General features: G+C 70.4%; 97 protein-coding genes, 1 tRNA gene and 2 pseudogenes (1 of these 100 cut by a window edge). 48 read left to right on the top strand and 52 right to left on the bottom strand.

Annotated elements, in window-relative coordinates:
- Positions 1-354, bottom strand: partial view of a dynamin family protein gene (locus FNV62_RS20135; protein ID WP_097284788.1) — the start only. Its footprint begins 1254 nt before the window's first position; the window shows 354 of its 1608 coding nt (coding positions 1-354); its start codon is at positions 352-354; the stop codon falls past the left edge of the window.
- Positions 355-664: 310 nt separating this feature from the next.
- Between FNV62_RS20135 and FNV62_RS20130 the strand changes: the two genes are divergently transcribed.
- The 3 genes from FNV62_RS20130 to FNV62_RS20120 all read left to right on the top strand — a co-directional run bounded on the left by FNV62_RS20130 (position 665) and on the right by FNV62_RS20120 (position 2845).
- Positions 665-740 (top strand) — tRNA-Arg (locus FNV62_RS20130).
- Between the two features lie 1090 nt (positions 741-1830).
- A complete protein-coding gene (locus FNV62_RS57570; RefSeq protein ID WP_248283045.1) occupies positions 1831-2064 on the top strand; it encodes a hypothetical protein in 234 nt (77 codons plus the stop codon).
- A 301-nt stretch (positions 2065-2365) separates the two neighbouring features.
- Positions 2366-2845, top strand: coding sequence for a hypothetical protein (locus FNV62_RS20120; protein WP_164404778.1), 480 nt, complete (start codon positions 2366-2368; stop codon positions 2843-2845).
- 220 nt (positions 2846-3065) lie between these two features.
- On the opposite strand, the gene FNV62_RS20115 is transcribed toward FNV62_RS20120, so the two are convergent.
- The 3 genes from FNV62_RS20115 to FNV62_RS55715 form a co-directional block, all read right to left on the bottom strand.
- Positions 3066-3878, bottom strand: coding sequence for a class I SAM-dependent methyltransferase (locus FNV62_RS20115; RefSeq protein WP_143601680.1), 813 nt, complete (start codon positions 3876-3878; stop codon positions 3066-3068).
- Positions 3879-4122: 244 nt separating this feature from the next.
- Complete coding sequence (locus FNV62_RS20110) at positions 4123-4929, bottom strand: WecB/TagA/CpsF family glycosyltransferase (protein WP_205522256.1); 807 nt, start codon at positions 4927-4929, stop codon at positions 4123-4125.
- 38 nt (positions 4930-4967) lie between these two features.
- A complete protein-coding gene (locus tag FNV62_RS55715) occupies positions 4968-5972 on the bottom strand; it encodes a glycosyltransferase family 4 protein (protein ID WP_225900311.1) in 1005 nt (334 codons plus the stop codon).
- A gap of 655 nt (positions 5973-6627) precedes the next feature.
- Between FNV62_RS55715 and gmd the strand changes: the two genes are divergently transcribed.
- From gmd to FNV62_RS20085, 4 genes are all read left to right on the top strand, one after another.
- Positions 6628-7668, top strand: coding sequence for a GDP-mannose 4,6-dehydratase (gmd, locus tag FNV62_RS20100; protein WP_095854590.1), 1041 nt, complete (start codon positions 6628-6630; stop codon positions 7666-7668).
- A gap of 49 nt (positions 7669-7717) precedes the next feature.
- The gene (locus tag FNV62_RS20095) at positions 7718-8881 is read left to right on the top strand and encodes a DegT/DnrJ/EryC1/StrS family aminotransferase (protein ID WP_143601678.1); all 1164 of its coding nucleotides are present in this window, start codon (positions 7718-7720) and stop codon (positions 8879-8881) included.
- Positions 8882-8924: 43 nt separating this feature from the next.
- Positions 8925-9899, top strand: a complete 975-nt coding sequence (locus FNV62_RS20090) for a GDP-L-fucose synthase family protein (RefSeq protein ID WP_143652065.1) — start codon at positions 8925-8927, stop codon at positions 9897-9899.
- 475 nt (positions 9900-10374) lie between these two features.
- Positions 10375-11136: a glycosyltransferase family 4 protein gene (locus FNV62_RS20085; RefSeq protein WP_164331715.1), complete on the top strand. Its 762-nt coding sequence runs from the start codon at positions 10375-10377 to the stop codon at positions 11134-11136.
- Here FNV62_RS20085 and FNV62_RS20080 read toward each other — a convergent pair.
- The gene (locus tag FNV62_RS20080; protein ID WP_097284782.1) at positions 11120-12043 is read right to left on the bottom strand and encodes a glycosyltransferase; all 924 of its coding nucleotides are present in this window, start codon (positions 12041-12043) and stop codon (positions 11120-11122) included. The genes FNV62_RS20085 and FNV62_RS20080 overlap by 17 nt on opposite strands.
- An 88-nt stretch (positions 12044-12131) precedes the next feature.
- A complete protein-coding gene (locus FNV62_RS20075) occupies positions 12132-12878 on the bottom strand; it encodes a glycosyltransferase (protein ID WP_095854595.1) in 747 nt (248 codons plus the stop codon).
- A gap of 513 nt (positions 12879-13391) precedes the next feature.
- On the opposite strand from FNV62_RS20075, the gene FNV62_RS20070 reads away from it, so the two are divergent.
- The 4 genes and pseudogenes from FNV62_RS20070 to wecC all read left to right on the top strand — a co-directional run.
- A complete protein-coding gene (locus FNV62_RS20070; RefSeq protein WP_097284780.1) occupies positions 13392-14627 on the top strand; it encodes a lipopolysaccharide biosynthesis protein in 1236 nt (411 codons plus the stop codon).
- Positions 14620-15960: a hypothetical protein gene (locus FNV62_RS20065; RefSeq protein WP_164657636.1), complete on the top strand. Its 1341-nt coding sequence runs from the start codon at positions 14620-14622 to the stop codon at positions 15958-15960. The genes FNV62_RS20070 and FNV62_RS20065 overlap by 8 nt, the downstream gene beginning before the upstream one ends.
- A 25-nt stretch (positions 15961-15985) precedes the next feature.
- Positions 15986-16777: a glycosyltransferase gene (locus FNV62_RS20060; protein WP_164657635.1), complete on the top strand. Its 792-nt coding sequence runs from the start codon at positions 15986-15988 to the stop codon at positions 16775-16777.
- Positions 16778-16914: 137 nt separating this feature from the next.
- Positions 16915-18171, top strand: a pseudogene (gene wecC, locus FNV62_RS20055) (UDP-N-acetyl-D-mannosamine dehydrogenase); the annotation flags it as partial.
- Here the strand turns inward: wecC and wecB are convergent.
- Entirely contained in the window at positions 18073-19398 is a 1326-nt protein-coding gene (gene wecB, locus FNV62_RS20050; protein WP_318658466.1) for a non-hydrolyzing UDP-N-acetylglucosamine 2-epimerase, read from the bottom strand. The pseudogene wecC and the gene wecB sit on opposite strands and share 99 nt — an antisense overlap.
- 263 nt (positions 19399-19661) lie before the next feature.
- Between wecB and FNV62_RS20045 the strand changes: the two genes are divergently transcribed.
- Both FNV62_RS20045 and asnB read left to right on the top strand, forming a co-directional pair.
- A complete protein-coding gene (locus tag FNV62_RS20045) occupies positions 19662-21959 on the top strand; it encodes a bi-domain-containing oxidoreductase (RefSeq protein WP_143655036.1) in 2298 nt (765 codons plus the stop codon).
- The gene (gene asnB / locus FNV62_RS20040; RefSeq protein WP_143655035.1) at positions 21959-23866 is read left to right on the top strand and encodes an asparagine synthase (glutamine-hydrolyzing); all 1908 of its coding nucleotides are present in this window, start codon (positions 21959-21961) and stop codon (positions 23864-23866) included. Before FNV62_RS20045 ends, asnB begins: the two co-directional genes overlap by 1 nt.
- Here the strand turns inward: asnB and FNV62_RS20035 are convergent.
- From FNV62_RS20035 to FNV62_RS20015, 5 genes are all read right to left on the bottom strand, one after another.
- Positions 23842-25104: a hypothetical protein gene (locus tag FNV62_RS20035; RefSeq protein ID WP_143655034.1), complete on the bottom strand. Its 1263-nt coding sequence runs from the start codon at positions 25102-25104 to the stop codon at positions 23842-23844. The genes asnB and FNV62_RS20035 overlap by 25 nt on opposite strands.
- A gap of 95 nt (positions 25105-25199) precedes the next feature.
- Entirely contained in the window at positions 25200-26672 is a 1473-nt protein-coding gene (locus tag FNV62_RS20030) for a sugar transferase (RefSeq protein WP_143655033.1), read from the bottom strand.
- Between the two features lie 219 nt (positions 26673-26891).
- Positions 26892-27722 (bottom strand): glutaminyl-peptide cyclotransferase, encoded by an 831-nt coding sequence (locus tag FNV62_RS20025; RefSeq protein ID WP_225900310.1) that lies wholly within the window; start codon positions 27720-27722, stop codon positions 26892-26894.
- Positions 27715-29535, bottom strand: coding sequence for a DUF4012 domain-containing protein (locus FNV62_RS20020; RefSeq protein ID WP_144315476.1), 1821 nt, complete (start codon positions 29533-29535; stop codon positions 27715-27717). Before FNV62_RS20020 ends, FNV62_RS20025 begins: the two co-directional genes overlap by 8 nt.
- A 62-nt stretch (positions 29536-29597) precedes the next feature.
- The gene (locus FNV62_RS20015; protein ID WP_144315475.1) at positions 29598-30092 is read right to left on the bottom strand and encodes a hypothetical protein; all 495 of its coding nucleotides are present in this window, start codon (positions 30090-30092) and stop codon (positions 29598-29600) included.
- Positions 30093-30237: 145 nt separating this feature from the next.
- Here FNV62_RS20015 and FNV62_RS20010 point away from each other — a divergent pair, with 145 nt between their 5' ends.
- Both FNV62_RS20010 and FNV62_RS20005 read left to right on the top strand, forming a co-directional pair.
- Positions 30238-31899, top strand: coding sequence for a polysaccharide biosynthesis tyrosine autokinase (locus FNV62_RS20010; protein WP_097284773.1), 1662 nt, complete (start codon positions 30238-30240; stop codon positions 31897-31899).
- A complete protein-coding gene (locus tag FNV62_RS20005; protein ID WP_144315474.1) occupies positions 31896-32510 on the top strand; it encodes a hypothetical protein in 615 nt (204 codons plus the stop codon). The genes FNV62_RS20010 and FNV62_RS20005 overlap by 4 nt, the downstream gene beginning before the upstream one ends.
- A 186-nt stretch (positions 32511-32696) precedes the next feature.
- On the opposite strand, the gene FNV62_RS20000 is transcribed toward FNV62_RS20005, so the two are convergent.
- The 4 genes from FNV62_RS20000 to FNV62_RS19985 all read right to left on the bottom strand — a co-directional run bounded on the left by FNV62_RS20000 (position 32697) and on the right by FNV62_RS19985 (position 35909).
- Positions 32697-33647 carry a nucleoside hydrolase gene (locus FNV62_RS20000; RefSeq protein WP_054231797.1) on the bottom strand — a complete coding sequence of 317 codons (951 nt, stop codon included), beginning with the start codon at positions 33645-33647 and terminating at the stop codon, positions 32697-32699.
- Between the two features lie 152 nt (positions 33648-33799).
- The gene (locus tag FNV62_RS19995) at positions 33800-34108 is read right to left on the bottom strand and encodes a DUF1876 domain-containing protein (protein ID WP_225900309.1); all 309 of its coding nucleotides are present in this window, start codon (positions 34106-34108) and stop codon (positions 33800-33802) included.
- Positions 34109-34305: 197 nt separating this feature from the next.
- A complete protein-coding gene (locus FNV62_RS19990; protein ID WP_143601666.1) occupies positions 34306-35289 on the bottom strand; it encodes a peptidase in 984 nt (327 codons plus the stop codon).
- Between the two features lie 92 nt (positions 35290-35381).
- Entirely contained in the window at positions 35382-35909 is a 528-nt protein-coding gene (locus tag FNV62_RS19985; RefSeq protein ID WP_143601665.1) for a hypothetical protein, read from the bottom strand.
- 535 nt (positions 35910-36444) lie between these two features.
- Between FNV62_RS19985 and ettA the strand changes: the two genes are divergently transcribed.
- From ettA to FNV62_RS19970, 3 genes are read left to right on the top strand one after another with little or no spacing between them, the layout of a single operon-like run.
- Complete coding sequence (gene ettA, locus FNV62_RS19980) at positions 36445-38109, top strand: energy-dependent translational throttle protein EttA (RefSeq protein ID WP_082417016.1); 1665 nt, start codon at positions 36445-36447, stop codon at positions 38107-38109.
- Positions 38110-38115: 6 nt separating this feature from the next.
- Complete coding sequence (locus FNV62_RS19975) at positions 38116-38529, top strand: acyl-CoA thioesterase (protein WP_097284770.1); 414 nt, start codon at positions 38116-38118, stop codon at positions 38527-38529.
- A 2-nt stretch (positions 38530-38531) separates the two neighbouring features.
- Complete coding sequence (locus FNV62_RS19970) at positions 38532-39221, top strand: hypothetical protein (protein WP_143605410.1); 690 nt, start codon at positions 38532-38534, stop codon at positions 39219-39221.
- A 114-nt stretch (positions 39222-39335) separates the two neighbouring features.
- On the opposite strand, the gene FNV62_RS19965 is transcribed toward FNV62_RS19970, so the two are convergent.
- Positions 39336-39740: a globin gene (locus tag FNV62_RS19965; RefSeq protein WP_054231791.1), complete on the bottom strand. Its 405-nt coding sequence runs from the start codon at positions 39738-39740 to the stop codon at positions 39336-39338.
- 122 nt (positions 39741-39862) lie between these two features.
- On the opposite strand from FNV62_RS19965, the gene FNV62_RS19960 reads away from it, so the two are divergent.
- Entirely contained in the window at positions 39863-40864 is a 1002-nt protein-coding gene (locus FNV62_RS19960) for a methyltransferase domain-containing protein (RefSeq protein ID WP_143601664.1), read from the top strand.
- Positions 40865-40933: 69 nt separating this feature from the next.
- Here the strand turns inward: FNV62_RS19960 and FNV62_RS19955 are convergent, their stop codons facing one another.
- The 14 genes from FNV62_RS19955 to FNV62_RS19890 all read right to left on the bottom strand — a co-directional run bounded on the left by FNV62_RS19955 (position 40934) and on the right by FNV62_RS19890 (position 59624).
- On the bottom strand, positions 40934-42352 hold the full coding sequence (locus FNV62_RS19955; RefSeq protein WP_144315473.1) for an FHA domain-containing protein: 1419 nt from the start codon (positions 42350-42352) through the stop codon (positions 40934-40936).
- Between the two features lie 73 nt (positions 42353-42425).
- Entirely contained in the window at positions 42426-43772 is a 1347-nt protein-coding gene (locus FNV62_RS19950; protein ID WP_097284767.1) for a vWA domain-containing protein, read from the bottom strand.
- A gap of 117 nt (positions 43773-43889) precedes the next feature.
- The gene (locus FNV62_RS19945) at positions 43890-45308 is read right to left on the bottom strand and encodes a PP2C family serine/threonine-protein phosphatase (RefSeq protein WP_144315472.1); all 1419 of its coding nucleotides are present in this window, start codon (positions 45306-45308) and stop codon (positions 43890-43892) included.
- Positions 45309-47867 (bottom strand): serine/threonine-protein kinase, encoded by a 2559-nt coding sequence (locus tag FNV62_RS19940; RefSeq protein ID WP_144315471.1) that lies wholly within the window; start codon positions 47865-47867, stop codon positions 45309-45311.
- Between the two features lie 19 nt (positions 47868-47886).
- A complete protein-coding gene (locus tag FNV62_RS19935; protein WP_054231786.1) occupies positions 47887-49212 on the bottom strand; it encodes a hypothetical protein in 1326 nt (441 codons plus the stop codon).
- Positions 49213-49294: 82 nt separating this feature from the next.
- Positions 49295-50314: a glutamate ABC transporter substrate-binding protein gene (locus FNV62_RS19930; RefSeq protein ID WP_097288968.1), complete on the bottom strand. Its 1020-nt coding sequence runs from the start codon at positions 50312-50314 to the stop codon at positions 49295-49297.
- 29 nt (positions 50315-50343) lie between these two features.
- Complete coding sequence (locus tag FNV62_RS19925; RefSeq protein ID WP_381993927.1) at positions 50344-51789, bottom strand: hypothetical protein; 1446 nt, start codon at positions 51787-51789, stop codon at positions 50344-50346.
- Positions 51790-52213: 424 nt separating this feature from the next.
- Positions 52214-53227 carry an N-acetylglucosamine kinase gene (locus tag FNV62_RS19920; protein ID WP_225900308.1) on the bottom strand — a complete coding sequence of 338 codons (1014 nt, stop codon included), beginning with the start codon at positions 53225-53227 and terminating at the stop codon, positions 52214-52216.
- Positions 53224-54489: a 6-phospho-beta-glucosidase gene (locus FNV62_RS19915; protein WP_144315470.1), complete on the bottom strand. Its 1266-nt coding sequence runs from the start codon at positions 54487-54489 to the stop codon at positions 53224-53226. The genes FNV62_RS19920 and FNV62_RS19915 overlap by 4 nt, the downstream gene beginning before the upstream one ends.
- A gap of 5 nt (positions 54490-54494) precedes the next feature.
- Positions 54495-55388, bottom strand: a complete 894-nt coding sequence (locus FNV62_RS19910; protein WP_054231783.1) for a carbohydrate ABC transporter permease — start codon at positions 55386-55388, stop codon at positions 54495-54497.
- Positions 55389-55393: 5 nt separating this feature from the next.
- A complete protein-coding gene (locus FNV62_RS19905) occupies positions 55394-56335 on the bottom strand; it encodes a carbohydrate ABC transporter permease (protein ID WP_097284762.1) in 942 nt (313 codons plus the stop codon).
- A gap of 15 nt (positions 56336-56350) precedes the next feature.
- Positions 56351-57688: an ABC transporter substrate-binding protein gene (locus FNV62_RS19900; protein WP_143613397.1), complete on the bottom strand. Its 1338-nt coding sequence runs from the start codon at positions 57686-57688 to the stop codon at positions 56351-56353.
- Positions 57689-57771: 83 nt separating this feature from the next.
- Positions 57772-58983 carry an ROK family transcriptional regulator gene (locus tag FNV62_RS19895; protein WP_054231780.1) on the bottom strand — a complete coding sequence of 404 codons (1212 nt, stop codon included), beginning with the start codon at positions 58981-58983 and terminating at the stop codon, positions 57772-57774.
- Positions 58984-59150: 167 nt separating this feature from the next.
- Positions 59151-59624 (bottom strand): LamG domain-containing protein, encoded by a 474-nt coding sequence (locus FNV62_RS19890; protein ID WP_164657634.1) that lies wholly within the window; start codon positions 59622-59624, stop codon positions 59151-59153.
- A gap of 42 nt (positions 59625-59666) precedes the next feature.
- On the opposite strand from FNV62_RS19890, the gene FNV62_RS19885 reads away from it, so the two are divergent.
- The 3 genes from FNV62_RS19885 to FNV62_RS19875 all read left to right on the top strand — a co-directional run bounded on the left by FNV62_RS19885 (position 59667) and on the right by FNV62_RS19875 (position 61385).
- The gene (locus FNV62_RS19885; protein ID WP_143601656.1) at positions 59667-59915 is read left to right on the top strand and encodes a hypothetical protein; all 249 of its coding nucleotides are present in this window, start codon (positions 59667-59669) and stop codon (positions 59913-59915) included.
- A gap of 593 nt (positions 59916-60508) precedes the next feature.
- Positions 60509-61084, top strand: a complete 576-nt coding sequence (locus FNV62_RS19880) for a hypothetical protein (protein ID WP_097284759.1) — start codon at positions 60509-60511, stop codon at positions 61082-61084.
- Positions 61077-61385: a hypothetical protein gene (locus FNV62_RS19875; protein WP_143608109.1), complete on the top strand. Its 309-nt coding sequence runs from the start codon at positions 61077-61079 to the stop codon at positions 61383-61385. Before FNV62_RS19880 ends, FNV62_RS19875 begins: the two co-directional genes overlap by 8 nt.
- A 149-nt stretch (positions 61386-61534) precedes the next feature.
- Here FNV62_RS19875 and FNV62_RS19870 read toward each other — a convergent pair whose 3' ends face one another.
- Complete coding sequence (locus tag FNV62_RS19870) at positions 61535-62659, bottom strand: mechanosensitive ion channel family protein (protein WP_179858535.1); 1125 nt, start codon at positions 62657-62659, stop codon at positions 61535-61537.
- A gap of 258 nt (positions 62660-62917) precedes the next feature.
- Between FNV62_RS19870 and FNV62_RS19865 the strand changes: the two genes are divergently transcribed.
- From FNV62_RS19865 to FNV62_RS19830, 8 genes are all read left to right on the top strand, one after another.
- Positions 62918-63454 carry an HNH endonuclease gene (locus FNV62_RS19865; protein ID WP_054231776.1) on the top strand — a complete coding sequence of 179 codons (537 nt, stop codon included), beginning with the start codon at positions 62918-62920 and terminating at the stop codon, positions 63452-63454.
- Positions 63455-64329: 875 nt separating this feature from the next.
- Positions 64330-64752, top strand: a complete 423-nt coding sequence (locus FNV62_RS19860; protein ID WP_143601655.1) for a hypothetical protein — start codon at positions 64330-64332, stop codon at positions 64750-64752.
- A 357-nt stretch (positions 64753-65109) separates the two neighbouring features.
- On the top strand, positions 65110-66102 hold the full coding sequence (locus tag FNV62_RS19855) for a hypothetical protein (protein WP_143655022.1): 993 nt from the start codon (positions 65110-65112) through the stop codon (positions 66100-66102).
- Positions 66099-66677 (top strand): hypothetical protein, encoded by a 579-nt coding sequence (locus FNV62_RS19850; protein WP_054231773.1) that lies wholly within the window; start codon positions 66099-66101, stop codon positions 66675-66677. Before FNV62_RS19855 ends, FNV62_RS19850 begins: the two co-directional genes overlap by 4 nt.
- The gene (locus FNV62_RS19845) at positions 66674-67417 is read left to right on the top strand and encodes an ATP-binding cassette domain-containing protein (RefSeq protein WP_054231772.1); all 744 of its coding nucleotides are present in this window, start codon (positions 66674-66676) and stop codon (positions 67415-67417) included. The genes FNV62_RS19850 and FNV62_RS19845 overlap by 4 nt, the downstream gene beginning before the upstream one ends.
- 242 nt (positions 67418-67659) lie before the next feature.
- Entirely contained in the window at positions 67660-67899 is a 240-nt protein-coding gene (locus FNV62_RS19840; RefSeq protein ID WP_054231771.1) for a hypothetical protein, read from the top strand.
- Entirely contained in the window at positions 67900-70113 is a 2214-nt protein-coding gene (gene malQ, locus FNV62_RS19835; RefSeq protein WP_144315468.1) for a 4-alpha-glucanotransferase, read from the top strand.
- Between the two features lie 91 nt (positions 70114-70204).
- The gene (locus FNV62_RS19830; protein ID WP_054231770.1) at positions 70205-70444 is read left to right on the top strand and encodes a hypothetical protein; all 240 of its coding nucleotides are present in this window, start codon (positions 70205-70207) and stop codon (positions 70442-70444) included.
- Between the two features lie 136 nt (positions 70445-70580).
- On the opposite strand, the gene FNV62_RS19825 is transcribed toward FNV62_RS19830, so the two are convergent.
- The gene (locus FNV62_RS19825) at positions 70581-71174 is read right to left on the bottom strand and encodes a TetR family transcriptional regulator (RefSeq protein ID WP_097284752.1); all 594 of its coding nucleotides are present in this window, start codon (positions 71172-71174) and stop codon (positions 70581-70583) included.
- 113 nt (positions 71175-71287) lie between these two features.
- Here FNV62_RS19825 and FNV62_RS19820 point away from each other — a divergent pair, with 113 nt between their 5' ends.
- Together FNV62_RS19820 and FNV62_RS55710 are read left to right on the top strand one after the other, a co-directional pair.
- A complete protein-coding gene (locus FNV62_RS19820) occupies positions 71288-72793 on the top strand; it encodes an FAD-dependent monooxygenase (RefSeq protein ID WP_225900307.1) in 1506 nt (501 codons plus the stop codon).
- 248 nt (positions 72794-73041) lie between these two features.
- On the top strand, positions 73042-73902 hold the full coding sequence (locus FNV62_RS55710) for a hypothetical protein (RefSeq protein ID WP_225900306.1): 861 nt from the start codon (positions 73042-73044) through the stop codon (positions 73900-73902).
- A 36-nt stretch (positions 73903-73938) separates the two neighbouring features.
- Here FNV62_RS55710 and FNV62_RS19810 read toward each other — a convergent pair whose 3' ends face one another.
- A complete protein-coding gene (locus FNV62_RS19810) occupies positions 73939-74436 on the bottom strand; it encodes a MarR family winged helix-turn-helix transcriptional regulator (protein WP_060900742.1) in 498 nt (165 codons plus the stop codon).
- Positions 74437-74562: 126 nt separating this feature from the next.
- On the opposite strand from FNV62_RS19810, the gene FNV62_RS19805 reads away from it, so the two are divergent.
- The 3 genes from FNV62_RS19805 (at position 74563) to FNV62_RS19795 (ending at position 77830) form a co-directional block, all read left to right on the top strand.
- Entirely contained in the window at positions 74563-75516 is a 954-nt protein-coding gene (locus FNV62_RS19805; RefSeq protein ID WP_225900305.1) for an EamA family transporter, read from the top strand.
- Positions 75517-75578: 62 nt separating this feature from the next.
- Positions 75579-76952 (top strand): sigma-70 family RNA polymerase sigma factor, encoded by a 1374-nt coding sequence (locus tag FNV62_RS19800; RefSeq protein WP_205522255.1) that lies wholly within the window; start codon positions 75579-75581, stop codon positions 76950-76952.
- Between the two features lie 101 nt (positions 76953-77053).
- Positions 77054-77830, top strand: a complete 777-nt coding sequence (locus FNV62_RS19795) for an SDR family NAD(P)-dependent oxidoreductase (protein WP_097284748.1) — start codon at positions 77054-77056, stop codon at positions 77828-77830.
- Positions 77831-77865: 35 nt separating this feature from the next.
- Here the strand turns inward: FNV62_RS19795 and FNV62_RS19790 are convergent, their stop codons facing one another.
- Together FNV62_RS19790 and FNV62_RS19785 are read right to left on the bottom strand one after the other, a co-directional pair.
- Positions 77866-79026: a hypothetical protein gene (locus FNV62_RS19790; protein ID WP_144315466.1), complete on the bottom strand. Its 1161-nt coding sequence runs from the start codon at positions 79024-79026 to the stop codon at positions 77866-77868.
- Entirely contained in the window at positions 79023-80294 is a 1272-nt protein-coding gene (locus FNV62_RS19785; RefSeq protein WP_144316497.1) for a HesA/MoeB/ThiF family protein, read from the bottom strand. The genes FNV62_RS19790 and FNV62_RS19785 overlap by 4 nt, the downstream gene beginning before the upstream one ends.
- Positions 80295-80676: 382 nt before the next feature.
- Here FNV62_RS19785 and FNV62_RS19780 point away from each other — a divergent pair, with 382 nt between their 5' ends.
- The gene (locus FNV62_RS19780) at positions 80677-81951 is read left to right on the top strand and encodes a M14 family zinc carboxypeptidase (protein WP_144315465.1); all 1275 of its coding nucleotides are present in this window, start codon (positions 80677-80679) and stop codon (positions 81949-81951) included.
- Between the two features lie 119 nt (positions 81952-82070).
- Here the strand turns inward: FNV62_RS19780 and pepN (FNV62_RS19775) are convergent, their stop codons facing one another.
- On the bottom strand, positions 82071-84650 hold the full coding sequence (gene pepN, locus FNV62_RS19775) for an aminopeptidase N (RefSeq protein ID WP_144315464.1): 2580 nt from the start codon (positions 84648-84650) through the stop codon (positions 82071-82073).
- Positions 84651-84761: 111 nt separating this feature from the next.
- Here pepN (FNV62_RS19775) and FNV62_RS19770 point away from each other — a divergent pair, with 111 nt between their 5' ends.
- On the top strand, positions 84762-85292 hold the full coding sequence (locus FNV62_RS19770; protein WP_225900303.1) for a DUF1203 domain-containing protein: 531 nt from the start codon (positions 84762-84764) through the stop codon (positions 85290-85292).
- 51 nt (positions 85293-85343) lie between these two features.
- Here the strand turns inward: FNV62_RS19770 and FNV62_RS19765 are convergent, their stop codons facing one another.
- Positions 85344-86360, bottom strand: a complete 1017-nt coding sequence (locus FNV62_RS19765) for an aspartate-semialdehyde dehydrogenase (protein ID WP_054231761.1) — start codon at positions 86358-86360, stop codon at positions 85344-85346.
- A gap of 294 nt (positions 86361-86654) precedes the next feature.
- Between FNV62_RS19765 and FNV62_RS19760 the strand changes: the two genes are divergently transcribed.
- Both FNV62_RS19760 and FNV62_RS19755 read left to right on the top strand, forming a co-directional pair.
- The gene (locus FNV62_RS19760) at positions 86655-87176 is read left to right on the top strand and encodes a sigma-70 family RNA polymerase sigma factor (protein WP_054231760.1); all 522 of its coding nucleotides are present in this window, start codon (positions 86655-86657) and stop codon (positions 87174-87176) included.
- Between the two features lies 1 nt (position 87177).
- Positions 87178-87915, top strand: coding sequence for a hypothetical protein (locus FNV62_RS19755; protein WP_144315463.1), 738 nt, complete (start codon positions 87178-87180; stop codon positions 87913-87915).
- A gap of 53 nt (positions 87916-87968) precedes the next feature.
- On the opposite strand, the gene FNV62_RS19750 is transcribed toward FNV62_RS19755, so the two are convergent.
- Positions 87969-91271, bottom strand: coding sequence for a S8 family serine peptidase (locus FNV62_RS19750; protein ID WP_225900302.1), 3303 nt, complete (start codon positions 91269-91271; stop codon positions 87969-87971).
- Positions 91272-91535: 264 nt separating this feature from the next.
- Positions 91536-92072: a CGNR zinc finger domain-containing protein gene (locus FNV62_RS19745; protein WP_060900749.1), complete on the bottom strand. Its 537-nt coding sequence runs from the start codon at positions 92070-92072 to the stop codon at positions 91536-91538.
- Positions 92073-92198: 126 nt separating this feature from the next.
- Here FNV62_RS19745 and FNV62_RS19740 point away from each other — a divergent pair, with 126 nt between their 5' ends.
- The 5 genes from FNV62_RS19740 (at position 92199) to FNV62_RS19720 (ending at position 97361) form a co-directional block, all read left to right on the top strand.
- Positions 92199-92651, top strand: coding sequence for a VOC family protein (locus FNV62_RS19740; RefSeq protein WP_097284741.1), 453 nt, complete (start codon positions 92199-92201; stop codon positions 92649-92651).
- Positions 92652-92675: 24 nt separating this feature from the next.
- Positions 92676-93557: a pyridoxamine 5'-phosphate oxidase family protein gene (locus FNV62_RS19735; RefSeq protein ID WP_181360890.1), complete on the top strand. Its 882-nt coding sequence runs from the start codon at positions 92676-92678 to the stop codon at positions 93555-93557.
- Positions 93558-93593: 36 nt separating this feature from the next.
- Complete coding sequence (locus FNV62_RS19730; RefSeq protein WP_097284739.1) at positions 93594-94058, top strand: NUDIX hydrolase; 465 nt, start codon at positions 93594-93596, stop codon at positions 94056-94058.
- 258 nt (positions 94059-94316) lie between these two features.
- Positions 94317-96107: a TIGR03767 family metallophosphoesterase gene (locus FNV62_RS19725; protein ID WP_143601646.1), complete on the top strand. Its 1791-nt coding sequence runs from the start codon at positions 94317-94319 to the stop codon at positions 96105-96107.
- Between the two features lie 114 nt (positions 96108-96221).
- Entirely contained in the window at positions 96222-97361 is a 1140-nt protein-coding gene (locus tag FNV62_RS19720; protein WP_181360889.1) for a serine hydrolase domain-containing protein, read from the top strand.
- Positions 97362-97485: 124 nt separating this feature from the next.
- Here the strand turns inward: FNV62_RS19720 and FNV62_RS19715 are convergent, their stop codons facing one another.
- Complete coding sequence (locus FNV62_RS19715) at positions 97486-98562, bottom strand: hypothetical protein (protein ID WP_143601645.1); 1077 nt, start codon at positions 98560-98562, stop codon at positions 97486-97488.
- 212 nt (positions 98563-98774) lie between these two features.
- Positions 98775-101354, bottom strand: a complete 2580-nt coding sequence (gene pepN / locus FNV62_RS19710; protein ID WP_143613382.1) for an aminopeptidase N — start codon at positions 101352-101354, stop codon at positions 98775-98777.
- A gap of 173 nt (positions 101355-101527) precedes the next feature.
- Between pepN (FNV62_RS19710) and FNV62_RS19705 the strand changes: the two genes are divergently transcribed.
- A complete protein-coding gene (locus FNV62_RS19705) occupies positions 101528-102184 on the top strand; it encodes a DsbA family protein (protein ID WP_097284735.1) in 657 nt (218 codons plus the stop codon).
- 13 nt (positions 102185-102197) lie between these two features.
- On the opposite strand, the gene FNV62_RS19700 is transcribed toward FNV62_RS19705, so the two are convergent.
- Positions 102198-102434, bottom strand: a complete 237-nt coding sequence (locus FNV62_RS19700; RefSeq protein ID WP_143601643.1) for a hypothetical protein — start codon at positions 102432-102434, stop codon at positions 102198-102200.
- A 157-nt stretch (positions 102435-102591) separates the two neighbouring features.
- Here FNV62_RS19700 and FNV62_RS19695 point away from each other — a divergent pair, with 157 nt between their 5' ends.
- Entirely contained in the window at positions 102592-103248 is a 657-nt protein-coding gene (locus FNV62_RS19695) for a histidine phosphatase family protein (protein WP_060895920.1), read from the top strand.
- Positions 103249-103366: 118 nt separating this feature from the next.
- Here the strand turns inward: FNV62_RS19695 and FNV62_RS19690 are convergent, their stop codons facing one another.
- From FNV62_RS19690 to FNV62_RS19655, 8 genes are all read right to left on the bottom strand, one after another.
- Positions 103367-104008, bottom strand: coding sequence for a superoxide dismutase (locus FNV62_RS19690; RefSeq protein ID WP_143613381.1), 642 nt, complete (start codon positions 104006-104008; stop codon positions 103367-103369).
- Between the two features lie 122 nt (positions 104009-104130).
- Positions 104131-105525 (bottom strand): amino acid permease, encoded by a 1395-nt coding sequence (locus tag FNV62_RS19685; RefSeq protein ID WP_054231746.1) that lies wholly within the window; start codon positions 105523-105525, stop codon positions 104131-104133.
- 178 nt (positions 105526-105703) lie between these two features.
- The gene (locus tag FNV62_RS19680; protein ID WP_054231745.1) at positions 105704-106594 is read right to left on the bottom strand and encodes a TauD/TfdA dioxygenase family protein; all 891 of its coding nucleotides are present in this window, start codon (positions 106592-106594) and stop codon (positions 105704-105706) included.
- Between the two features lie 14 nt (positions 106595-106608).
- Positions 106609-107949, bottom strand: a complete 1341-nt coding sequence (locus FNV62_RS19675) for an LLM class flavin-dependent oxidoreductase (protein ID WP_144315462.1) — start codon at positions 107947-107949, stop codon at positions 106609-106611.
- The gene (locus FNV62_RS19670; protein ID WP_060895916.1) at positions 107946-108683 is read right to left on the bottom strand and encodes an ABC transporter ATP-binding protein; all 738 of its coding nucleotides are present in this window, start codon (positions 108681-108683) and stop codon (positions 107946-107948) included. Before FNV62_RS19670 ends, FNV62_RS19675 begins: the two co-directional genes overlap by 4 nt.
- Entirely contained in the window at positions 108659-109510 is an 852-nt protein-coding gene (locus FNV62_RS19665) for an ABC transporter permease (protein WP_060895915.1), read from the bottom strand. Before FNV62_RS19665 ends, FNV62_RS19670 begins: the two co-directional genes overlap by 25 nt.
- A 5-nt stretch (positions 109511-109515) precedes the next feature.
- Positions 109516-110601 carry an ABC transporter substrate-binding protein gene (locus FNV62_RS19660; protein ID WP_060895914.1) on the bottom strand — a complete coding sequence of 362 codons (1086 nt, stop codon included), beginning with the start codon at positions 110599-110601 and terminating at the stop codon, positions 109516-109518.
- A gap of 360 nt (positions 110602-110961) precedes the next feature.
- The gene (locus tag FNV62_RS19655; protein ID WP_144315461.1) at positions 110962-112167 is read right to left on the bottom strand and encodes an ROK family transcriptional regulator; all 1206 of its coding nucleotides are present in this window, start codon (positions 112165-112167) and stop codon (positions 110962-110964) included.
- A 586-nt stretch (positions 112168-112753) separates the two neighbouring features.
- Between FNV62_RS19655 and FNV62_RS19650 the strand changes: the two genes are divergently transcribed.
- A complete protein-coding gene (locus tag FNV62_RS19650) occupies positions 112754-113344 on the top strand; it encodes a biotin transporter BioY (protein ID WP_144315460.1) in 591 nt (196 codons plus the stop codon).
- Between the two features lie 209 nt (positions 113345-113553).
- On the opposite strand, the gene FNV62_RS19645 is transcribed toward FNV62_RS19650, so the two are convergent.
- The gene (locus FNV62_RS19645) at positions 113554-114279 is read right to left on the bottom strand and encodes an LPXTG cell wall anchor domain-containing protein (protein WP_144315459.1); all 726 of its coding nucleotides are present in this window, start codon (positions 114277-114279) and stop codon (positions 113554-113556) included.
- Between the two features lie 232 nt (positions 114280-114511).
- Between FNV62_RS19645 and FNV62_RS19640 the strand changes: the two are divergent.
- Positions 114512-115180: pseudogene (locus FNV62_RS19640) on the top strand (serine/threonine-protein kinase); the annotation flags it as partial.
- Positions 115181-115343: the final 163 nt, after the last annotated feature.

The following is a 115343-nucleotide window of genomic DNA, read 5'->3' as shown; positions in this document are numbered from 1 at the left end:
GGGCAGCACCCGCATTCCACTGAACCAGTGATGGTCCTCCGGATGGCACACCAGTACCGGCGTCCGGGTCGTCGGCCGCAAGACGCCGGCCTCGCTGACCCGGCGTCCGACGAGGGAGTTGACGAGAGTGGACTTCCCCGCTCCCGTCGACCCGCCGATCACGGCGAGAAGTGGTGCTTCGGGTTCCCTCAACCGGGGCACCAAATAGTCGTCTAGTTGTGCGAGCAGTTCGTCGCGATTGGCACGCGCGCGTGGAGCCCCCGCCAGGGGCAGCGGGAAGCGTGCGGCGGCGACACGGTCGCGCAGGGCGGAGAGTGCGTCGAGCAGCTGAGGCCGTACGTCCAAGGTCACCACATGCGAAGAATGCCCAATTTTGGAGGCTTTCTGAAGCATATGGCTATGTCTGCGCGCCGACAGGACACACGGGGCGGAAGGGACGACTGGGGCGCAGGCATAACGAGTGCACAACACCCGATGCGCGAGACGCCAAAAGCGGTGCACGATTCGTACCTGCCTGCGATTATCAGGACCGCTTCACTGAACCTCCACATTGAGCCACGGAGGCGAAGCGCCAGGGACAAGGACCCGGGAGCCCTATCCTTGTCCCCGGCAAGGTCACGGATCGGCCCACACCCGGGCACCACGAAACCGGCCACCACACCTGGCCCCCGTAGCTCAGTGGATAGAGCAGGCGCCTTCTAAGCGCTTGGCCGCAGGTTCGAGTCCTGCCGGGGGCGCCACTGAGAGCCCTCCCATCGGGAGGGCTTTTTTGCTGGTCCGGGGCGGTTTATCGAGCCTGGCGGAGTGGTTGCGCGGGGGCAGCTGGACCCCCTGGCGGAGTCGGGGACAGTCCGGCTGGAGCCGCTTTTGTCCGGTCTCTGGCGGGTGACCTTCCCGAAAACCTTCCGAAATCCGGGAAGCGGTCCCTCGGGGCGCTGTCGCCGGCCCATTCGGGGGCCCGGGCGGGTGGGATGTCGTTGCTGAGCCCGGTGGTCAGGCAGGTGTGGCGCAGGTCGTAGACGCGCCGGCCGACAAGTGGCTCGTATGCGTGCTCAGGCAGGACCGCCTCGCGGGCCTTGTTCCGAGCGCGCCGGAAGACCGGCCCGGCCCGCAGGCCGCCCTTCTCGCCGGGAGACAGGAGGTCGCCGGGCTGAAGACCGTCCCGCTTGATCAGATCGCGGAGGACGGCGACGAGCGCGGTGACCGAGGCAGGGGCGATACCAAGTCGTCACGCACTGTGCGGCCATCGTTCCCCCCGTCGCACTCTGCGCCGGCAGCGTCCGCGTGAGCGTCGTGTCCATCAGCGTTGCAGCGACAGCGAGTTCGCCGATCTGAAGCGTGCCGTCGACGTCAGCCGGATGCCGATCGGTGGCTACGTCGCCGAGTCGTCCCCGGCCGTCGCCCGCGCCGACGGTCCCACATCGGCGGTCGCGGACTGCCGGGCCGTGGCCACAACCGGACCTCGTGCAGCGGCTGCTGGGGCGGTTCGCGGCATCGATCGCCGAAGTGGACGCCGCCGTCGCCCAAGCAACCGCGGGGCGGTGAGCCGGTGATACCGGAGATCATCCCTGGTCGAGGGCCTCGTGCCACGCGCCGCCTGACTGGCTGCCTCTACGGCAAGGGCACCGCCTCCGAACACATCGATCCGCAACCGATGGCGCCCTGGGACGACTTCACCTCCCGACCCCAGCCCCGGCCGCAGCCCGCACCGCGTCCGAAGGCCCGATCCTGACCGATATCCAGTGGGCCGACATCGGCCGCCGCGACCACGACATCCGAGCCGTCCAACGAGAAGCCCGCAAGATCGAAATCGACTACGGGCTCCGGTAATTGAAGCCGGGCGACGGCACGGCAGCCAAGCGTCCCACCGGCAAGGAGCACTTCAAAGACAAGCGCCTGGGCCAGGACTCCACGTCCCGCGAGATCCTGCACGGCCTGGTGAAAGGGCAGTTGGCCGCACCTGGCGTAGCACTCGGCCTGCTCCCGCTCACCGTCCCGGCCGCGGCGCGGGCCAACTCGACCGAGCCGCCGTCGTCTTCGAGCGCGCCACTCGCTCCCGCATAGCCGCCGCCCGAGCCCGCGCCGTCGCCGCGCGCCGCAGCGTCCAGGAGATCGGTCTGTTCGGCTGCTGCCTCCTGTCGCGGGTGCTGACGGGTGCGGTACCAGTCCATCGCGTACGCGACCGCGGTGAGCGCGGCGTCCGGCAGCATCGCCGGCCTGGCATCGTCCTCGTGTCGTACTGGGTCCTTCCATGCGCATCCTGGGCAGGCGATGGCACGGGAGCGAACGCCGTCCTCAAGAGCCGGATGCAGGAACTCGGGCTCACGCAGGACGAATTGGTTGGACGTACATATGGATATGTCCGATGTCCCGCGTCGCCACCGGGATGAACGCACCAGTCGAAACCGACGACCGTCAGGGCGGGCATGCGAAGTTGGAGAAGGCAGCCATCAAGGGACACGACAGCGTTTTGGAATTGCAGCAGCGCAACGTCGGCGAACGCCCCCGCCGGGCCCTGTACGCACTGGCCGCCGAGTACTCCACCAGCGCGGCCTGGTCCTGCATCGACGCCCGCAACCTCGACCAGACGCAGCGGCACCTGAACGAATCCGCCACGTACGTCGGCCTCTCCCAGGACGGCCCGACCGAAACGCGGGTACGGGTCAACCTCTCGGGTCAACCTCTCTCGACGCTCGCCCACCAGCGTCGGAACGGGCCGGAAGCGCTCGCGGCGGCGCAGGCCTCGCAAGCCTCCTGGGCCGCTCGTCGTGACCCTTTCTTCGACTCGCCGGGGCACGTCCGTGCCGCCCTCGCCGTCCCGGCTCTCGGTGCCTCTCGGGATTGACTTCCGGATCAGCGGCGACCGGCCACTGAAGCGCACCAGGTAGAGGCGGGTGATCTTCGCGATGCCGCTGCGAGCCAGGAGCTGGGCTGAGCGATCCACAGATGCGGGGGCACCGCGAACAGGTCACCCGCTGCGACCGATCAGCTCGGCCGGAGTACCTTCGGCTCAAGCTACGACCTCGGAGCCGTTCCGTGCGGGTCCGTCCTGGACGGGACGCTGATCAGCAGCGGTTCCGTGCGAAGAGCCCGAACGTGGTGGCAGGAGCGAATCGTTCCCCCAGCGCCTGCAGCACTCCTGACTGCGTCGACCAGTAACGCTGCAGCTCCACGTCGTGAAACACCGGTGCCAGGAGTCCCTGTAGGGCCACCTCGTCCACTCCCTGGCGGACGACGTGATACTCCGACATGTCAGCCTCGTTCGTCTCGTCGTAGCGGCCGCGCAGGCGGCGCACCCTGGTGGCCAGGCCGCGGCGCAGTTCGCCCTGACCGAGCCTCCAAAGAAGATAAGCGCCGTGATCCAAATTCATGGAAAGTCCCGACCGGCGCGGGTACCACAAGGGGTCCTGAATGCTGAAGAAAACACCGCCGGGCTTGATGCGCTGAATGAGATGTTCGACGGCGCCCAGGTAGTCAGGGATGTGGTGAAGTACAGAGATGCACACCACGGCGTCGAGCGGCTCCGGGCGGAAGATTTCCTTTCCTTCGGAGTCGTGAATGACGGTGACGTGCGGATTGTTCCGGAAACGGTGCCGGAGAACCGCCGCGCTGGGGGCGCTCATCTCCGTCACCTCGACCGTCGCCCCGGCCGCCACCAGATGATCGGTGAAGGTTCCATGTCCGGCGCCGACCTCGAGGACCCGGCACTCGCCATTTCGCTCGATGACCTTACCCACCAGGTCGTGCACGCCTGAGATCACTCGCTCGCGGATGCGGTGATGCCGGATATGCGGAGAACCTTTCACATAATCATGACCATCGCCGTGGGCGCGTTCTTGAAGATGCCCAATTGTGGGCCTGGTCAAGGTTTCCGTCATGCGAGGACACTATTCCGGAGGCTGTCTTCACGGCCGGATCCACGGAGGTCGGGAGGCGTGATTCACGCATCCGGCCGTAAGCATCCCGCACCAACCCTTCGAGAAATATTCCGCAGTCCTTCGGGGATCTTCACGTGCCGCAACAGGAAGACGCGCTCCGGACCCCACTGGCTTGCACGCCAGACCACGCCACGGCATGGCATGGCACGCCACGGACGACCGATGCCGGTGCGGGCCGTCGGCTCTACGCGTCGCCCCCACGGCTGGTCGACAGCCGCGCCCAGTACGTGGCGGTGAGGGCGACGAATCGGGTGTTGCCCACCGCGTAGCGCAGGAACATGCGGCGCGGCTCCTGGACCAGCCGGTGGAACCATTCAAGGCCGGCGCGCCGCATCCATCGTGGTGCCCTGCTGCGGAGTCCCGCCACCACGTCGAAGGATCCGCCGACACCGACCACCAGGGCACAGCCCAGGTCCTTCTGCCGGCGGGCGAGGAAGTACTCCTTGCGTGGACTCGGCACGGCGAGGAACAGGATGTCCGGGCGGGTCTCACGGACGGCCGCCACCACCCGCGCCTCCTCGCTCTCGGCCCAGTAGCCGTCCCGGTGTCCGACGACCTCGACGCCCTGCCCGGCGGCGATGCGCGCGGTCTCCTCGACCACCTTCGCCTCAGCACCCAGGAGGTACACGCGGTACGCGTTGCGCGCGGCGCTGCGCCACAGCGCCAGCATGAAGTCGATGCCCGCCACGCGCTCGGGCAGCGGGCTTCCGAGGAGGCGGCCTGCCCACACGACCGACTGCCCGTCCGGGTTGACGAGCGAGCACGAGCGGATGATGCGCGCCAGTTCCGGGTCGTCGTGCGCCTGGACGACCTTGGCGGCGTTCAGCACGACGTGCTGGTGGGGGCCGCCGTCCGAGATCAGCGCCTCGGCGGCCGCCACCGACTCCTCCAGGGTGAGCGGGTGGACGGGGAGTCCGCACACCGTGACTGGCCGGCCCGGGCGGATCCGCTTGGCCGGAGCCTCCTCATCGTCCCACCGCTGCATACGCATACAGCGCCTCCCCAACTCGTCGATCTGCTGGAAGCCGGTCAGAAACTGGTGTCGCGCCAGAAGCCGACGAACGACTCCTCGACCCGTTGCGGTGCGTAGATGGGGCGAAGCTCCTCCCAGGCCCGTTGCTGACGCCGCCGGATGCTCTGAAGGTCGGCCACGCAGTTCTCGAGGAACGCGGTGACGGAGTCCGTGGTGCTCTCGATCCGCTCCACGCAACCGCGGCCGAAGAGTTCGGCGCTTCCCGGCGACGGCGTGGCAGCCACGGCGCAGCCGGCCTGCAGCGCTTCGATGATCACGAAGGGAAGTCCTTCGGCCCAACGGGACGGAAGGACGAAGACATCGGTCCGGGACCAGAAGGACGAGGCCCTTCCGGGGGCGAGCACGCCGAGGTCCTCGTCCACGGATGACATGTGGGCATCGGGTACGTCCAGGCGCATTCCCGCCGCTGAGAACTGGACATCGACGCCACGGTCCTTGAGTCGGCCGACCGCACGGCAGAGGACGTCGAAACCCTTGGCCCGGCACCTCGTGCCGAGCCAGCCGATGCGCAGCGCACGGGGGCGTGCGGGCCCGCGCCCCAACGTGCCAGCGGCTGGCGCCGGGTTGCGGACCACGGTCACCGATCGTGCACGGCACCTGCTGGTGCGAAGTTCTGTCGCAACGGTGTCGCTCAGCACTATCCAGTGCGCTCCGGCCAGTGCGGTGCGCAGCACACCGCTTGCGGCCAGCCGGGCCGGCAACTGCGCGCCGTGCAGGTGAAGTACCGGTGTACACCCCGTGACTCTGGCAAGCGTGATCACCAAGACGTCCCGGGCGAGGGGCAGGCCCCATTGCGAGATCGGCAGGTAGATGGCGTCCGGTGACCGCACGCTGAGCAGAGACGCGCATCTCCCCAAGACCGCCGCCGTGGCGCGGACCTTGGCTGTCCACGAGGCCTCGAACCTGTCCGACCCGGCACGGTCCGCACTCAGGGTGACGACGGCCACTACACGGCACTGGCGCTCGAGGAGCGGCGTGAAGAAGTCGGCGGCTCTGCCCATTCCACCGAGCTCCGAAGCGTGTCGGAAGACCAGGACCCGAGGGCACGAGTTCGGCGTACGCCGACGAAGAAACCGCACCGTCCTTGGAATCCCTTCGGTGGAACGAACGAAACTGAATGGAATGCATGACACCATTCACAAGGCCGGGCGTCCAGGACAACACGTCGCAGGCTGCCCGAAATTCAATGGCGGCACGGGTAAATTCAGTGATCGATGACCATCCACTGAGCGGGGTCCGGGGGGATCTCTCCGATTCCCCGTTATTGAGAATATATTATTCTATTTGGGAGCTCCCGTTCATCTGGTAGCCCACACCCTGGAGCGGCTGTGCTCCGTGAGTCGGTGGGACTGGCGCATCCGGAGCGACTTCCGCATTCAGATTTCCAGCGCTCCGGGAAAATCTTCCTGCACGCCCCGCTGCTGCCTCTTCATGGACTGGGCATCGGTAAAGCCCTGGGCTGGAATTTGCGGGCGCGTTTGACACTGCATGCCCGTTGACTTGCGGATTACGGCCGTCCGGGGGATGCACGGCCGCGATCGTGGATGATTCCGGGGATTTTTCCTAGGGTGCTCGAGGGAAAGACGCGTGCCGTCCGCGCAAGATCAGATAGCAGGGCGCGTCGTCCATTTGCCAGCCTTACCGCAGGGAGTACGTGTGACAGCCAGAACGGCACTCATCACCGGAATCACGGGCCAGGACGGCTCCTACCTTGCCGAGTTGCTCCTGGGGAAGGGTTACACCGTCCACGGGATCATTCGGCGTGCTTCCACGTTCACCACCTGCCGCATCGACCATCTCTACCAGGATCCGCACGATCCGGAAGCCCGGCTGTTCCTGCACTACGGCGATCTCACGGACGGCACCAGGGTCGCCGGTCTCCTCGAACGCGTACAGCCCGACGAGGTGTACCACCTGGCCGCCCAGTCGCATGTCCGCGTCTCCTTCGACGAGCCTCTGTTCACCGGGGACACGACAGCGCTGGGAACCACGCGACTGCTGGAAGCCATTCGGACCACCGGCCTGCCCTGTCGCTTCTACCAGGCGTCCAGTTCCGAGATGTTCGGAGCGTCGCCCCCGCCGCAGCACGAGGGGACCTCGTTCCACCCGCGCTCCCCGTACGGAGCGGCAAAGGTCTACGCGTACTGGATGACCCGCAACTACCGTGAGGCATACGGGCTCTACGCGGTCAACGGCATCCTCTTCAACCACGAGTCGCCACGTCGGGGGCCCACGTTCGTCACCCGCAAGGTGGCCATGGCGGCGGCCCGGATCAAGGCCGGACTCCAGGACAGCCTGTACCTCGGCAACCTGGAGGCGCGCCGTGACTGGGGATACGCCGCGGAGTACGTCGAAGCCATGTGGCTGATGCTGCAGCAGGACGATCCGGACGACTACGTGATCGCCACCGGCCGCAGCTACAGCGTGCGGGACTTCGTCGAGCACTGCTTCAGCCATGTGGGCCTTGACTGGCGTGATCACGTGCGCTTCGACGAGAGGTACCTGCGCCCCACCGAGGTCGACGACCTGGTGGGCGACGCGTCAAAGGCCGCACGGGTCCTCGGCTGGCAGGCGAGGGTGCACGCACCCGAATTGGCCGGCCTGATGATCGACGCGGAACTCCAGACACTCCTGGAGAAGGGCGGCGTCACGGTGCCCGTGGTCCCCCCTCCCGCTCCCTCGCTCGCTCGGCGCTGACCTGCTCGGATGGCTGGAGAGGCCATCCCCTTCCGCAAAGGTGGTCAACATGATCAAACTGATCAAGTCCAGCTTCTACCGCGAAGCCGAGACCAAGCGAGCCCTGGCGGACTTCGTCCTGAACCAGGACGTGTTCAGCATGAGCGAGCAGTGCCGCACGTTCGAGAAGGCATTCGCCGAGAAGCAGGAGCGGGCGTATGCGGTCTTCGTCACGAACGGAAGCGTGGCCAACCTGCTGCTGATCCAGGCCCTGTTGAACCAGGGGGGGATCCGGCGGGGGGCACGCGTCGGTTTCTCCGCCCTCACCTGGCCGACCAACGTCATGCCGCTGATGCAACTCGGGCTCGAACCGGTCGCGATCGACTGCGAGTTGGACACCCTGAACGTCTCCCCCAGGACCTTCGAGGCGCACATCTCCCGATGCGAGGCGCTCTTCCTGACGAACGTCGTGGGCTTCTGCGACGACCTTCCGGAACTGAAGCGCATGTGCGAGGAGCGCGGTGTCCTCCTGATCGAGGACAACTGTGAGGCGCTCGGCTCGAGGGTGAACCGCACCCTGCTGGGCAATTTCGGCGTCGCCTCCACGTTCTCCTTCTTCGTGGGTCACCATCTGTCGACCATCGAGGGCGGGATGGTGTGCACCGATGACAAGGAGTTGTACGAGCACCTGGTCATCTCCCGCGCACACGGCTGGGACCGCAACCTGCCGACGGCAGCGCAGAGGAGGCTGCGGACCGAGGCCGAAGTGGACGACTTCTATGCCAGGTACACCTTCCACGATCTCGCCTTCAACTTCCGGCCCACCGAGATCAACGCATTCATCGGCAATCAGCAGATCCGCCACTGGGACGAGATCGTGGACAGGCGCGCGGCCAACTTCAACCGCTTCTGTGCGGCCATGACCGGCAACGAAGACTTTCACCAGTACGACCTGGCCCATATGGACTCCGTGTCCAACTTCGCCATGCCGGTGGTGTGCCGCACACCCGAGCTGGCCGAGAAGTACCGCGCCGAGTTCGAGGCGGCCGACGTGGAAATCCGCCCTGTCATCGCCGGGGACGTACCGCAGCAGCCGTTCTATCGGAAGTACATCCAGGACACGACCGAGCGGCCGAACGCGCGACGCGTCCATGCCAACGGTTTCTACTTCGGAAACAACCCCGACATGACCGAGGAAGAACTGGCCACTCTGTGTGACCTGCTCGGCGGCTGATCAGCAAGGCAGGAGGACCGGATCGAGGAGAAGGGCGGTCGGGATGGACCGGCGGGCAAAGATCTATGTTGCCGGGCACACCGGGATGGTGGGCTCGGCGATCGTGCGCCGACTGCGCGCCGACGGGCACGAGAACCTGCTCCTGGCCACGCGGGCCGAGTTGGACCTCACCGACCAGCGTGCCGTGCGGGAGTTCGTCAGCGCAGAACGGCCCCGGTACGTCGTCGACAGTGCGGCGCGGGTCGGCGGCATCCAGGCGAACATGGGTCATCCGGCGGAGTTCCTCTACGAGAACCTCCAGATCCAGAACAATCTGATCTGGTCGGCCAAGGACGCCGGTGTGGAGACGTTTCTTTTCCTCGGCAGCTCCTGTATCTACCCCCGGGCGTGTCCGCAGCCCATGAGGGAGGAGTACCTCATGGAGGGTAAGCCGGAACCCACCAACGAGGCCTACGCCTACGCAAAGATCGCCGGAATGAAACTGTGCGAGTACATCCACGCCGAGTTCGGGATGAACTTCATCTCCTGTATGCCATCGAACATCTACGGCGAGAACGACAACTTCGACCCCGAAACCTCTCATGTGATCCCGTCTCTTCTCCGCAGGATCCACCAGGCAAAGGCCGCAGGCCATTCCGAGGTCGTGATCTGGGGTACGGGATCGAGCCGACGCGAGTTCCTGTACGTGGACGACCTCGCCGATGCGGTCGTCTGGCTGCTCGACACCTACACGCACCAGCAGTTCTTGAACATCGGCACAGGAGAGGACATCGGGATCCGGGAGTTGGCTGAGCGTATGTGCGAAGTAGTCGGCTATGAGGGGAATTTGCGGTTCGACTCCACGAAGCCGGAGGGCATGCCGCGAAAGCTGCTGGATGTCACCAGACTGCACGAAACCGGCTGGCGCCACCGCATCGGGCTTGGAGAAGGACTCAGGCGCACATACGACTGGTATCTGGACCAGTACGCCGGATCGACAGCAGATCCTGAACCCTTCGTTGCGGTGGCCGCCCGTTGACGACCGACAGGTCTTCGCGACCTGAACAGCCCAGCGACAGGAGAAGAGAGACACTGTGCACCGGCGAAGAATCACGATCGTGCAGCCGTACATTCCACCCTACCGGGTACCGTTCTTCCGCAGACTGGCGGCCGATCTCCACGGCCAACTGGGAGCGGAACTGACCGTCGCACACGGCTCGCCGCCTCCGGCCACGGGCTGCGACCGCGATGATGGCACCCTCGCACTGGAAGGCGCCGTGGTCCTCTCCGAGCGCTCCTGGCAGATCGGTGGGCTCCCCGTTCGGGTGAGGCGGCTCGGGGATCTCCCCCACCGGTCGGACGTTCTCATCGTGGGACAGGCTCTCCAGAACCTGGAGACCTACCCCCTGCTCGCCAGAGGATTGTCGCGGCGGGCGCGGGCCGGATGTGGGCCTGCCCTGGCCATGTGGGGCCATGGTCGGACTTACCACAAGGAGGGCGGCCCTCTGCTCCGGGTGGCCAAGCGGGTTCTCACCCGGCAGGCGTCATGGTTTTTCGCCTACACAGCGGGGGGCGCGGACCACGTGGCTGCGGGAGGGTTTCCGCGCGATCGCATCACCGTGGTGCGCAACTCCACTGACACCACGGCCCTGGTGGCAGCCCGGAACGCCGTCACCGACGCGCAGGTTGCGGAGTTCGCCTCCCAGCACGGGTTGGTACCCGACCGCACCGGCCTCTACCTGGGCGGCTTTCATGCGTCCAAGCGCATTCCGTTTCTGCTGGAAGCGGTGGCACACATTGTGAAGCGCATGCCCGATTTCAGACTTCTGGTCGCGGGTGACGGCGCGTGCCGGTCCTCGGTCGAGTCGTCTGCCGCACGCGGAGACGGCGTGGTGTACGTGGGCCCTGTTCACGACGACCGCCGTGCCTTGCTGGGGGCTGCGTCACGGCTCATGCTCATGCCCGGGCTGGTGGGACTGTGCGCTGTCGATTCCTTTGCACTCCGCACCCCGCTGGTGACGACCGACTGGCCCGGCCACAGTCCGGAATTCGAGTACCTGGAGCACGGCCGGAACGCGATGGTGGCCTCCGGTGGGCCGGAGCAGTATGCGGAAGCCGTGGTGAGGACTCTGTCCAGCCCCGAGCTCATGGCCCGGCTCCAGCGAGGTTGCGTCTCGAACTCGGGAAACTACACGGTGGAGGAAATGAGCGCACGCTTCGCGGCAGGTGTGGCCGAGTTGCTGGAGAGGCGTCCCGTCGTTACTTCCCGCGGCTGACCGCGACAGGCACCCCGGCAAGGAGAGCCATTCCCCAGCCGCATACAAAGGCGACGTCCTGCACACCTCGCACACAGTCGGCGGGACGGCCGCACACCGTGCCCGAAAGGATCCGGCAGAGCGCTCGCGCCAGCTTTCCCGTCCTCCGGATCAGACGACGTGGCATCGGAAGGTCCTTGAGCTCGGCCTCGACGGCTGCTGCGGTACGTCCCCCGCGGAAGGCCCTGCGCACCACGCCCGACAGAGTCAGCCTGTCCCGGTCGGGTGTCTCGAAGACAAGTGCGGCGCGGGTGAAGAAGATACGTGCTCCGCGCTGGGCCATCTCATGGAAGAACACGGTGTCCTCGCCACCGGTCCTGTCGAAGGCAGAGCGGAAGCGCAGACCCGTGCGACGGACCGTGGACATGCAGACCAGCGTATTTCCGGATTGCGCGAACCCTTCCAGCGGCCCGTCCCCCTGCGTCCGCACCTGGCGGATCAGTCGACCTCCGCCCAGCCACCGAGGTGCATGCGGAGGCAGACGGACCGCGACAGGCCCCACGACGACATCGGCGTCGTTCGCCTCAGCACTGGTGATCAGTGCACGGAGCCACCCGGGAACCGGCCGCTCGTCGTCGTCGATGAACACCAGGGCGTCGTGCTGCTGTGCCGCGTCCATTGCCGCGTTGCGGACTTGGGAGAAACCCGGCTGTTCCACTCGCCGGTACTCCACCCTGCAAGCGGCCGCGGCGACTCGGGCCGTCTGCGAGTCGGCCGGCGAGTTGTCCAGCAGCATGACCGAGACCGTACGCGCACTGCTGTTCTCGACGCCGTGAGCTTGCTGAGCGAGGTCGTCGAGCAGGGGACGCAAGGGCCGGGCACCCGTCGTCGGCACCGTGATGAGGATGGTCTTCAGCATCTTGGGCATGGGGGACGTCTTCCAGTCGCTGATGGTGAACTGTTCCGTCGTGAAGGCAGGGTCGCCGAATCTCCGGATAGCGACCGCGGGCTCCGTGTCACAGAAGACCGATCGTCCGGATCGTCTCCAGCGCGGTGCGAACTCGTACGCTCCAGTCGCCCACGTCCTGCATTCGGTTCAGTGCTCGGTTCACAACCGGCTGCCATCTGCTCGGTGAGGCCAGGATGTCCAGCACCTGCTGGGCCGGGTCGTGCCAGTCGACCTCTACAACTGGATTGAATCCCATGAGGTCCACCAACTCCGAGGGGGCATGTCCAAGGACGAGACACCCTGACGCCATGCTTTCCAGGTAGCGCTGAGTCATCGTTTCGACGCTGCCGGAGCGCTGCGGATGGGTAAGCGAGGACGGGAAGCAGACAGAGATCACCGTCTGCGACAGACCCTGCCGCAGGGCGCGCTCATCGGGGTACACGAGTCGGCCTGGTTCGGCCTCGTACTGGTGGGAAAGGGGCGAACGCAGCCGTACGGCCTCGGTGACCGCCTCGTGCCAGGCCGGGTACCGACGCCCGAGCTCCAGGACACCGACGTTCCTGTCGGCCAGGCATGTGCCGCAGTCGTGCCGATCCAGCCGGGTTGCCTCGGGAAGATGGACCACCTCGGACCGAGGCAGGGCCCGGGCCAGAAAGCGTGCCGACTCCAGAGCCGTGACGAAGACGACCGGGGGCCGCAGGGGCCGCAGTCTCCGCGCCCACAACTCCCAGTCCGGCTCCCAGACGTCCCAGCAGTAGGGCACGACGTCTCCCATGAGGCCGGCCGCATAGAGCTGACCGAACCGGGCTCCCATCAGAGGAACGATGACCGGCCCCCGGCGGCGACGCCCGCCATGAGGGAGCGCGAGGTGAGATTTGGCGAGAACCCGACCGATCCACGGCGGGGTGGTGACCGGCTCGTCGACTGCTCCTTGCCTGACGCATTCTGCGATGAGATCCCTCACCGCGTAGTGCGCGGGGTGATCCCCCGAAAGGGGGAGAGCCACACGCAGTATTTCAGTCGTGGAACGGTTGCGAGAGTCGACAGCAGTGGTTGCCACTCTGCACACTCCTCAGAACGGTCAGGCGTCCGAATTCGTTTATTGGCTGCCCGGGAGCGAATATACATCGATTTCCGGTGACGCCGACGTAGCATGCTGACGAAGTTTCACCACGAAGGGACCTCCACGCATGGTTCTCCACGCCCACAATTCAGTATGGTTGGCCGCGTCGTGTCAGTTCATGGACTGACCGGGTCCCGACGCACGTCCCGCGCAACCCTCACTCCCCATCTGCGGGCCGCAGGACGCTCACTCGGGGTCAAAGCCGTGAGCCTTCCCATCACCGCCGTCTCCGCGCTCTTGGGGACACGGATCGTGGTGGATAATCTCGGCCCGTCCGGCTTCGCATTTTTTGCACTTGTCACGACACTGCCGACTCTTTTACCCCTCAACGATCTAGGCACCGGGGCCGCCATTGTCGGTGCGGCATCACAGGAGAGTGACGTCGGGAACCAAGATCTGCGTCGCACGATCACCGCCAGCGCGCGCGTGCTGACCTGCATGGGATGCGTGGGTGTCCTGGTGGGAATCGTTCCCGCGCTCATGGGCGTCTGGGGCACCCTTCTCAATTCCGAGACACAGCGTTCCGTTGAGATTTCGGTCGCCGTCGCTTTCGTGCTCTTCGGGTGCAGCCTGCCATTGAACCTGGGAAATTCGGTGCTGATCGCACTGAATCGAAATCATATTTCCCTACTCGTCCAGACGGTGGGCAGTCTGCTCACGTTGGGGTTCATCTTCCTTTCGGGAGCCGTTAACGCGCCGTCGATGGTATTCATCGCATCGGGATTCGTTTCGCAGTGCCTGGCCGGGGCGGCGTGCCTGCTGTGGGCCGGACGAATTCTTGGCCTGCCGCTTATCGGCCTGGTTCTGGGCTGCCTCGGGCCAAGACGTGCCGTCACGCGCATCTGGCATCTCGCCGGACCCATGGCGGCCATCAACGCCGCCTTGGCCGTGGCCTTCTCCACCGACCGACTGGTGCTCATTCACGTCGCCGATCCTGCGGCCATGGCCGCCTACTCGGCTGGTTCACGTCTGTTCACTCCCGCTCTCGCCCTGGCAAGCGCCACCGGTCTGCCCCTGTGGACCGTGTTCGCCCGGCAACGTGACACCTCAGGCGGGCCGCACGCACGAGATGTCGCCCGCCTGACGGTGTACTTCGCGATCGGAGGGGCGGTCATCGGCGGGGGGCTGATCCTCTTCGGCCCCGCTGTCGCCTCGTGGATGTTGCACGGGCAAGTCGCTGTCGGCACCGGCCTCATGGCTGCCTTCGCGGCCCTGCTGCTGGTCCAGTCCGCCGCCTATCCGATCAGCATGCTGTTGACCGACGCCGCCGGGTTGAAGTTCCAAGCCAAGAGAGCCTGCGTGATGGCGGTGCTGAATCTCGTGCTTTCCATCGTGCTGGCACGGCATCTCGGTCCGAGCGGACCTGTCATCGGGTCGGTCATCGCGGTCACGACCTGCCTTTTTCTCCCCAACGTCCGGAGGGTCATGTCTCATGCATGATGTGGTGCATGTGAAGCCGGTATGCCCGAGTCCCGGCAGAACGACTGTCAGGGCAGTTCGCCGCGGGATGCCCTCGTTCGGCAAGGGGCCCGTACCGGTGCCGCCGCAATCGGGCGTCGCCCCCTCGCTCGTGGCGGCGGCGATGGGGCTGTGCAACGCCTGGGGACCCTATGAGCAGACCGGTGTGACGGTCGGACACGTCATCGTCCTGGCGATCGCACCCGTTTGCCTCACAGTGGCGTGGCGCTGGAGAATGGCGCGCTGGAACGTGATTCTCGTGTGTTTCTGGCTGCTCGCCTCTGCTTTCACCGAAATCATGGCGGATGACTCTGTCCATGATGCGATCCTCGCCCTGTCCAGACCATTCTCCGTTCTTGTGAGCTTCTGCGGAGCGATGTGGGCTCTTCAACGCACGCGCTCCGTCGTCCGTGTGTATGGGGTGACCTTCGTCGCCGGACTCATTTTGAATGTCTACATCTTCCTGAGAAGTAACCCGAGTGTGGATTCCTGGAAATACGGATACGGTCCGGTGGTCAGTCTGGCCGTCGTTCTTCTTGCCTTCGTCCTGCTGGGGCGGCAGAAGCGCTCCGCCGCCGTTCTCCTGGTGATCTCGATGGCGCTTGTCAACCTTTTTCAGGGGTTTCGCTCGGAATTCCTGATCGTCTGCGTGGCGGGTGCGGTGACGCTCCTCGCGGGGCGTCGCGGACCACGGTCCGACTGGAAGAGGGTCGTGCCAGTGGTAGTCGGTCTGATCTCACTCGCCGTGGTAGTGCCGAATGCCTACGGATATCTCGCGTCCAGCGGAAGGCTGGGGATTGAGCAGCAGTACCGATGGGAGCGGCAGAGCCGGGTGGATGGCGGCGTACTGGTGGGCGCCCGTCCAGAAATCGCAGCGTCGTATGTGATCGTCAAAGAGTCTCCGATCGTCGGCCGGGGGTTTACGCCCGAGGTGAGCTACCGGACCCGCAGCGAGTTTCTGGGGAAACTGCAGGCCGGGGACGTAGATTTCAACGAGCGCCGAGAAAACTACTACTTCGGCAGGGGGCTCTACCTGCACTCGGTTCTGTTTCAGCTCTGGACAGAGACCGGCATGGCGGTAATTCCCGGAATTCTCCTGCCCGTTCTGTTCGTGCTGCTGGCTCTGGTTGCGGCGGTCAGAGAGGGATCCAGGCCGTATGCACTGCTCTTCGCGTTCTTGTGCTCGCAACTCGCCTGGGACCTCTTGTTCTCTCCCTGGCCAAGACTGGAAGGTCTTTATCTCGGCACCGCTGCCGCGGCGGCAGTGCTGTATCTGGGGTCCTGGTCGCGGTCCGGCCCCGCTTCTGCGGCCTGATCCGCCGTACAGGCCCCAGGACTCGATGAATCACAAGGAGTCATTCATGCAGGTTGGTATGGTCGTGCCCACGCTCGGAGATCGGCCCGAGATGCTGAAGGAATGTCTGTCGTCATTGAGGGAACAGAGGTGTGCCGGACTCCGCCTTGTCGTTGTGTCCACTCCCGGTGCGGTGGAGGAGGTCCGGAGAACCACGTCTCCCGAACTGACCGTGCTACCGCAGAACGGAGCCGGAATCGTCGACGCCGTCGTGACCGGCTGGAAGTATTTGGGCGACGGAGTGGACTTTCTGAGCTGGCTGGGTGACGACGACCGCCTGCCGCCCGGTTCCGTTGCCGCAGCGCTACGAGCCCTCGAGCGTCGTCCCGACGCCGCCATGGCATACGGCCAGGTGCGCTACATCGACGCCGGGGGTAGAGCCTTCAAAGCTGTTCGTCCGGGGCGGGTGGGCTCCTGGTTGTTGCACTTGGGGCACAACATGGTTCTCCAGCCCGGCTGTCTTTACCGGCGTTCCGCCGTGGAGGCCGTCGGTGGGCTGGACAACAGCTTTCGTCTTGCCTTCGATGTCGATCTGCATCGAAGACTCGCCGACCATGGGCGGCTGCAGTACGTCGCCTCGGTCCTCGGTGAGGCCCGCTGTCATCCCGGCTCGCTGACGGTCCGTAGACGGTCGGAGTCCCGGCGTGAGGCCGAACTCGCGCTCAGCCGTCGGATGCCTGACTGGCTGCGCAGGACAAGGCCACTCTGGCGGCCGGCGAGCGACGTCGTCGTCTTGGCGGCGTCGAAGGTCGCCAGCCGTACGCTGACCACGGCATGAGGCATTTCCGAGCCGCTCTGCGGGTGCCATGGAACGCCGTCCACACGACCCTTTGCCGGGCCGCCGGTAGCGGCGGGCGGTGTTGTCGCCCTCCCCGTCGACGGACAGGGCCATCCGGGCCATGAGGCCGCTCCACAATGCGAGGCGCCTTCCGCGTTCATGACCAGCCATCATCCGCCGGTTCGCACACGGCACATCGAGGAAGGAACTCTCTGGTGTTCTCCACTGTCTGCGTCGTCGGCCTCGGCTACATCGGCCTCCCCACCGCTGCCGCTCTCGCCACCCACGGCATCGATGTCGTCGGTGTCGACGTCAACCCCGCCACCGTCGAACTCATCAACGCCGGCCGTGCCCCTTTCGTCGAACCGGATCTGGCGGTGGCCGTCAGCGGGGCTGTGGCCATGGGCCGACTGCGGGCGACCGGCGTGCCCGAGCCGGCCGACGCCTTCATCATCGCCGTCCCCACGCCGCTCCAGGAGGACCGTACGGCGGACCTGTCGTACGTGCGCGACGCGGTGGCGTCGGTGGCGACGGTGCTCAAGGCGGGTGACCTCGTCATCCTCGAGTCGACCTCGCCGCCCGGCACCACCGTGGAGCTGTCCCGGTGGCTGGGCAAGCACCGCCCCGACCTGACCTTCCCCCACGAAGCGGGCGACGCGCCCGACGTACGGGTCGCCCACTGCCCGGAACGTGTTCTGCCGGGCCGGACGATGATCGAGATCGTGACCAACGACCGGGTCGTCGGAGGCGTGGGCGAGGGCTGCGCCGAGCACGCGCGCACGCTCTACGAGGTGTTCGCCAAGGGGGAGTGCCTGCTCACCGACGCCACGACGGCGGAGATGGCCAAGCTCAGCGAGAACGCCTTCCGGGACGTCAACATCGCTTTCGCCAATGAACTGTCCATGGTCTGCGACCACGTCGGCATCGACGCGGGCGACGTCATCGCCCTGGCCAACCGCCACCCGCGGGTCGACATCCTGCGCCCGGGGCCGGGTGTCGGCGGGCACTGCATCGCCATTGATCCCTGGTTCATCGTCGGCACCGCGCCCCGGCAGTCGCGTCTCATCCGGCTCGCCCGCGAGGTCAACGACGAGCGGCCCGACTATGTGCTCGGCGAGGTCGTCCGTACGGCCGGCCGTTTCAAGGACCCGGTGATCGCCTGCCTCGGTCTGGCCTTCAAGGCGAACATCGACGACCTCCGGGAGAGCCCCGCCCTGCACATCGTCACCCAACTGGCCGAGCGTCAACTCGGCCGGCTGCTGGTCGCGGAACCGCACATCAGGGAACTGCCGGACTCACTGGCGCAGACGGGCGTGGCCGAACTCGTCGACGTCACCACCGCGGTGCGGGACGCCGATGTCGTCGTACTGCTCGTGGACCACGACGCCTTCCGCGGCGTCAAACGGACCGCGCTGCGCGGCAAGGCCGTCTTCGACACCCGCGGCATCTGGAGCTGACGCCAGGTCGCCCGCGGAGTCCGGCGCGCCGAACTCCGCGGGGCGCCCGCACAGGCCCATCCAGTGCCCGATCGCCCGTACGGTACGGTCCGCGGCGCGTCCGTCGCCGTACGGGTTCACCGCCTTCGCCATGGCCGCGTACGCCCCGCGGTCGTGCAGCAGCAGGCGTACCTGCTTCACGATGTGCTCGCGGTCGGTTCCCACCAGGCGGCTCGTCCCGGCCCGGAGGGCCTCCGGGCGCTCCGTGGTGTCCCGTATGACCAGCACGGGCTTGCCGAGGCCCGGCCCCTCCTCCTGGATGCCTCCGCTGTCGGTCAGGATGATGTGCGCACGGTTCATCAGCCGGGCGAACGCCCCGTAGGCCAGCGGTTCCGTCAGGCGGACGCTGCCGATGTGGGCGACCTGGGGCAGGATCGCCGCCCGTACGACCGGATTGGGGTGCAGCGGGAGCACGATGAGGAGGTCGGGCTCGGCGCGCGCCAGATCGGCGAGGGCACCGCCGATGGACTCCATTGCGCCTCCCCACGACTCCCGGCGGTGGGCCGTCACCAGCAGGACCCGGCGGGCGGTGTCGTCGAGGTCGGCCAGGGCCGGGTCCCCGTAGTGGCTCTGGCGCCCGACCGCCCAGAGCAGGGCGTCGATGACCGTGTTCCCGGTGACCACGACGGACGACGGGGGGACGCCGTCCCGCAGCAGGTTGTCCCGCGCGTGCGGGGTGGGCGCCAGATGCAGGGATGCCAGCTGGGTCGCGAGCCGGCGGTTGATCTCCTCGGGGAAGGGCGAGTACCGGTCGCCGGTACGCAGTCCCGCCTCCAGGTGGACCACGGGGACCTGGCTGTAGAAGGCGGCGAGGGCCCCGGCGAACGCGGTCGTGGTGTCGCCCTGGACCAGTACCGCCTCCGGGCGCTCGTGCCGCAGCAGCGGACACAGCCCGTCGAGGACACGCACGGTGATGTCGGCGAGGGACTGGCGCTCGCTGAGGATGTCCAGATCGTGGTCGGCGTGGATGCCGAACAACGAGTGGACCTGGTCGAGCAGTCCGCGGTGCTGGGCGGTCACCGTCACCGTCGGCCGGAATATCGGGGACCGGTCGAGTGCCTCGATGACGGGGGCCATTTTGATGGCCTCCGGTCTCGTTCCGTAGACGACCATCAGTCGCTTCACCCGAATTCTCCTTCCGGGCGGGCACCGGACCGCTGCCCGGGTGGCACCCACCGGTGGCCGTGGTTCCCCGGAGCGAAAGAAGCGCTCGCCCGGGGACCAGGGAATCGGCATTCCGCGACAACGCCCATCATGCCGGTGGCATTTTCACCCAGCCGTATGGAGATGTTCGTCCGTCTGGTCCGTTCCGGGGGAGAAGCGCATGTGCCGGTGATTTGCCCTCCCTACAGTGCGCTGGGCCGCGATCCCTCCCGTAAAGGCAGGAAATGAAAACAGTCCTCCTGTCCCCGCGCACCGGCGCCATCACGGTGGGAGAAATTCCCGCCCCCGAAGCAGCCGCCGGTTTGGTGGTGATCCGCAACGACTGGTCGCTCATCAGCGCGGGTACGGAACGGGCCACCGTCTCGACCGGCGCGCAGAGCCTGCTCGGCAAGGCGCGGCACCGGCCCGACCAGGTGGCGCAGGTGCTCGAGAGCGTGAGGCGAACGGGCCTCGTGGAGACCTACCGGACGGTCCAGGACCGCCTGGACCGTCCGGTGCAGCTCGGGTACTCCTGTGCGGGCACGGTCCTGCGGACGGGCGAGGGGGTCGACGACATCCGCCCCGGGATGCGGGTGGCCGCCGCCGGAGCCCGCTACGCGTCGCACGCGGAGATCGTCGCCGTGCCCCGCAACCTCGTCGTCCCCGTGCCGGACGGCGTGGACACCCAATGGGCCGCCTTCGCCACGGTCGGCGCGATCGCGCTTCAGGGCATCCACCAGGCCGAGGTGGTGCCGGGCTCACGGATCGCCGTCATCGGCCTCGGCCTGGTCGGCCAGATCACGCTCCAACTGCTGCGTGCCTACGGATACGACGGGGTGGGCATCGATCCCGACTCCGCCATGGTCGCGCTCGCCGAGTCGGCGGGTCTTGTGGCCTTCCCACGGGGGGCGGACGGCCTGCCCGGCGCCGTCTCCCGGCAGTGGGCAGGCGCCGACGCGGACGCGGTGCTCATCACCGCCGCCACGTCCAGCTCCGACCCCGTCGAGTTCGCCGGCCTCCTCGCCCGTGACCGCGCCACCGTGGTGGTCGTCGGTGACGTCGACGTCGCTCCGCCGCGGTCGTCCTACTACCACAAGGAATTGACGATCCGTTATGCGCGGTCCTACGGCCCCGGCCGGTACGACGCCCGCTTCGAAGAGGACGGCCATCCGTATCCGGAGGGCTATGTCCCCTGGACGGAACGGCGCAACCTCGCCGAGGTGCTGCGGCTCCTGGCGACGGGCGCGGTGGACTTCGCCCGGCTCAAGCCGCGGGTCTTCGCCGTCGAGGACGCGGCCGGCGCGTACGAGGCGCTGAAACCGTCGACCGCCGGACGCAGCGTCGCCCTGCTGCTGCGCTACTCCGCAACCGCGCAGCTCCCGTCCCGGCCGGCTCCGGAGGCGGGCTCCCGCACCTGGACCGCCCCCCGCGGCACCTTGCGGCTCGCGGCGATCGGCGCAGGCAACTTCGCCACGCGGACGCTCTTCCCCGAGCTGGAACGGGAACCCGGCGTCGCGTTCTCGTGGGTCGCCGGCGGACGGGGGCTGTCCGCCGCGCACCAGGGCCGACGGTGGGGATTTCGTACCGTGGCCGAGAGCGTCGACACCGGCCTCGCCTCGGGCGACGCGGACTGCGTGATGGTGCTCAGCCGTCATGACAGCCACGGCCGGTATGCGGCGCGGGTGCTGCGCGGGGGTGCCGCCCTGTACTGCGAGAAGCCGCTGGGCCTGACGGAGACGGAGTTGGAGGACATCGCGGACGCCTGGCTGATCTCCGGCGCCCCGGCGATGGCGGGGTTCAACCGGCGGTTCGCCCCCTCGGTGCGGGACCTTCGCGCCGTGCTGCCCGCGGGCGCGCCCCTCCAGGTCGTCCACCGGGTGTTCGCGGGCCGGCTCCCGGCCGACCACTGGTACTTCGACCCCGGGCAGGGTGGCCGGCTGCTCGGCGAGGTGTGCCACTTCATCGACACCGCGGGCTTCCTGGTCCCCGGCAGGCCGGTCGGTGTGCGGGCGGTCGGCGTGGATGCGCGGGACCCCGCCGCCGCGCAGAGCCTCACCCTGCAGATCACCTACGACGACGGGTCGGCCGCCTCCATCGTGTACGGGGGGCTGACGCCGCCCGGCGCGCCCAAGGAACTCCTGGAAGTGGCCACCGACCGGGTGGCGGCCAGAATCGACGACTTCCGCTCGCTCACCGTGTGGAAGGGGGGCAGGGAGGTCACGACGAAGTACCGGGGCGGCCCGAAGGGGCACGCGGCCGAGATGCACTCCCTCGTCCGCCTCGTCCGGGGCGAGCCCCTCGGCGAGGAGACCGCTGCCGCCGCCGACTTCGCCTCGGCGCTGTGGAGTTCCCTCGTCGCCTGCCGTGCGGCCCGCTCGCTCACGGAGGACGGCGTCGTGGGGACCGCCCCCCGCACACCGGCTCTGGCCAGGGCCCTGGGGTGTGCGGCCCCCGGTCCCGGCGCCGCGGGCGCCGTGCCGAAACCGGGTGGGCAGGCCGCGTACCCGGCCGGTGGTTCTTCCTCGACCACGGTGGCGCGCTGATGTGCGGTTTCGTCGTCCTGCTGAACCACACCGCGCGCCGTCCGCCGCCCTCGCACGGGGACCCGTGCGCGGCGCTCGCGCACCGCGGCCCCGACGCGAGCGGACACCTGGACCTCGGCGGTGGCAATTGGCATGCGGCGCTGCACTTCCGCCGCCTCGCCGTCGTGGACCTCGATCCGAGGAGCGACCAGCCCTTCGGCTCCCCGCAGCGGGGCGTGATGGTCTACAACGGCGAGATCTACAACGCTTCGTACCTGCGCGAGGTGCTGCGGAAGCGGCAGGTGACGTTCACGACCGAGGGCGACACCGAGGTTCTCTACGAACTGCTGCTGCAGCCGGACGCCCCGCGGCTGCTCGACCAGGTGGACGGCATGTTCGCCTTCGCCCTCCTGCTGCCCGACGGCGAGCTTCGCTACGGGCGTGACCGACTGGGCGTGAAACCGCTGTACGCGGCGGTGGACGCGGCGGGCCGCACGGTCGCGCTCGCCAGTGAGATCGAACCGCTGCGGGCAGCCGGGCTGACCGGCGACGTCGACCCCGTCGCGGTGGCGCAGGGCGCCATGTTCCTGTGGACGCCGCCGCCGCGGACCGGCTGGCAGCGCGTTCGTGCCGTACCGGCCGGGACGGTGCTGTCCCGGCGCGCACCCGGCTATGACGCGGCGTCACCCTGGTGGCGGGCCGGTGCCGCGACGCCCGCCGAGGACATCGGTGCCGCGGTCCGCGCGTCGGTCGCCCGGCAGGTGCGCGCGGACGTGACGGTGGGGCTGTTGCTGAGCGGAGGGCTCGACAGCACCTGGCTGGGCGTGGAGATGAGCAGGGAGGGCTTCGCCGGACCCGCCTTCGCCGCCAGAGCGCGCACCACGGCGCCCACCGCGGAGCCGTTCGAGGACGACGCCCCCTACGCCGCCCGGGTCGCCCGACGGCTGGGCCTGCCGCTGACGTGGGTCGACCTGGACGTCGACGTACTGCGCCGGATCCCGGAGCTGGTCACCGCCATGGAGCTCCCTTTCGGGGACCCGGCCGCCGTCACCCTCATGCAGCTCTCCCGCGCCGCCTGCGGTGAGGCGACCGTGCTGCTGTCGGGGCTCGGCGTCGAGGAACTCTTCCTCGGCTACGAGCGCTACCAGGCCGTGCTGCTGCTGCAACGGCTTCCCGCGTGGGCACGCCCCGCCCTCGGCGCCACCACCGTGGTTCCCGGACCCCGGCGCTACCGGGGCCGTGCCGACAAGTTCGGGCGGCTGCTCCAGCTCGGCCCCCGCGACTGGTCGTGGGCGACTCAGGCGTACTACTCGGGGCGGGAGTGGGCGGCGCTGTCGCCGTACGTCGGGCTGGAGGCGGTCACCGAGCGGCATCGCGAGGTGGCGGGCGGCGTGTTGGACGCGGGCGGGACGCCCCTCTCGGCGCTGGCGGAGTGCGACCGGCGACTCTTCCTGCCGGGGCTGAACCTGCTGTACGGCGACCGCGCGTCGATGCGGGCGAGCGTGGAGCTGCGGGTGCCGTTCCTGGGGGAGCCGGTGGTGGCCACCGCCCTCGGCGCCGTCACGGAGGAGCAACTGCGGCTCGGCGAGGGCAAGGCGCGCTTCCGCGCGGCGGCGGTGGCGTCCGGTGTGCCGGAGTTCGTCGCCAGGCGCCCCAAGACGGGGTTCGGGGCGCCGGTGCGGTCGCTGCTGCGCGAGCACGGTGACCGTCTGTGGGCCGAGGTACGGCGCTCCCCGCTGTTCGACGACGTCTTCGACCGGCGGACCGCCGACCGCCTCGTCGCCGAACACGTCCGGGGCCGGCGCGACCGGGGGCTCGCCGTGTTCGGGCTGTTCTGCGCGGCCGTGTGGTGGGAGTTGAACGCGGTGGGAGGCGCGGGCCGGACCGCGGACGTCCTGTCGGGCTACGAGGCGGCCGTCGTCGGCTGAGCGGCCGGGGTGGCGGGGTGCCGGCCGCCCGGCAGGACGGCGTGGAGGGCGGTCAGGGCGTCCAGTAGGGGAGCGGCGCTCCACCGGGGCGACTCCCACAGGGACCTGTTCCGCGGGTCGCCGGCGGCTCGTGTGTCCGCGCCGAGACCGGGGTAGCGGTCCACGACAGCGGCCAGCACGGCCCGGGGGAAGTCGGTCCGGACAAAACCGTGATGGGCCGCCCACGCCGCCGTCCGTACCGCTGTCGCGTCGTTGTTCGGGTCCCGTCTGCTCCGGCCGTCCGCGAAGTAGCGGGGCAGGGGGCCGTCGAACAGGTGCCGCAGGTAGTGGTCCACTCCCCGTTCGAGAGGGCGCCGGACGTCGACGTCGAGCAGCGTGCCCGCCTGTTCGAGGCGCAGCAGCACGTACCCCGTGTGGAAGCCGTCCACCCAGCCCAGCCCCGGGCCCCTCCCATAGGGCCACGAGCCGTCGGGGCGCTGACCGTTCAGGCTCACCTCGACGGCACCGCGGGCGGCATCGACCAGGCGGTCCGCCAGTTCGCCGGGCAGCGTCCCGATGCGTGCCAGGCGGCCGGCGAGCGCGGCACCCATGAGGTTGGCGTTGTGGACGAGGACGTCACTGGCGGGTGTGTAGGTGAAGAACTCGCCGTTGTGGAGGTGTTCCAGGAGCCCGTGAGCGAGGGTCCGTACCGACTCGTCGCCGAGCGTCCCGGTGTCCAGACAGCCGTCCGCGCAGAAGGTGGTGGCCACGAGGTTCGGGAGGGAGGCGGGGTAGTACGCCCAGCGGGTCTGCACGTCGAACTCGTAGCGCCACAGCCCGGCGTAGCGCCCGGACAGCTGCTCGGCGGCCGCCGACCGGCCCAGTCGGCGGGCGCGCTCGCGCCACGCGGGGGAGGCCGAGAGCCTGGCGCAGGCGCCGGCCGCGGTTCCGGCGGCGGTCGCGGTGCGCAGCGGGTGAATGCCCAGGACCGGACGCAGGTCGATCCGGCTGCGTTTGACGGTCTGCAGGAGCACCTGCCGAAGCACACGGTGCACGGCCAGCCGTCCCAGCGGGCCGGTCAGTCCGTCGTACGGGTCCGGGCCCGTCCAGTCGCGGGCGTCGGCCCACCGGAAGAGCCGGTCCGCCAGGGCGAGCACGTCCGCGGCCTCCAGCGGCGAGCCGAGGCGGTCCCCCGGGGCGTGGTGGCCGGGTCCGAAGCGGGCCCGGGGCGAGCGGTCGGTGGGGGTTCCGGGCGGCATGAGCCCTCCAGGGGGATCGCCGGTGCTGGTGGATGCGCGGGACATCAGTGGATGTCGTCGGAGCTGTCGGGCGTGGTGGCGGGTCGGGCGGTTGCTCAGTAGGCGCCCCTGCCCGCCACGACAGCGCCCACGGTCCGGCACAGCACCTCGAGGTCCCCCGACGGGGACCAGTTGTCCACGTACCTGAGGTCCAGGGCGACCGTCTCGTCCCAGGAGAGGTCCGAACGGCCGCTGACCTGCCACAGGCCGGTGAGTCCCGGCTTGACGGCCAGTCGGCGCCGCTCCACCTCGTCGTAACCGGCGGCCTCGTCGGGCAGCGGCGGTCGTGGACCGACCAGGGACATGTGTCCCCGCACCACGTTGAACAGCTGGGGCAGTTCGTCCAGGGAGGAGCGGCGCAGCACCCGGCCGACGCGGGTGATCCGCGGATCACGGCGGATCTTGAACATGCGGCCGTCCTGCTCGTTGGTCCCGGTCAGCTGATGCCTCAGCCGCTCCGCGTCGACGACCATGGTGCGGAACTTGGCCATGGTGAACGGTTTTCCGTCGCGTCCGATGCGCGTCTGCCGGTGGACGGCGGGGCCCGGGGAGTCCATCCGTACGGCGAGGGCCACCGCCACGAACACCGGGGCGAGCAGCACGATCAGCAGCGCCGCGCCCAGCCGGTCCGTCACCGACTTGAGCAGCGTCGCGACCCCCCGCCTCAGGGGCGGGGCCACGGCCAGCATGGTGAGCCCGGCCACGGAGAGGACGCCCACCCGGCGCCCGGCGACCTCGGTCAGACCCGGTACGACCACGAGCGGGCACTCCTCGCCGTGCAGGGCCCACGACAGCCTCCGCAGGCGCGTTCCGCTCAGGTACGGTCCCGGCACGACCAGGACCACGTCCGCGTAGAGCCGCCGGGCCGCATCCAGTACCGGGGCGGAGTCGGCCGACGGGTGCGGCGGTGTCTGCCGGCCGATACGGGTGGCGACCGGGGCCAGGGTGTGCGGGTCCTCGTCGCCGATCGGGCACACCCCGACGACCACGAACTCGTGGTCGGTCCGCTTCGCGAGGTGGCTCACCAGACCGTCGACAGCGTTGGCCTCCCCGATCACCAGGGCCCTGCGGACGGCCCGGCCGTCGCGGCGTCGGGCGACCAGGTGACGGTGGATCAGATTCTGTACGGCGGCGCTCGTCGGGGCGCAGGGCACCAGGGCGGCCAGCGCAAGGAGGAACGGCGACTCCTCGCCTGTCACGGCCCGTACCACCGCGAGCAGTCCGATCAGCACCAGCCAGTCCTGCACCGCGGGGCCGATGTTGTCGCGCTCACCGAGACGGCGCTCGCCGTAGCGGTCCCGTGCGCCGCGCACGAGCAGCCATGCCGCGGCCGCCACCATCGCGTAGGCCACGGCATGCGTGCCGCCGGCCAGCGCGAAGGCCAGATACACCGGTACGGCGGCGCAGGTCACGTCGCCGATGACGGCGACCGGCGCGTACCAGACGGGCTTGCCGGTGCGGCGGCCGGTCGGCGGCTGCTCCCGGATGACCTGTGCCCGCGCAGGTCTTGCCGCTGGTACGTGGGGCATCGTCTCCCCGAACAGCCACATTCGCCCTCCAAGCGCATCAAAAAAGGACTATTCGAGTGTGAACGGCTGTCCGGTGAACAGTGGGGCGCGACGCTGGGCTTCGAGCAACTCTCACCCGATGAGCAGAGTTCCATGCCTCGCGCATATGCGGACAACTCGGGCCGGGAGACGAGGGGTCCACGGGAGGGCACCGAAAAGGTGTGCGGGGTCGCCCGTCCGTCAGGCCGGGGTCAGCGCGACGCGGAACATTCTGGGCCAGAACTTCCCGGTGATCAGGAACTGATGGGTGCCGGGGACCGCCGCGATACCGTTCAGCGCGGCCCCCGGGACGAGTTCGTCGTCGCGCAGCAGGCCCGAGGCGTCGATGCTCGCCGTCACCGCTCCGGTGACGGGATCGATGCGCACGATCCGGTCGGTGAACAGCACGTTCGCGTACACGGCGGCACCGACGCACTCCAACTCGTTCAGCTCCGTCACCGGCCGGCCCCCTTCGGTCACGGCGACCTCGCCCGTCTTCGCGAGCGACCTGGGGTCACGGAACGTCAGCCGTGACGAGCCGTCGCTGGTCACCAGCCGGTGTCGGGCCCGGTCGAGGCACACGCCCCAGCCGTCGTCCGGGTACGGGACGCGACGCAGTTCCTTGAGCGTCCTGGCGTCGCGCTCGATGGCGGTCCGGTTCCGCCAGGTGAGCTGCCACAGGGTTCGGCCGAGCAGGGTGATGCCCTCACCGAACAAGGGTGCCGGGAGCGCCGTACGGACCGCGGGCTGCTTGCCCAAAGGCCCCGCCTGTACCGAGGACCGGCCGGAGATGCCGGTGCCTTCGTAGAGCGTGTCGCCGGCCATCTCGAGTCCCTGGGTGAACGCTCGCGGGTCGTGCGGAAAGGTCTTGAGCACCTTGACCCGCAGGTGCTCGACCCGGTGCGCGGCGACCCGCCGCCCACCCGCGGCCCCGCCCGCCGGATCGTCCGGGGCGTACTGTCCCGTCGCGCACGACGCGAGCAGCAGCACCCCCAGGAGCACCGCCTCGGTGCGGCGCAGGCGCTCAGACACGGCAGGCGCCGCCCGGTTTCAGTGTGGCTCGCAGGGGCGTCACCAGTGACTGCCGCAGAAGGTTCGGGGCGCGGTCCGCGTGCGGCTCCAGCAGGTGCAGCACCAGCGTGCGGCTGGAGTGGGCGGGCAGCTCCAGGTCCAGCGTGTACACGGGGTGGCCGCGTTCGACGCCGGGCGCGAGCTGTGCCGGGCGGCCGTCCAGGGTGGCGCCGGTCAGGGTGGCGCCGACGCCCGCGTAGTACGACACCAGGAGCCGATTGTCGCCCGGCCGGGTGCGGTAGGGCGGGGAGTCCTCCCGCAAGGTGACGTAACCGGGCAGTCCGGAGACGGGGGCCCGGTTGGTCAGGGTCACGGTCGCGGTGACCGGGCGGTCGCCGTAGGAGCAGCCGTTCGCCTCCCAGAGCAGGCGCCGGTCGAGGTAGTAGTCCAGTTTGGAGCCGGCCGCGTTGTTCACCACCAGCCCCGCGAAGGGGCCGGGAGTCTCCGGGAGCGTGCCCGAGTAGGAGCGCGGCTCGATGAGACGTTGCTCCGCCGCATGCGCGCTCCACACCTTCAGCCGTCCGTCCCGCTGGGCGTCGTTCAGGGCGACGAGCAGAGCGGGCAGCCGGCGCATGTCGCCGGTCGCGGAGATCAGGGGCCCGGCGGCGGCGCGGGCCGCCTCGACGAAGAACGCCTTGCGCCGGGCGACGTCGTCGTACATCGCGTAGCTGGCCCGTTCGGTGAGGTCCACGACGTTGTCGGCGGTGAGCTCGGTACCGTCCGCCATGCGGGCCGGGCCGGTGACGCGCAGCAGACGGCTCAGCGTGGCGGGGTCGACGGCGAACACGCCGTCCACGCGTTCGCCGGTGTGTTCGCGCCACGCCGCGGCCCAGATGCGGGCCGCGTAAGGGAAGTGCGGGCTCATGTTGGAGTTGGCCCACACGCGGGTGGGCTCGCTGCCCTGGTAGCGGGCCATGAAGTCGGCACCGAGGTCGAGGTCCGTCTTCGCCGTGGCCATCTCGGTGTTGTTGCCGAAGCGCTCGAAGGACAGATGACCTTGGTCGGCCGACAGCACGGCGAAAGCCCCCGGAACGCCCCCGGTACCGCGCGCCTCGGCGATGTTCTGGAACGCGAGGAAATAGCGCCGTTCCCCTTGAGTGCCGAGCAGGGGCGGCAGGACGCGAGCCGCCAGGGAGGCGTCGGTCATCACCGGGCCGAGGCGGTCGATCTGCCGCGCGAGCCCGGCCCGGGCCCGGTCGGCCGCCGGCAACCAGGTGGACCGGGGCAGCCCGTGCACCTCGGCCTGCACCTCGGCCGCGGCGCGGGCGGCCCGGACGACTTCCGGCGCGTGCTTCTGCAGGGTCATCAGGGCCTCGGACATCCCGTCACCGAAGCCGTCCGGCCTGGCCGGTGGCAGGGCTCGCACTAGCGGGGACAGCACATCGCCGGCCAGCCGGTCGGCCGCGTACGCGGCCCCGCGCACGGTCCTGACCGGGCCGCCGAGGAAGGGCAGCGCGGCTGCGGGGTACCAGGCCGGGCCGGTGGTGAGGCGATGCGCCCGAGCGGCGTGGGCGGCGGCGGAACGCACCTCCCGTTCCCGCTCCTGGGCGGACGTGGGCACGGCACCGGAGGGGGCGCCGGGCACGGGTGCCACCGACTGCCGCAGCGCGTCGAGGTCCCGCCCGGCCGCGATCAACTCCGAACGGGCGAGCAGCCCGGTGACACCGATCCAGACGGCGCCGGCCAGGGGGAGCGCCGCGGCGGCCAGCAGGGTGTTCCTGAGTACGCGACGGCGGCCCGATGCCCCCTCGCGGGAGCGGTCGGACCTCCGCATGCGGAAGGCGTCTCGGCCGGGGCCGGGACGCCTTGGTTCCGCCGTGCCGCTGTCCCGCTCCGTCATGAACTGCGGCGACGGCGCACGGCCAGCATCGTGCCCCCGCCCGCCGCGATCAGCCCCGCCGCGGTGCCGCCCAGTGCCAGGGCCCTATCGCTGCCTGTTTCCGCGAGGTCCGGGCGGTCATGGGGGTTCCCCGAGCCGCCGGGTTGGCCGCCGGGCCGACCGAACCTGCCCTGCACGCTGATGTTGACGGAAAGCGTCAAGTTGGGGTGGCGGGCGGTCAGTTTGAACGTGTGGCCGCCCAGCGCGATGCGCCTGGGGATGGTCACCTTGCCCGTGACGACTCCTGTCCTGGTCGCCCTGTATCTGCCCAGGACGAATTCCTTCGAGAGCACCGACGCGGTGACCAGCTGCCTGGCGCCGAAGCCGGTGCCGACGAAGGTCAGTGCACCTCCGGCGGGCAGCGTGGTGCGGCTGAGGGTGAGCCTCGGGGGCGGTGGCGGGTACTGCGCATGGGCGGTCTGCGCCCCCAAAAGCGGTGCCGCGACAAGCACGGCAGCTGATCCTGCCGATGCCAGCGCAACCCGCCATCTGGGCGATGTCGTCATCTTCTTCACTCTCCTCGACTTCGGTCCGGGCCAAGCCGCAGCGTCGGCCGTGAGCAAGATCTGGGTACCAACATCTAGATACATGGGGTAAATGGGATATACAGCCGCCGACTGGCGTGATGCAGGGCATAAGCCACCGGATGGTGGAGCGCTCGCTTCCCGATTGGCCCATGTTCGGCGGGCCGACACAGGGGTGGCTCCCCCTGTTGGCGCGCGCGAGTCCCTATCGTCGGATGCGTACATAGGGAACAGGACATTCCATTTCGGGCGGTTCCCTCGGTCCCATGAGGGGTGCAGCTTGGATCTCCACGGATTCTTGAAGGCTCTTGTCAGTCGCTGGCCGACCGTCGTAGTCTGTCTCCTTCTCGCGACCGGGGCGGCGCTCGCCGCGACGAGCTTGAGCACACCCGTCTACGAGGCGAGGACCCAGCTCTTCGTCGCCACCCGCACCGGCGACGACACCGCCCAGATGAACCAGGGACAGAGCTTCTCGCAGGCGCGCGTTCAGTCGTACGCCGCGATCGTGACCACCCGTCAGGTGACCCGGCACGTGGTGAAGGAGCTGCGACTGCGCACCACTCCGGAGGAGTTGGCGTCGCGGATCACCGCCGTCGCCCCGCTCAACACCGTGCTCATCGACATCACCGTCCGGGACACCGAGCCCAGGCGTGCGGCGCGCATCGCCAACGCCGTGGCGCAGCGGTTCAGCGCGGTCGTCGAGCGACTGGAGGCGCCCAAGCGCGCGCCCGGCTCGGAGCGGTCGGGAAAGAGCCCCCGTACGGGCGACGGCACCTCGCCCGTCTCCCTGGGCGTCACCCAGGAAGCCGTCGCCCCTACCGGCCCGGTCTCACCCCGCCCGTTGCTGAACCTGGCCGCAGGAGTGCTCGGCGGCCTGCTGCTCGGTGCCGGACTCGTGGCCCTGCGCGAGACCCTCGACACCACGCTCAAGACCAGCGAGGCGCTGGGTGAGTTCACCACGCTGCCGGGTCTCGGCACCATCCCGTACGACAGGAACGTCCCCAAGCAACCGCTCGTCAGCGCCGAGGGGCACTCCCCGCGTGCCGAGGCCTTCCGCAAGCTGCGCACCAACCTGCAGTTCTCGCAGGTCGACGACCCGCCCCGGATCATCGCGGTGACAAGTTCCGTGCCTGGTGAGGGCAAGACCAACACCGCGGTGAACCTCGCCCTCTCGCTCGCCGAGGCAGGTCTCTCCACCTGCCTCGTGGACGGCGACCTGCGCCGACCGTGCGTGGCCTCGACCTTCGGTCTCGTCCAGGACGCCGGTCTGACCACCGTGCTCATCGGACAGGCCCGTATCGAGGACGTGATGCAGCAGGCCGGCGGCCGGCTCTCGGTTCTCGCCAGCGGTGCCGTACCGCCGAATCCCACGGAGCTGCTCGCCTCGGCGCGCATGGAAGAGGTACTGCGCGAACTGGCGGACACCTACGAGGTCGTGATCGTCGACACCGCGCCGCTGCTGCCGGTCGCCGACACGCTCGGACTCGCCTCCTTCGCCCAGGGCGCACTGCTCGTCGTGCGCGCCGCCAAGACCAGCCGGGAACAGGTCCGCACCGCCGCGGAATCGCTGGACCGCGTGAGTGTCCGCATCCTCGGCACCGTCTTCAACATGGCTCCGGCGCCCCGGGGCAGTGGCTACGGCACCTACGGGTCGTACGGCGAGCTGCCCGCTCCTCGTGTGTCGGACCCCCGGAAGGAGGCCGCCGCGGCGACACGTCCCGCGGGCGGGAAATGACCCAGGTCCTGTTCGTCTGCACGGGCAACGTGCACCGCTCGGTGCTCGCCGAACGGTTGCTGGCCGCGAGGCTTCCGCCCGGTTCGGCCGTCCGGCCGAAGAGCGCCGGAACACAGGCCCGGCCCTGGTCCGGCATGGAGGCCTCCACCAGGGCGGTGCTGGAGGAACGGGGCGGTGACGGCTCCGGCTTCGGGGCCCGCCCGCTCACCGCACAGCTCGTCGCGGAAGCAGCGCTGGTCCTCGGGCTCGCGCACGAACACCGGGAGGCCGCCGTACGGCTCGTGCCGACGGCGCTGCGGCGCTGCTTCACCCTGAAGGAGTTCGTACGTCTCGCTGCGGGGGGAGTCGACACGGTGCGGGGCGGGGAAGGTACGGCGACCACGCAGGGCGACGTACCGGATGGGCAAGTCCCGCCGGTCGTGGACGGTTTCGACGGCGTGGTCGCGGCCGCCGCCCGCCGTCGGGGTGCCGTCGCCCCGGTCCCGCCGGCCGAGGACGACATCTCGGACCCGTGGGGGAGGCCCCCCTCCGTGCTGTACGAGTGCGCCCGCGAGATCGACGGGACGGTGAGCACACTCGCCCGGTTGCTGGGCGGCGGAGCGAGCCTCTGATTGGCGAGGATGCTGCCGATGTGCCGGCCCACGGCCGCTCACGCTCACGCGGGGTGAGCCGTTCCAGCGGGTACGCGCGAGTCCTCCCGCACTCGCCCTGCGGCGCCGGGCGGTGGAACTGGCGGGTGCCCGGGAGTGACGCCCAGTGCCTTCCCGTACCGCTACGCAGAGGTCCGCGACGTGCCGCTACGCGGAGGTCCGCGCGGTGGTCGCGGCGATGGTTTCCAGCGAGCCGATGAGCAGGTCCCACAGGCGCTCGGTGTGCAGCTTCGTCGCCACGGAGGTGTTCGCCGGGCCGGAGCGGCCGCGGAAGTCGGTGACCGTCATGCCGTAGGTCGCCGTACCCCGCAGCTCGACCTCGACATGGGCCGGCGTGACCTCCATCAGGCTCGGGTCGATGGCCCGGCCGACCGCGCACGCGTCGTGGATGGTGGCCATCGCGCCGTGCACCTTGCCGACGTTGGCGTTGTAGTGGTCGAGGAGATCGACGACGAACCGGGACACGGGTGTGCCCAACGCCCCGATACGGGACAGCAGTTCAGGCGTGGCGGCGGCCTGAGCCGTCAGATCGAGGCCGACCATGGTCAGGGGCCAGCCCGCCGAGAAGACGACCGCGGCCGCCTCGGGGTCGGCGTGGATGTTGAACTCGGCCGCCGGTGTGATGTTGCCGCGGGTGTACGACCCGCCCATCAGGACGACCTCCTTGACCAGTTCGGCGATACGGGGCTCCCGGCGCAGCGCCAGCGCGATGTTGGTCAGGGGTGCGGTGGGGACGAGGGTGATCTCACCGGGGTGGGCGAGGACCGTCTCGATGATCAGATCGACGGCGTGCCGGGGGTCGGTCTCCATGGCCGGAGGGATGAAGGCGGGGCCGTCCATCCCGGTGTCCCCGTGGATCTCGGCGGCGAGGGTCTGGTCCCGGACGAGGGGACCGGCGGCGCCGGCCGCGACCGGTACGCCGCGCAGCCCCGCCAGGGTGCAGACCTGCCGGGCGTTCAGGGTGACCTTCTCGATGGTCTGGTTGCCCGCGACGGTCGTGATGGCGACGATCTCGACGTCGGGGTTCCCGGCTGCGAGCAGGATGGCGATGGCGTCGTCGAGCCCGGGGTCGCAGTCGATGACGATCTTCTTGGGCATGGGCGTCCTTCGGGGTGGGACGGGGATGCGGACCGGATCACTGAGAACAGCATGCGCCAGGCCCACCCTGCCCCGGTCGGCCACACGCCACTCCTGTCGGCCCCACCCCGCCCCTGTCGCGAAGGCTCACCTCAGCCGTTACGAGAGGTGGCTCACCTCAGCGGATGCGAGGTCCTTCCCGACGCCTCGTCGATCTCGTCGTGCGCCTTGGTCAACAGCTTCATCGCCAGTTCGTTGAGCGCCCGCGCGCCCGCGACCTCCTCGCCGACTCTCGGCTGGTTGGAGTCGGAGGGGTGGCGGCTGGCGTACCCGTGAGCGCGCACCTCGTTCCCGTCGGGGAGCCGGAGGAGAGCGGCGGCGCGGGTGCGGTGGTCGTCCTCCTCGAACTCGATCTCGACGTGCCAGCCGACCGCGGTCCGTGCCTGCGCGGCGGCCGGTTGCGACTGCGTCATCTGTGTCATTGCGATCACCTCCGAGGCGGGCCCCGGCCCCTGATACGGGCCTCGGCCCCTACTACCAGAGTGTGCTTCTTCCCCCGACTCCGCACGGGATGACGCCCGGTGGCGACAAGGAGTGACCGAACGACTACGAACCGCCTGTACCAAGCCCGTTGAACCAGTGACAGGCCGGCTGTCGGCGCGGTCGTGCTCCGCGAGGCTCAGGAATCATCGCCCCTGGCGCTGCGCCGGTAAGGACGAATGATCGCGAGCGTCGCGATAAGCATGAGGACCAGAGCCATCGATGCCGAGATGATTCTCCAGTTCAGCGGGCTTTGCCGATCAGGACGCGAAAGGACCGCCGCGGCCATGCCCGGCCCCTTCGGGAAGGTGATTCGCGCTTCATGCGTCACCTCCAACAACCCGCTTTTCAACGTGAGGGAGACGTCCCACGGGCCGTCCGTGACCTGATCGGTCACGATGACGTTCACCGACGCGGACTGGCCGGGCGCCAAGCTCTTTCCGGAGTCGATCGGGTAGGGCCCGGCGCTGATGCTTCCGGACACCTGGGACATCTTCAGGGCGCCGGTCAGGTCCAGAGCGCGGCCACCGGTGTTGTGGACCTTGGCGTGTACGACGGCGCGCCCCCTGGCATCACGCCCAGCCGTCATGTCGTCCATCGTGAACCGGGCACGCGGGGGATTGTTGCCGCCCACTGAGAGGTAGAGCCGGATTCCGGTGCGGCTGACCAAGGTGATGCCGCTGCCCAGGTCGCGACCGCTGACCTGCGCCCACACGACGCCGTATCGCTCGCCGGGGGCGGCGTCCTTCGGAATGGCGATGGTCACGGTGTCACGGGCTCTGGAGTGAGCGGGGACGTCCAGGATCAGCTGACCGGGCTTGATCCAGGTGGTGAGTTCGTTACCGGTGTTTCCGGCAGCACCGACGAAGGAACCCCGGCGGATATCGGCGGCGCCGGGGTAGACCGCGACATGCAAGGCGTCGGCCGACTTGTTCGACACCTCGATGCGCCGCTTCACGGTGACACCGGGTTTCAGGCTGTCGACGATGTACTGCCTTGCCCGTGGGTCTTTGATGAGGTCGGCGGGGACATCGACGAGCCGAATTCCCACGGCGTCCGGGGGGTTCGGCCGCTGTACCGGATCCGACACGAGGGATGTGGCCGAAGCGGTGCTGGTGGCCACGGCAAGCGCCGTGGCCAAGAGCACCGCAAGGGAGAAGAACCTGGGCACAGGGCTTTACGGTTTCCTTTTTTGCGGTAAGGACGTACGAGGTCTCAGGAGACGGAGTGGGTGATCGTCGAGCTGTACGTTCCCGCCAGCGCGTTCGCGGGGATGGTGAGATGGATCGTCGGGTTCCAGGTGGCCGAGTTGATGCCGCTCACGCCGGTGGCCACCTGGACGGGGCCCGGGGGATAGAGCGGGGTCAAGTCGCTCGAGGTGACAGTGGCGGTGCCGCTGACCGAGGCCGCCGGTGTGATGTAACTGCTGGAGCCGGCAGCGGATACGGAGATGTTCTGGGGGCCCGTGAAGTCGACCGCGCTTGCCGTGGCGGTCCAGCCCGCGGTGCCGCCTCGACCGTCGGTCACCGTGACGTTGCCCAGCTGGCTGGAGACCGATTGCGGACTGCCGCTGACGCCGACGGTGCCGAGGTTTACGGGCCCCGCCGGGACACTGATGTCGAGCGTCCCTGACGAGACCTGGACGGTCACCGGCGTGTCCGCCGCCGAAGCCGGCGTCGGGGATGCCAGCACTGCCACCGCCGCTCCGGCAATCAAGGGGCTGATGACGCTACGAATTCTCATGGGTGCGACCTCGCTTGGTGACCTGGGGAGTTGGGGCGGCACGGCAGGGGCCGATGCGCAACGTCACGCTAGAGGGAGCATGATCAACAAGCGCACGGACTCCATTGCGTGGAGGCTTGATCCACTCGTACGGCGGAGTTTGGGGGGCGGCTGACGCGGTCATGACCGCGATCACCACCAAGTACAGTCCCGACGCCGGTCGCCGCCATCGACGGGGGAGGCACATTCGATGCCGCCCCCACACGTTGCCCACGGGCCCCGGAGTGCCGACAGGTGACGCCGTTTCTGTCCGGACGACGACCAACGAGTGATCATCTCCGGGTCGTCCCTGGGCCGTTCCTGGCCGTCCCTGGGCCATGCGAGGTCGCTCGGCGGTGACCGGCGGCGACGGCCAGTGACGGGTCGGCTACCAGCGCGGTTGGCGAACGGCCAGGTCACGGGGCCCTGACCGAACGGGTTTCCCCCCAGGGGTAGCCGTCAGGCAAGATGGGGTGTATCTGCCCACTGCCGATTTCAAGCGTCCGGACGGTTTCTCTTGGCTGAGTTCATTTACACCATGCGCAAGACGCGCAAGGCGCACGGCGACAAGGTGATTCTCGACGACGTCACCTTGAGTTTCCTGCCGGGTGCGAAGATCGGTGTGGTCGGTCCGAACGGTGCTGGTAAGTCCACCGTTCTCAAGATCATGGCGGGGCTCGAGCAGCCCTCCAACGGTGACGCGTTCCTGTCGCCCGGCTACAGCGTCGGGATGCTGCTGCAGGAGCCCCCGCTCGACGAGTCCAAGACCGTCCTGGAGAACGTCCAGGACGGCGCCGCCGAGATCATGGGCAAGCTCAAGCGCTTCAACGAGGTCGCCGAGCTGATGGCGACCGACTACTCGGACGCGCTCATGGAGGAGATGGGCAAGCTCCAGGACGACCTGGACCACGCCAACGCGTGGGACCTGGACGCCCAGCTGGAGCAGGCCATGGACGCCCTGGGCTGCCCGCCCGGCGACTGGCCGGTCACCAACCTCTCCGGTGGTGAGAAGCGCCGCGTCGCGCTGTGCAAGCTGCTGATCGAGGCGCCCGACCTGCTGCTCCTCGACGAGCCCACCAACCACCTGGACGCCGAGTCCGTGCAGTGGCTGGAGCAGCACCTCGCGAAGTACGCGGGCACCGTCGTCGCCGTCACCCACGACCGGTACTTCCTCGACAACGTCGCCGAGTGGATCCTCGAGCTCGACCGCGGCCGCGCGCACCCCTACGAGGGCAACTACTCCACGTACCTCGACAAGAAGGCCTCCCGCCTCAAGGTCGAGGGCCAGAAGGACGCCAAGCGTGCGAAGCGTCTGAAGGAAGAGCTGGAGTGGGTGCGGTCCAACGCCAAGGGGCGGCAGGCCAAGTCCAAGGCGCGTCTGTCCCGCTACGAGGAGATGGCGGCCGAGGCCGACAAGATGCGGAAGCTGGACTTCGAGGAGATCCAGATCCCGCCGGGCCCGCGTCTGGGCTCGATCGTCGTCGAGGTCAACAACCTCTCCAAGGCCTTCGGCGAGAAGGTCCTCATCGACGATCTCAGCTTCACGCTGCCGCGCAACGGGATCGTCGGCGTCATCGGTCCCAACGGTGCCGGCAAGACCACGCTCTTCAAGATGATCCAGGGACTCGAGACGCCGGACTCGGGCACGATCAAGGTCGGCGAGACCGTCAAGATCTCGTACGTCGACCAGAGCCGCGAGAACATCGACCCGAAGAAGTCGCTGTGGGCCGTCGTCTCGGACGAGCTGGACTACATCAACGTGGGCCAGGTCGAGATGCCGTCGCGCGCGTACGTCTCCGCCTTCGGCTTCAAGGGTCCCGACCAGCAGAAGCCGGCCGGTGTCCTCTCCGGTGGTGAGCGCAACCGGCTCAACCTCGCCCTCACCCTCAAGCAGGGCGGCAACCTGCTGCTCCTCGACGAGCCGACCAACGACCTCGACGTCGAGACGCTGTCCTCGCTCGAGAACGCGCTGCTGGAGTTCCCGGGTGCGGCCGTGGTCGTCTCCCACGACCGCTGGTTCCTGGACCGGGTCGCGACGCACATCCTCGCCTACGAGGGTGACTCGAAGTGGTTCTGGTTCGAGGGCAACTTCGAGTCGTACGAGAAGAACAAGATCGAGCGCCTCGGCGCGGACGCCGCGCGCCCGCACCGTGCCACCTACAAGAAGCTGACCCGGGGCTGATCGATCTTGCGGCACATCTACCGCTGCCCGCTGCGCTGGGCGGACATGGACGCGTACGGCCACGTCAACAACGCGGTCTTCCTCCGCTACCTGGAGGAAGCACGTATCGACTTCCTGACCCGCCCGGACAAGCAGTTCAAGCAGGGGTCCGTGGTGGCGCGCCACGAGATCGACTACAAGCGGCAGCTCGTCCACCGGCGCGAGCCGGTGGACATCGAGCTGTGGATCACCCAGATAAGGGCCGCGTCGTTCACGATCACGTACGAGGTCAAGGACGCGGAGCAGCTCTACGTCCGGGCCGCGACCGTGGTCGTGCCGTTCGACTTCGAGGCCCAGCGCCCGCGCCGCCTCACCGCCGAGGAGCGCGAGTTCCTGGCGGAGTACCGGGACGACCAGGCCGAGGAGGCCGTCGCGGCATGACCGTGACCGCGCTGCACCTCACCGACGACGGGGAGGCGGCGGACCTCGCCGCCTTCCTCGCCCGGCTGATCCACTACGACCGCGCAGCCGCCGTACGCCTCCAGGTGTCCGGCACCGCGCTCGCGGTCTTCGGCCGGCCGCCGTCGTTCGAGGTCCTCGCGATCCGTACGGCGCGGCTCGTCAAGCCGTACGAGAACGGTCTCGACGTCACCCTCGACGTGACCGTCTCCGCCGGTGAACTCCTGGAGTCCATCGACGAGTCGGCGGCCACCGTCAGCGTTCCCGGGGCCGTCACCGGGCCGCCGTGGGCCGGGGTCCTCCCGCCCCGCGGAGGCTGGCAGCCGGAGCCGGGACTGCCCGGGCCGGACGCCGTACGCGCGATGGTCGCCACCGCGGTCGCCGAATTCCGTTCCCGAACAGGGGAGTTGGCGCCCGAGGCCCGTACCCGCGCCGAACTCGACCGCATAGGACGGGAGATCTGGTCCCGGCCGATCGGTGACACCGGCCTTCAGGTACGGGCCGTGCACGCGGCGCAGTCGCTCGGGTTCCTGCTGCCGGTGCGTCAGGCCGACCCGGGCGAGAGTCCATTGGGGCTGTACTCGTCCGGGGCGTGGCTGCGGCTGCGTACGCCCTACGGATCGATCGCCGTCCGCAGGGCGGGACTCGGGGCACTGGACGTCAGCGTCCGCTGATCCCCGTCTTCGAGCGAGGGATTCCCCGGCCCCGATCGGCTCGATCCCCCCGGCTCCGATCGGCCCGATTCCCCGGGCCGCGATCGGTCCGATCCCCCCGGCCCCCGACCGCTCTCAGCCGGCCGTGTTGATCATCGACGCCGCCGCGTACGTCAGGTAGTTCCACAGCGTGTGCTCGTGCTCCTCGGAGAGGCCGAGTTCGTCGACGGCCACCCGCATGTGCGCCAGCCAGGCATCGTGTGCCGCCTGGTCGACGGCGAACGGGGCGTGCCGCATCCGCAGCCGGGGGTGACCGCGGTTGTCGCTGTACGTCGTCGGGCCGCCCCAGTACTGGATCAGGAACAGGGTGAAGCGTTCCTCGGCCGGGCCCAGGTCCTCCTCGGGGTACATGGCTCGCAGCAGCGGGTCTTCGGCCACTCCCTCGTAGAAACGATGCACGAGGCGCCGGAAGGTCTCCTCGCCGCCGACCTGCTCGTAGAAGGTCTGCTCCTGAAGCGTGCCGCGCCGAATCTCTTTCACCTCACCATCGTCTCAGACCGGGTGACCGAGGACGCAAGGCTTAGGACCAGCGGCCCAGCGCCCCCAGCGGCCCGGCGGGTGCGGCACTCGCCTCGCGGCCCGTCCCGCAGCACAGTGGAGGTATGAGCGCGCACGCTCTCGATCACGACCACGACCACGATCAGGACCTCGACCACCTCGCCGCCCTGGCGCGGGCCGCCCTGGTGCGCGAGATCGACCGGAGTGGGGCCTGGGCCGCCGACCCGGTGTGGCGGGCGGCGTTCGAGGAGGTCCCGCGCCACCTCTTCGTGCCGTACTACTACGTCGGTGCCGTGGGCGGCTTCGAGCGGGTGTGGGGCGAGGACCCCGACCCGCGCAGCCGGGAGCACTGGGTGCGCGGCGCCTACGCGGACGCTCCGCTGGCCACCCGGGTGCGCGACGGCGAGTTGGTCTCCTCCAGCAGCCAGCCGTCGCTGATGGCGATGATGCTGACCGCGCTGGAGGTACGGGAGGGGGACGCCGTCCTCGAGATCGGCGCCGGCACCGGCTACAACGCGGCGCTGCTCGCCCACCGGCTCGGCGACCGCCTGGTGACCACGGTCGACCTCGACCCGGAGATCACCGAGTCCGCGCGCCGGCATCTGGCCACCGCCGGGTACCACCCGACCGTCGTCACCGGGGACGGCGCCCGCGGGGTCCCCGAGCGCGCCCCCTTCGACCGGATCATCGCGACCTGCACGCTGACCTCGATCCCGCGGCCGTGGCTCGCCCAGTGCCGTCCCGGCGCCCGCATCCTGGCGCCGCTGGCCACCGGCCTGATCGCGCTGCGCGTCCGGGACGCCGAACACGCCGAGGGGCGCTTCCTGCACACGCCGGCCTACTTCGTGCCCCTGCGCGGCGCGAGCCGACCCGAGGAGGCGGAGCCGCAGGACCTGCGCGAGCTGCCGCGTCGGGCCCGCGGCGACGAGCTGTTCCGGTTCCTGCTGACCCTGGCAGGGAGCGGCCTCGACCCGTACGAGGCGTACGAGCTGTGGGAGCGCGAGAACCGGCCCGTGCGCGAGCGGTACGGGGTCACGGTCGACGGCGCGGACGCCTGGGCGTGGCTGGACGACCCCGAGGGGCCGTACGCCTGGCCGCTGCCGTGACTCCTGCTGTGGCTTCTGCGGTGCTTCCCGCCGTGATTCCCGCCGGGACTCCTGTCGCGGCCTTGGCCGTCAGCCTCGCCTGATGGTGATCGTCGTCCAGGCGCCGACGTGCACCCGGTCGCCGTCCTGGAGCGGGACCGGCACGAAGGGCTGGATGGGCTCCTCGCCGCCGTTGACCGTGGTGCCGTTGGTCGAGTTCTGGTCGACGACCGCCCAGCTGCCGTCCGGCTGCTGGACCAGGACCGCGTGCTGGTGCGAGACGCCCGGGTCCTCCGGGGGCACCGAGAGGTCGATGTCGGGGGTGTCGCCGGTGGAGTGCCGACGGCGGCCGATCGTCATCTGGTTGCCGGTGAGCGGGCGCTGCTGCTCCGGCGAGTACGCGGGCAGGTTCAGGCCCGCGGCCTCGGGGCCGGAGCGCTGCATCATCGCCATGAAGTACTCGCGGTCGGGACCGATCGTCGCGCTCCAGGACAGCGGCTGGCGCTGCTGCTGGTAGTCGGGACCGGGGCCGGGCGGGGCCTGCGTCGCGCCGGGCTGCGGATAGCCGTAGCCGCCGCCCTGCCCCATACCGGGACCACCGGGACCGCCGGGACCACCGGGGCGTCCGCCGGGACCACCCGGTCCGCCGGGCGAATTGCCCGACGGCGGGGAGATCACCCAGTCGTCGTCACCGCCGCCGAAGGACGGGCCCCCGGACTGCGGACCGCCGGGCCCGGGCGGGCCCTGCTGCGGGAACGTGGGAGCGGCCGGCTGCTGGGTGAAGGCCTGCGGGGCGCCGGGGCCACCGGGACCGCCGGGCATGGGCCCGGGCGGCGGCGGAACCGGACGGGACGGGTCCGCACCGAAGCCGCCGGGACCAGGACCAGGACCGCCGAAGCCACCGGGACCACCGGGACCACCGGGACCGCCCGGGCCGGAAGGACCACCCTGCCGGGACGGGTCGCCGCGGAAGCCCGACGGATCCTGCCCGTAGGGCGGAATCGGTTCCGCGGGGCGGTTCATCTGCGAGGGCCGCGAGCTCTGGTAGTCGAACGGGTCGTGACCGGGACCGGTCGCGGGGCCGGGACCACCCGGCTGCCCCTGCCCCTGCGGAGGCTGCTGGAAGCGCAGCGCCGGATTGGGCATCCCGGGCGCGGGCGACTGCGGACGCGGCGCCGCCGGGGTGTACGAGGTCGCCGTGTTCGTCAGGAAGTTCCACCGGCACTCCTCGCAGAACGGCGCACCGCCCTCACGGGGCGTACGGCACTGCGGGCAGAGCTCCGGCTCCTGATTGGGCACGGCGGACAGGTGCGGGCGCCCACCGGGGGCGCCGGGTCCACCCGGGCCCCCGGGACCGGACGGCGGGGGCGAGCCGGGCGGCGGATAGCCGTAACCGGCGGCGGGCGGCGGCGGTGGAGGGGGCGGAGGCACGGCACCGGCCATGCGGTGACCGCAGACCTCGCACCAGTCGTCGGAACCCGACTGGTGTCCGTTCGGGCAGGTCGGCATGTCGGCGCTTCCCCCTCTCCTTTTCCGGCCGTTATGACCGGGTTTCTCCAGTTCCCAGCGGGAACCGGGCTCGCTACTTCTTTACACGAACAGTCTTTGTGGACCGTGTCTCAAGGGTCATTTCGTCAGCCTCTTCGACCCTTGCCTTCAATCGCACAGTACCTGCCGCGGCGTCGACCACGTCCACCACCTTCGCAAGCAGTTTCGCAGTATCGGCGTTGCCCGACGCACTCGCGAGCTGAACGGCCCGGCCCAGCTTGGCCGTTGCTCCGTCGACATCTCCCGATTTGCGCAGATCCAGACCCTGTTGGATGACTTGCGCCAGTTCCGCCTGACCTGTGTAGTGCGCGACCTGGGCGTTGATTCTCGTCGAGGCCACCATGTCGTCGGTCCACACCGCCTTGACGAGCCCCTGGGCGCCGAGGTTGTGCACGCCGCCGTCGCCCTGCGGGACGACGAGCGAGACCCGGGCCGCCAGCATCTCCTGGCCCACTCCGGCCGAGGGGACCTCGACACACACGTGGTAGTCGCGGGACTCGTCGCCCCAGGACCCGGTGGGGTAGTCGCCGGCGCGCGGGCCCGCCTCGGTGCGACGGCCGGTCAGCTCCTCGACCGTGGGGGCCACTTGCTTGACGAACTTGATCTCGGTGCCGACCGGCGTCCACAGGCGCAGCGCGACGTCCGCGACCTCCTTGCCCATCGCCGTCTCCATCATCTGTGTGAAGTCGGCGGACAGGGCGGCCGGGTCCGCGACGATGTCGGCGGTGCCGAGCAGGGCCGAGGCGATCCCGGTGACCTCCTTGACCTCCCAGTCCGTACCCACTCCACGCGCGTCACAGGTGAAACGTCCGGCACAGGAGTCGAGGGCGGCCTTGAGGTCCTGCGGCGACTCGTGTTCGTTGCGGCCGTCGGTGAGCAGGATGCCGTGCCGAATCGACACGTCGGCCGAGGACAGCAGCCGGTCGGCGAGGCGCAGCCAGGTGCCGATCGCCGTACCGCCGCCCGCGCTCAGCCTGCGCAGCGCCTCCTTGGCCTGGCCGCGGGTCGCCGCGTCGGCCACCGCGAGGCGCCCATTGCCGGGGTAGACCTCCTTGGCGATGTGCGTGCCGCCGATCACCGCGAAGTGCACGCCGTCGCGCAGGGTGTCGATCGCGGCGGCCGTGGCCTCGCGGGCGTTGCGCATCTTGGTCGGCGGGTAGTCCATCGAGCCGGAACAGTCGACCATGATCGCCACGGCGGCGTCCGGGCCCCGGCCCGCCGCGTACAGGTGGGGCGCGCCGACCGCGCTCCCGACGGTGCCGCCGCCGGTGGCGCTCACCGTGACGATCGCGTTGACCTCGCGGCCGCCCTCGGGCAGGTACTCGTTCTGGTACACGTCGACCGAGAACTGCGGCACGTTCGACTTCGAGAAATTGGCCATGCCTTCTTCGTCCCCCTCAAGACCTCCGTCGGTTGGCGGAGGCGATGACTGTATGCGGACCGGTCCCCTCCGGTCCGAGGCCGTCCCCGTGGGCACGGATTGCGCCTTTTCGCGGCCTCAGGCCGATCCTGCCCCCTGCGGCGGGGCCGGGAACGGCACGACGGCCACTGTTACGTTGTCGTGGCCCCCGCCGTCCAGGGCGTGACCCACCAGGACCTGGGCGCTGTGCAGGGGCCTTTCGGCGGCGTCCAGCGGCACGACCTCGGCCATCTCCTCGGCCGCCTCCGCGTAGTTCCACAGTCCGTCGGTGCACACCACCACCACACCCGGCCGGTCCGGCTTGAAGGAAGCGGTGTGCGGCTCCAGTTCGTAGGCGTCCGCGCCGAGCCAGCCCGTGATGGCGTGGGCGCGCTCGTCGGCGTACGCCTGCGCCTCGCTCATCAGGCCCGCGGCGACCATCTGCGCGGCCCAGGAGTCGTCCTCGGTGAGCCGGGCGGGGGGCGAACTGCGGTCGACGGGGACCCAGTAGGCGCGGCTGTCGCCGACCCAGCCGACGATCAGCAGGGCGGGGGTGACGACGGCGCCGACGAGGGTGCAGGCGGGCGCGTTCTGGTGCGGAGCGTGTTCCTCGTGCGCGGGGGGCGCCTCGGCCAGCGAGTTGACGGCCTCGGCGGCCGCGAGGATCGCCTCGTGCATGGCCTGCTGCGGGTGGGTGCCGAGCGGCAGCGCCGCCAACAGCGCCTCGCCCGCCGCCCGGGACGCGGCGAGCGAGGCCTCGTCGGGGCGGGTCGCCGAGGAGACCCCGTCGCAGACGATCGCGACGACCGCGGGGGAGCCGTCCGGCAGCGCGGTCGAGGAGATCGCGAACGCGTCCTCGTTGCGGTGGTGGCGCAGGCCCCGGTCACTGACCGCGGCCACCGCACCCAATTCCTGCTCCATGTGGTCCCGTTCGCGCGGCTGGGCGTGCCCGCAGTTCTCGCAGTAGCCGTCGCTGTCCACATGGCCGGAGCGGCAGGCGACGCACAGTTTGGTGCCCGCGGGGGGCGTGACGGGTGTGCCGAGGTCCGCGGTCCGCGGATCGACGACGGACCCGGCGGGGGCTCCGGCCGGCGGGGCGAGCGGGTACTCGTCGGGCTCCGGGGGCCGGTCGAACCGTACGCCCGAAGGCTGCTCACCCGAGGGCTGTACGCCCGAGGGATGGTCGCCCGGATGCTGGGCCGCCGCGGACTCCGTGTCCGGGTGGGGGAGTTCGGAGCCGCCCGAGTCCGTGCCCCGGATGTCGGTCGCCCGGTGCACCGGCGCGGGCGTGTCGGAGCTCGCGGGCTCCGGCGCGAGCGGCCAGTCCAGGGACGCGGCGGCCTCGGAGGGGCGTGTCGACGAGCCGTTCATGGCGATCGTGGGGTGGTCCTGGGGCGGTGCGGGCACCGCCGACAGGTCGTACCCGCACGCACCGCAGAAACGGTCACCCGCCTCCAGGGGCTCCTCGCAACTGGGGCACCGCGAAAGGGCCGTCGGCTGGGGCATCTGGGACATCAATCACACCCACGTCCGGGGGCGGTAACGGTTGGCACGTTCCACCAGGTCGATCCTCTCCTCGCCGCCCCGCGCGAGGCGGGCCAGCGTGCGGTACGAACGCTCCAGTGCGAAACGCAGACCGCGCTCGTCCACCTCACTGCCGAGCAGCACCGGTCCGCCGCCGGAGTGCGGGGCGGAACTCCGGCTACCGGAGAGTACCCAGTCCAGGGCGCAGCCCAGGACCTCCGTCGACAACTGCTCGCGTCGCACCGCGTCCAGACCGTATCCGTCCAGAGCCTCGACCTGTCCGGCCGCCGCTGTCAGATCGTCCAGGAACGCAGCTGCCGCCGCCTCCTCGGCCAGCCGCTGCCGCAGCCGCGCCCGCACCGCCGCGACCCGCGCCGCCGTGTAGTGGATCGACGACTCCGGGACGGACTCCAGTGTGCGTACGGAGCCGCGGCGGTCGCCCGCCGCGAGCTGCACGCGGGCCAGGCCGAACGCCGAGCTGACATAGCTGGGGTCGGTCGTCCACACCAGGCGGTAGTACTCACCCGCGTTGTCCAGCTGCCCGAGCACCTCCGCGCACAGGCCGAGGGCCAGCTTCGGCGCGGGCTCGCCCGGGAAGGCGTCGTAGATCGCGTCGAAGGACAGCGCCGCGGTCTCGTGCTCCCCGGTCGCCAGGGCCGCGACGCCCCGGTACCAGACCACCCGCCAGTCGTCGGGGTGGTCCGCCTCCAGCGCCTCCAGTCCCCGGCTCGCACTGGCCAGCTCGCCCATCTCCAGCCGGGCCCGCAGCTCGCGCAGGCGCAGCTCCAGGGAGCCGATGGGCGCCGCGTGCAGCGCGGTGATCAGCTCCGCGGGAGCCGAGGCCATCAGGCCCGCGAGGAAACCGGCGTTGGGGTCCCCCGGGTCGACCCGGGGGACCGGCAGCGCGAGCGCGGTCGCCGCGGCGTTCAGCGGCTTGACCAGAGCGGCCGGGGCCGGAGCGGGCGCCAGGGGGAGCGGCGGGGTGCCGTTCACCCCCGTTCCGTTGCTGCCGGGGGGCGGCGCGGGCGCTCGCCTTCTCCCCCGCAGGGGCACCGCGCGTGCCCCCAGCCGTGACACGTCCCCGTCCAGCTTGCCGAACAACTCCGTGTCCGTGACCTTCAGTTCCGGCCCGAACAGGGTGGACAGGGCCGGGCGCGCCCGCCCCGTCTGGAGGGACACGACCTCCCTGAGCACACCCGTCAGCTGCTCCGCCATCTCCTGCGCGGACGCGAACCGGCGCGCCGGATCGGGGTCGGTGGCGCGCACCAGGAGCCGGTAGAAGGACTCGTACGTCCGGAAGACCTCGATGTTGTCCGGGTCCGGCAGGGAGTCCACGAAGACGTTCGTGTACCCCTGGAAGTCGAAGGTCAGCACGGCCAGGGTGCGGGCGACCGTGTAGAGGTCACTCGCCACCGAGGGACCGACCTCGGCCACCTCCGGCGCCTGGTAGCCCACCGTGCCGTAGATGGCCGACTCGTCGTCGTCCATCCTGCGCACCGCGCCCATGTCGATCAGCTTGAGCTGGTCCTCGGTCTGGATCGCGTTGTCGACCTTGAAGTCGCAGTAGAGCAGATTGCGGCTGTGCAGATGACCGAGCGCCTCCAGTGCCTCGATGCCGTACGCGCAGGCCTGCTCCACCGGCAGCGGATCGCGCTTGCCGTCCGCCGTCCGACGGTCGTTGGCGATCTCCTTCAGCGACTTGCCGCCGACGTACTCCATGACGATGTACCCGTCCAGCGAGCCCGTCCGCTGGTCCAGGTGCTCCACGAAGTTGTAGATCCGCACGATGTTGGCGTGCTCGATCTCCGCGAGGAAGCGCCGCTCGGAGATCGCCGCCGCCATCGCGTCCTGGTCGCCGGTGTCGAGCAGGCCCTTGAGGACCACCCAGCGGTCGGAGACGGCGCGGTCGACGGCGAGGTAGACCCAGCCGAGCCCGCCGTGCGCGAGACAGCCCACCACCTCGTACTGGCCGTGCACGATGTCGCCCGTGTGCAGCTTCGGCACGAACGAGTACGGGTGACCGCACTTGGTGCAGAACCCCTCGGTGCGCCCCACCCGCTCACCGCGCGAACGGCCCACCGGCGCCCCGCAGTCGGAGCGCGAGCAGAACCGCTTCCGCTCGGGCACCTCCGGGTTCTCCTGCACCATCGCGCGGGGGTCGGGCCGCGGCACGTCCGGCACCTGCACCAGCCCGACGCCGAGCCGTCCGCGGCCACTGGAGGCGGCGGTCGAGCCCGAGCTGCGCACCGACACCGAGCGGCTGCTCGCGTTGCCGGACAGCGAGCGCGACAGACGTCCGGAGACCGAGCGCCGCGACTGGGAGGAGCGCGAGGACGTACGGGAACTGGAACTGCGGGAACTCGCCCGCGAACTGCTGCCGGAGCCGCGCGAGCCCTTGCCGCCCGCGGTGAGTCCGGTCGGGGGCGAGCCCACCATGCCGTTCGCCGAGACGACGGGTGCCAGACCGCACGTGTCGCAGTACAGCTCGCCGCCGCCCACGTCCTCGTACGACCCCGGGCAACCGGGCCGCTGGCACTTCTGCTGCTCACTCACACTGCATCACCTTCAACGCTCACGCGTGTGGCCCCCTACGGTCGGTGGGCCCGCCCTGTTCGGGCACCCGCGGGCTGAGCAGATCGACGGCGGCCCGCTGATAGCGCAGCACCGCGTCCTCCGCCACCCGCAGATCGCAGGGCGCGCTCCACAGCATGCGTCGGGCCGCGTCGTAGCGCTCGATGAGGAACGGGTCCTCCGCGAGGCCGTGCCGGGCCACCTTCGCCTTGTACGCGTCGAGGCGGCCGCGCAGCTCCGCGCGGACCGCGAGCGGCGCGGTGACCGCGGTCAACGACTCGCGGGCGCGCAGCAGCTCGTCCTCGGCCTTCTCCTCCAGCGCCTCCAGGAGGGGCGACAGACGGTGCCACTGGGCGTGTCTGCGGTACTCCGCGGCCGTCGCCAACTGCTCCTGCAGCACCGTCGGCGGTCCGCTGACGGCCGGCACCTCGGACGCGGCGATCTTCGCCAGTACCTCACCGCGGGCGCTCCTCGCCTCCGCGAGCGTGCGGTCGGCGCGACTGAGCACGTCCCGCAGTCGCACGAGACGGGCCTCCGCGTCCTGGCGGACGGTGAGCACCGCGTCGATCTCCCGGCGCACGTCCTCCAGGGCGCGCGCCTCGCGGTCGTACGTCGTCGTGTCGGGACGTCCGCCGCCGGGCGCCGAACTGCCCTTCGTGGGCACCCAGAAGGCCAGCGGGTCGGAGACGACCTGCTGACGCAGGGTGCTCAGCGTCCGGGTGATCCGCTCCAGGTCGTCGCCCGCCGGGTGCTCACCGGGGCGTACGCCCACGGAGTGCGCGAGCTGGCGGGTGCGCTGGAGCTCCGCGGCCAGTAAATCGATCCGGGCGGGCAGCGCGGACCAGACGGCGTCCGCCGCGACGACCATGTCGAGCGAGGACGCGTACAGCTCGTTCATCCGCTGCACCAGCGCCACCAGGGAGAAACGCTCGCTGAGCTTCCCGGTGCCGGAGAGCGTCGGCGCGTTCGCCGCGGCGGTCGTCGAACCGGCGACCGTGATGCCCGCGCCGCGCAGCAGTTCGGTCAGCTCGACCAGGTCCTCACGGCTCGACCAGCGTCGCCGGGAACGGATGTCGCGGGCGGAGCGCAGCGCGTCCGTGTACGCGTCGAAGTACGCCCACAGCAGCGTGATCGACGCGTCCGCGGTCGACCAGCGCTCCTTGGTCGTGCCCGTGAGCTCGGCGCCTTCGAGGAGTCTGCGGCCCGCGTGGTCCTGCAGGGCGAGGAGCGAGGTCTCGATGGCCTCGTGCTCCGCGCCGAGCCGCGCCAGCGCACGGTCCACCTCGTCCCGGTCCATCACCGGCTCGGGGGGTCCCGTGACGCCCATCGATCACCTCTCGCTCTCGGTCGTGCCCGTTGCTTGCGTTCCCGTCGGCCGCGTCGTCCGCGCCGCCGTTACCCGGTTTCCGTTACTTGTAGTGCGCCGTGGGCGGAGTCGCCGACGGGGAGTCCGCCTTCAGGGTCGCGGACAGCCACTTGGTGTACGAGGCCTGCCAGCCGCCGCTCTTGCGGTAGTCCACGAGTACCTGGTTGACCCGGCGTACCAGATCGTCGGCGCCCAACTTCATCGCCACGCCGTAGTAGTCCTCGGTGAAGGTCTTGCCCTTCAGCTCGACCGTCGGGTCCTGCGCCGCCTGGCTGGCGGCGAGCGCGCCGTCGGTCACCACGGCGTCGACCTGACCGAGCTGCAGCCGCACCAGGCAGTCGAGTTGGTTGGGCACGGTGGTGGTGATGTCCGCGGAGGAGGCGAGCGCGCCCGCCTTCTTGTCGGCCGACAGCTTGTCGTACGCCGTCGAGCCCGCCGCCGAGCAGATCCGCTTGCCCGCCAGCGTCTTGTCGTACCCCTTGATGTCCGAGGTCTTGGGGGCCAGGACCTGCTGCCCGGTCAGGAAGTAGGGGGCCGAGAAGGCCACGTCCTTGAGGCGGGAGCAGGTGATCGTCATGGTGCGCACCACCATGTCGACCTGACCGGACTTGATCGCGGGGATGCGCTGGTTGGTGGGGATGGCGTGGAAACGGACGGCGTTCGGGTCGCCGAGGATCTCCCTCGCGATCTCGTGCGCGAGATCGATGTCGAAGCCCTCCAGGTCGCTGCTCTTCGCCGTGTTGTTCGGATCGCGGTAGCCCCAGCGGTAGCTGTTCTGGTCGACGCCCACCGACAGATAGCCGCGCTGCTTGATGGCCGTGATCGTCTTGCCGCTGTCGTCGGAGGACGGGGAGGGGCTCTGGTTCTGCGGGTCGGTGCACGTGTCGGCCCTGGCCTGGATGCCCTGGCCCACGCCCTGGCCGCCGGTGCCCGTGCTGCCGTCCCCGCGGGCGCTGCTCAGCGGCAGCAACAGGGCGAAGACCGCGGTGACGACCAGGGCGAGGGCCATCGCACCCACGCCGCCCCAGCCCTTCAGGCTCGCCCTCAGACGTCGTGCGGTCATCGCCATGCCCCCTTTCACCACTCCCCCTCTCACCGGTACTCCGAAAGCCTGCGTCCGATGCCCAGCAGGGCACCCGCCGCGGCCAGCGCCGCGAGGACGCCCGCGCCCGCGGGGAGCCCGCTCATCGCGTCCCGGCCGTTGCCCGCCGCCTGCTTGAACTCAGTCTCCTCGTGCGTCAGCGCCGCCGCGAGGTTGGTGTCCACGCCGTCGAAGCACTCACCGGTCGGCTTGTCGGCCGCCGAACCGATCACCTTGTTCAAAGCGCCCTGGTAGTCGCCCGAGTCGTCGGCCGTGCGGGCCTCCTGGTGGCGGGACTTCCAGACCTTCATGTTGGCCGTCGCGGCCTCGACGGGCTTCTTGCCCGCCGTGTCGTCGGCGAGGCCCTCGGCCAGCGCCAGGCCCTTGGTGAGGGTCTTCATGTCCTGCTGGAAGTCGTAGTCGTAGAGGTCCATGACCTCCGTCGCGGACACCTGCTTGGTCTCCGCGCCCCGGCTGACCAGTGTCAGGTTCTCGTTGCCGCGCGCCTTCAGGGAGGCGATCCGGGCGTCGTGCAGCACGTTCAGCGAGCGGACCCCGTGCTCGTACGAGGAGTTCAGCCCGGCCCGGGCCACGCTGTGCCCGACCACCAGCCAGAGCAGCACCACCGCGGAGGCGGCCGTGGCGGCGACCAGTCCCTGGTTCAACACCCGGTTCGTACGCCGGTAATGGCGGCGCTGGGCCCAGAAGAGCCCGCCGAGCGCGAGGACGCCGAGACCGATCGCGGCCCACGGGTAGGGCTTCGCGTCGGCGTAGTCGGCGCTCAGCCGGGCGTTCTCCCGCTTGTAGAGGTCCTCGGCCGCGGGGAGCATCTGCTGCTGCATCTTCTCGTTCGCGTACCGCAGGTAGGCGCCGCCGAGCGGATAGCCCTGCCGGTTGTTGGCGCGGGCCCGCTCGATCAGGCCCTTGTACTCCGGCAGCAGCTTGTTGAGCTTGGCGATCGTGTCCGTGGACGGGGATCCCGGATCGGAGTTGGCGGCGGCGGTGATGAGCCCCTGCGCGGCCGTCCGGATGTCCTTCTCGTACCGGTCGCGGGTGTCCGCGCTCTCCTGGCCGCCCGCGAGGAAGCCGCTGGAGGCCGCGGTGTTGGCGTCCGCGAGCGAACGGTAGATGTCCGCGGCGCCGGCGCTCAGCGGCTGGCTGCTGTGCAGCACGTCGTCCGCCGCGCTCGAACGTTCGGTCATCTGCCAGGCGGTGACCGTGCCGAACGCGATGACCAGGAGGGCGAGGACGGCGCCGATGAGGCGCAGCCGGCCCGGTTCCGTCGTCGCCGCGGCGCGCAGGCGGTCCACCCCCTCCGCCCAGGCGGTGCGGCGTGCGGGGGCGGTGTCGGGCGTGGCGGGTCTGCCCGGTGGCGAGGCGGGCCCGGACCGCGGCGCCGTCGCTGTCGCGCCGTACCGGGCCGCTGTCGCGCCGGACTGCGGCGGGACGGCCGGCATCGTGGGCGTGGCCGGCTGCCCCGGTGGCGCCGTGCCCTTCGGCGGCTGTGTCACTTGACCTCCCCCATGGTCATCCGTCGGTCACCTCCCCCGCGTACGCGGGAGCACGAAAAGAGGTGCACGGCCGCAAGTATCGCCGCCGGGACTGACATCCGCACAGGCCTTGACTCGATCTTGTTCGGATTGCAGCCCATCCTTCGTACAGCGGTGGCCCGTTCGGACGGCAGCGCGACCGCGGCGCTCCGCGCTACCCCCCTGACCATGAATACGCGGCCGGTGTGTGTTCGGTTCCCTTTCGAATGCGCCGGTACGCGGGGTATGTGCGAGGGGTGGTCTTTTCGGGTGCGGGCCGGTGGGGGCCGGTCGCGCGGTTCCCCGCGCCCCTGCATGCCTGGGGTCGTCCGGCGTTCGAGGACGAGGGCCCTCAACCCCCCTCGTAGAAGGCCCGTACGCGGGTGTGGACCTCGGTGGGGGCGTGGACGTGGTCCAGGCCCAGGAGGGCGGCGCCCAGCACGGGGCGGGACGAGATCACCTGGGGGACCGCCTTGGGGGCCTGGGCCGACAGGAGTTCGCGGATCCGGTCGTCGAGTTGGGGATGGCGGGCGGCAAGGACACCACCCCCAAGGAGGACGGGGGTCTCCTCGGTGAGGAGGTCGAGGCGGGTCAGAGCGACCGTGGCCATCGCGACGACCTCGTCCGCGAGCCGGTCCACGAGAGCGCGAGCGACCTCGTCACCCTCCGCCGCCGTCGCGAACAGCACCGGGGTCAGTTCATGCCGGCGGTCGTGCTCGATGTGCTCCAGGTGCAGCGCCTCGATCAGGGCGTACATGGAGGACAGGCCGAAGTGGGCCGGAAGGGTGTGGGCCAGGGCCGTGGGCCCGCCCCGGCCGTCCTCCGCGCGGGCCGCGTACCACAGGGCCTCCTCCGCCAGGCCCCAACCACCGCCCCAGTCACCGGAGATCCGGCCGAGCGCCGGGAAACGGGCGGTGCGGCCGTCGGGACGCATGCCGACGCAGTTGATACCCGCGCCGCACACGACGGCGACCCCACGCGGCTCCGCTATCCCGGCGCGCAGGATCGCGAACGTGTCGTTGCGCACCTCCACGCTCGTGCCCCACGCGCGCGCGTGCAGCGCGGCCGCCAACTGCTCCTCCTCCACGGGAAGATCGGCGTTGGCCAGACAGGCCGAGACATGGGCCACGGAGTCGACGCCCGCCTCGGCGAAGGCGCGGGCGACGGCCTCGCCCACGGTGTCCACGGCCGTGGCGACCCCGACCACCGGCGGCCGGAATCCCCCGCCGCGCGCGGCCCCGACCACCCGCCCGTCCACGGACACGACCGCGACGTCGGTCTTGCTGTTCCCCGCGTCGATGGCCAGGACCATGCCCGCGGGGTCGGATCCGGCGGCCGTCCCGGCGCCGGGTCCGGATGACGTCATGCCCACGCGAGGTGCTCCCGGTTGTGCGCGATCAGTTGGTCGGTCAGGGCGTCGGCGTACTCGTACTGGCCGATGAGGGGGTGGGCGAGGAGGGTCCGGAAGACCCGGTCGCGGCCGCCGCGCAGAGCGGCTTCCAGGGCCAGGTCCTCGTAGGACGTCACGGCCGCCATCAGCCCCGCGTACAGGGGGTCGACCGGCCGGACCGGCAGTGGTGTCGGGCCGTGCGGACCGACGGCCGCCTGCACCTCGATCACCGCGTCGTCCGGGAGGAAGGGCAAGGTGCCCTTGTTGTAGGTGTTGACCACCTGATAGGGGCTGCCGCCCCCGCCGAGCAGCGCGGCGGCGAGGTCGACGGCCGCCTCGGAGTAGTACGCGCCGCCCCGCTTCGCGAGCAGCTCAGGCTTCTCGTCGAGCGCCGGATCGCCGTACATCTTCAGCAACTCCCGCTCCATCGCCGCGACCTCCGCCGCCCGTGACGGCTTCGTCCGCAGCTCTCGTACGACCTCGTCGTGCGCGTAGAAGTAGCGCAGGTAGTAGGAGGGGACCACGCCCAGGCGGTCCACGAGGGTGCGCGGCAGGCGCAGGTCGTCGGCGATCGTGTCGCCGTGTTCGGCCAGCAGCTTCGGCAGGACGTTCTCGCCCTCGGGGCCGCCGAGGCGCACCCCGGTCTCCCAGCTGAGGTGGTTGAGACCCACGTGGTCCAGATGGACGTCCACGGGGGCGACCCCGAGCATCCCGGCGAACTTCCGCTGGAAGCCGATCGCCACGTTGCACAGCCCGACCGTCCTGTGGCCCGCCTGGAGCAGCGCGCGCGTCACGATCCCGACCGGGTTGGTGAAGTCGATGATCCAGGCGGCGGGGTTGGCACGGCGGACGCGCTCCGCGATGTCCAGTACCACCGGCACCGTGCGCAGCGCCTTCGCCAGACCGCCCGCGCCCGTCGTCTCCTGGCCGATGCAGCCGCACTCCAGCGGCCAGGTCTCGTCCTGCTCGCGGGCCGCCTGCCCGCCGACGCGCAGCTGGAGCAGGACCGCGTCGGCGCCTTCGACGCCCTTGTCCAGGTCGGAGGTCGTGACGATCCGGCCGGGGTGCTCCTGCTTGGCGAAGATGCGGCGTGCCAGGCCGCCCACCAGCTCCAGGCGGTCGGCGGCCGGGTCGACGAGGACCAGTTCCTCGACCGGCAGGGTGTCCCGCAACCGGGCGAAGCCGTCGATGAGTTCGGGCGTGTAGGTCGACCCTCCGCCGACCACGGTGAGTTTCATGTGTGTCAACCCTTCACTCCGGTGAGCGTGACGCCCTCGACGAACGCCTTCTGTGCGAAGAAGAACACGAGGATCACGGGGGCCATGACCAGCACGGTCGCGGCCATGGTGAGGTTCCAGTCGGTGTGGTGCGCGCCCTTGAACGACTCCAGGCCGTAGGAGAGGGTCCAGGCGCCGGGGTTCTCGGAGGCGTAGATCTGCGGGCCGAAGTAGTCGTTCCAGGCGTAGAAGAACTGGAAGAGGCCCACGGCGGCGATCCCCGGCTTCGCCATCGGCAGGACGACCTTCAGCAGGGTCTTCAGGTCCCCGCAGCCGTCGACCTTCGCCGCGTCGAGGTACTCGTTCGGGATGGTCATCAGGAACTGGCGGAGCAGGAAGATGGAGAACGCGTCACCGAAGGCCATCGGGATGATCAGCGGCCACAGCGTGCCGGACAGGTCCAGCTGTTTCGCCCAAAAGAGGTACATCGGGATGATGACGACCTGCGGCGGCAGCATCATCATCGAGATGACCAGCATCAGTGACAGGTTCCGGCCGCGGAAGCGGAACTTGGCGAGGGCGTAGGCGACGGGGATCGACGACACGACCGTCAGGACGGTGCCGGCACCGGCGTACAGCAGTGTGTTCTTCCACCAGGTGAGGAAGCCCGGGGTGTCGAAGACCTTCTTGTAGTTGCCCCACTCCCAGGTGTGCGGGATGAGATCGCGGCTGAGTGCCTGCGAGTCGCTCATCAGGGAGGTCAGGAAGACGAAGACGAAGGGGAGGACGAAGAAGAGGGCGGCGGCGACGCCCAGGGCGTGGATCGCGACCCACTCCAGGAGCGCCTTGCGACGGGCGGTGCGCTCGGCGGGCGAGACCGGGGCCCGCAACTCCACGGGCTTGTCGAGTACTTGTGTCATGGCTGTCAGTCACCTGCCTGGATGAGACCGCCCCGGCGCCGCATCAGGAACGCGGTGAACACCATGGACAGGGCGAAGAGCACGAGCGCGACCACACAGGCGGAGCCGTAGTCGAAGCGCTGGAAGCCGAGGTTGTAGACGAGCTGCGGCAGGGTGAGCGTCGACTTGTCGGGGTAGCCGGGCTCGAACTGCGTCCCGGCGCCCTGGATGACGCCCGAGGCGACCTTCCCGGCGATCAGTGGCTGGGTGTAGTACTGCATGGTCTGGATCACGCCGGTGACCACGGCGAACATCACGATCGGCGAGATGTTGGGCAGCGTGACGTACCGGAACCGCTGCCAGGCAGAGGCGCCGTCCAGCTCCGCCGCCTCGTACTGCTCCGTCGGTACGTCGAGCAGCGCGGCCATGAAGATGACCATCAGGTCGCCGATGCCCCACAGGGCCAGCAGGGTGAGGGCCGGCTTGGACCAGCTGGGGTCGTTGAACCAGCCGGGGGCCGGGATGCCGACCTTCTCCAGGAGCGAGTTGACCGGTCCCGTACCGGGGTTGAGGAGGAAGGCGAAGGCCATCGTCGCGGCGACGGGCGGGGCGAGGTAGGGGAGGTAGAAGAGGGTGCGGAAGACGCCCGTGCCCGTCTTGATCTTCGTGATGAGCAGGCCCACGCCGAGTCCGAAGACGACCCGCAGGCTGACCATGACCAGCACCAGCCACAGGGTGTTGCGCAGCGCGGGCCAGAACAGCGGGTAGTGCTCGAAGACGTAGGTCCAGTTCTTCGTGCCGCTCCACGTCGGTGGTTTGAAGCCGTCGTAGTGCATGAACGAGAAATAGACGGTCGACAGCAGCGGATAGGCGAAGAAGACCGCGAAGCCGATCAGCCACGGCGACATGAAGGCGAGGGTGCGCAGCGCCGATCGGCGCCGCTTCGAAGCGAGTGTGACGGTGCTCATGTCCGTGCCCGTCTGCTACTTCGCCTGCGCGATGTCCGTGTCGATCTGCGCGGCGGTCGTCCGCAGACCCGCCTTCAGATCCTTCGCCTTGCCGCTCTCGTAGTCGTATCCGAACTGCTGGATCGTCACGAGGTAGGTGCCGCCGTTGATGGACGCGGGAGTCGTTGTCGAGTTCGGGTTCGAGGCGATGTCCAGGAACGTCTTGAAGCGCGGGTCGTACTTCAGCTTCGGCGACTTGAGCGCGGCCAGCGTCGAGGGCACGTTGTGAATGGCGTTGGCGAAACCGACCACCGCGTCCGTGTCCGTGGTCATGTATTTGACCAGTTCCCAGGCCGCGTTCTGCTTCTTGCTGGTGGCCGCGATGCCCGCGATGGTGCCGGTGATGTAGCCCTTGCCGTACTGGTCGGCCCGGTCGTCGGGAACGGGCAGCGGGGCGACGCCGATCTCGAAGTTCGGCTTGGCGTCCTCGGCCATGCCGAGCCGCCATTCGCCGTCCAGCTGCATGGCGACCTGACCGGTGTGGAAGGGGTGCTTGGGGCCCCATTCGTCACCGAGCTTGGAGCGGTACTTCTCCAGCTTCTGGTAGCCGCCGAGTTCGTCGACGAGCTTCTTCTGGAGGGTGAATCCAGCGGTGAAGGCGGGGTCCTTGGCGAGGTTCGACTTGCCGCTGCTGTCGAAGTACGTCGGGGAGAACTGGCCGAAGTAGTGCTCGGTGGTGGACTCCCAGCCGTGGTAGTTCGGCATGAAGCCCAGCTGGGAGTAGGAGTCGCCCTTGGAGACGGTGAGCTTCTTCGCGTCCGCCTCGAATTCGGACCAGGTCTTCGGGGGGCTGGAGATCCCGGCCTTCTTGAACGCGTCCTTGTTGTAGTAGAGGCCGTAGGCGTCACCGAGCAGCGGAACCGTACAGCGGTTGCCGTCGAACTGGGTGTACTCGTTCATCGCCTTCGGGAAGGTCGTCGCCGGGTCGATTCCCGCCTTCTTGAAGAAGGGGTTGAGATCGACAAGGGCGCCGGAGGAGCAGAACTTGCCCACGTTGTTGGTGGTGAACGAGGAGATCACGTCGGGAGCCTTGTCGCCGCCGGAGCGCAGGGCCTGGTTGATCTTGTCGTCGGTCATGTTGGCGACGATGTTGACGTGGATGTTGGGGTGCGTCTTCTCGAAGCCCGCGACCAGGGCCTTCACGCCCGCGATCTCGCCGGGCGCGCTCCAGGCGTGCCAGAAGTTGATCGTCGTGTTCTTGGAGGCGTCGTCGCTCGCGCCCGAGGACGACTGGCCGGTGCAGGCGGTGGTGAGGAGGGCGAGCGAGGCGGAAGCGGCGAGAGCGGTGGCGACTTTCCTGGATATTCCGGGCATGGCGGGGTCTCCCTACGGCAGGGCGGCGGTGGTGGTGTTCGCGGGACGATTCGCGGGACGGGGAGTCGGTCGAGGGGTGGGACTCAGCGGGAGGTGTCGAAGACCTCGTCGCGGGTGGCCGCCAGCGCGCTCTCCAACGCGCCGCGCAGCACGGGGTGTTCGTGTACGTCGCCGACCACGAGGCGCGGTCGGGAGGCGGCCAGCTCCTCCAGTTCGGCCTGCACCAGGACGCGCAGCGGTTCGCCGCCGGCGGTGAGTGAGGCGCCGCTGAGCACGACGAGTTCGGGGTCGAGCACGGAGACGAGTGAGGCGAGACCGGTGGCGAGACCGGTCGCGTACGTCTCCAGGAGCCGCAGGTGCGGCCCCTCGTTGATGCGGGCGGCCTGTTCGACGAGGGCGGCGGCGACCTCGGCGTAGGGCCCGGTCGGCACCGGCTGGATGCCCAGCTCGCGGGCGAGCTTGGGAATGGCCTGGGAGCCGGCCAGCTCCTGGTAACCACCGCTGTTGGCCTTGGTCACCTGGCGTACGAGGGGTGCGCCGGGCACCGGCAGGAAGCCGACCTCGCCGGCGCCGCCGGTCCAGCCGCGGTGCAGCCGGCCGCCGAGGACGAGGGCGGCGCCGAGGCCGCCCTCGTTCCAGAGCAGTACGAAGTCCTCGTGTCCGCGCGCCGCCCCGAGCCGCTGCTCGGCGATGGCCACCAGGTTGACGTCGTTCTCGTACTCGACGGGCATCGGCAGCGCGGCCGCGAGCTCGTCGAGGAGGCTGGGGGAGTGCCAGCCGGGCAGGTGGGAGGCGTACCGCAGGCGGCCGGTGTTGGGGTCGAAGGCGCCGGGTGTGCCGATGACGAGCCGGTGGACGTCGCCGCGGGCCAGCCCCGCCGCCTTCACCGCCCCGTCGAGGGCGTCGGTGACCTGGCGTACGACGGGCTGCGCGGGGTGCCGGCCCGGGGTGGGCAGCTCGTACTCGCCCACGGTGCGGCCGGTGACATCGGCGACGGCGGCGAGGATGCGCTCGGGCGTGACGTCCAGGCCCGCCGCGTGGGCGGCCCTCGGATTGACGGCGTACAACTGGGCGTTGGGGCCCGGCCGCCCCTCGCTCGTGCCGGTGGCCAGCACGAGTCCGGCGGCCTCCAGCCGGGCGAGGAGCTGGGAGGCGGTGGGCTTGGACAGCCCGGTCAGCTTTCCGATCCTGGTCCGCGAGAGCGGTCCGTGCGCGAGCAGCAGATCGAGGGCGGCGCGGTCGTTCATGGCGCGCAGGACGCGCGGGGTGCCCGGCGTACCGGCGGATCCTGCCATGTTTGTCGACACCTGCCTTTCAACTGCCCAGTCGCTCAGCTTCCCAGGGTGGTCGTGGGGAAGTCCACTGCAAGATCATTGTTAGGAAAGTTTCCTATTGGTGGGAGGAAGGTAGGCCGCGGGCCGCGGAGGCGTCAAGAGAAACCACCCCCGAGGCAACAGAGTCGTTACCTACGGGGGCGGAGTCCGGGTCTTGTTCGCTCAGTCGAGCTGGGTGAGGGTCGCGTTGCCGAGCGGTGCTGCCGCGTCGGCCGGGGGAGCGCGGTGGGGTAGAGACGGACGTCGCTGAGACGGCCGTCGGCGTATTCGCCGTACGCGCCCTGGTAGAGGCGGCGGCCGAACTGGACGGGGCCGACGGCGTTCCAGTCGGTGCCGGTGTAGGCCTTCGTGGCGGACAGACGGCCGTTCACGTACAGCAGGAGCCGACCGGCGTCCGCGTCGAAGACCCCGACCGGGTGGGTCCTCTTGCCCGCCACGGCCTTGGGGCCGTAGACGGCGGTGAAGGAGGTGCTGGTGGTGTCGTCGTTGTGGCGGCCGAAGGCCCAGACGCCCGAGCCGGAGGAGTGATAGAGCGAGGCGCCGGCCCGTCGTACAGGGGAGCGCACACGAGGAACCGGCACGCCCTGGCTGCGGTGTGTCACAGGCTGATTGTGTTGGTATGCAGGAGTGAAGGGGGCGACGAGGTGAGTCTCGCGCGTGCGGAACAGGAACTACTGCGGTTGCTCCTGGGGCTCGTTGCCGGCGAGGAGGATGGCGACTCGGTCGAGTCCAGTCTTCAGCTGCGCTGCTTCGAGACCGTCCGCGACGGGCTCTGGCTCGTCTACCGGGCATTTCTCAACGCCCAGGGCCCCGAAGCGAAGGGGTACGCGGACGACGTCCTGGAGATCGTGGAGTGGGATGCGGGAAGGCTGCGGTCCTACCGGAACCTGTGAGGGGGAGGGGCGACTTGGAGTGAGTCGGGGGAGGGCCCGTTCTCGGTTACTTCACGTCGACGTGGTCGCCCGTGGCCGTGGCCGTGGTGGACGTGCCCGCGAACCTTGACCTGGGTGTTGCCGAGGCCGCCCGACATGTCGTAGCTGTAGCCGAGCTGATGTGGTCACCGGAGTCGTCGTTGTCCGTGGTGGTGCGGCCGTAGACACCGGCCACCTTCCAGGCACCGGCGTCCGCCGCGTCGTAGAGGTAGTCCTGGGGCGCGAGGGCGATGACCTCGGCGCAGGACTGCGTGACCGTCGTGGCGGTCGTGGACGTCGTGGTGCAGCTCGGGGCGTCGTCCGGCCCATCTCGTTCCGCATTTCGAGGGTGTGCTCCGGACGCATCACGGCTTCGTCACGATCGGCAGATGCGCAGGTGGGAGTGGGTGTGAGGCTTTGGGGTGATCTGCGCCGTTGGGGACGGTGATGTGACGCCGGAGGGGGATGGCGGCGGGATCGATATCCGGTCACCTTCACAGGTTCTTGTTCATAGGATCCGGCCACATGAGAGTGAACCGTTTGGTGCGGGGTGGGGCGGGGCGGGGGCCTCGCTCATGAAGCTCGTGAAGTTGCTGATGGCTTGCTGGCGCGTGGCCGCGGCCCAGTGTGTGCCGTTGGCGCTCATCATGACGTTCATCGACCTTGTGAACGACGGTCTCACTTGGGATTCCGTGAGCGGGGAACTGGTCTTCAGTCCTCTGACATGGGGGATCCTCACGTTCGCGGTGGCGGTCGTCGGGGTGTGGTCGCTGCGGCGGCGGGCCGGTGCGACCGGCATCCCGCTCTCCGCCGAGGCGCTGGACGACCGGCAGACGCACGTACTGCGCCCGGTGCCGGTCTCGGACGGGTGGCAGGAGCGGGTCCGCGAAAAGCTGGCGGCATCGGAGCGGGTGTTCCTCGTCGCCGAGAAGGGCCAGGAGGAGATCCACTTCCGGTGGCGTCCCGGGCGGGGGAAGCAGTCCGTCTGGGGATCGATGTCCTTCGACGCGCCCTCGGGAGACGTCGTCCTCGACGTCCGGGACGGTGAGGGACTTCTGGGGGTGGCCGGACTGGGCAAGGGGTCCTCGTTCGCCGCGGTGTGCCAGATAGCCGGGGCGACCGGGCTGGAGTCCGGGACCGTCCGTGGATGAGCGGTCGTGGTACGGCGTTCGGTGTGTCTTCCGCCATCGTGAACTGGGCGTCTACGAGGAGCGGGTGACGCTGTGGACCGCCGGCTCCCCGGACGAGGCCATCGGCTGCGCGGAGGCCGAGGCGGGCGAGTACTGCGCGGCGCTGGAGGAGACCGAGTACACCGGCTTCGCCGAGGCGTTCCGGATGGACGGGGCGCCGGGGGAGGGGGCCGAGGTCTTCTCGCTCATGCGGGAGAGCGACCTGCCTTCCCGCGCCTATGTGGGGACGTTCTACGCGACGGGGCGTGAGCGGACCGGCTGACGGCTGAGCATGTGAGGTCGAGCGGCCGGTCGACGAGATCGCCGTACGTGCGTCGATGGCTGATGCCGGAGCTGTGGACTTGCTCCTACGTGAGAGGGGGCGGCCCCCGGAACACCCGGGTGCCGCCCCCTCACGCGTACGGGCGGGGCCTACTTCGGCGAGCTCGACGGAGCCGGGGCCGAGGCGGGGGCCGGGATGGGGGCGGTCGCCTCCGACTGGGGGGAGGCAGGGTTGCCGAGGACCGACGGGGCCGCCACCGCGGCGGACGGGTCGACGGGCTCCTCCTCCGGGGGCACCGTGGGGCCCCCGACGATGCGGATGTCCGCGGCGTCGAAGGCGCGCTTGACGCGCCAGCGGAGTTCGCGTTCGACGGAGAGGGACTTGCCGGGCATGGTCTTCGCCGAGAGGCGGACGACCATCGAGTCGAGCAGGACGCTGTCCAGGCCGAGGACCTCGATCGGGCCCCACAGGCGCTCGTTCCAGGGCTCTTCCTTGGTCATCGCCTCGGCGACCTCGTCGAGGGTGCGCTTCACCTTGTCCAGGTCCTCGTTCGAGCGGACCGTGACGTCGACGCCGGCCGTGGCCCAGCCCTGGGAGAGGTTGCCGATGCGCTTGACCTCGCCGTTGCGGACGTACCAGATCTCGCCGTTGTCGCCGCGCAGCTTCGTCACGCGCAGGCCCACCTCTATGACCTCGCCGGAGGCGACCCCCGCGTCGATCGTGTCGCCGACGCCGTACTGGTCCTCAAGGATCATGAAGACGCCGGAGAGGAAGTCCGTGACCAGGTTGCGGGCGCCGAAACCGATCGCCACACCCGCGACACCGGCGGAGGCCAGCAGCGGGGCCAGGTTGATCTGGAACGTGCCCAGGATCATCAGCGCGGCGGTGCCCATGATCAGGAAGGACGCGACCGAGCGGAGGACCGAGCCGATCGCCTGCGAGCGCTGCCGGCGGCGCTCGACGTTCACCAGCAGGCCGCCCAGGGCCGTGCCGTCGACCGCCTGGACCGTGCGGGTCATGCGATCTATCAGCTTGGTGATCGCCCGCCGTACCACCACTCTCAGTACCCCTGCGATCACCAGGATCAACAGGACGCGCAGACCGATCGCCAGCCACGTGGACCAGTTCTGCTCGACCCAGCTGGCGGCGTTGGTCGCGCTCTGCTGGGCGTCCTGAAGCGTGGCGGTCGTCGGGTCCGTCGTCGCCGAGGGGGACGGCGACGGGGTGGACCCCGAGGCCAACAGGGCGGTCAAGAACACGGCAGGTACCTCCAGGCGTAGCGGTCCGCCCGCGGCTCGGGGACATGTGAGGACAGCGGCGGGCAGAACCACCACACTAACGGGGCATCGTGTGTGGATCGTTGCAATGTTCCAGGGAGAGACCGTACTCACCTGGGGATGACACAGGGTGTGGTCGAAAACACTCCCAGCCCGTTACCGGGACATGGTGGCGCTTCCACCAGGCAAGAGGGGAGACTGACTGCAGATCGTCCCGGCGCGAGCCACGCGCCGCCGGCGTACAAGGAGGCATCCGTGCCGCACGTCCTGGTCCTCAACGCGTCGTACGAGCCACTCGGCGTCGTACCGCTCCGCCGCGCGCTCGTCCTCGTCCTTGAGAACAAGGCCATCTGCCTCGAGGAATCCGGCGCCTTTATGCACAGCGAAACCGTTACTGTCCCCGCACCCAGCGTGGTCCGGCTGAAGAGGTTCGTACGGGTCCCTTACAGGGGGCCCGTTCCGCTGACCCGTCGGGCACTGTTCGCCCGCGACGGCGGCCGGTGCATGTACTGCGGTGGCGTCGCAACCAGCGTCGACCACGTCATCCCGCGCTCCCGCGGAGGTCAGCACGCCTGGGACAACGTGGTGGCATCATGCCGCCGCTGCAACCACACCAAGGCCGACCGCCACCTGGTCGAGATCGGCTGGCGCCTGCGCCACAAACCCGCCCCGCCGACGGGGCTCGCCTGGCGCATCATCGGAACGGGGCATAGGGACCCGCGCTGGCTGCCCTACCTGCAGCCGTACGGCGCGGAGGATGCGATGGCCCGGATCGACGGCATTTCCGCCTGACGATCCGGGCCTTCGTGTTGCTTGTACGGCCCACAAGACCTGGTGCGTCGTGCGGCATCCCGGATATCCCCGCCGCCCCGTTCCGGCTCCCCAGGAGGACTCCGTGCCTCCCGGGGAACCGGCCGTGTCCGCAGGGCAGGACGACAGTGTCCGCAGGGCAGGACGGCCGTGTACGCAAGCAGGACGGCCGGGTGCGCAGGGCGCGACGGCCGTGTCCCGCAGGTCGGGCGTAGCGCGGCTGCGCCGGGTGCACCGAGCGCCGCAGCAGTGGCAGGGCCGATTTCAGGAGCCGGGCCCGGCCTAGTACCGGCCCGCGGCACCCTGGCGGCGATCTGCGGGGCCGGCCCCCGGCGGCGGGTAGGCAGGGGCACGGCGGCGGTCACGGCGGGTGCGTCGGCCGGGACGAGTACGGCTCGAAGATCCTTTTGATCATGGAGCGGACCGGTGCGTCCCCCTCCGTCGGAATTGCGCGGGCGAACCGGCGTGACGTCCATCTGGGGCCATGGTTGTGCCGGCCTTCGACGCCTTCACTGTCGCGATGAGCGCAAAGTCGAACTTTGCTCCGCCATTACCAGCATTGATCGCCTCCCTCTTTGCTGCCGCAGACTCGCCGACAGGGATTACTTCAACGCGCCGCGGCTGTTGGGGCATCAAGGTCAATGTGGACTACCTCGGCATATTTCTGGCCACGAATCCAAACCCGTACGCACATGGACGAGGCGAATGCAACCACCGTGAGGCAAACGGAAGGTTGACCGTTCATGATCAGCGCTGATAACTTTGGATCTCGGGCGGTAGCCCTGAAGACGCACGGGGGTGGACGTTTTCTACTTTACGATTACCTTTCCCCGTGCTTTACGAGGAGAGAGTAAAAAATGAAGCGTGGTGCACGTATATCCATGGTGGCCGGCACGGCGGCTGTGATCACCCTTGCCCTGGCCCCCATCGCCGAGGCCAACTGGGATAGCTCCATCACTGCCGCGAGCGTGGGCTTCGAGTCCCGTCGCTGGTCGGACGAGCTGTACTCGCAGATCACCTTCCACGGCTGCACGACCGACGGCTCGAAGAGCACCGACGTGCAGATCTGGAACGACATCTCTCTCGCGCCCGACAAGGCGTACGACAACAAGACGTACACCGCCTGCTTCAACGGTGGCGTCAGCAACGGCGAGTGGACCGACCTGCCGTCCGGCAAGAGAGACTACTACTTCCAGATCATGAAGATCGGTGGATCCACCTTCGGGCCGCAGCTCAGCGTGAGCAAGCTCGTCGTGGACACCACCAAGGTCGACGGCTGACATTACAGCTCTGAGGGGTGCCCTGTCAGGGCACCCCTGTCCGGCCGACGAGTGGTTCAGTGAGACTCAATGAAATTCAGCACCAGTCTGCGCAGCGGTAGTGTGCGATGGGCTGCCCCCGTCATTCTCCTATTGACGTTCCTTTACTATGTGGTAGGAGAAACGGCCCCTCTCTCAAGCTATTACCATTATGCGCCGAGCCTTGTCGCGGAGCCGCTGCAAACTCTCTATGCGTTGGCTTACGCGGCGGCAGCGGGACTTGCCTGCTGGGAGAGTGGACGTCTGAGGAGCGCCCGGATATGGGCGCTGGCGCCGGCCCGTTCGCGTTACCGCATCGCGGCCAATGCCCTTGCTCCTGTGATCGTGCTGTCCTGGCTCGTCCTGCTGCTCCCCCCGGCGGTCTCACTGGCGCGATCGGCGACCGCGCCGACCCTCGACAGCCTGCGGCTGCCGCTCGCCGGGATGGTTCTGTGCGTCGCGCACGCCGTCCTCGGATTCGCCGTCGGCTGCTGGATCCCCCGCGTCATCGCCACGCCGATCCTGGCTGTGGCCGACTGGATCACCGTCGCCTTCACCAGGGCGGTGCTGCCCTACTGGCCCCGCCATGTTTCCGGACAGTTCGACACCCTCGGTTTCGGAGAGGTGCCCAGCCTCGTCACGGCGGCGGTGCCCGTGCTGCTGGCCGGCGGCATAGCCGTCGGGCTGATGATCCTGTGGCTGCCCTACGGGTGGCGCGCGCTGCGGGTCGTGGTCGCCGCCGTGGTGGCCGTGGGCGGTGTCCTCGGGGCCTACCGCACAGCCGTCGACTGGTCGGCCACTCCGCCCCTCACCGGTGGGCACGTGGAGATGAAGTGCGTGGGCAGCGCGCCGCGCATGTGCGTACCGGAGTTCGACTCGCGAGCGCTTCCGCAGGTTCAGCGCGACACCGCGAACGCGCTGCGCGTGCTGCGTGACGCCGGGGCGACCTCGGCGCAACCACGTCTGATCACCGACAGCTACGTCGACGGGCGTCGGCAGAAGCCCTCCACGGACACGGTGTGGCGGATGGAGCTGACCGGACCGGTGCAGAGCGGTGACGCGGTGTATCAGATCATGGTGCGAACCCTGCATTTCCGCTGTGAGCAGGTCCCTGCCCTTTCCGCCCACTCGGCCTGGCTGTGGGGGGCCCTGAAGACCGGCCAGGAGCAGGCCTACCGGAAGCGCCGGGAGCAGGAGGGCCTGGATCCCCTGGCCCAGAAGCTGGAGAAGCAGGTGGAGGCCACCGTCACCAAGGTGCTGGCCGAGCCGCGGGCCGATCAGGCCAAGTGGATCAGGCGGACGCTCGACACCTGTGAGGCGAAGGCCTCGTGACGTGGTGGTTCAAGGCCCGCCGGGGACACCTGCTGCTGCCGCTCGCCCTGCTTGTCTTCGGGGCCGGACTGTACGCGGTGCAGGGCACCACGGTGCTGCTGCCGTCCCTCGTCGGCAGCCCCCGGGTCGCGCTCTCACTGTTCGTCCCCGTCCCGCTGCTCGCCTTCCTGATGGCGGTTCTGGAATCTCGGCTTCCCGCGGCCGAGGTTTCCGGCGTCCGGTCCATGACACGGCTCGACAACGGGCTCGTCGCGACGGTCATGGCCGCGGCCGTGCTGTGCAGCGTTCTCATCGCCTCCGTGCAGGGTTCGGCCGCGGCCACGGCCGGGGGCCGCAACGCGGTGTTCCTGACCGGCCTGATGCTGCTCGGACGGGCATGGGCGGGCCAGACGGCGGTGATGGTCCCAGTGGGCTGGCTGCTCACCGTCGTACTCGTGGGGTTCCGAGGGAACGTGCCGCACCTCTGGACCGTCATCGCGCTCCCCGCGGACAACCCGTATGCGGCAGCCGCCTCCCTGGCGGTGTTCGCCATCGGCCTTGCCGCCCAGATCCGTTCGTCGAGGAAAACAGCGTGACACTCGAACTCAGCAACTGCACCTACGGCTACCGGCGCTGGAAGCGGCCGGTCCTGGAGGACTTCTCCTACGCCCTGCCGGACGGCCTCACCGTCCTGCTCGGTCCCAACGGCGCCGGCAAATCCACCCTGCTGAAGCTCGCGGCCTCGGTGACCACACCGCAGAAGGGACGCGTGACCCTGGACGGCGGGTCGGCGGGCACGTCGGCGTACCGGCGGGCTGTCGCCTGGATGCCGCAGGACATCGTGCCCATGCCCACGCTCACGGCGCGTGAGTACGTCGCCTACATCGGCTGGCTCAAGGGCATGAACCGCGCCGACGCCTGGAAGCAGGCCCGCAAGGCCCTCCTGAAGGTGGAGCTGGCCGACCAGACCGACACCCGCACGAACCGGCTCTCCGGCGGCCAGCTGCGGCGTGTCGGCGTCGCGGGGGCACTCGTGCACGGAGCGCGGGTCCTGCTGCTGGACGAGCCCACCGCCGGCATGGACCCCTACCAGCGCCGCGTGTTCCGCGACATCCTGCGCGGCCTGACCGGCGACGTGCGGGTCCTGCTGTCCACGCACGACGTCGCCGACCTCGCCGAGGAGGCGGACCACGTCACCGTCATGTACGGGGGGACGGTCCTCCACCACGGGAACACCGACACCTTCCTGACGCACACCCCGCCCGGAACCCTCGCCGGACGCGCCGCCGAAGCCGCGTACACCGAACTGCTCAGAAGCCGGGGCGTCGCCGCTTGACCCTCCAGCGGCGACAGCCGCTTGCGACCGCTCCCTTCCCGCAGGCGGGATAGGTCAATTCAAGTCAATTCAATAGGGGATATGTGGCACAAACTGGACGCATCACGCCGGCGGGCTCGCGCAGGGGCGGAATGTGACCAGAAGCACGTTGTTCGTCCGTGTACGTCTGCCGGGGCGTCCGCTGGGTAGGGCTGCGGTAACCCGCCCGTCCCGTACGCGACGTACACGACAAGGAGGCCCCCGTGGCCGCATCGGCACACCTTCTGCTCTCGGCCCTTTCCAAACGCCCGACGGAGCCCTCCGTCGAGCCCCACGTGTGCGTCTTCAGCGCCGAGGGCGCCTCCGTCGAACCGCCGCTGACCAGCGAACCTCCCCTCCCCGACGCCGAGCCGCTGACCAGTGAACCGCCGCTGGCCGACGCCGCGCACCTGACCAGCGAGCCCGTCTCCACCGGCGCCGCCACGGACATCTCGGGGGTATAGATGGCGCCTCGCCCGCCCGCGGACCCGTCGCCCACCGGCTCCTCGCCGGCCGGCCCTCCCGACCCGCACGCACCGCTGGCGCGGCTCGCCGCACTGCACGGCGTCGCCACCTCCTACAGCCCCTCCCCCGACCGTACGGTCGCGGCCACGGACACCGCGGTCGTCGCGGCCCTGGCGGCGCTCGGCGTCGACGCGAGCACCCCGGACGCCGTCCGTGCGGCCCTCGCCGCCAGGGAGGCCGAGACGCGGGAGCGGCTGCTGCCACCGACGGTGGTGTGCTGGGGCGGCAGCCCGCCCGCCGCGCTCGCCGGACTGCCGACCGGCACCCGGCTGCGCATCACCACCGAACAGGGCGAGACCCGCGCAGCCGCCGAGCAGCTCCCGCCCGGCGTCCACACCCTGCACGCCACCGCCCCCGACGGCCGCACCGCCGAGGCCCACCTCGTCGCCGCCCCCGCCCGGCTGCCCGCGCCGCCCGGACGCACGTACGGACTCCTCGTCCAGCTCTACTCCCTCCTCTCCCGGCGCTCCTGGGGCATGGGCGACCTCGGCGACCTCGCCGAACTCACCGCCTGGGCCGGCCGGGCGCTCGGCGCCGGATTCGTGCAGGTCAACCCCCTGCACGCGGCCGTACCCGGCACCCCCACCGACCCCTCCCCGTACCGGCCCTCCTCCCGCCGCTTCCCCGACCCGGTCCATCTGCGGGTCGAGGACATCCCCGAGTTCGCCCACGTCGACGACCCGGGCCGGGTGGGGACGCTGCTGGAGCGCGCCGAGCGACTGCGCGAATCCGTGCTCCACAAGGGCGCGTTGATCGACCGCGACGCCGTGTGGGAGCTCAAGCGCGAAGCGCTGGAACTGGTGCACGAAGTGCCGCTCGGCCCCGGCCGACGCGCCGCCTACGTCGACTTCCTCGCCGAGGAGGGCGAGGCGCTGGAGGACCACGCCACCTGGTGCGCGCTCGCCGAGGCGTACGGCCCCGAGTGGCAGCGGTGGCCGGTGGGCCTGCGTGCCCCGCGCTCACCCGCGACGGCCCGCGCCCGCGGCGAGTTGATGGACCGCGTCGACTTCCACAGCCGCCTCGCCTGGCTCACCGACGCCCAGCTCGCCACCGCCCAGCGCTCCGCGCGCGACGCCGGGATGGCGGTGGGCCTCGTGCACGACCTCGCGGTCGGAGTGCATCCCGGCGGAGCCGACGCCTGGGCGCAGCAGGAGTACTTCGCGGCGGGCATGTCCGTCGGCGCGCCCCCGGACGCCTTCAACGCACGCGGCCAGGACTGGGGCCTGCCGCCCTGGCGCCCGGACCGCCTCGCCGCCTCGGGCTACGCCCCGTACCGCCGCCTCCTGCGCGCCCTCCTCCGGCACGCGGGCGCCCTGCGCATCGACCATGTGATGGGCCTGTTCCGGCTCTGGTGGGTGCCGCAGGGACAGCCGCCCACCGAGGGCACGTACGTCCGCTACGACGCCGAGGCGATGCTCGCGATCCTGACCCTGGAGGCCTCGCGGGCCGGGGCCCTGGTGATCGGCGAGGACCTCGGCACGGTCGAGCCCGGCGTACGCGAGACGCTGCACGAGCGCGGGGTGCTCGGCACCTCGGTGCTGTGGTTCGAACGGGACTGGGACGGCGACGGGAAGCCCCTGCCCCCCGAGCGCTGGCGCCCCGACTGCCTGGCCACCGCCACCACCCACGACCTGCCGCCCACCGCCTCCCGGCTCACCGGCGACCACGTCGAACTCCGCGACCGGCTCGGCCTGCTGACCGGCTCCCTGGAGGACGAGCGGACCGCGGCCACGGCGGACACGGGGGAGTGGCTGGCGCTGCTCGCCCGCCTGGGGCTGCTGCACGGGGCGGGCGACGCGGGTTCGGCGGTGTCGGAGGAGGCCGAGATCCAGGCCGTGCACCGCTTCCTGCTGCGCACCCCGGCCCGCATGATCGGCGTGTGGCTCCCGGACACGGTCGGCGACCGGCGTCCGCAGAACCTGCCGGGCACGTGGGACCAGTACCCGAACTGGCGGCTGCCCATCGCCGACGCGGAAGGCCGCCCGGTGACCCTGGAGGAACTGGCGGCCTCGCCCCGGCTGTACGCGCTGATCGACGTGCTGCGGGGACGGTCCGGGGGTCGCGGTGGACGTGATGGCCGCGGGAGCGATGACCGCCGCAGCGATGGCCGGGGTGAGGGTGGGAGTGCGCGTGGGCGTGACGGAGGCGTGTGAGCGGGCGTGAGCGGGGCGTCCGGGCGGGGGTGCGGCCTCCGTACGGCACCCCGGGCGCGCGACTCATTCAGGTGTTCGCTACGTTTGCACCGTGGACAAGAAGAACGCCCTGCGCGCCGGCGCCCTGGCTTCCGGTACGACGCTGATGATGCTGCTCATGTCGTCCCCCGCGCTCGCGCTGACCCGCGACGACGGTGACGACCCCGGCAAGGGCCTGAGCGTGATCGAAACGCTCGGCCTCTACGTCGTGACGCCGATCGTCCTGTTCCTGGTCATCGCGGGCCTCGTGATGGTCCTGGACAAGTCCGACAAGCAGCCGAAGCGGACCTGATTCCGGCTCGCTTCCTGGAGCCCCGGCCGCGCGCCGAGGCCTGGATCCTTCTCGACCGAGGGAGTCCGCGCACCTACCGGGTGTGGGGACTCCCTCGACGTGTTTTCGGAGTCCCTCGACGGGCTTTCGGGGCCCGTTACGGATGCGGCGCCGTGAGATACCGCTGCACCGTCGGCGCCAGCCACGCCACGACCTCCTCGCGGGGCAGCGCGACGGCGGGCGGGAATCGCAGGACGTAGCGGGCCATCGCCATGCCCAGCACCTGTGAGGCGGTCAGCGCGGCCCGTGCCGGCGCCTGCTCCGGGTCGGGGCACACGCGCAGCGCGACCGGCATGAGCTGGTCCCGGAAGATGCCCTGCATGCGCGCGGCGCCGTCCGGATTGGTCACGCCGACCCGGAGCAGCACGGTGAGGACCTCGTTCTCCTCCCAGAGGTCGAGGAAGTGGCCCACCAGGGCGCGGCCCACCTCGTGCGGGTCCAGCCCGACCGGGTCCGGCAGCCGCAGGTCGACGTCGAGGACCGCGGCGAACAGTCCTTCCTTCGAGCCGTAGTACCGCATCACCATCGACGGATCGATCCGTGCGTCCTTGGCGATCGAGCGGATCGTGGCGCGCTCGTAGCCGTCGGCGGCGAAGCGTTCGCGCGCGGCGGTGAGGATGGCGGTGCGGGTGGTGTCCGAACGGCGGGCCGCGGGGGACGCGGCGGGTGCGGGGAGTTCCTTGTCGGGCATGCCAACAACCGTAGGCCAACAGTTGTTGACAGTCCAGAGCGGGCTCCCTATCTTGGTAAACAAGCGTTGGCCAACAAATGTTGACCAACGGACGTTGGCATCAGGAGGCCGCCATGAACGGCAAGACGAACGGCAAGGTGAACGGCACCAACGGGTCCCGGCACGTGATCGTCGTCGGCTCCGGCCCCACCGGCCTCCTGCTGGCCGGGGACCTCGCCGCCGCCGGTGTCCCCGTCACCCTCGTCGAGAAGCGCCCGCACGGGATCAGCAACCTCTCCCGCGCCTTCGTCCTGCACGCCCGCACCCTGGAGCAGCTCGACGCCCGCGGTCTCGCCGACGAGCTGGAGAGTCACGGCCGGACCGTCGACCGCATCCGCCTCTTCGGCGGGCTCTCCGTCGCCCTCGACACGCTCCCCTCCCGCTTCAACCACCTGCTCGTGATCCCGCAGTACGAGGTGGAGCGGGCGTTGGAGCGGCGGGCGGTCGAGGCCGGGGTGCGGTTCGTGTACGAGACCGAGGTGACCGGACTGCGCCAGGACGCGGCGGGCGTCACGCTCGAAGTCCGCGGTGCGGACGGGGCGGCGGGGGAGATGGCGGCCGCGTACGTGGTCGGGGCGGACGGGATGCGCAGCGCGGTGCGTGAGGCGGTGGGGCTGCCGTTCCCCGGGAAGTCGGTCATCCGGTCCGTCGTCCTCGCCGACGTCCTGCTCGCCGAGGAGCCGGAGTCGATCCTCACCGCCAACGCCGTCGGCGACGCCTTCGCCTTCATGGTGCCCTTCGGCGACGGCTACTACCGTGTGATCGGCTGGCACCGCGGTCGCGACGTCCCCGACAGCGCGCCGCTCGAACTCGACGAGGTCAAGGAGATCGTCCGGCTCTCCCTCGGCCATGACTACGGCATGCACGACGCCCGCTGGATGTCCCGCTTCCACAGCGACGAGCGCCAGGCGCCCGCGTACCGGGTCGGGAGGGTCTTCCTCGCCGGTGACGCCGCCCATGTCCACACCCCGGCCGGCGGGCAGGGCATGAACACCGGCCTCCAGGACGCGGCGAACCTCAGCTGGAAGCTCGCGCTGGTCGTCAACGGCCATGCGGACACGGACTTGTTGGACACCTACCAGGCCGAGCGCCACCCCGTCGGCAAGGCGGTGCTGCGCAGCAGCGGCGGGATCGTCCGGCTCGCGATGGCCAAGTACCCCTGGACGCTGGCGCTGCGCTCCGTGCTCACCACGGTCCTCAACGGCGTCGGCCCCGTGCGCCGGAAGGCGGCGGGCCAGATCACCGGCATCGGCTTCGCCTACCGGGCCCCGCGCGGCTCGCACGCCCTCGTCGGCACCCGGGCCCCCGATGTCACTCTGAAGGGCGGCCGCCTCTACGAGGCCCTGCGCGGCGGCCGGTTCGTCCTCGTCGCACCGACGGCGGCCGTCCGGGCGTACGGCCTGGACGACCTCAAGGGCCGCAAGGACCGTCTCGCCGTGGAGAGCTGGGCGAGCGACCGGCGTACGACCCTGCTGGTGCGGCCCGACGGATACGTGGCCTGGGCCGCCGAATCCCCCGACGCGGCGGCCGTCGAGCGGGCGTTGGCGGCGGCGCTGGGCGAGGATCCGTCTTCGAACTGACCTTGCCCGGGGCGGGAGTGACGCGAGGGTGACCGCCGCTCCGTGGAAACGCCGGCATCTCAACACCGCGTCGGGAGCGGTATGCCACCGCGTGGGACGCTGAGTTGAGCATGACCGTTGGTAACGGTTTACGGTGATTTCGGCCATGCGTTTGACGTATACGCAACACGAGGGTGGTTCGACCGCCCGGGGGAAGCGCGGACCCGCGCCGTCGAACGACGCCTGGGGGTCCGCGCCCTGAGGAACGCATGTACCTGCACGTAAAACAGAAGATCGTCACGCTCGCGACCGCCTTGTGCCTGACTGTAGGTGCGGGCACGGCCGCGGCGACCGGACCCGCCCCGAAGCGGGAGCCGGAGGGCATCTTCCTGGGCGCGGCCCTGCTGGCCTGGCTCGCCCGGGCCGGGGCGTCGCTGGACATCGATCAGTACGTGTACTACGACTGCGACGACCAGCGGGGCGACGGCGACCCCGGCCAGTGGCGCCACCCTCATCCAAGGATCACTGAAGACGGATCCTGGATCTCAACCCGTGGGTTGAGGCGGAAACCCACCCTCGGCTCCACCCTGGAGCCGAGGTGGTTCCGCGTCGTGAAGCGCAAGCTCATGGGCATGACGACGACCGACTACGTGATCTCCGCATCCCTCATCCTCCTCGTGATCCCGCAGATCCGAGGCGTCCGGCAGACGCTGCACCACACGCTGCTGCCGCTCGCGGCCGTCGCCGCCGCAGCCGCCTATTACCTCAAGTCCTTCCCGACCCAAGGGCACGACGTCGGACTCGACATCGCCGGTGTCGTCGCCGGCGCGGTCCTGGGCGTCGCCTGTGGCGCGGCCACCCGGCTGAGCCGCGCCTCGGACGGGATCGCGTTCGCCCGCGCCGGGGCACTCGCCGCGCTCCTGTGGATCGTCGGCATGGCCTCGCGCGCCGGATTCGAGTACTGGGCCACTCATGGCGGTTCCGGGAGCCTGGCGCGGTTCAGCCAGGACAACCTGATCACCGGTTCCGCCGCCTGGACCGCCGCGCTGCTGCTGATGGCGCTGGCTCAGGTCCTGGGGCGGCTCACCGTGATACGCGTCAGGTCGAGCCGGGTCGCCGCGGCGGGCTGAGGCCCTCCGGGCCGGGCTCGGGGGCCCGCCGAGACCCTAGGCTCCGGCGCCCATCAGCAACTCGCGCAACAGGGCGGCCAGTTGACCGGCTCGTTCCTCGTCGAGGTGGGCCAGGGCCTCCGTCTGGACGGCGAGTCCCGCGCCGACGGCCTCGTCGATGAGCCGCAGCCCCTTGTCCGTGAGCGTCACCTGGAGTCCGCGCCGGTCGTGCGGGTCGGGGGAGCGCCGTAGCAGCCCCGCGCGCTCCAGCTTGTCCAGGCGCCCGGTCATGCCGCCGGTGGTGAGCATGAGCGTCGCCGAGAGCTGCCGGGGCGAGAGGGTGTACGGGGCGTCCGAGCGACGCAGGGTCGCGAGCACGTCGAACTCCCCGCGCGAGATCCCGTAGGGCGCGTACGCCTTCTCCATCCGGTCGCCCATCGTGCGGGCGAGCCGGAAGACGCGGCCGAAGACCTCCATCGCGGCGGTGTCGAGGTCCGGCCGGACGGTGGCCCACTGCTCGATGATCGCGTCGACCGGGTCCTGGGGCGTCTTCATGGGGGCGAGTATCCGCCGAGGGGTCGATTGCCCGCAAGAAAGTAGCTGACGAGGAAGTAGCTTGACCATAAGTCACTTGGAGCTAAGCTACTTTCCATTGACCTACTTTGGAATCGGGTGCTCACCATGGCCGCGAACGCGAACCGTCCCGCCCTCATAGCCCTGACCGCGCTGGCCCCCATCTCCTGGGGCAGCACCTACGCCGTCACCACGGAGTTCCTCCCCGCCGACCGCCCCCTGTTCACCGGGGTGATGCGCGCCCTGCCCGCCGGGCTGCTGCTCCTCGCGCTGGCCCGGGTGCTGCCGCGCGGCGCCTGGTGGGGGAAGGCGGCGCTGCTGGGCGCGCTGAACATCGGCGCCTTCTTTCCACTGCTGTTCCTCTCCGCGTATCGGCTGCCCGGCGGCATGGCGGCGGTCGTCGGCTCGGTCGGGCCGCTGTTCGTCGCGGGCCTCGCGGCGCTGCTGCTCGGTGACCGCCCGACCCTGCGGACGCTCCTCACCGGTATTGCCGCGGCCCTCGGTGTCAGCCTCGTCGTGCTGCAGGCGGCGGGCGCGCTGGACGCGGTCGGGGTCCTCGCGGCGCTCGCCGCGACCGCGTCGATGTCCACCGGCACGGTGCTCACCAAGCGGTGGGGCCGGCCGGACGGGGTCGGTCCGTTGGCGCTCACCGCCTGGCAGTTGACGGCGGGCGGGCTGCTGATCGTCCCTGTCGCCCTCCTGGTCGAGGGCGCGCCGCCCGCGCTGGACGGCCGGGCGGTCGGCGGATACCTGTACCTCGCGCTGGCGAACACGGCGGTGGCGTACTGGCTCTGGTTCCGGGGCATCGGCCGGCTCAGCGCCACCCAGGTCACCTTCCTCGGCCCGCTGTCACCGCTGACCGCGGCCGTCATCGGCTGGGCGGCGCTGGGGCAGTCGCTGACGCCGGTGCAGGTGGCGGGGATGGTACTGGCGTTCGGGGCGACGGTGCTCGGCCAGGTCGGGCCGCGTGGCGGGCGGCCGGCTCCCGTCGGAGGCTTTGCGGGAGGTGGCTGCGGGGCTGGGGGAGCGGCGATAACGTCACGTCGTCCGCGCGTGACGTAATTCCCCGATTCCCCATGCCCCGATCCCCCACTCCCCCGATTCCGCGATTCCTGGAGGTTCCTGTGGTCGACGGCGTGTGTCCTGGGTGCGGGAAGCCGCTGGCCGGGCGGACCGGGCGCAAGGGGCGGAGTTCCGTGTACTGCTCGGCCGCCTGTCGGCAGAGGGCGTACCGGGAGCGGCGGGCGGCGCCCTCGGACACCGCCCAGGGGCTCATCGAGGAGGTCGGGCGGCAGGTCCGTGAGCTGGTCCCGGCGCCGCCCGCCGTCTTCTACTCCGGGGTGAGCGAGCTGGCCGCCTCCGTGGGACGGCTGCGGCGCATCGCCCGGACGGCCCGCGACACGGCAGGTCCCGGTACGGCGGACCCCGTGACGGAGGAGCCCGTCTTGGACGAGCCCGTCATGGGCGAGCCCGGCGCGGTGGATCTCGTCACGACCGGCCCCGTTACGGAAGTGGCCCTCGCGGAGAGCGACTTCGCCGCGCTCGTCGAGTCCTACCGGCGCGAACTGCGCGTGCACTGCTACCGGATGTCGGGCTCGTACGACGATGCCGAGGACCTCGTGCAGGAGACGTTCCTGCGGGCCTGGCGGGCCCGGGACGGGTTCGCGGGGCGGGCGAGCGTACGGACGTGGCTGTACCGGATCGCCACCAACGCCTGCCTGGACTTCCAGCGGCGCACGGCGCGCCGCCCGCAGCGGTACGAGCCGCTGCCCGGGATGAACCACGGCGGCGCCGAGCCCCCGGCCCGCGTCACCTGGCTCCAGCCCTACCCCGACGACGACCTGCCCTCGACCGAAGAGCAGCCCGACGCGCTCGCGGTCTCCCGGGAGACCCTGGAGCTCGTCTTCCTCGCCGCGATCCAGCATCTGCCGCCCCGCCAGCGCGCGGTCCTCGTCCTGCGCGACGTCCTGGGGCTGGCCGCCGCGGAGACCGCCGCGGTACTGGACATGACGGTCGCCTCGGTCAACAGCGCGCTGCAACGGGCCCGGCCCACCCTGCGCGACCACCTGCCCCGCCGTCGCGCCGAGTGGACCGCGGAGGCGGACGTCCGTGAGCGCGAGATCCTGGCGCGTTACATGGCCGCCGCCGAACGCCTCGACCTCACCGAGGTCGCCACCCTGCTCAGCGAGGACATCACGCTCACCATGCCGCCGAACCCGTTCTGGTTCGTCGGCCGCGAGGCGCTCGTCGAGTTCCTGTCCGTCAGCCTCGACCCGGCCTCCCCGATGTTCCTCGGCCACTGGCGCCACCTGCCCGCCCGCGCCAACGGACAGCTCGCGGCCGGGGGGTACGTCCGGCGCCCGGGTACGACCGTCTACCGCGCGCAGGTCCTCGACGTCCTCCGTGTCGAGGGCGACCGGATCGTGGAGATCACCTCCTTCGAGCCGCATCTCTTCCCGGCGTTCGGACTGCCGCTGCGGCTGCCCGCCGACCGATGAGTGAGAGACGGTGCGAACGTCTGCATGACCGACTCGTACGGCCGACTGGTCCGGCCGATTCATACGGGCCGTTCCGACAACCCACCTCACGGAGGTTCACCATGCTGCTCACCGACAAGACCGCGGTCATCTACGGCGCCGGCGGATCCATCGGCGGCGCCGTCGCCCGTACCTTCGCCCGCGAGGGTGCCCACGTGCACCTCGTGGGGCGTACGGCGGCGACGCTCGACGCGGTGGCCAAGGACATCGAGGCGGAGGGCGGCCACGCCGGGACGGCGGTCGTCGACGCGCTCGACGAGGCGGCGGTCGAGGCGCACATCGCGTCGCTGGACGCCGTCGACATCTCCTTCAACCTCGTCACCCGGGGTGATGTGCAGGGTGCCTCGCTGCTCGACATGTCCGTCGACGACTTCGTACGTCCGGTCGTCACCGGTATCCGCGCCAACGTCGTCACCGCCCGCGCCGCCGCCCGCCGTATGGCCGAGCGGGGCTCCGGCGTGGTCCTCACGCTCAACAGCGGTTCGGCGCACGGCAGTCCGATGATGGGCGGAACGGGCCCGGCCGACGCGGCGATCGACACGCTGGTGCGCAACCTGGCGATGGAACTGGGTCCGCGCGGGGTGCGGGCCGTGGGTCTGTGGGCGGCCGGCGTGCCCGAGACGCTGACCCGCGAGAAGCTCGCCGCGGTCGACAGCGCCATGGCCCTCGACGAGAACGCCCTCCAGGGCCTGCTCGCGAACCTGGCCGGAATGCGCATGACCCGCCGCAATCCCACCCTCCCCGAGATCGCCGCGACCGCCGCCTTCCTCGCCTCCGACCACGCGGGCGGCATCACCGGCACGTTCGTCAACGTCACCGGCGGGATGTTCCCGGGCTAGGACGACCGGTTGGGACGACCGGCTGGGAGGACCGGCTACGAGGACCGACGGCCGCGGCGGTCGCGCCACCACGTGCGGGCCCACACCACATGCACCCCGCCGAGCGCGACCACGACGGCCGTCGCGTCGAGGCGCACGGCGGGGGAGTGGCCGGGGCCCAGGTGCGCCACCGCGCGGGCGAACAGCGTGATGTCCGCGGGCAGGGTGACGGTCGCGAGGAACACGAGACACAGCGTGGTGCCGACGACGAGCACCACGCTGTACGCGCGCACCGCCCGCCGTTCGTGGGCGGGGAGTTCGAGGCTGGGGTCCGGGGCGGTGGTACGGCGCAGCGCCCGCCGTGCCGCGTATTTCGTGTACGCCACCCCGTCCCCGTACAGATCACGGCAGCGCGTCACGTCCTGGAGCACGAAGTACAGGTCCGTACGCATGAAGACCATGAGCTGGAAGGGGAGGGGGAGCAGGGCGAGCAGGGCGACGGCGGCCAGGATCCGGCGGGGGGTGCCGTGCGTGGCGCCCGCGGCGAGGGCGGCCAGGGAGGCGACGGTGAGGTTGGTGGCGATCCCGGCGAGGTAGGCGGTCAACCGATGGCGGCGCGGAGCGAGTTCGATGCCGCTGATGTCCGTCTGCATGACCAGGAACTGCAGGCGCGTGCCGAGACGCATCCGGCCGGGCACGCCGGTCGCCCGGGCGGTCATCAGGTGCGCGCACTCGTGGAGCAGCAGGAGCGTCCAGCCGAAGCCCGCGCCGAGCGCGATCACCGCGCTGCCGTGCGGGCTCCAGAGGAGGGTGCGGTAGCCGAGGGGAACGGGTGGGCGGGTGAGCAGGGTGGTGGTGATCAGCAGGGCGATGAGGACGGGCAGGGCCGGGCTGAGGACCCAGCGCACATGGCGGGGACCGATCCGGGCGAGCGTCGGCTTCGGCGGGGGCGGCGAGGCCACTTCCCGTCCGTCCACCTCGGCGACGAACCCGAGGTCCACCAGCGCCTCGACGAAGTCGGGTACGTCGATGTCGTCGCCGGTGGTCTCCCGCAGCCGCTCCTCGACCTCGGTGGTGCTCAGCCCCTGCCCGAGCAGGTCCAGCGCCTGCTTGCCGACCTCGGGCAGCGCGACGAACCGGCCCGTCGCCAGCCGGCCGACGATCCACTCGTCGCCGTCGGGGCGGGAGTCGAGGGCGTGCAGGCGCACGTGGTTCACGCGCGCTCCCCAGCCGGTCCGGTCGCTCCGCCCGGTCCGGTCGCTCCGCCCGCGCCGGTGGCTCCGTCGTCGGGTCTGTCGCCGCACGCCGGGCAGTCGGTTCGCCGCGGGAATCTCTGCAGCACCGGGTCGCCCGGCAGCATCAGGTTCATCCCGAAACGGAAGCCGGGGTCGAGCGCCGGGACGCCGGTCAGCAGGGCCAGGGCCGCGTGGGCGAGCAGTCCGCCGGACAGGCCCGCGGTGACCGCGGTCGCGGGGTTCCACGGCAGGTGCGGGGAGGCGACCCCGTCGTCCTGGCCGGGCGCCAGGCGCAGCTCGCGGCGGGCCACCTCACCGGCCCGCAGACACTCCCAGCAGGCACCCCGGCCGGGTACGTGGACCCCGGCCGTCACCAGGGGGCCGCGGTAGCCGGCGTCGACCCAGGGCAGGTCCGCGGCCAGACAGACACGGTTCGCCCAGCGGCGGATGTCGTCGGGACGGTCGGCGGCGAGGACGAGAAGGTCGTACGAGCTCCGCGACGAGTACGGGACTTCGGGCGTCCCGGCGTGTGTCGGTTCGCTCGGGGCTTGGGGCGTCCCGGCCCGTTTCGGTTCGCTCGGGGCTTCGGGTGCCCCGGTCCGTATCAGCCTCGCCAGTTCCGCCGGGTGTCGTATCTCCCGGCGTTCCCCGGTCACCGTCACGTCCGAGTTCAGCGCCCGCAGGGTGGCGAGCGCGGCCGTCACCTTCGGGCGGCCGAGGTCGGACTCGCGGAAGAGGGGCTGGCGGTTGAGGTTGGACAGCTCCACCACGTCCGGGTCCACGCAGTGCAGACGGCCGACCCCGGAGGCGACCAGGCCCTGCGCGGCGTACCCGCCCGTGCCGCCGACGCCGACCAGCAGCACCCGGGCCCGGCGCAGCCGGAGCTGGGCGTCCCAGGGACTCGTCCGGGGGCCGAGGTCCATCCAGCGCAGCAGCGGCACCCCCCGGCTGTAGCGCAGCCGTTCCCGCTCGGACACCGGCACGGGCGCCGCCGCGTCCTCCACGAACCCGGCGTCGAGCAGGTCCGCCATCGCCTGCCGGGCGTCCTCGGACGTGAGGTCGGGAAGTTCGGGATGCGCCCTCAGCACCTCGCCGACCACCGCCGACGGCTCCCGCGTTCCGTCCATCGCCTCGACCAGCGTCCAGACCCAGCCCTGCGGGTCCTCGATCTCGGCGCCGATGCCGTGGATGACGCTGCCGATGCGGACGTTGCCGTCGATCGTGCGGTACGGCCGGTGCTCGGGCTTGATCCGGGGCCTGCGGAGCGTGTCGACCGGCACCGTCACCAGGACCCCTTCCCGTTACAGGTACATGCCTTGACACTCTGGTCCCCCGAGTCGAGCCTTGACAAGACGCGGTCGGCGATCGCGCCCGCAACGCTCAACGTCCCTACTGACGAGAGGAGTTGGGGTGCCCACCAAGATTGTGATCCGCCCGTTGGACAAGAAGGAGACCACGGGCGACAGCAGCGGAGGCAACGGCGGCTGATCCGTTTCGCCGGACAGGAACTCGGCCACCGCAGAGCCCACACAGAGAGGGGGCCACATGGCCGCCAAGATCGTGATCCGTCCGCTGGACAAGAAGGAGACCACCGGGGACAGCAACGCGAACGGCACCTGACCGGAGCCCGGCATGCGGGGAACCCCGTATCCCACCCTCGGTGAGCTGCTGCGACGCGCTCGCGCGACGGTGGCGGCACGGCCCGGTGCACTGCGGTTGCGTGCCGTCGGGACCTCGCGTGCCGGCCGGCCGCTGTGGCTGCTGTCCGCCGGACACGGCCCCCGGCACATCCTCACGGTCGCCGGCGCGCACGCCAACGAACCGGTGGGCGGGGTCACCTCGCTCTCCCTGGCCGAGAGGTTCGCGCGGGAGCCCGCGCTGCTCCAGGAGTCCGGCTGCACCTGGAACTTCCTGCTCTGCCTCGACCCCGACGGCGCGAGCCTCGCCGGGCGATGGCTGACCGGGCTGCCTGGCGAGGGGCTGCCCGGCGAGGGTCGGGCGGCGGCCGAGGCCTCGCCGACCCTCCGGGGTTACTACCGGCGCTTCTACCGGCCCGCCTTCGCCGCGCAGCCCGAGTTTCCGCCCGTCACCAGTGACCCGCGTCCGGTGATGCCGGAGTCCGAGGCGCTGGTGCGGCTCATCGACGAACTGCGCCCGGTCGTGCAGTTCTCGCTCCACGGCGTCGAAGTGGGCGGATCCTTTCTGCAGTTGACTCGCGCGGTGCCGGGGGCGGCGGCCGCCTACCGTCGGATCGCGGCGGACCTCGGCATCCCCCTGGAACACCGGCCGTTCGACGGCATGGGATGGCTGGCCGAGAGCCCGGGCGTGCTCGTCCTGCCGGACAGCGGCCCCACCGAGGAACGGGACCCGTCCGGCTTCACCTCACAGGCGACCTGGCTGTACGCGATGCGGCACGGAACCGTGTCGGCGGTCGTCGAGGCGCCCTTCTGGAGCGTGGCCGGCGTCAGCGATCCTCGGCCCGTCGCCGAGCCCCGGCGCGAGGTCGCGGAGGCGAGCGAGATCCTGCTCGGCCGGGCCAAACAACTGGAGGCGGTGGTGGGGGAGCTGGGGCCCAGGGCACCTGAGACCCCCGAGGAGATCGCCCACTTCACCGCCGCCCGTGAGCTCATGGACATCGGCCCCGGAGTCGTGGACACCTGGAACTCCGCCGAACTCGCCACCACCGTGGGCAACGCCGTCTCGCTCGGCGTCGCCGCCCGGCGCATCCCGCTGCGCGCGGCGGCCATGATGCGGCAGGCCCTGGGCGGCGCCCCCGCGCTGGACACCCTCGTGGAGGCCTGGGCACGTGAGCTGGCCAGTACCTTCGACGCCCGCTGGGTCCCCGTGACCGACCAGACCGAGCTCCAGATCCGCACGATGCTCGCACTCGCCCGCGCCCTGGTGTGACCCCGGGCGCCCACACACGCCCACACACGCCCACACGCACTCACACACGCCCACGCGCGCGCTCATGCGAAAGGGGGCTCCCGGCACGACGCCGGGAGCCCCCATTCACGTACGACCGACTACGCGGAAGCCGCCGCCGCGTCCGCCGCCTGGGCCTTCAGCGCGCGCTCGATCCCGGAGCGGGACTCCGAGATCAGGCGCCGCAGGGCCGGGGTGGGCTCGGCCGCGGCCAGCCACGCGTCCGTCTTGGCGAGGGTCTCCTCGGAGACCTGGACGGACGGGTAGAGACCGACCACGATCTGCTGGGCGATCTCGTGCGAACGGGCGTCCCAGATGTCCTTCACCACGGAGAAGTACTTGTCCGTGTACGGGGCGAGCAGCTCGCGCTGGTCGGTCTGGGCGAAGCCGCCGATCACCGCTTCCTGCACGGCGTTCGGGAGCTTGTCGGACTCGACCACCGCGGCCCAGGCCTCCGCCTTCGCCTCCTCGGTGGGACGCGAGGCCCGGGCCGTCTCCGCGTGCCGCTCACCGGCCGCCGTCTTGTCGCGCTCCGCCTCGGCGCCGATCTCCGCCTCGTCGTAGCGCCCGACCGCCGCGAGCCGCTGGACGAACGCCCAGCGCAGCTCGGTGTCGACGGCGAGGCCCTCGATGCTCTCCCGGTCCTCCAGCAGGCCCTCCAGGAGGTCCAGCTGCTCCGGCGTACGGGCGGTCGCCGAGAAGGCACGCGCCCAGGCGAGCTGGTGGTCGCTGCCGGGCTCGGCGGCGCGCAGGTGCGCGAGCGTCGCGTCCGTCCAGCGGGTCAGCAGCGCCTCGCGGGCCGTCGGGTCGGCGTACAGCTCGATCGCCAGCTTCACCTGGCGCTGCAGCGACTGCACGACACCGATGTCGGACTCCTTGCCGATGCCCGACAGGACCAGGGACAGGTAGTCGCGGGTGGCGAGCTCACCGTCGCGGGTCATGTCCCAGGCCGAGGCCCAGCACAGGGCACGGGGCAGGGACGACTCGAAGTCGCCGAGGTGCTCGGTGACGAAGGCGAGCGAGTCCTCGTCGAGGCGGACCTTGGCGTACGACAGGTCGTCGTCGTTGAGCAGGAAGACCGCCGGGCGGCGCTTGCCGACCAGCTCCGGTACGGCCGTCAGCTCGCCGTCGACGTCCAGCTCGACGCGCTGGTCGCGCACCAGCCTGCCGCTGTCGTCGTCGAGGTTGTAGAGGCCGATCGCGATGCGGTGCGGACGCAGGGTCGGCTCACCCTTGGCACCCTCCGGGAGCGCCGGAGCCTCCTGACGGATCGCGAAGGAGGTGATGACCCCGTTCGCGTCCGTCTCGAGCTCAGGCCGCAGGATGTTGATGCCGGCGGTCTGGAGCCACTTCTCCGACCAGGTCTTCAGGTCACGCCCGGAGGTCTCCTCCAGGGCGCCCAGCAGATCGCTGAGGCGCGTGTTGCCGTAGGCGTGCCGCTTGAAGTACGCCTGCACGCCCTTGAAGAACTCGTCCATGCCGACGTAGGCGACGAGCTGCTTCAAGACGCTCGCCCCCTTCGCGTAAGTGATGCCGTCGAAGTTGACGAGGACGTCGTCCAGGTCGTTGATCTCGGCCATGATCGGGTGGGTGGAGGGCAGCTGGTCCTGCCGGTACGCCCACGTCTTCATGGAGTTGGCGAAGGTCGTCCAGGAGTGCGGCCAGCGCGACTGGGGGGCGTAGGCCTGGCAGGCCGCCTCGGCGTAGGTGGCGAACGACTCGTTCAGCCACAGGTCGTTCCACCACTCCATGGTGACCAGGTCGCCGAACCACATGTGGGCCAGCTCGTGCAGGATCGTGGCGGCCCGCACCTCGTACGCGGCGTCGGTCACCTTGGACCGGAACACGTACTGGTCGCGGATCGTCACCGCGCCCGCGTTCTCCATCGCGCCGGCGTTGAACTCCGGCACGAAGAGCTGGTCGTACTTCTTGAACGGGTACGCGTAGTCGAACTTCTCCTGGAACCACTCGAAGCCCTGCCGGGTGACCTCGAAGATCGCGTCCGAGTCGAGGAACTCGGCGAGCGAGGGCCGACAGTAGATGCCGAGAGGCACGCTCTGTCCGTCCTTCTCGTACACGCTGTGCACGGAGTGGTACGGCCCGACGATCAGCGCGGTGATGTACGTGGAGATCCGCGGCGTCGGCTCGAAGACCCAGGTGTCGTCCTTGGGCTCGGGCGTCGGGGAGTTGGAGATCACGGTCCAGCCCGTCGGCGCCTTCACGGTGAACTGGAAGGTGGCCTTCAGGTCGGGCTGCTCGAAGGACGCGAACACCCGGCGCGCGTCCGGGACCTCGAACTGGGTGTAGAGGTAGGCCTGCTGGTCGACGGGGTCGACGAAGCGGTGCAGGCCCTCACCGGTGTTGGTGTACGCGCAGTCGGCCACGACACGCAGGACGTTGCGGCCCTCCAGGAGCCCGGGAAGCGCGATCCGCGAGTCGGTGAAGACCTCGGCCGGGTCGAGGGGGTCCCCGTTCAGGGTCACCTCGTGAACGGCGGGAGCCACCAGGTCGATGAAGGTCTCCGAGCCGCTCTCCTCGACGTCGAAGCGCACCGTGGTAACGGACCGGTAGGTGCCGCCCTCCTGCGCGCCCGAGAGGTCGAGATCGATCTCGTACGAGTCAACGGTGAGCAGCTTCGCGCGCTGCTGCGCCTCTTCGCGGGTCAGGTTTGTGCCAGGCACGCGGTCATCTCCTCGTTATGTGACGGTTGCGCCATCCTTCCATGGGACCTGCACGGATGCGATGTCCGTTTCCCGCCGGTGCCCGGCACGCGCGGGCGCGAGCCTGAATACATGACGCACACGACGGACGCGACGACGGACATGACGACATACGCGACGACATACGCGACGACGTACACGGCACGTCCCATCGACCCGGCGGTCCTGAAGGATCTCCGCACAGCTGACGATGCGGACCGTCCGATGGTTCCCTTCGCGGACGAGGAGGGCGGCGCGCCGCTGCGCTGCTGTCTGCGGCGCAGTGAACCGGGGGAGCGGATCGCCCTCGTCTCCTACGCGCCGCTGCGCCGCTGGGCCGCCGGGACGGGCGTCGACCCGGGCGCGTACGACGAACAGGGCCCGGTCTTCATCCACGCCGACGACTGCCCGGGCCCCGACCTGCGCGGCCACCCCTTCCCGGGCGCTCACCGCACGGTCCGCCGCTACTCCGCCGAGGGCCACATCCTGGGCGGCCGTCTGGTCGAGAACCCCGAGGCCTTCGACGACGCCTTCGACGAGGCCTTCGCCGACCCGGAGGTGGCGCTCGTCCACGTACGGGCCGTGGAGTACGGGTGCTTCCTCTACGAGGTGCGGCGGGCGTGAGAAGGGGCGGTCACCGTGCGGTGACCGCCCCCGGGGCATGTGGCGCGGGCGTCAGCCCTTGAGCTCCGCCGCCACCAGCTCCGCGATCTGGACCGCGTTCAGTGCGGCGCCCTTGCGGAGGTTGTCGTTGGAGACGAAGAGGGCGAGGCCGTGCTCGGCCGTCTCGTCGGCGCGGATGCGGCCCACGTAGGACGCGTCCTTGCCGGCGGCCTCGAGCGGGTTCGGGATCTCGGAGAGGGTGACGCCCGGGGCGCCGGCCAGCAACTCGGTCGCGCGCTCCACGCTCAGCGGACGCGCGAAGCGGGCGTTCACCTGGAGGGAGTGGCCGCTGAACACCGGGACGCGGACACAGGTGCCGGAGACCTTGAGGGCGGGGATCTCCAGGATCTTGCGGGACTCGTTGCGGAGCTTCTGCTCCTCGTCCGTCTCGTGCAGACCGTCGTCGACGAGCGACCCCGCGAGCGGGAGCACGTTGAAGGCGATGGGGCGCTTGTAGACCCCCGGCTCGGGGAAGTCGACCGCGCCGCCGTCGTGGGTCAGCTTGTCGGCGTCCGCGGCGACCTTCAGTACCTGGCCGTGCAGCTCGGCCACGCCCGCGAGGCCGGAACCGGACACCGCCTGGTACGTCGCGACGACCAGCGCCTCGAGCCCCGCCTCCTCGTGCAGCGGCTTCAGGACCGGCATCGCGGCCATCGTCGTGCAGTTCGGGTTGGCGATGATGCCCTTGGGGCGGTCGGCGATCGCGTGCGGGTTCACCTCGGAGACCACCAGGGGCACCTGCGGGTCCTTGCGCCACGCCGAGGAGTTGTCGATCACGACCGCGCCCTGCGCGGCGACCTTCTCGGCCAGTGCCTTGGAGGTCGCGCCGCCCGCGGAGAACAGCACGATGTCCAGGCCGGAGTAGTCCGCCGTCGCCGCGTCCTCCACCGTCACACCGTCGAGCACGGTTCCGGCCGAACGCGCGGAGGCGAACAGCCGCAGCTCCTCGACCGGGAACTTCCGCTCGACGAGGATCCTGCGCATGACTGTGCCGACCTGACCGGTGGCTCCGACGATTCCGACCCTCACGGCGACTCCCTTAGCGTGCGTTTTACGTGGTCCAGCGCTTCCATCATGCGTCTGACCCGTCCCCGCGTGTCCAATCCTTTGCCCGTGCCGCCCGAGGAATGGGACACGTCCGCCCTTGGGCATTCCTGCGGCATCCGAAAGAAAACCGTCCGTCGGCCGCCGGGAACCGCAAGCCGTACGGCGTGGGCGTCCTCACCGGCCCCGGCCCGGTGTGACGTACGACTCCTTCGCGGGCGGCCGAACGTTTTGGCTCGCACCGGCGTCGTAGAGGAAACGCGGGAGGGGAGGGGCGGAGTGCTGCGCAGAAAGGCACGCCGGGTCCAGGGGGCGGACGATCCCCTGGACGCGGCCCAGGAACGCCGGGTGCGGGCGGTGCTCGCGCTCGGTGGCGTACCGCAGGCGGACCTGCCGGACGGGGTGCAGCAGGTCCGCCTGCGGTTGCTGGAACGCGCGGCGAAGGGGGACGAGGCGCCGCGTGACGTGTCCGCGTGGGCGGCGGTCGTCGCCTCGAACCTGGCGATGGACTGGCACCGGGCCAAGCGGCGCCAGGAGCGGCTCGGCGAGCGGCTGGCCTCGCTGCGGCAGCCCGCGGACGCCCGTGACGAGGACTCCAGCGTGCTCTCGCTCGCCGTGGCGCGGGGTTTGGACGAGCTGCCCGACGCCCAGCGCCAGGTCCTCGTCCTGCGTTTCTACGCCGATCTGTCCGTGCGCGGGATCGCCGAGGAGCTCGGCATCCCGGAGGGCACGGTCAAGAGCAGGCTGCACTCGGCGGTCCGCGCCCTGCGCGCCCGCCTGCACGAGGACGAGGTGGTGTGACGTGGCCGAGTATGAGGGAGTGGACGCGCTGTTGGCCGCGATCACTGACGAGGCTCTGCCCGAAGGGGCCGGCGACGACCCGGAGTTCCTGGCCGAGCACCGGTCGGCGGTGGCCGACGTGGCGCTGCTGCGGGAGCAGTTGGCGGTCATCGGGGACGCGCTGGCGGACCGTGCGCAGGAAGCGAAGCCGGTCCCGGTACGGGCCCCCAGGAAGCGCACCCGCCGCCCCGAAGGCGCCCCCAGGAACCGCGGGCGCCGTCCCCTAGCCCTGGTCCTGGGCACCCTCGTCGCGGCCACCGTGGCCGCGATGGTCGTCGGCATAGGCTGGATCCTCGCGCACAACGGGGCAGGCGCGTCGGATTCCAGCGGGGCCAAGGCGGCCGACAGCGGGACCGCGGGCGGCGGTGCCTCGCTGAGCGCCCCCGGCTATCTGGCCTGCGCCCGGCTCGTGGCGGAGGGCACGGTCGCCCACGTCGAGCCTCTCCCCGGCACCACGGAGAACCGGATCACCCTCCACGTGGACCGCTACTACAAGCCCGAGAAGGGGAGGGCCGAGGTCGTCCTCGTCCTGGACGAGGAGGTGGCTCCCCGGCCGCGTGAGGGCGAGCGGGTACTCGTCGCCGTCCAGGGCGACCCGGCGACACCGACCGGCTGGACCACGGGGGACAAGGCCATCGCCGACGAACGGGCGTGGATCGTGAAGGCGCTGCCCGCGTCCCGCACCCTCACGTGCCCGTGAAGAAGGGCGGGCGCCCGTTTCCGGACGCCCGCCCCTCGTATGTCAGCCGGTTGCTACGGCGTGACCTTCTCGATCTTCACGCTGCCGAGGCCGGCGGCCGTGCCGCGGGCGTTCACCAGCTGGACCCGGCCGAAGAACTCGCGTCCCTCGGGGGCCGGCGCGGCCGCGGTGACCTCGCCGGACACCGTCGCCGTACCGCCCGTGGCGAGCTTCACCGGCGCCGACTCGTCGACCTTGACCGAGCCGAGCGCGGAGGAGAAGAACACGTCACGGTAGTCGTACGCGGTCGAGCCCGACGGGACCGAGTAGCCCACGACCTCGATGGTGTACGTCCCGGCGGCGGGGTTGGGGATGGAGACCGCCTCCTCCGAGTCGCCGTCCGCGGACTGCGCGACCTGCTTGCCCGCGGAGTCGTACACCGTCAGGTCCAGGTCGGCGGCCGTGTCCGAGACGTTGCCGATGGCGACGTCGAGCGACGCGGCGCCGGCCGGCACCTCGACCGTGCTGGTCTGGGTGGCGCCGCCCGCGATGGTCGGCCGGGCCGTCTTCGAGGAGCCGAGCGGGCCGCCCTTCAGGGTGCCGTCGAGCGCCGCGAAACCGTTCGTCACCTTCCAGGAGGCGGTGACCGGCGTGCCGACCTTCGCCTCGGGGACCGTCACCACGGCCGGGTCGAAGGCCGCGCCGAGCACGGTGGCCTCCAGCTTGTACGGGTTGTCGAGCAGCGGCGAGGTACGGCGCGCCTCGACCTCGACCTCCCAGACACCGGGCTGCGGGTCCGCGTACGCACGCACGTCGGGCTTGCAGCCGTTGGTGTTCGGGTAGTTGCTGTAGCAGTACGGCGTGCCGGTGTCCTCGACCGGGACACCGTAGGGGTGGATGGAGATGAACCGGGTCTGGCTCAGGTCCTTCAGCCCGCCGATCGCGACCTCCAGCGCCTTCGCGCCCTCGGGCACGGTCAGGAAGTACGACCGCGTGCTGTTGCGCTGCACCGAACTCGACGCGGAGTAGCTGTACTTGAGCGGCGTGGAGACCACGACCGTCGTCAGGATCTGCTTGTCCACGCCCTCGGTCCGCGGGTCGTCGACCTCGAGGATCGCGCTCTTGATGCCGGCCGAGGAGGCCTTCGCGGCGACCTTGACGGTGACCGGCTTGTTCAGTTCGAGCTTGACCTCGTCGGAGCCGACGATCCGGAAGGTGTCACCGGCGTTGTTCTCGAAGTGCAGCTCGTGGCGGATCGCCTTGTCCGGGCCGGACGTACGCGTGATGGTGATGTCGTACGTCTTCTTCACGCCGACCTTGAGGCCGCCCTCGCGGTCGTAGAGGCCGGTGCCGAAGCCCGGGGTCTTCAGGGCGTAGTCGATCGCGGTGTCGACGGGGGCCTTGACGGTGTAGTCGTGGGCGGTCACGTCGTCCTTGATCGACTTCCACGCGTCCACGATGTTGATGAGGCCCGCGCCCTCCTCGTACGCCTGCACACCCTTGATGTGGTCGGCGGTCGAGGTGAGGGCCGTGCGCAGCTTGGCGGGCGTCAGGTCGATGCCCCTCTGCTTGGCGGCGCTCAGCAGCAGCGCGGACGCGCCGGCGGCCTGCGGGGAGGCCATCGAGGTGCCCTGGAGCATCGAGTAGCCGGCCGGCAGGGAGTAGCCGGCCTGGGCGACCGGGGAGCCCGGCAGCCAGGTCTGCGTGGTGTTGATCGCGGCGCCGGGCGCGGTCAGCGTCGGCGTGAAGCCGCCGTCCTCACGCGGACCGCGCGAGGAGAACGGCATCATCGCGTACTTCTTCTCCACGACGGAGCCGTAGTTGGCGGCCCAGGTGTCCTTGGAGATGGACGCGCCGACCGAGATGACCTTGTCGGCCAGGCCGGGGTCGCCGATGGTGTTGGCGCCGGGGCCGGAGTTGCCCGCGGAGATCACCAACTGGACACCGTAGGTGTCGATGAGACGCGTGTAGAGCTCGGAGCGCGCGTTGTTGCCGTCGTTCAGCGCGGGCAGGCCGCCGATGGACATGTTCACGATGTCGACGCCGTGGTTGACGACGAGGTCGATCATGCCCTCGGTGAGCGCGACGTTGGTGCAGCTCGGGCCGAACACGCAGGCGCGCGACGAGACGATCTTCGCGCCGGGCGCGGCGCCGTTCATCTTGCCGCCGAACAGGCCGTTCGCGGAGGTGATGCCGGCGACGTGCGTGCCGTGCTCGCTCGCGATCAGACCGATGTTGACGAAGTCGGCCTTCTTGCCGACCCAGGACCCGCCGTACGGGTCCATCGGCACGTCCTTGCGGATCTGCACGACGAACGGCTGGCTCTCGACGACGTCGGTGGCCGGGTTGTCGGTCCCGAAGTGACCGATCTGGTAGCCGTCCTTGTACGGCTTCATCGCGGTGTCGTCGCTGAAGTCGTGGTTGTTGTTCACGTCGACGGTGACGGTGCCGGCCGCCGGGTCGTACAGGACGCCCCACGCGTCGGTGGTGTCGCCGTCACGGTTCACGTCGCCCGCGGCGTCGCCGCCCGCGGTCGCGGACTCCCGGAACGTGCTGATCTCGTACGAGCCCGCCGGGGACGTCCAGGTCTGGCCGCCGTAGGTGAAGGTGGGCCCGGAGACCGCGCTGACCATGGGGCGCCAGCTCAGGTCGTTGTCGAGGATCGGGTCGGTCGAGGTGACCCAGTCGACGATCTTGCGCTCGCCGGTGGTGGTCTTCTGCAGCGCCGGGTGGCTCAGGTCCACACCGGAGTCGAGGATGCCGATGGTGACGCCCCGGCCGTCCGCCTTCGGGTTCTTCTTCACGAAGTCGACGGCGCCCGTCTCGAAGGACGGGTTGTACGGGTTCTCGGCGGGGGTGTTCTTGTCGGGCGCGGCGTAGGTCTTCGTGGCCTTCGAAGAGGCGCCCTTGGCCGTGTCGGCGCTCGGCGTCGGGTCGTCGAGCGCGATGTCCTGGCGCAGGTCGATGCCGTGCACCGAGGTCAGTTTGGCGGCGGCGGCGATGGCCGCGTCGGCCTTGGCGGTCGGGACCGTGGCCCGGACGTAACCGACCTTGTCGTACGTCTGGCCGACGGAGCCGCCCTTGACCGCGTCCATCTCCTGGGCGACCTGCTCGGTCTGCCCGGGAGCGGTGGCGATCATCATCGTGACGTTCTTGGCGCCGTCGGCCTTGGCCTCGGCGAGGAGGTCCGCGTCGTCCGAACCGAGCTTGGCGCTCGCGGACTTGGTGCCCGGATCGGGCGTGGCGGGTGCGTGGTCCGCGGAGAAGGCCATGGGTATCGGCCCGGCCGCGGAGAGCGCGGCCACCAGGCCCGCGGCCACGGCGATGCGGGCCACGCGTCTCGCGCCCGATATCGGTGCGCGCTGAGGATCGGTCATCAGCATCCCTTGTAGGTAAAGGAACGAGCGTGGAGTGACCGGTCCCGACGTTCCCACGGGACGCGATCACATCAGTCCGGTATGTGGACCCGGATGACCGCTCAGCTTTACCTAAGGGGCAGTTGTTTGGGGAGAGTTGACCGGGGCGGGATGGAGCCATGGCGTACTTCCGCCATGCGTCACGACGGCCAAAGCGCAATATGACGGGACATCGACAATCAAGGTCAACCAATCCCCGGCCGCCCGTAACCCGCTCCCGGCTGCTCAGGCCTCCCGCGTGCGCGCGTAGTGGCGGGACGCCTTCGCGCGGTTACCGCAGGCCGCCATCGAGCACCAGCGGCGGGTGCCGTTCCGCGAGGTGTCGAAGAAATGCAGGATGCAGGTGTCGTGGGCGCAGCGGCGGATGCGGTCGGGGGCGGCGGCGAGCAGCCCGAGGTAGTCGCGGGCGGCGAGCCAGGCGGGCCCCCAGGACGGGTCGGCGAACTCCGCTTCCTCGCCGGGTCCCCGGCCGGTCAGCGTCAGGCGGACACGGCCGTGCGCGAGGACGGCGTCGATCCGGGCGGCGGCTTCCTCCAGGGTGCCGTCGACGGCCGAGCGCAGGGCGTCACGGGCTTCCCGTGCATGCAGCAGCACGGCGTCGTCGGCCGGGAAGTCCAGTCCGTTCGCCGCCAGCCACACCGTCAGGCCCTCGGTGTCCGTGAGCAGGTCCTGCGTCACTCCCTCGCGGTTCCAGCGGGTGTTGAGCAGGTCGAGCGAGACCGGTTCCCCGGTGAGCGGGCGGGGATCGGCGGTGGTGGACATGGGGAGCTCCCTTCGGCGCTAACCGCTCAAGAGTAAGTCACTGGTTGACGCTCCCCAATCTAACCCCTAATCTCGATGACAGGGGTTAGCTCTTCTGTGGGGCGGCCCACGACAGACGGGACCGTCATGACCTTGCGCACCGGCCACATCGGCCTGAACGTCACCGACCTCGACCGCTCGCTCGCCTTCTACCGTGACGTCCTCGGCTTCGGGGTGATCGCCGAGGGCAAGGAGGAGGAACGGCGGTACGCGTTCCTCGGCTCCCTCGCCGGAGACGGCCGTCCGGTGCTCACCCTCTGGCAGCAGGCGCGGGGCTCGTACGACAAGGCCCGCGCCGGCCTGCACCACCTCGCCCTCGAAGTGGACTCGGTCGACCAGGTCAGGGAGTACGAGACGGCCCTGCGGGACCACGGCGTCGACTTCGCGTACGAGGGCGTGGTCGCCCACCGTGAGGGCTCGGCGTCCGGCGGCATCTTCTTCCACGACCCCGACGGCACCCGCCTCGAGATCTACGCGCCGAGCGGGGCGGAGGGGGCCCCGGTGCCGTCCGCCACCGCCCCCACCTGCGGTTTCTTCTAGGGGCTGTGGAGAGCGGGGCGCGTCATGACGTATCACCGCGGCTCACGGGCCGTACAGGAGCGGGTGGGTGTGCGCGAGGTCGCCGACCATGTGGGGCGGTCCGTCGGCCAGGGCATCCGCCCCGTGGCCGCCGCCTTCCTCGAACTCCAGCCGATGCTGGTGCTGGGCGCGGCCGACCCGGTGGGCGGAGCGGTGTGGGCCTCGCTGCTCACCGGCGAGCCCGGGTTCGTACGGGCGACGGGTGTCCGGCAGATCTCGGTCACGGGCGGCGGTCTGCGCGAGGGCGACCCACTGGCGCGGGCGCTCGCCACCCCGGGCACCTCCGTCGGCACGATCGCGCTCGACCCGCGCACCCGCCGCCGCATGCGCCTCAACGGCCGGGCCCGCCCGACCCCCCGTGGCTTCGCCGTCGAGGCCGACCAGGTCTTCTCCAACTGCCCGAAGTACCTGCAGAAGAGGGAGTCGTACGAGAAGGCCGAGCGTCCGCCCGGCACACCCCGCCGGTCCGCCGAACTCTCCCCCGGGCAGCGGCGGTTCGTCGAGTCCGCCGACACCTTCTTCCTGGCCACCGTCCACGCGCACGGCGCCGACGCCAGCCACCGGGGCGGCAACCCCGGTTTCGTCCACGTCACCTCACCGAATGAACTGCACTGGCGCGACTACCCAGGCAACTCCATGTTCCTGACCCTCGGCAACCTGGAGACGGACCCGCGGGCGGGGCTGCTCTTCCTGGACTGGGCGGCGGGGACGGTGCTGCAGCTGACGGGCACGGCGCGCACGGAGTACGCGGCCGACGGGGAGCGCACGGTCGGCTTCACCGTCACCGAGGTCGTTCAGACACCTGCCGCCAGCCCGATCCGCTGGTCGCCGCCGGAGTACTCGCCGGCCAACCCGTCCCTGCCGTAGGCGACTTGCCCTGCCCCCGTGCCGTAACGTCTGGGCATGCCGAAGCAGTTGAGGGTGGCGGCCTACGCCGTATGCGTGCGGGACGGGCGGATGCTGCTGGCCCGCTGGGTCGCGGGTGACGGAAGCAGGCGGTGGACCCTGCCGGGCGGCGGCATGGACCACGGCGAGGACCCCTACGACACCGTCATCCGCGAGGCCGAGGAGGAGACGGGCTACGCCGTCGAGCCCCTCGCGCTGCTGGGCGTCGACTCCGTACTGCGTTCGCACCCGCGCCGGCTCGGCTCACCCAACGACTTCCACGCCCTGCGGATCGTCTACGAGGCCCGCGTCACCGGCGGCGAACTGCGCCACGAGACGAACGGCTCCACCGACATGGCGGCCTGGCACCCGCTCGACGAGGTACCCGCCCTCGACCGGGTCGCGCTGGTCGACGTGGGACTGCGGCTGTGGCGGGAACGACCGCCCCTCGGCCGCGTCGGCTCCGAAGCGGCGGGGAAGTAGCCGCGGCGGAGCAGCGGCGGGGAACTGGTCCCCTACCCCGGAAGATGAACACGGAGTGACCGCGTCCCGGCCGTTCGGAGAGGGGTCATGGACGCGCAGGGTGTTCCAAGATCCACATACGGTGATGGGCGTCGGGCGTTGCCGCCTCGTTAACGTCCAGGTCACCCCGGGTGCCAACGATCCAGTATGAGCGGGGAGTCACCGCAACGAGCTTCCCGCGACCACTGCCGACGCGTTCGCACTCGGGGAGATCGCGCCATGTCGCGCATACGCTCTGTCGCCACTTCCGCCGCCATGAACCGCCGTACCCTGCTCGCCGCCACCGGGGCGGTGACCCTCTCCGCGGGCATCGGCTGCGCCCTGCGGCCCGACGCCGAGGCGCACGCCGCCACCACCGGCACCGGTGAGTCCGCCGTCGCCGTGTCCCTCCCCCGCTCTCGGCTTCGCTCGAGCGGGGGGACCCCCATGGCGCCCGCCGCACCCCTCGCTCCCTACGAGCGCGGCACCACCCTGGAGAGCGTGGCCGCGCCGCGCTCCGGCTCGGGCGGCTACCGGCGGCTCGGTGACGGCCCCGCCTGGAAGCGGGTCGTACGCGGCGACCTGGCCGCGGCCAAGTCGGGCCGGGCCGACCGGCGCACCGCGCTCGCCGCGTTCGTGCAGTTCACCGACCTGCACCTGATCGACGTCCAGCACCCGCTGCGGCTCGAGTACCTGCGCACCTGCGCCGCGGGCGCCTGGCGCCCGCACGAGTCGCTGACCGTGGCCGGCGCCGTCTCGCTCGTCGAGCGGGTCAACGCGCTGCGGGGCGCCCCCGTCACCGGCTCCCCGTTGCACTTCGTCATGACCACCGGGGACAACACGGACAACAACTCCAAGACGGAGCTGGACTGGTTCCTGAAGGTCATGAGCGGCGGCCGGATCAGGCCCAACAGCGGCGACCCGCGCCACTACGAGGGCGTCCAGAACAGCGGCCTCAAGCTGTACTGGCAGCCGGACGCGGCCCTGCGCGACGCCGACAAGCAGCGCGGCTTCCCGCATCTGCACGGCTTCCTCGCCGCCGCCATCCGTGAGCTGCGCAGCCCCGGCCTCGGCCTGCCCTGGTACTCCACGGTCGGCAACCACGACGCGCTGCCGCTGGGCTGCTACCGGCAGGGCGACTCCTTCCTCGCCGAGTTCGCCGTCGGCGGCAAGAAGCTGATGACGCTGCCCGCCTCGGCGAGCGCCGCCCTGCGCGCCGCCATCAAGAACGACAAGGACCCCAAGGGCACCCAGCTCAGGGACCTCCTCAAGACGCACGCGAGGGAGCTGCGCCCGGTCACCCCGGACGAGTCGCGCGCCCCCTTCACGCCCGCCGATTACCTCAAGGCGCACCTCGACCCCGCGTACACCGGCCCCGGCCCGATCGGCCACGGCTACTCACAGGCCAACCTCGCCGCGGGCACCCAGTACTACGCCTTCCGCATCTCCGACGACATCATCGGCGTCAGCATCGACACCACCGACCCGGGCGGCCACTACATGGGCTCCATCGGGACGACCCAGCTGCGCTGGCTGGACAAGACGCTGGGCGACAACAAGGACTCGTACGCCATCGTCTTCAGCCACCACACCAGCACGTCGATGACCAACCGCCGCACCGACCCCGCGCACCCGAGCGACAAGCGCCACGGCGGCGAGGACGTGGTCGCCACGCTCGCCAAGCACCGCAACGTGCTGGCCTGGGTGAACGGCCACACCCACAAGAACGAGATCATCGCGCACTCCGCGCCGAACCACGGCTCCTTCTGGGAGATCAACACCGCCTCCCACGTCGACTTCCCGCACCTCGCCCGCATCATCGAGGTCGTCGACAACAAGGACGGCACCCTCTCCCTCTTCACCACCCTCATCGAGTCCGCGGCCCCGCACCGCACGGACTTCTCCGACCTCAGCCAGACCGGCCTCGCGGCCCTCTACCGCGAGCTCGCCTTCAACGCCCCGGGCCGCAACACCGAACTGGCCGGCGCCTCACGGGACCGCAACACGGAGCTCGTACTGAAGAAGGCCTGAGGAGACCAGAAGAACGGCCGAAATCCACTCAACTGGCTTACAGGCGGGCAACCTTCACATCGGCCCGCCGGGTCCCTCCCCCCGACCAGGGTTCACCGGTGAAGGGGGAACGACATGTCCGTGCGTACGGGACTGGTGGCGACGACGGCGGTGGCGCTCGCGGCCGCTCTGGCGGGGCCCGCGGTGGCGGCTCCCGCCGGGGCAGGCCACCACGGCGCGACCCGCGCCGCCATGGACGCCGCGGTGAAGGCCGGGGTGCCGGGCGTGACGGCGACGGCGCGGGACACCGGCGGCACGTGGTCGGCCACGGCCGGCGTGGGCGACGTGCGGACGCTCGCGCCGCGCGGCACAGCCGACCACTACCGCGTGGGCAGCATCACGAAGACGTTCGTGTCGACGGTGCTGTTGCAACTGGAGGCGGAGCGGAGGCTGTCGCTGGACGACAAGGTGGAGAAGTGGCTCCCGGGCGTGGTGCGGGGCCACGGCCACGACGGACGCCTGATCACCGTCCGTCAGCTCCTCAACCACACCAGCGGCATCTTCAACTACACGGCGGACGACGACTTCGCCCGCACGTACTTCCTGAAGGACGGCTTCCTCGAACACCGCTACGACACGGAGACACCCGAGCAGCTCGTGGCGATCGCGATGGCCCACGCACCGCTCTTCGCGCCGGGCACGTCCTGGAGCTACTCCAACACCAACTACGTGCTGGCCGGCATGGTGATCGAGAAGGTCACCGGCCACTCCTACGCCACGGAGATCCGCCGCCGCGTCATCGAACCGCTCGGCCTGCGCGCCACGTCCGTCCCCGGCACCAGGACGACGCTCCCACGGCCCAGCAGCCACGCGTACTCGAAACTGTCCCGGGCGACGACGGGCCCGACGTACGACGTCACGCGGCTCAACCCCTCCCTGGCCTCCTCCGCCGGGGAAATGATCTCCGACTCCGCCGACCTGAACCGCTTCTACGCGGCCCTGATGGGCGGCCGGCTCCTTCCGCCGACGCAGCTGAAGGAGATGAGGACGACGGTGAAGGCCGACGGGATCCCGGGCGCCCGCTACGGCCTGGGTCTCATCGACCGCGACCTCAGCTGCGGGGTCCATGTGTGGGGCCACGACGGCGGCATCCACGGCTCGACGTCCTCCGCCGTGACGACGGCGGACGGCCGCCACTCCCTGGCCTTCAACTTCAACGGGGACTGGTCGGGGGACAGCGATGCGGTGATCGAGGGGGAGTTCTGCGGCAAGTAGGCCCCTGAACGGCCCTCTTGACGCCGGTCCGAGCCCGAGGTTCCCCGGGGCGCACGCACGAGGAGGGGCCGCCGGATCGCCGACGGCCCCTCCTCTCCCCTCCTGGTACCGCCCCGGTCCGTCACTACCGGGGCAGGACCACGACATACGCCGCCGGATCCCGGTCGTTCGCCGCCATCAACGCGGTGCGGACCACCGCCGCCTGCTGCTCCATCGCGACGCGCAGCTTCCGCGGGGTGACGTGGACGACCGTGATGCCCAGCCGCTCCAGGTGCTCGCGCTTGCGGGCGTACTCCGACCAGAGGGCGTCGTCGTCCTGCCCATGGCCTTGCCGATGTCCCGGCCGGGGCGCCCGGGTGTCCAGCTCCAGGGCCACCGCCTGCTCGGGCCAGTACGCGTCGAGGCCGCCCAGGTGGGGCCCGCCCGGCAGACGCAGGTCGACGTTCCAGACCGGATCGGGCAGGCCGTACTCCCGCACCATCCGGTAGAGCCGGTCCTCCGCGACCGCCCGGCCCTCCGCCACCAGCGAGTCCACCGCGTCCACCACGTGCGGCCGGCTCAGCAGCCGCGCCTGGGTCAACTCACGTACCACCGTGGCCGGTTCGCAGTGCCCGGCGCGGACCGCCTCCGTCAGCAGCCGCCGTACCGCGCCCGCGTCCGACAACTCCGCCACCGCGTCGGCGAGGGCGCGCGGCACCGGGGCGACCGGGACACCCGTGAGGTAGGAGGGGGCCGGCAGCGAAGGCGTACGGACGATGCGGGCGCAGCCGTGCGAGCGCAGCCGGCGCAGCCGGGGGACCAGGACGTCGATCTTGTCGAGGGCGGTCAGCGGGGGCGACGAGGCGAACCCGTGCAGGGTCAGCGCCGCCAGGCCCGTGATCAGCGCGTCCGCGTACGGCCGCGGGGCGTGCGGTTCCTCGGCGCCCGGCTGGACGGGGATGCCCGGCGCCGACTCGACTGCGGGGGTGCGGCCCGCGAACAGCAGGACGGCGTGGAGGCGTTCCTCGGAGGTGGGCGGCCCCGGGTGGAGGAGGAAGACGCCGGGGAGGATCTGCTGCCAGGGGCCGCCCGGCCGGCACTGCTCGGTGGTGTCGGCGGCCGTGATGCCGTGGGCGCGCAGCTGAGCGGCGGTCAGGACCCGCCGCTGCGTGCGGGACAGGTGACGGAGGGGGCGGGGGGAGAGTGGGGTGTTGTGGTTCATGACCGGGGGTATCCCGCGTCCGATCCGTCCCCTAACCGCTGTTACACGCCCGTCGACAAATCCGGACAAGCTCGCCCTAAAGTACGGGCGTTCGACTGCCGAAAGACGCTGGTCCGGAACGGGGTTACGGGGCCCGGTGCGCGGGTTCGGTAACGGGGCTCCGGGCGGCCGCATGGGCGGCCCGGGGCCCCGTCACTTCCCGGCCGTTGTCGCTACGAGCCCGCCGCCGTGTCGCAGGCCTGCCCGCGCAGGGCGCGCGCCAGGTCGTCCCGTGCCTCCAGGACCAGACGGCGCAGGGCCGGTGCCGCGTCCTCGTGGGCGGTGAGCCAGGCGTCCGTCGCGTCCAGGGTCTCCTGGGAGTCCCGCAGGGACGGGAACAGGCCCTTGACCACGTCCATGCCGATCTGGATGGACCGCTCGGCCCAGACGCGCTCGATGGCCGCGAAGTACTTCGCGGCGTAGGGAGCCAGCAGCTCCCGCTGGGAGGGCTGCGCGAAGCCCGCGATGGTCGCCTCGACCAGCGCGTTGGACAGCGCGTCCGACTCGACGACCTGCGCCCAGGCCTGGGCCTTGACCGCCGCCGAGGGGCGGGCGGCGAGGCAGCGGACCTGGTGGCGCTTGCCGGAGGCCGTGTCGTCGCGGGCCAGTTCGGCCGCGAGGAGGGACTCGTCGGCGACGCCGTGCGCGGCCAGCGGTTCCAGGAACGCCCAGCGCAGCTCCTGGTCGACGTCCAGACCGTCGACCTTGGCGGTGCCCTCGAGGAGGTGCAGCAGCAGGTGCAGATCGGCCTGGTCGGAGGCGACCGTCGCGAAGAAACGGGCCCAGGTCAGCTGGTGCTGGCTGCCGGGCTCGGCGAGCCGCAGCTCCTTCAGGGCGCCCTGGGCGAGCAGCCGGCCGCCCTCCGCACGCCAGTCGGGGGCGGCGTAGTGGACGAGCGCCGAGTGCGCCCAGGAGTGCAGCATCTGCAGGACGCCGATGTCGGACTCGCGGCCCGCGAAGCGCAGCACCAGGCCCACGAAGTCCCGGGCCGGCATCAGCGCGTCCCGGGTGAGGTTCCACAGCGCCGACCAGCACAGCGCGCGGGCGAGCGGGTCGGTGATGTCGCCGAGCCTCTCGCGCAGCGTGGCCAGCGAGTTCTCGTCGAAGCGGATCTTGCAGTAGGTGAGGTCGTCGTCGTTGACGAGGACCAGCTCGGGGGCGTCCGCGCCGACCAGCTCCTCGACCACCGTACGGGGACCGACGACGTCGACCTCGGCGCGCGCGTACCGCACCAGGGACCCATCGGCGTCCTCACGCCGGTACAGGCCCACCGCGACGCGGTGCGGGCGCAGTTCGGGGTGCGACTCGGGGGCCTCCTGGAGCACGGCCAGCTCCGTGATGCGGCCCTCGGCGCTCAGGATCACCTGCGGGGTCAGGGAGTTCACCCCGGCCGTCTGGAGCCAGGACCGCGACCAGGTGGCCAGATCGCGCCCGCTGGTCTCCTCCAGCGCCGACAGCAGATCGCCGAGGCGCGTGTTGCCGTACGCGTTCCGCTTGAAGTAGCGGCGCGCGCCCTCCAGGAACGCGTCCTGGCCGACGTACGCGACGAGCTGCTTGAGCACGCTCGCCCCCTTCGCGTACGTGATCCCGTCGAAGTTGAGCTTGGCGTCCTGGAGGTCACGGATGTCGGCCGTGATGGGGTGGGTGGAGGGCAGCTGGTCGGCACGGTACGCCCAGGCCTTGCGGCGGTTGGCGAAGGTGATCCAGCCGTTCTCGAAGCGGGTCGCCCCGACCAGCGCGAACGCGCCCATGAAGTCGGCGAAGGACTCCTTGAGCCACAGGTCGTCCCACCACTCCATGGTGACGAGGTCGCCGAACCACATGTGCGCCATCTCGTGCAGGATGACGTTGGCCCGGCCCTCGTACGACGCCTGCGTCACCTTGCCGCGGAAGATGAACTCCTCGCGGAAGGTGACGAGCCCCGGGTTCTCCATCGCGCCGAGGTTGTACTCGGGCACGAACGCCTGGTCGTACTTCCCGAACGGATAGGGGAAGTCGAAGTGGTCGTGGAAGAAGTCGAGCCCCTGCTTGGTCACCAGGAACACGTCGTCGGAGTCGAAGTGGGGCGCAAGACCCTTGCGGCACATCGCGCCGAGCGGGATCTCCAGCGTCGTACCGTCCTCGAAGGTGCGCGCGTAGCTGTCCGTGACGTAGTGGTACGGGCCCGCCACGAACGCGGTGATGTACGTGGAGATCGGCTTGGTCTCGGCGAACCTCCACACACCGTCGACGAGTTCACCGACGCCGTTGCTCCAGACCGTCCACCCCTCCGGGGCCCGCACCTCGCAGTGGAAGGGGGCCTTGAGGTCCGGCTGCTCGAAGTTCGCGAAGACGCGCCGGGAGTCGGCGGGCTCGTACTGGGTGTAGAGGTAGACCTCGCCGTCCTCGGGGTCGACGAAGCGGTGCATGCCCTCGCCGGTGCGGGAGTAGGCGCACTGCGCGTCGACGACCAGCTCGTTGTCGGCCCGGAGGTCCTCAAGGCGGATGCGGGAGCCGTCGAAGACCTCGCCCGGGTCCAGGTCCTTGCCGTTGAGCGACACGGCCGTGACGCTCGGTGCGAGCAGATCGGCGAAGCTCGCGGCGCCCGGCTCCGCGCAGCGGAAGCGGATCGTGGTCACCGAGCGGAACGTGCGCGGCTCGGCCTCGATGTCGCCCAGGGCGGAGCGCAGGTCGAGGGAGACCTCGTACCCGTCCACGGACAGCAGCGCTGCCCGCTCCTGGGCCTCGTCGCGGGTCAGATTCTCACCGGGCACGGGCGGCACTCCCTCGGGGCGTCATGGAATGGACACGGATACAGCGAAACGGACAGGAGCGATCCTGCCATGTGCCCCTGACGCGGGACACCCGGGAATGAGGCGTGACACCCGGGAATGAGCCGAGCGGCCTCCGGCGTTGCTGCGGGAAACACCGCTTTCCGAGGAGAACCATGCCCGAGACCGCCTCCACCAAGACCCCCGTCGACTTCTGGTTCGACCCGCTGTGCCCCTGGGCCTGGATGACCTCGCGCTGGGTGCTGGAAGTGGAGAAGGTCCGGGACATCGAGGTCCGCTGGCACATCATGAGCCTCGCGGTCCTCAACGAGGACAAGCTGGACCAGCTGCCCGAGGAGTACCGGGACATGCTCGCCACCAAGGCCTGGAAGCCGATCCGGGTGGTCACCGCCGCCTGGCAGAAGCACGGCGAGGACGTCCTCGGCCCGCTCTACACCGCGCTCGGCACCCGTATCCACAACCAGGGCGAGGGCGCGACCCTCGAGGCGATCGCGGGCGCGCTCGAGGACGTCGGCCTCCCGGCCTCCCTGCTCGACTACGCCGACCAGGAGGACTTCGAGTTCGACGCCGAGCTGCGCGCCTCCCACAAGGAGGGCATCGACCAGGTCGGCCAGGAGGTCGGCACCCCGGTGATCGCGCTCCCCGGCGACGACGGCGAGCAGATCGCCTTCTTCGGCCCGGTCGTCACGCCCACCCCGCAGGGCGAGGCCGCGGCCAGGCTGTGGGACGGCACGCTGCTGGTCGCCTCGACCCCCGGCTTCTACGAGATCAAGCGGACCCGCACGAAGGGTCCGGACTTCAGCAACCTGTAAGGGTCACCAGGAGTCATTCCGGGTCGGGCATCTTCTGGGGCGGGTCGAACGGCTTGACCCTCAATGCCGTACGGATGTTGCGGCAGTCGAAGTCGGTTCGCCCGCAGATCCAGTAGTCGTCCACATACGCGTTCGGCTTCTGGAGGTTCGCCAGCTTGCGGATGATGTCCCGCTCCCGGTCGTCCCGGGGCTGGCGGTGCGGCTGGTAGGACCCACACGTGTAGCAGGGGTACGTCATTTCCCTCGGCATCCCGCAACGATGCCCCGGAAGCCCGCATACCGTAAGGCCCCGTGAGGCTCCTTTTCGCTCCTCACGGGGCCTTGGGGGCACTGCCGAACAGACCCGGACGGAGGGCTTCCGCCGGAGCGCGCACGCGAGCGCGCCCCGACCGGAATACTGGCGGGTCATGAGTACGACGAGCATGACCCACAGCGCCGTGAGTCCCGCAGCCTCAGTGAGCACGACCCTGCTGCTCGCCCGGCACGGCCGGACCGTCTGGCATGCCGAGAACCGCTACGCCGGAGTGAGCGACGTCCCCCTCGCCGACGAGGGCCACGCCCAGGCCGAGGCGCTCGGCCGCTGGGCCGCCGCGCACCCCGTGGACGCCGTCTGGACGTCGACCCTCTCGCGCGCCGTCGCCACGGCCGAGCCCGCCTGCCGCGCCCTCGGTCTCACCGCGCTCCGCGAACCCGCCCTGCGCGAATGCGACTTCGGGGTGGTGGAGGGCCGTACCCTCGCCGAGTTCGAGGCCGAGAACCCGGCCCGGGCGAAGGCGTTCCGGGTCGACCCGGTGTCGTACCCCTTCCCGGAGGCGGAGGACCCGCGCACCGCTGCGGCCCGCGGGGCGGCCGTCCTGCGCCGGATCGCGGCCGCGCACCACGGCGAACGCGTCCTGGTCGTCGCCCACAACACGCTGCTCCGGCTGGTGCTCTGCTCGCTGCTGTCCATCCCCCTGGGCGAGTACCGCAGGGTCCTCCCGCGGCTGCGCAACGCCGCGATCACCGAACTCCGCATGACGGACGGGGCCGCCGCGCTGCTGTCGCTCAACGTGCCCTGCGGGTGACGCGGACTGTGTACACAGGAGGGCCCCCGCGAGTCACGTCCTCGCGGGGACCCTCCGTTTTCCGCCTGCCACGTGAAAGGTGAGAAGACGATCACGAGCAGGACGTTTCATACCCGCCTCAGGGGGTCGGCAGCAAGACGTTCGCGCGGGACGTGGCCGCCTCGTATCGCCTGGCCACGTCCTGCCAGTCGACGACCTGCCACATCGCGTCGATGAAGTCGACCTTCTGGTTGCGGTACTGGAGGTAGAAGGCGTGCTCCCAGGCGTCGAACACCAGGATCGGCACCGAACCCTGCCCGACGTTGCCCTGGTGGTCGTAGATCTGCTCGACGACGAGGCGACCGCTGAGCGGCTCGTGGGCGAGGACGCCCCAGCCGGAGCCCTGGGTGGTCGCGGCGGCCTTCGTCAGCTGCGCCTTGAACCCGGCGAAGGAGCCGAACGACTCGGCGATCGCGTCCGCGAGCCCTCCCACACCGTCCACGGCGAGGGGCTCACCGCCGCCGTTCCCGCTCATGTTCGTCCAGTAGATGCTGTGCAGGATGTGGCCGGAGAGATGGAAGGCCAAGTTCTTCTCCAGACCGTTGACCGCTCCCCACGACTCCTTGTCACGCGCCTCCGCGAGCTGCTCCAGCGTGTCGTTGGCCCCCTTCACATACGCCGCGTGGTGCTTGTCGTGGTGCAGCTCGATGATCTCGGGGCTGATCACGGGTGCGAGCGCGGCGTAGTCGTACGGCAGCTCAGGGAGTGTGTAGACGGGCATGGCGGGGTCCCCTCCGGCCTCGTAAGACCTTATTGCACATAGCTTGCAACTGCACGTTAGCAACAAAAAGGCCCTCGTGCGGGTCGCACGAGGGCCTTTCGGGGGAATGGGAGCGGGAGCGGTCAGCGGGCCGCGCGTGCCCGCTGCCAGGCGTATCCGACGGCCGCCAGGAACAGCGTCATCCCGCCCGTCGAGTACAGCTGCACCCGGGTGTCGGGCTGCCGGGCCATCAGGACGAAGATCGCGGCCATGCCGGCCAGCGCCACCCAGGTCAGCGCCGGGAACAGCCACATCCGCACGACCAGCTTCTCCGGTGCCTCGCGCTCCACCCGGCGCCGCAGCAGCAGCTGCGAGACCGCGATGAAGATCCACACGACCAGGATCACCGCGCCGATCATGTTCAGCAGCCAGGGGAAGACGTCGTCCGGCCGCCAGTAGCTCAGCAGCACGCACACGAAGCCGAAGACGCAGGAGACGAGCACCGCGACGCGCGGGACCCCGGCCGAGACCCTGCCGAGGGCCTTCGGGCCCTGGCCGCGCTCCACCAGCGAGTAGGCGATGCGCGAGGAGCCGTAGATGTTGGCGTTCATCGCCGAGAGCAGCGCGACGAACACGACCACGTTCATCAGCTGACCGGCGCCGGGGATGCCCAGGTGGTCGAGGGCGGCGACGTAGGGGCCCTTCTCGACGACCTCCTTCGAGTCCCAGGGGACCAGCGTGACGATGACCGCCATGGAGCCGATGTAGAAGAGCGCGATGCGCCACATCGCCGTACGGACGGCGCGCGCCACGCCTTGGACCGGGTTCTGCGACTCGGCCGCCGCGATGGTGACCGTCTCCAGACCGCCGTACGCGAAGACCGACGCGAGCAGACCGACGACCAGCCCCTCGCTGCCGTGCGGGAGGAAGCCGCCCTGGCCGGTGAGGTTCGAGGTGCCGGGGGAGTCCGTGCCGGGGAGCACACCCGCGACGGCCAGCACACCCAGCACCAGGAACAGGCTGATCGCGCCGACCTTCAGCGCGGCGAACCAGAACTCGAACTCGCCGAAGTTCTTCACGGCGGCGAGGTTCGCGACACAGAAGACCACCATGAACAGGGCGACCCAGGCCCACTCGGGCGTACCCGGCAGCCAGCCGGTGACGATCTTCGCCGCCCCGATCCCCTCCAGCCCGACGGCCGTGCAGAGCAGCACCCAGAAGGACCACCCCGCGGTGAAGCCCGCCCACGGTCCGATCGCCCGCTCGGCGTGCGCCGAGAACGAGCCCGAGGACGGATACGCGGCGGACATCTCGCCGAGCATCCGCATCACCAGCATGACCAGCAGACCGGAGACCGCGTACGCGATCACGATCGACGGTCCGGCGGCGGCGATCCCCGCGCCGGACCCCACGAACAGACCGGCGCCGATCACACCGCCGAGGGCGATCATCGACAGATGGCGCTGCTTGAGGCCGTGGGACAGCGGGGCGTGTGCGTCGGGAGCGGCGGGTGGGGTGTCGAGGGTGGTGCGGGACATGAGAGCGGGTGGTCCCTTACGTGCGAGTGGGCAAAAACGCCCACAGTCTGGGCAGCCTCTCCGCTCAGGCGGAGAGGCTGCCCACTATGCGGACACCCGCGGTACGGAGCGTGAGATTTCCTTTACTCGGCCCCGGACGTGCGGTGCGAGTTATTCGGCTCCGGACGTGTAGTGCGTGCTACTCGGCCACGGACGTGTAGTGCGAGGCGTCGCCCTCGATCGAGTAGCTCTCCTTGCCCTCGATGCCGACCGGCACGTCACCGGCGACGGTCACCCGGTGCAGGCGGCGCGGCCGGCCGTCGTAGTTGTCGACCGCGTAGTGCTGGGTGATCCGGTTGTCGAACAGGACCAGCTGGTTCGGGGACCAGCGCCAGCGCAGGATGTTCTCCGGCCGGGTGACGTACGACTGGAACAGGTCGAGCAGCTTGCGGGACTCGCCCACCGACAGCCCGACGATCCGCTGCGCGAACCCGCCGATGAACAGCCCGCGCTCACCGGTCAGCGGGTGGACCCGGACGACGGGATGGGCGGTACGGAACTTGATGGACGTGAACTGGGCCCGCTGGGCGGCCTGTTCCTCGTCGATCTGCTCGTCCGGCACCGCGTAGTCGTAGTCGTTGGTGTGCTCGGCCCACAGGGTGTCGGCGAGCGCGCGCAGCGGGGCGGGCAGGTCCCGGTAGGCGGCCGCCGAACTGGCGATCAGGGTCTCGCCGCCGTACGGCGGGATCGTGATGCTGCGCAGGGTGCTGGCCTGGGGCGGGTTGAGGACGAAGGTCACGTCGGTGTGCCAGTGGTTGGCGCGCCCGCGCTCGCTGTCGACGGGGAGCACGTTCGGGGCGCCGTCGACGGCGGCCACCGTCGGGTGGGCGGTGGTGAGGTCGCCGAAGTGGCGGGCGAAGGCCTGCTGGCCCTCGTCGTCGAGGTGCACGTCGTCGAAGGCCAGGGCCTTGTGGACGTCGAGGGCCTCGCGGATCGCGGTGACCTGTTCCTCGTCGAGCGGCTTGGAGATGTCTACGCCGGAGACCCGGGCGCCTATGTTCGCGGTGACCTTGCTGATCTCGATGGACATGCGGGGTCGTCCTTTCAGACCGTGGCGAGTGCGGGAGTGAGGTACTGGTTGGCGGGGCGGGGGAGGCCGTAGCGCTCCCGGAGGGTCCGGCGCGGTCCGTACTCCGTGCGGAGCAGGCCGCGGGCGCGCAGGATCGGGACGACGTGGTCGACGAACAGACCGAGGCCGGAGGGGAGTACGGCGGGCATGATGTTGAAGCCGTCGGCGGCGCCGCTCGTGAACCACTCCTCGATCGCGTCGGCGACCTGCTCCGGCGTGCCGGCGAAGGTGAGGTGCCCGCGCCCGCCGCCGAGCCGCCCGATCAGCTGCCGTACGGTGAGCCGTTCGCGGCGGGCGAGTTCGACGACGAGGGTGTAGCGGCTCTTGGCGCCCTCGATGACGTCCTCGGGAGGCAGGTCCGCGGGCAGCTGGGCGTCCAACTCCAGGGTTCCGGGCTCCAGTTGCAGCAGGTGCTCCAGACGGTCCACGCCGTGCGTGTACACGATGTGGTCCTCCAGGACCTGCTCGTTCGCCCGCGCCTCGGCCTGCGTCGAGCCGAGCACCGGGACGATGCCGGGCAGCACCTTGATGTGCTCGGGGTCCCGGCCGGCCGCCGCCGTACGGGACTTGAGGTCAGCGTAGAAGGCCTGGGCGTCGGCGAGGGTCTGCTGCGCGGTGAACACCGCCTCCGCGTAGCGCGCCGCGAACGTCTTGCCGTCCTCGCTCGACCCCGCCTGCACGAGCAGCGGGTAACCCTGCGGTGAGCGGGGCACGTTGAGGGCGCCCTCGACACTGAAGTACGTGCCCCGGTGGCGCGGCGGGTGGATCTTGGCGTCGTCGCCCCACACGCCGGCCGCCTTGTCGGCGACGATCGCGTCGTCCTCCCAGCTGTCCCAGAGCTTGAGCGAGACGTCCAGGAACTCGGCGGCGCTCGCGTACCGTTCGGCGTGCGCGGGCTCGGCGTCGAGACCGAAGTTGCGGGCGGCCTCCGCACCGGCCGTGGTGACGATGTTCCAGCCCGCCCGACCGCCGCTGATGATGTCCAGAGAGGCGAACTTGCGGGCCAGGTTGTAGGGGGAGTTGTAGGACGTGGACGCCGTGGCGATCAGGCCGATGTGCTCGGTGGCCGTCGCCAGTGCGGTGAGCAGGGTGAGCGGTTCCAGGGCACCGGCCGGGCGTTGGGCCAGGTTGCTCCACAGCTGCGGTCCGTCGGCCAGGAAGAGGGAGTCGAAGGTGCCGCGTTCGGCGATCCGGGCCAGCTCGACGTAGTGGGCGAGTGCGACATGGGCGTACGGGTCGCTCTCCGGCAGCCGCCACGATGCCTCGTGATGGCCGGTGTTCATCAGAAAGGCGTTGAGGTGGAGTCGGCGGGTCATGCGTGGTCCTCCGTCACACCGAGGGCGGCAAGGAGGCGCTCCCGGTATTCACCCAGGACCGGCTCCCGGTAGGAGCGCGGATGGGGGCGGTCGATGGTCAGGTCGAGGCCGATCCGGCCCCGGTCGAGCACCAGGACGCGGTCGGCGAGCACGATCGCCTCGTCCACGTCGTGGGTGACGAGAAGCACGGAGGGCCGGTGGCGCTCCCACAGCTCGCGCAGCAGGACGTGCATCCGGATCCGGGTCAGCGCGTCCAGCGCGCCGAACGGCTCGTCGGCCAGCAGGAGTTCGGGCTCACGGACGAGCGAGCGGGCCAGGGCGGCGCGCTGGGCCTCGCCGCCGGACAACTCGTTGGGCCAGGCGCGTTCGCGGCCTTTCAGGCCCACCTCGGCGAGGGCTTCGCGGCCCTTGTCGGCCGCTTCCTTGCCGTTCGTGCCGAGCAGCACGTTGTCGAGGACCCGCCGCCAGGGCAGCAGCCGGGAGTCCTGGAAGACGACCGACACCCGCTCCGGGGCGGTGAGCCCGCCGCTTCCGACGACCTCGTGGTCCAGGCCCGCGATGGCCCGCAGCAGTGTGCTCTTGCCGGAACCGCTGTGCCCGAGCAGGGCCGTGAACTGTCCGGCGGGCAGGTCGAGGTCGATGCCGTCGAGGACGGTACGGCCGTCGAACGACCGGGTGAGACCTCGTAGTCGGACGGCCGGGGCGGCGGTCAGCTGCTGAGTGTGCGGCGCCATGACAGCACCCTCCGTTCGACGAGACGGACCGCGCTGTCGGAGACCAGGCCGAAGACGCCGTAGATCAGCAGGCCGACCAGGATGACGTCCGACTGGCCATAGTTCTGGGCCTGGAACATCAGGTAGCCGAGGCCGCTGGTGGCGTTGATCTGTTCCAGGACCACCAGGCTCAGCCAGGAGCCGGTCACCCCGAGGCGCAGTCCGACGAAGAAGCCGGGCAACGCGCCGGGGATGACGATCTGGCGGACGAACTGGAGCCTCGACAGGCCCTGGACCTCGGCGAGTTCGACGTAGCGGTGGTCGATGCCGGACAGCGCGGCGTGCAGGTTGAGGTAGATCGGGATGTAGACGACGATCGCGATGATGGCGATCTTGAAGGTCTCGCCGATGCCCAGCCAGAGGATGAACAGCGGGATGAGGCCCAGGGTCGGGATCGCCCGGTTGAGCTGCACGGTCCCGTCGATCAGCGCCTCGCCGATCCGGCTGAGCCCGGCCGCCAGCGCGAGGACCACACCGGCGGTCAGACCCAGCGCGAAGCCGTATCCCGCGCGTTCCAGGGAGGTGCGGACGTCGGTGGGGAGCGTGCCGTCCGTCCACAGGTGGCCGGCGGTCCTCAGGACCGTCCAGGGCGCCGGGATCGCGCCCGGGTCCAGCTGTCCGGCGGCGGAGGCGGCCGCCCACAGGGCGAGGAAGAGGGCGGGGCCGACGATCCGGGAGGCGGGCAGGCGCTTGCCGGGAGCGAGGCCGCGGCGCCGCCTGCGCCGTACGGCAGGTGTGTCCTCGGCGGCGGGCACCGGCACGGTGGTCGGGGTCGTGGTTGTCGTCATGGCCGTCACTTCCGGTACTCCGCCGGGACGGCCTTCGCCGCGATGCCCTCGAAGCGCCGGTCGAAGAGCGAGCCGACCTTGAACGCCTTCACGAAGCCGCCCTCGGCCAGCAGATCGGCGGTCTCCTGCTCCCACTTCACCGCCTCGTCCCAGCTCGGCGGGAACAGTGGCTTGTTGGCGAGCTCGGTGATCGACCGGGCCTGCGCGAGCGTGAGGTTCTGCGTCTTGACGTAGAACTCCTCGTTCCAGGCGTCCGGGTGCTCGTACGCCCACACCTGCCCCTGCGCCCAGCGCGGGATGTACGCGGCGACGGCCGCCGCCTTCGCCGGGTCGGCCAGCACGGAGGTGGGCGCCCACAGCAGGTTGAGCAGGTCGACCACGTCGGTGGTGATGGCGCGGGCGCCCTTCGACTCGTACTGCTTGAGGTACGCCGGTGCCTGGCTGTTGGCGAGCGGGGCGATGTCGACCTGGCCCGACTGCAGGGCCGTGAAGAACTGGTTGCTGGTCAGCGGGACCAGCTTCACCTCGTCGTAGGCGAGCCCGGCCTCCTTCAACGCCCTGAGCAGGACGACGCCCTGGGCCTGCCCCTGGGAGAACGCCAGCTTCTTGCCCTTGAAGTCCGCGACGGTGTGGATGTCGCTGCCGGGCTTGGTCGCGAAGAGGTAGTTGGGCTTGCGGGTGATGTTGATCGCGACGATCTTGGCGTCGTAGCCCTGGTAGTGCGCCTGGATCGGCGGGATGCCCGCGTTGTTGGCGACGTCGAGGGACTTGGCGCGGAAGGCGTTGATGACATCGGGTCCGGCACCGATGTTCACCCAGCTGGAGACGGTGAACGGCAGGTCGGTGAGGCCCGCGAGCTTGAACTGGAGCTGCTGGACGTTCTGGTACGAGGCGATCTTGAGGCTCGTACCGGAGGGGACCTTGGCGGACAGCGGGGCGGACAGGGACCCCTTGGCCTTGCTGTCGGCGGCACTGGCCCCCGCGCAACCGCTCAGTCCGGCCGCGGCGGCCACGCCGAGCAGGGAGGACAGGAACAGCCGCCGGTCCACACCGGGCGCGAAGGGGGACGACGAAGGAGACAGTGGTGGCATGGGAGGACTCCGGGGATCCAAGTGGCGGAAATGCGCGCGGAATTCCGGGCAGGGGGAATTCACCAGGGGAAGGAGGTGAAAGAAGTGAAATACGCGCGCATGAGGAGAGGAGAGGCGCACGCCGAGGGCGCGGCAGAAGAAACCGGGGATCGTCTACGCGTCTACGCGTCGATGCGTCAACGCGTCAGCAGGTCAAGGCGCCGACGCGGCAATGACCCGGCGTCAGCAACAACGCGTGCGTGCGACCCGCATAAGGTCGACGACGCGGCACTTGGTCAGCGGAACCTGCACCCGCGAGCTGCTCATGAGGAGGATGCTCCTGTCCTCGTACGACCGCTGTCAACATTCCGAGTTTCTGAATTAATTCGTCCCCGGTGACAGGCTCAGCGGATCCCGGTACACCACGTCGAGTGCCACCGATCCACCCGCCACGGCGAGCACGGATTCCGGGAAACTGGTCGGCAGGACGGAAGCCGCCCGGTCCGCACCCACCTCCGCGCGCAGTGCCGCGAGGCAGTCCTCCCGATGCACGGTCCCGACCTCCGCGACGACGACCGTGTCCGGGTTGAGCACGTCCAGCAGCAGCCGGGCCGCCCGCCCGACCGTCCGGGCCCGCTCCAGCAGCAGACGTACGGCGACGGGGTCGCCGTCGGCCGCGGCGCCGACCACGTGCATCGGGTCGGCGGTGGTGATGACCCCCGCCTCCCGCGCCCGCCGGCACAGTGTCCGCTCGCTCAACTCGGCCTGAAGGCAGCCGGTCCGGCCGCAGTCGCACCGCTCCGAGCCGCCCGGCAACGGCAGATGGGCGATCGCCCCGGCCTGGGAGCGGGGACCGTGGTGCACCTCGTCGTGGGTGGCGAAGGCGGCGTCCACCACGTTGCCCACGAACAGGTGCAGCACGCTGAGGCTGCCGCGCGCCCGCCCGAACAGCCGCTCTCCGTTGACCAACGCCCGTGCGTGCCCGTCCACATGGACCGCCAGCCCGGTCCGCGTGCCGAGCGCGCTCCGGACGTCGACGTCACGCCAGCCGAGCAGCGTGTGCTCCACGATCGTCCCGGAGTCGCGGTCCACCCAGCCGCCGGCCGCGACGCCGACGCCGAGGGGGATGCGGCCGGGGTGGTCGGTGAGCAGGGCGGCCAGCCCGGAGGCGGCGTTCGCGAGTACGCGGTGGGGCTCCGTGCCGTCGGCGTGGGCGAGCCGTCGCTCCGTGACGACCCGGCCGCGCAGGTCGAGCAGGGCGACGGTGGTGTACGGGACGGCCACGTGGACCCCGCCGACCACGAACCGGGAGTCGTCCAGATGGATGGGGACGTGGGGACGTCCGACGCCGTTCGACTGCCGGGGCGTCGGAGCCTCCCGGATCAGGCCGAGCGCGGTGAACCGGGCGCAGTAGTCGGTCACCGAGGCAGGGGAGAGGCCGGTCAGCCGGGCGACGGTGCTGCGGGCGACCGGGCCGTGCTCCAGGACGGAGCGCAGGATGACGCTGGCGCTGGTGCGTCGGCGGTCGTCGGCGGTGGCGCGGTGGGGTGTCGTGGGCGGGGCGGGGGCCAGGGAGGTACGAGGCATGGCGCTTCCTAGGGAGCGTGTCCGAAACGGTCGCGTCTCGGCGAGCCGGATGCGCTCCGCCCGCCCTACCCGGGGCGACAGGTGGCGGTGCCCTGGCGTCGCAGGTCGACATAGCGACGCGACGCGAAGTTCTCAGCCTGGGCAACCATGCCCTGAAGGGTAGGTCCTACCCCCGATTCCGGCCAGGGCTCCCCGCGCCGCCGGCTCCCCGCATCGGCCTTGGCCCCCGAACTCCGGCCGAGTCGAGGCCTTTGGGGGCGCGGGGAACTGCGCGAACGGCCCCCACCGGGCCGCAGCCGAACGAAGACGCCCGACGGGGTCCGGGGCGGAGCTCCAGCGGGACGGGACGGGTAGGGGCGGTGGGGGCGAATTGGTGGGACCCTACAGCCCGTGCTCGAACCTCCCCGTGGACAAAACCATCCCACCTCAGTGACCAGCATCACGCCCCGATAGGTGTACGCGGCCCCCTTTGTAAGGGCTCCACCAAGTCCCGGATCCCCGCTTTGTCGATCGCACACGGTGATCCACCCGCCCCCCTGGGATAGCGTCACCGTGTCCCGCCCCCCCGTCACACGCCGGAGTCCCCATGAGCACCGTTGCCGCCTCCCCCCGCCAAGGCATCCGCCCCGGCGAGGTCCTCGCCGACCTGCTCCCGGCCTCCCGCGTCAGGGACATCACCCTCGTACTCGGCGGAGCCGCCCTCACCGGCCTCGCCGCCCAGATCTCCCTGCCCGTACCGGGCTCTCCGGTCCCGGTGACCGGCCAGACCTTCGCCGCCCTCCTCGTCGGCACGGCCCTCGGCGCGGGCCGCGGCTTCCTCTCGCTCGCGCTCTACGCCCTCGTCGGCATGGCCGGCATGCCGTGGTTCGCCGACGGCGGCTCCGGCACCGCCGCCCCGTCCCTCGGCTACATCCTCGGCATGATGTTGGCCTCCGCTGCCGTGGGCGCCCTCGCCCGCCGCGGCGCCGACCGCTCGTTCCTGCGCACCGCGGGCACGATGCTGCTGGGCGAGGCGATCACCTACGCGGTCGGCCTCCCGTACCTGGCCGCCGCCACCGGCATGTCGCTGAGCGCGACCCTCGCGGCGGGGTTCACCCCGTTCCTGATCGGCGACGCCCTGAAGGCGGCGCTGGCGATGGGCGTCCTGCCGACCGCCTGGAAGTTCCTCAACCGCTGAGGTCGTAGTCCCCTCGGAAGAGGTTCGCAGTCCCCTCGCAAGAGGCTCGCCGGGTCGTACTCCGACTCCGACCCGGCGAGCCTCTTCCGCGTTCCGGGCCCGCACAGCCCCACCGCGCTGTCCCCGCAGGACGTGTGCGTGCGCAGAAGCAGAAGCAGAAGCAGAAGGTGGGCCGGGACGCCGCGCACACGGCGTCCCGGCCCACCCGGTCACGACTGCGGCTGACGGCGGGGCCGCCGCTGGGCCCACCACACTCCCGCCGCCCCGACGGAGACGAGCGCCGCCCCCGCCACGCCGAGCGGCAGCAGGTCACTCCCGGCGCCGGTCTTGGGCAACTGGTCGCCGCCGGGTGTCACCGGCTTGTTCTCGGTGTCGAGCAGCAGCGGAGTGGCCGGAGCGTTCGGCGACGGGTTCGTCGTACCGAACGGCACCGGGCCCTGCTGCCAGAACGTCTTCTTTCCGTCGCTGTCCTGCACCGGCAGGCAGATCTTTCCGGTCTTGCTCAGATCGAAGGTCGCGGCGACGGCGTACGACTGCGACTTTCCGGCCGTGAGATTGCCGACATCGCACACGAATCCACTGTTCGAACCCTTGGGCAGATCCTTGTCCGCCATGGCGGAACAGCCCTTGACGCTCTTGACCTGTAGGCCGTCGAATCCGACCACCAAAAGCCGGATCTTTCCGCTGTCCTTGGTTCCCTCATTCTTCACCGTGGCGGTCAGCGCCGTTTCGTGCGAGCTGTTGTCCACCGAGATCTTCTCGGGCAGCAACGTGGTCAGCTTCACCCCCGCCGGCGCCGGGTCCATGGCCTTTCCCCCCTTGCTGCTCCCCGGTCCCTGGTCGTCCGCGACGGCGGTGAAGGAAAGGATCAGCACGGCCGAGAAAGATGCCGTGAGCAGCGATCCCGCGATGGTCGTCGTGTGACGAGAACTCATGTTCGCCCCCCTTGGCTGCGCCTGAATTCGCAGTACTTGAAGAGGTACCACAAGATTTCTCCGCACTATGCTGGTACGGCATGAAGTGTGACCATTGTGTTTCTGTTGTGGCCGACGATTGTGGCGGGTGTTGAGGGGGTGCAGGGGATTGACGGGGAATGCGAGTGGCGGTGTTCCGGGATTATTGGTGACGGGTCGATATCGACTGGCCGAGAGTATTGGCCAGGGGGGAATGGGACGGGTGTGGCGAGCCACCGACGAAATGCTCGACCGGCAGGTCGCCGTCAAGGAAATGCGGATCGACGGACTCGATCCGGAGGACACCCGAACCCGCCGCGAACGCACCCTGCGCGAAGCCAGGGCCACGGCTCGGATCGACCATCCCAACGTCGTGCGCATCTACGACGTCGTGGACCAGGGCGAGCGGCTGTGGATCGTCATGGAACTCGTCGCGGGCCGCTCCCTCGAACAACTCGTGGTCGAGGACGGACCGCTCGACCCGCCCGCCGCGGCCCGTATCGGGCTCGAACTGGTCGCGGCCCTGCGCCAGGTGCACGCCGGGGGAGTGCTCCACCGGGACATCAAGCCGGGCAACGTCCTGGTCGAACGGCGCGGACACCGTGTCGTCCTCACCGACTTCGGCATCGCCGCGCTCCAGGACGCGGAGGCGCTCACCATGGTCGGGATGCTGGTCGGCTCCCCGGACTACATGGCACCCGAGCGTGTCTCCGGACGTCCCCAGGGCCCGCCGTCCGACGTCTGGTCGCTGGGAGCGACGCTCTGTGCGGCCCTCGGCGGCCGCTCCCCGTTCTCCCGTTCGACCACCCTGGCGACGTTGCACGCGGTCCTGTACGAGGAGCCCGAACTTCCGTCCACGGCCGGTGAGCTGGGGGAGATTCTGGCCGCCCTGCTGGAGAAGGAACCGTCGACCCGACCGGGTCTGGCGGAGCTCGAGACGGCGTTGCGCCCGATCGCGTTCCCCCGATCGGAGGAGACCGAGTCTTCGGAAACGGGGTTCGTACCCGAACCAGCGGCGGAATCACCGGAATCACCGGAAGCGGCAG

Source organism: Streptomyces sp. RLB3-17 (genome assembly GCF_007113425.2).
GTDB lineage: Bacteria > Actinomycetota > Actinomycetes > Streptomycetales > Streptomycetaceae > Streptomyces > Streptomyces mirabilis_D.
This window is presented reverse-complemented; position numbering and strand designations above follow the sequence as displayed.

Coding starts and splice junctions, on each gene's coding strand:
- FNV62_RS20120 (WP_164404778.1), top strand. CDS start 2,366: ATGTCCCGCGTCGCCACCGGGATGAACGCACCAGTCGAAACCGACGAC.
- FNV62_RS20115 (WP_143601680.1), bottom strand. CDS start 3,878: ATGACGGAAACCTTGACCAGGCCCACAATTGGGCATCTTCAAGAACGC.
- FNV62_RS20110 (WP_205522256.1), bottom strand. CDS start 4,929: ATGCGTATGCAGCGGTGGGACGATGAGGAGGCTCCGGCCAAGCGGATC.
- FNV62_RS55715 (WP_225900311.1), bottom strand. CDS start 5,972: ATGGGCAGAGCCGCCGACTTCTTCACGCCGCTCCTCGAGCGCCAGTGC.
- FNV62_RS20095 (WP_143601678.1), top strand. CDS start 7,718: ATGATCAAACTGATCAAGTCCAGCTTCTACCGCGAAGCCGAGACCAAG.
- FNV62_RS20090 (WP_143652065.1), top strand. CDS start 8,925: ATGGACCGGCGGGCAAAGATCTATGTTGCCGGGCACACCGGGATGGTG.
- FNV62_RS20080 (WP_097284782.1), bottom strand. CDS start 12,043: ATGCCCAAGATGCTGAAGACCATCCTCATCACGGTGCCGACGACGGGT.
- FNV62_RS20075 (WP_095854595.1), bottom strand. CDS start 12,878: ATGGGAGCCCGGTTCGGTCAGCTCTATGCGGCCGGCCTCATGGGAGAC.
- FNV62_RS20065 (WP_164657636.1), top strand. CDS start 14,620: ATGCATGATGTGGTGCATGTGAAGCCGGTATGCCCGAGTCCCGGCAGA.
- FNV62_RS20060 (WP_164657635.1), top strand. CDS start 15,986: ATGAATCACAAGGAGTCATTCATGCAGGTTGGTATGGTCGTGCCCACG.
- FNV62_RS20045 (WP_143655036.1), top strand. CDS start 19,662: ATGAAAACAGTCCTCCTGTCCCCGCGCACCGGCGCCATCACGGTGGGA.
- asnB (WP_143655035.1), top strand. CDS start 21,959: ATGTGCGGTTTCGTCGTCCTGCTGAACCACACCGCGCGCCGTCCGCCG.
- FNV62_RS20035 (WP_143655034.1), bottom strand. CDS start 25,104: ATGCCGCCCGGAACCCCCACCGACCGCTCGCCCCGGGCCCGCTTCGGA.
- FNV62_RS20030 (WP_143655033.1), bottom strand. CDS start 26,672: ATGCCCCACGTACCAGCGGCAAGACCTGCGCGGGCACAGGTCATCCGG.
- FNV62_RS20020 (WP_144315476.1), bottom strand. CDS start 29,535: ATGCGGAGGTCCGACCGCTCCCGCGAGGGGGCATCGGGCCGCCGTCGC.
- FNV62_RS20010 (WP_097284773.1), top strand. CDS start 30,238: ATGGGATATACAGCCGCCGACTGGCGTGATGCAGGGCATAAGCCACCG.
- FNV62_RS20005 (WP_144315474.1), top strand. CDS start 31,896: ATGACCCAGGTCCTGTTCGTCTGCACGGGCAACGTGCACCGCTCGGTG.
- FNV62_RS20000 (WP_054231797.1), bottom strand. CDS start 33,647: ATGCCCAAGAAGATCGTCATCGACTGCGACCCCGGGCTCGACGACGCC.
- FNV62_RS19995 (WP_225900309.1), bottom strand. CDS start 34,108: ATGACACAGATGACGCAGTCGCAACCGGCCGCCGCGCAGGCACGGACC.
- FNV62_RS19985 (WP_143601665.1), bottom strand. CDS start 35,909: ATGAGAATTCGTAGCGTCATCAGCCCCTTGATTGCCGGAGCGGCGGTG.
- FNV62_RS19960 (WP_143601664.1), top strand. CDS start 39,863: ATGAGCGCGCACGCTCTCGATCACGACCACGACCACGATCAGGACCTC.
- FNV62_RS19955 (WP_144315473.1), bottom strand. CDS start 42,352: ATGCCGACCTGCCCGAACGGACACCAGTCGGGTTCCGACGACTGGTGC.
- FNV62_RS19950 (WP_097284767.1), bottom strand. CDS start 43,772: ATGGCCAATTTCTCGAAGTCGAACGTGCCGCAGTTCTCGGTCGACGTG.
- FNV62_RS19935 (WP_054231786.1), bottom strand. CDS start 49,212: ATGGGCGTCACGGGACCCCCCGAGCCGGTGATGGACCGGGACGAGGTG.
- FNV62_RS19930 (WP_097288968.1), bottom strand. CDS start 50,314: ATGACCGCACGACGTCTGAGGGCGAGCCTGAAGGGCTGGGGCGGCGTG.
- FNV62_RS19925 (WP_381993927.1), bottom strand. CDS start 51,789: ATGCCGGCCGTCCCGCCGCAGTCCGGCGCGACAGCGGCCCGGTACGGC.
- FNV62_RS19920 (WP_225900308.1), bottom strand. CDS start 53,227: ATGACGTCATCCGGACCCGGCGCCGGGACGGCCGCCGGATCCGACCCC.
- FNV62_RS19915 (WP_144315470.1), bottom strand. CDS start 54,489: ATGAAACTCACCGTGGTCGGCGGAGGGTCGACCTACACGCCCGAACTC.
- FNV62_RS19910 (WP_054231783.1), bottom strand. CDS start 55,388: ATGACACAAGTACTCGACAAGCCCGTGGAGTTGCGGGCCCCGGTCTCG.
- FNV62_RS19905 (WP_097284762.1), bottom strand. CDS start 56,335: ATGAGCACCGTCACACTCGCTTCGAAGCGGCGCCGATCGGCGCTGCGC.
- FNV62_RS19900 (WP_143613397.1), bottom strand. CDS start 57,688: ATGCCCGGAATATCCAGGAAAGTCGCCACCGCTCTCGCCGCTTCCGCC.
- FNV62_RS19895 (WP_054231780.1), bottom strand. CDS start 58,983: ATGGCAGGATCCGCCGGTACGCCGGGCACCCCGCGCGTCCTGCGCGCC.
- FNV62_RS19880 (WP_097284759.1), top strand. CDS start 60,509: ATGAAGCTCGTGAAGTTGCTGATGGCTTGCTGGCGCGTGGCCGCGGCC.
- FNV62_RS19860 (WP_143601655.1), top strand. CDS start 64,330: ATGAAGCGTGGTGCACGTATATCCATGGTGGCCGGCACGGCGGCTGTG.
- malQ (WP_144315468.1), top strand. CDS start 67,900: ATGGCGCCTCGCCCGCCCGCGGACCCGTCGCCCACCGGCTCCTCGCCG.
- FNV62_RS19825 (WP_097284752.1), bottom strand. CDS start 71,174: ATGCCCGACAAGGAACTCCCCGCACCCGCCGCGTCCCCCGCGGCCCGC.
- FNV62_RS19820 (WP_225900307.1), top strand. CDS start 71,288: ATGAACGGCAAGACGAACGGCAAGGTGAACGGCACCAACGGGTCCCGG.
- FNV62_RS55710 (WP_225900306.1), top strand. CDS start 73,042: ATGTACCTGCACGTAAAACAGAAGATCGTCACGCTCGCGACCGCCTTG.
- FNV62_RS19810 (WP_060900742.1), bottom strand. CDS start 74,436: ATGAAGACGCCCCAGGACCCGGTCGACGCGATCATCGAGCAGTGGGCC.
- FNV62_RS19805 (WP_225900305.1), top strand. CDS start 74,563: ATGGCCGCGAACGCGAACCGTCCCGCCCTCATAGCCCTGACCGCGCTG.
- FNV62_RS19795 (WP_097284748.1), top strand. CDS start 77,054: ATGCTGCTCACCGACAAGACCGCGGTCATCTACGGCGCCGGCGGATCC.
- FNV62_RS19780 (WP_144315465.1), top strand. CDS start 80,677: ATGCGGGGAACCCCGTATCCCACCCTCGGTGAGCTGCTGCGACGCGCT.
- FNV62_RS19770 (WP_225900303.1), top strand. CDS start 84,762: ATGACGCACACGACGGACGCGACGACGGACATGACGACATACGCGACG.
- FNV62_RS19750 (WP_225900302.1), bottom strand. CDS start 91,271: ATGACCGATCCTCAGCGCGCACCGATATCGGGCGCGAGACGCGTGGCC.
- FNV62_RS19745 (WP_060900749.1), bottom strand. CDS start 92,072: ATGTCCACCACCGCCGATCCCCGCCCGCTCACCGGGGAACCGGTCTCG.
- FNV62_RS19740 (WP_097284741.1), top strand. CDS start 92,199: ATGACCTTGCGCACCGGCCACATCGGCCTGAACGTCACCGACCTCGAC.
- FNV62_RS19735 (WP_181360890.1), top strand. CDS start 92,676: ATGACGTATCACCGCGGCTCACGGGCCGTACAGGAGCGGGTGGGTGTG.
- FNV62_RS19730 (WP_097284739.1), top strand. CDS start 93,594: ATGCCGAAGCAGTTGAGGGTGGCGGCCTACGCCGTATGCGTGCGGGAC.
- FNV62_RS19725 (WP_143601646.1), top strand. CDS start 94,317: ATGTCGCGCATACGCTCTGTCGCCACTTCCGCCGCCATGAACCGCCGT.
- FNV62_RS19720 (WP_181360889.1), top strand. CDS start 96,222: ATGTCCGTGCGTACGGGACTGGTGGCGACGACGGCGGTGGCGCTCGCG.
- FNV62_RS19715 (WP_143601645.1), bottom strand. CDS start 98,562: ATGAACCACAACACCCCACTCTCCCCCCGCCCCCTCCGTCACCTGTCC.
- FNV62_RS19705 (WP_097284735.1), top strand. CDS start 101,528: ATGCCCGAGACCGCCTCCACCAAGACCCCCGTCGACTTCTGGTTCGAC.
- FNV62_RS19700 (WP_143601643.1), bottom strand. CDS start 102,434: ATGCCGAGGGAAATGACGTACCCCTGCTACACGTGTGGGTCCTACCAG.
- FNV62_RS19695 (WP_060895920.1), top strand. CDS start 102,592: ATGAGTACGACGAGCATGACCCACAGCGCCGTGAGTCCCGCAGCCTCA.
- FNV62_RS19690 (WP_143613381.1), bottom strand. CDS start 104,008: ATGCCCGTCTACACACTCCCTGAGCTGCCGTACGACTACGCCGCGCTC.
- FNV62_RS19685 (WP_054231746.1), bottom strand. CDS start 105,525: ATGTCCCGCACCACCCTCGACACCCCACCCGCCGCTCCCGACGCACAC.
- FNV62_RS19680 (WP_054231745.1), bottom strand. CDS start 106,594: ATGTCCATCGAGATCAGCAAGGTCACCGCGAACATAGGCGCCCGGGTC.
- FNV62_RS19675 (WP_144315462.1), bottom strand. CDS start 107,949: ATGACCCGCCGACTCCACCTCAACGCCTTTCTGATGAACACCGGCCAT.
- FNV62_RS19670 (WP_060895916.1), bottom strand. CDS start 108,683: ATGGCGCCGCACACTCAGCAGCTGACCGCCGCCCCGGCCGTCCGACTA.
- FNV62_RS19665 (WP_060895915.1), bottom strand. CDS start 109,510: ATGACGACAACCACGACCCCGACCACCGTGCCGGTGCCCGCCGCCGAG.
- FNV62_RS19660 (WP_060895914.1), bottom strand. CDS start 110,601: ATGCCACCACTGTCTCCTTCGTCGTCCCCCTTCGCGCCCGGTGTGGAC.
- FNV62_RS19655 (WP_144315461.1), bottom strand. CDS start 112,167: ATGCCTCGTACCTCCCTGGCCCCCGCCCCGCCCACGACACCCCACCGC.
- FNV62_RS19650 (WP_144315460.1), top strand. CDS start 112,754: ATGAGCACCGTTGCCGCCTCCCCCCGCCAAGGCATCCGCCCCGGCGAG.
- FNV62_RS19645 (WP_144315459.1), bottom strand. CDS start 114,279: ATGAGTTCTCGTCACACGACGACCATCGCGGGATCGCTGCTCACGGCA.